The following is a 113420-nucleotide window of genomic DNA, read 5'->3' as shown; positions in this document are numbered from 1 at the left end:
TCACCCCCGCCGACGCCGCCGCGTCAGCACGATCGCACCGCCGCCCGCAGCCACCAACAGGGCCGCGACCCCCGCGATGTACGGCGTCGCGGAGCTGCCTCCGGTCGCCGCGAGGTCCTGCTCCACGGGTTCGCCGGCAGCCCCCTGCGCCTGTACGTCCTGCTCGTCGCCCGATGTGCCGGATGCGTCCTCGCCCGCTCCGGACGACTGGTCGTCGGACCCCTGGGCCGCAGGCGCGGACGGCGCCTCGCACGTGGCGCCCGCCAGCGTCACGGTGCCCTCGACCTCGGCGACGTTGAGCTTCAACGGATTCACGGACACCTTGAGTTCGAGCGCGGTGGCAGCGGCCGTGTGCGTCGTCGTGTGCTTCTTCGAGAGGTCGAGCCGCACCTCGCCGACACCCGGCACCTTCACCTCCGTCGTGCCGCCCGCGGTCAGCGTCACCTTCTTGCCGAACACCGTGACCGCGCCCAGCACGTTGGACTCGGCGACTGGCTGCTTCCCGGCTTCGCACACCGCCTTCGAGGTCACCTTCTCGACCTCGATCAACGACAGCAGCGGCAGCCCCGGCACATGCACCTTGGCGTGTGCGAGGTTGGTGTACCCCTCGGCCTTGTGCTCGTCGACCGTCGCCTTGGCGGTGGCCACGTCCGCGCGCAGGACGCTGAACGGCTTGCCGCCGTCGACGCCGTCCAACTGGGCCGTGAGCGCGGTCTTCTCGGCGCTGTGCGGGGCGTGCACCTCGTTGAGCGAGACCGTGAGCGGGACGTTCACGGACTTGTTGAGCAGGGAGACGTCGAGGCCGGTGCGGAGCACGACGGCACTCGACTTGCCTCCGTGACCGCCGGTCGCATGGGCGGGGACCGCCGAGGCGAGGACGGCGGGGCCCGCGGCGAGTACGCCGACGGCGGTGGCGGCGGTGAGACGGCGCGCGGGCATGCGGAACGAGTAGCTGTTCAAGGTGGTGGGACCCCTACAAGAGACAGGAAGACATGAAGAGTTGACGCACATGCCGGAGACGGCATGGGGTTGTACGGCGCCGTCGGGCGACCCGCCATGGGGACTTCGGCAAGCGCACCGACGACGCCGATGCGGGAATCTTCACCCCCACAGCACGTGAACGGTCAGCTACCTTGAGCCAGTTCACTCCAAAGTGGGTTTTCCGCGCATCTCTTCGATTCCTGCGGCACGTACGTGCCCTTGCGCCACCTGGACCACGTAACGGACAGCCCGCCCGGAAACCCCCGAAAGTCCCCGAAGGGCGTGGGCTAGCCCACCACCTGCCCGTTCAGCACCACCCGACGCGGCGCGGCCAGCACCCGTACGTCGGCCCGCGGATCGCCGTCGTACACCACGAGGTCCGCCGGGGCGCCCTCCGTGAGGCCCGGGCGGCCCAGCCACTTCCGGGCGCCCCACGCCGTGGCCGAGAGGGCCTCGACGGGCGGAATGCCCGCGGTGACGAGCTCGGCGACCTCGGCGGCGACCAGGCCATGGGCCAGCGAGCCGCCCGCGTCGGTGCCGACGTAGACGGGCACCCCGGCGTCGTAGGCCGCGCGCACGGTGTCGTAGCGACGCTCGTGCAGCCGGCGCATATGGGCCGACCAGCGCGGGAACTTCGACTCGCCGCCGTCCGCGAGGCGCGGGAACGTGGCGATGTTGACCAGGGTCGGCACGATGGCGACGCCCCGCTCCACGAACAGCGGGATGAGGTCCTCCGTCAGGCCCGTCGCGTGCTCGATGCAGTCGATGCCCGACTCGACGAGATCGCGGAGCGAGGCGGCGGCGAAGCAGTGCGCGGTCACGCGGGCGCCGAGCCGGTGGGCCTCGGCGATGGCCGGTTCGACGGCCTCGCGCGGCCAGCAGGCGGTGAGGTCGCCGGCGTCGCGGTCGATCCAGTCGCCGACGAGCTTGACCCAGCCGTCACCGCGGCGGGCCTCCTGGGCGACGTAGGCGACGAGCTCGTCGGGTTCGATCTCGTGCGCGAAGTTGCGGATGTAGCGGCGGGTGCGGGCGATGTGCCGGCCGGCGCGGATGATCTTCGGGAGGTCGTCGCGGTCGTCGATCCAGCGGGTGTCGGAGGGCGAGCCGGCGTCGCGGATCAGGAGCGTGCCCGCGTCACGGTCGGTGAGCGCCTGCTTCTCCGAGACGTCCTCGGGTACGGGGCCGTGGGTGTCGAGGCCGACGTGGCAGTGGGCGTCCACGAGGCCGGGGAGGGCCCAGCCCTCCACCGTCCGGACGTCGCGGGCGCCGTCGGGGCGCTCGTACGCGATGCGGCCGCCGATGACCCAGAGTTCGTCGCGGACGTCCTCTGGGCCGACGAGTACGCGGCCCTTGACGTGGAGCACGGCGTGATCGCTCATGTCTGGCACCCTAGCGCTGCGCTGTGCGCCGGCCGTAGGCGTGGTTGCCCTCATGCTTTGCGGTACCCGCCGTCGTGGGCTGTGCCCACCCCTGTGATCCACCGGTCGACGGGGCCGTGGAGGTGGCCGGTTACGCTCGGACAGCCCCGCACGATCGCCCGGAGACAACCCCGTACGAACCCGTACGAACGTCGCCGGGCGCCCCGTTCACCCCACCCCGGAAGACCGGAAGAGAGCACCGCCGTGACCCACCCCCTCCTCGACCTGGCCCCGCTGAGCGCCGCGCACTTCGCCGCGATCGAGCAGCGCGTGGCACGGCTGCTGTCCACCGAGCAGGATGTGGTGATCACGCAGGGCGAGGCCCTGCTTCCGCTGGAGGGCTGCATCCGTGGCGCCGCCCGGCCCGGGACCACGGCGCTCAATGTGATCACCGGCCCGTACGGGCAGACCTTCGGGAACTGGCTGCGGGACTGCGGTGCCACCGTGATCGATCTCGCCGTGCCCTTCCACACGGCCGTGACGGCAGCGCAGATCGAGCAGGCGCTGACGGAGCACCCCGAGATCGACTTCGTGTCGCTGGTGCACGCGGAGGCGGCCACCGGCAACACCAATCCGGTCGCGGAGATCGGCGAGGTCGTACGGGCGCACGGCGCGCTGTTCATGCTGGACGCGGTCGCGTCGGTGGGCGCCGAGCCGCTGCTGCCGGACGCGTGGGGCGTGGATCTGTGCGTGATCGGCGCGCAGAAGGCGATGGGCGGCCCCGCGGGCGTGTCGGCGGTGTCGGTGAGCGAGCGGGCCTGGCAGCGCATGGCCGCCAACGCTCAGGCGCCCCGCCGCTCGTACCTCTCGCTCCTCGACTGGAAGGAGCGCTGGATCGACGCCGGCCGCAAGGTGCTGCTGCATGCCCCGGCGCAGCTGGAGATGCTGGCGCTGGAGGCGTGCCTGGAGCGCATCGAGGCGGAGGGTCTGGACGCACTCATGACGCGCCATGCGACGGCCGCGGTGGCCACGCGCGCGGGTGCGCTGGCGCTGGGCGGCGGGCTTGAGCCGTATGTGTACGAGGCCCGGGACGCGGCTCCGGTGGCGACGACGCTGCGTACGCCTGCGGGCGTGGACGCCTCGGAGGTGGTGGCGCGCGCCCTGGCCGCGGACCCGGTGCTGCCGCTGGTCGCGGGCGGCGGGGCGCTGTCCAAGGAGATGATCCGCGTCAACCACTACGGCCCGGACGCGACGCGCGGCGTGGTCCACTCCGCGCTGGCCGCCCTGGGTGGCGCACTGGCCGATTCCGGCCTGACGGTGAACCTGGAGGCGGCGCGGCGGGCGGTCACGGAGACCTGGGGCTAGACGGCGTTCCGACGCGGTGGTGGCGCCGCACCACCGCGCTCGGCTGCCAACCGACAGCGCCCCGGCGGCGGGTTCGCCCCGATATCTCCGGACCGATTTCGCGGGCCGTTTTCGAGAATTACGACCGGCGAAGCCCGCATGAATCCACCGCACATAATTACCCGATTAATCTGCGCAGCTTCCCGTATTCTTCTTCCCGCTTCTTTCGATCTTAAACGCAAAGATTTCGCGAACACCAACCGGCGTAATTCGGTCACATCTCGCCAGAGTTACACCCGTGTGACGCACTCCACATCACGTCCGCTTCCTCCCCTATTTCCCGGGCAAACCAGGACTTCTCGCAGCGGTCTCGCGCGATCACCCGCGCCCGCGCGATAACACAGAAGCGCTTCTGACGTAACCCCGTCCGGCGATGCAATTTACAGAATTGCTCGGTAAATTCACTCCGCATGACCGCTGCACAAGCAGACCTTGCACGTGCCCGACAGGACTTTGCGGAATTGCCACCGGTACCCCGCCTCGAGTGTCCGGAGGTGGCGGACGGCGCCGCGATCTGGCGTATCGCCAGAGACTCGAAGACCCTCGATCTCAACTCCTCGTACAGCTATCTGCTGTGGTGCCGTGACTTCGCCGGCACCTCACTCGTGGCGCGCGGGGCCGACGGCGAGCCGGTCGGCTTCATCACCGGCTACGTCCGGCCCGAGCGCCCGGGGACCCTTGTGGTCTGGCAGGTGGCGGTGGACGAGACGCACCGCGGCCGGGGCCTCGCAGCCGCGCTTCTGGAGGGGCTCACCTCCCGAGTGGCCGCCGAGCGCGGGGTCACCGCCCTCGAGACCACCATCACGCCCGGCAACACGGCCTCCGAGCGGCTGTTCACCTCGTACGCCGAGCGGCACGGGGCCGGCGTGACGCGGGAGGTGCTGTTCGATGCGGCCCTCTTCCCCGACGGCGGGCACGACCCGGAGGTGCTCTACCGGATCGGCCCACTCGGCGACTGAACGCACGCAACTCCCCCGCACACACCGATCACACTCCCCCCACCCCATCTCCCAGGAGATTCGCTGTGACCATCACCCAGCCTGACCTGAGCGTCTTCGAGACCCTGGAGTCGGAGGTGCGCAGCTACTGCCGCGGCTGGCCCACCGTCTTCGACCGTGCGCAGGGCAGCCGTATGTACGACGAGGACGGCCACGAGTACCTCGACTTCTTCGCCGGCGCCGGCTCGCTCAACTACGGCCACAACAACCCCGTACTGAAACGCGCCTTGATCGACTACCTGGAGCGGGACGGCGTCACGCACGGGCTCGACATGTCGACGACGGCGAAACGCGCCTTCCTCGAGTCGTTCCAGAACCTGGTGCTGCGCCCGCGCGACCTGCCGTACAAGGTCATGTTCCCGGGACCGACGGGCACCAACGCCGTCGAGTCCGCGCTGAAGCTGGCCCGGAAGGTGAAGGGCCGGGAGGCGATCGTGTCGTTCACGAACGCCTTCCACGGCATGTCGCTCGGCTCGCTCGCCGTCACCGGCAACGCCTTCAAGCGGGCCGGCGCCGGAATCCCGCTCGTGCACGGCACGCCGATGCCGTTCGACAACTACTTCGACGGCACGGTCCCGGACTTCCTGTGGTTCGAGCGGCTGCTCGAAGACCAGGGCTCGGGCCTCAACCAGCCCGCCGCCGTGATCGTCGAGACGGTGCAGGGCGAGGGCGGCATCAACGTCGCGCGCCCCGAGTGGCTGCGCGCCCTCGCCGACCTGTGCGAGCGCCAGGACATGCTGCTGATCGTCGACGACATCCAGATGGGCTGCGGCCGCACCGGCGCGTTCTTCTCCTTCGAGGAGGCGGGCATCACGCCCGACATCGTGACCGTGTCCAAGTCCATCAGCGGCTACGGACTGCCCATGTCGCTCTGCCTGTTCAGGCCCGAGCTGGACGTCTGGGAGCCCGGCGAGCACAACGGCACCTTCCGCGGCAACAACCCGGCGTTCGTCACGGCGGCAGCGGCCCTGGAGACGTACTGGTCCGACGGGCCCGCCATGGAGAAGCAGACCCTCGCCCGCGGCCAGCAGATCGAGCAGGCCCTGGTCGCGCTCACCGACGAGCACCGCGACGAGGTCAAGGAGTACCGGGGCCGCGGTCTGGTGTGGGGCGTCGAGTTCCACGACAAGGCGCGAGCCGGCGCCGTGGCGAAGCGGGCCTTCGAACTCGGCCTGCTCATCGAGACGTCGGGCCCGGAGAGCGAGGTCGTCAAGCTCCTTCCGGCGCTCACCATCACGCCCGACGAGCTGGAGGAGGGCCTGCGGACCCTCACCCGAGCAGTACGGGAAACCGCGGCCTGACCGGGGGTATCCCCACGCCCTCACAGCAGTGGGGAAGCAGGAACAACAAGAAAGGCACCAACTCACCGTGATCGTCCGTTCGTTCAAGGACATCGAAGGCACAGACCGCCATGTGAAGGCCAAGTCCGGCACATGGGAGAGCAAGCGCATCGTGCTCGCCAAGGAGAAGGTGGGCTTCTCCCTCCACGAGACGATCCTGTACGCGGGTACGGAGACGTCCATGTGGTATGCGAACCACATCGAGGCGGTCCTCTGCGTGGAGGGCGAGGCCGAGCTGACCAATGACGAGACCGGCGAGAAGCACTGGATCACGCCCGGGACGATGTACCTGCTGGACGGCCACGAGCGGCACACCATGCGCCCGAAGACAGACTTCCGATGCGTCTGCGTCTTCAACCCGCCCGTGACCGGACAGGAGGACCACGACGAGAACGGCGTCTACCCGCTGCTGACAGAGGAGGTCTGACAACCCATGACCACCATCACCGACCTGTACCCGACCCGTGGCGCCTCGGAGGTGGCGGTCCCCCGGCAGGACCCGGTCGTCTGGTCGGCGCCGGGCGATCCGGGACCGATCGCCCCGGCCGGCCTCGAGTCGTACGAGCGCGACGGATTCCTGGCCGTCGAGCAGCTGATCGGGCCCGACGAGGTCGCGATCTACCGCGCCGAGTTGGAGCGGCTGATCACCGACCCGGCGATCCGTGCCGACGACCGGTCGATCGTGGAGCCGACGTCGCAGGAGATCCGTTCGGTCTTCGAGGTACACCGGATCAGCGAGATCTTCGCCGGCCTGGTGCGCGACGAGCGGGTGGTGGGCCGCGCCCGGCAGATCCTGGGCTCGGACGTGTACGTCCACCAGTCGCGGATCAACGTCAAGCCGGGCTTCGGCGCGTCCGGGTTCTACTGGCACTCGGACTTCGAGACCTGGCACGCCGAGGACGGGCTGCCGAACATGCGGACCGTGTCGGTCTCGATCGCCCTGACCGAGAACTTCGACACCAACGGCGGTCTGATGATCATGCCCGGCTCGCACCGGACGTTCCTGGGCTGCGCGGGCGCCACGCCGAAGGACAACTACAAGAAGTCGCTGCAGATGCAGGACGCGGGCACCCCGTCGGACGAGGCGCTGACGAAGTTCGCGGACCGGCACGGCATCCGGCTGTTCACCGGCCCGGCGGGCTCGGCGACCTGGTTCGACTGCAACTGCATGCACGGCTCGGGCGACAACATCACCCCGTATCCGCGCAGCAACGTCTTCATCGTCTTCAACAGCGTGGAGAACGCGGCGGTGGAGCCGTTCGCGGCGCCCGTGCGGCGACCGGAGTTCATCGGCGCGAGGGATTTCACACCAGTGAAGTGACAGCGCAGGACTGACGGGCTCGGCACCCCTTCGGGTGCCGAGCCCGTCGTGCTGTACACCTCCGAGCGGGTCAGCCGGACAGGGCGTCCAGCAACCGGTCGACGTCCGCGGCCGAGTTGTAGAGGTGGAAGGCCGCCCGCAGATTTCCGGCCCGGTCGGAGACCTCGATGCCCGCGCGGCTCAGCTCGGGCTGCAGCCGGCCGAGTCCGGGGACGGAGACGATGGGCGACCCGGGCGCGGGCACCGGCTCGTGGCCCAGCGAGGCGAGACCGGCGCGGAATCGGTCGGCGAGCGCGAGATCGTGGGCCCGCACCGCCTCCACCCCGATCTCCTCGACCAGAGCGAGCGAGTGCCGTGCACCGGCGTACGAGAAGAGGCTCGGGCTCTCGTCGAACCGGCGCCCGGAGTGGGCGAGTTCCTCGACGGGCCCGTAGCAGCTGTCCCAGGGGTGCTCGCCCGCGACCCAGGACGCGAAGACCGGGGTCAGGCCGCCGAAGTCCTCCGGAACGACGAGGAAGGCGACGCCGCGCGGGCAGACGAGCCACTTGTAGGTGACGGCGGAGGTGAAGTCGTCGGCGTCCGCGTCGAGGGGCAGCCAGCCGGCGGCCTGGGACACGTCTACGTACGTGCGCGCACCGTGCGCTCGCGCGGCCGCCCGGATAGCGGGCAGGTCGGCGATCCGGCCGTCGGCCGACTGTGCGGCGCTGACGGCGACAAGCGCCGTGCCGGGCCGTACCGCATCGGCGAGACCTTCAAGAGGGGCCGTGCGCACCTTCAGGTCCCGTCGTACGTGGAACGGGTTGACGACGGAGCTGAAGTCGGCCTCGGCGGTGAGGACTTCGGCGCCCTCGGGCAGCGAGGCGGCGATGAGCCCGCTGTAAACGGCGACGGACGCCCCGGCCGCTACCCGGCCCACCGGGACTCCGGCGAGCCGGGCGAAGGAGGCGCGCGCGGCCTCCACGTCCGCGAACATGTCGGCCGGCCGTCCCTCCGCGACGGACTCCACGGCCTGCCGCATGGCGGCGACGGTGCGAGCCGGGAGGAGCCCGGTGCTCGCGGTGTTCAAATATGTCGTACGGGGCGCGAACTCGGTGGCGGCAAGGCTGCCTGCGAGAGTCTCCATGGGGCCACTGTGCCGCCCCTCCAGCCCGTGGTCCATCGGGTTTCTCTTAGGGGAACCACTAAGGATTCCTTATGTTTGCCCGCTGATCTGCGCTGGACCGGCATGGCTGAACGGCTCGCATGACCGACCCGGATGACCCGGATGACCGACCGGATGGCCGACCCGGATGACCGGCCCCGATCACCGGCCTAGATCACCGGTGGGCGACCCAGGCGGGTCATCCGCCACACGGTGGTCCACCGCATCGGCCGCCGCCCGCCGCACGGAGTACGCACACCCTCGATGAAGCCGCCCGCCCAGGCCCGCAGACCGCCCAGCGACCGGGTGCGGGCCAGCCGGCCCGCTGCGGCGCGTTATCGCTGCGGCACGGCGCACCCGTCGGGCCCGCACGCCTCGCCGTCCCCGTCCGTGGCGGCGGCGATCGTGGTCAGCGGCGCGCGGCTGCTCCAGGCCTGCTCGAGCGCCTGGGCGAAGACCTCGGCGGGCTGGGCGCCGGAGACGCCGTACTTGCGGTCGAGGACGAAGAAGGGGACGCCGCCCGCGCCCAGTTCGGCTGCCTCGCGCTCGTCCGCACGCACCTCGTCGGCGTACCGGGCCGGGTCGGCGAGCACGGTGCGCGCCTCGTCCGCGTCCAGGCCGGCGGCGGCCGCGAGCTCCACGAGGCGCTCGTCGTCGTCGAAGACGGACCGCTCCTCGGCGAAGTTCGCCCGGTACAGCAGGTCGACCAGCTGGTCCTGCCTGCCCTGCTCCTTGGCGAGGTGCAGCAGCCGGTGCATGTCGAAGGTGCTGCCGTGGTCGCGGCCCTCGGTGCGGTACTCGAGGCCCTCGGCCGCGGCCTGCGCGCCGAGGTTCTTCTCACCGGCCTGCGCCTGCGCCTCGCTCATCCCGTACTTCTTGGTCAGCATCCCGAGGACGGGCTCGGTGTCGCCCTTGGCGCGGTGCGGGTCGAGCTCGAAGGAGCGGTGCACCACCTCGACCTCGTCGCGGTGTTCGAAGGCCCCGAGCGCCTTCTCGAAGCGGGCCTTTCCGACATAGCACCAGGGACAGGCGATATCGCTCCAGATTTCGACGCGCATGCTCTCGGCTCTCTCCAGGTCGTACGGGTACGGAGACTCCCTCCGGCAGATGGGTGAACGTTCAAGCGGTCGGCGTCATTCCCCGGCGACACTGTAGCGCAGATCCAGGTGGTGGTCCCCGTCGGCAGGCGGGTTCTCCGGGTCCGGGAACCAGCCCTGGCGGGCGTAGAAGGCCTGGGCCCGGTGGTTGTCGACGTGCACATCGAGCACGGCCGTCCGCCGTCCGTCGGCCTGCCACTGCTCGACGCACGCTGCGTGCAAGGCCGTACCGACGCGGCAGCGCCATTGGCCTGGGTCGACGTGGAACTGGAAGAGCTTGACCGTGTCGGCTGGGGCGCCCTCGGGACTGCGGAAAGAGGCGATGGCCGCCAGACGGGCGTCGCGCACCGCGCACAGCACATGACCGTCGGGGCGGTCGATGGCCCCGCGCCAGACGGCGTGCCAGTCGACGCCGTCGTCCGGGAGGCCGTTCGGGTAGTACGTGGAACGGGCGCGTCGGTGCAGCTCGGCGACGGCCGCCGCTTCGGCGGGCAGGGCCGCCCTGATCGTCAGGGGTCCGGTGGTCCCGTGCGCATTGATCATGCAGCGCAGGACGTGCCCGTAGCCGCGGCGGTTCCGATGCGGCTGAACTGGGGCCGGTACGCGCTCGGCGTGAGCTGAGCCGCAGGTGATCGCGGTGTGCCCCGCACGGTTCAGGTGCCGTCCCGCAGCCCCTGCGGCCAGTTGGGCCGGAACTCGATGTTGTCGAAGACCACCACGCACCCCTCCCCCACCGGCGACTGCGCCATGAAGCCGACGAGGGCCGCGGCCGATGCGTCGGTGTCGCCGAGTGTGAAGAGGCGGATGAAGGTCCACTCCTTGCCGTCTCTCGACGCGTGGAAGGCGAACGCTCTGCCCGTGCGGCTGACCCGCAGCCAGACGCTGCTGCCGTCCACCACGAAGGAGTTGGCGTCGTCGGAATGGCCCCGGGTCACCACGGTGCACACGGTGGGCAGATCGGGCGAACGCTCCAGACAGAGCTTCGCCCACTCCCGCTCGCCGACGTGCACGTACAGCACGCCCGCGTCGAAAGCCGCCGCGAAGCCGACCGTGACATGGGCGATCAGCTGGAAGTCCCCCTCCGGCGCGCCCAGCAACCGGGGCGCGTCGGATGCGGGGTCCAAAGACTCGCCTGTGGGAGGCACGAAGCGGTCCTGGCGGGCGCCCGCCCAGCCGGTGAGCGCGCCGTCCTCGTACGACCAGTGGCCGTCGGGGCCATAAGTGCGCAGCGGGAACGGGAGTTCGGGAAGTTCGAAATCCATCGCCACAGTCTTCCAGCCGGGCGGGGTGTTCCGCCCACGGATCGGGCACAGGTCGGCGCGAGCCGCGGGCACTCGTCGGGTGTGCCCGCGGCCGTGCGTCGGAGTACGCGGCTCAGATCTCCATGCGGCCGTTGAACCGGCGCGGCAGCCCCAGCGGGTTGTCGTCGCGCAGCTCCGGCGGGAGCAGCGCCTCGGGCGTGGTCTGGTACGTGACCGGGCGCAGCCAGCGCTCGATGGCGGTGCCGCCCACCGAGGTGGAGGTGGACGTCGTCGCCGGGTAGGGGCCGCCGTGGTGCTGGGCGGGGGCGACCGCGACACCCGTCGGCCAGCCGTTGACCAGTACGCGCCCGGCGAGCGGGGTGAGCTCGGCGAGGATCTCCGCGCCGTTGCCCTGGCCCGCGGCCTCCTCCGACGACAGGTGGACGGTCGCCGTGAGGTTGCCGGGCAGCCGGGACAGTACGCCGGTGACCTCCGTCTCGTCCTCGTAACGGGCGACCACGGTGACCGGGCCGAAGCACTCCTCCAGGAGGAGGTCGTACTCGCCCTCGGCGGCCAGCTTGGCGGCCGGCACGGTGAGGAAGCCGGGTGCGACGGTGTGCTCGCCGCCGGCGCCGGGCGTGACCGGGGCCTCGACGTCGGGGAGTTCGGCGCGCTCGCGGACGCCCGCGACGAAGTTGTCCCGCATGCGGTGGTCGAGCAGCACACCCGCGTCGGTGTTGCTGACGGCCTCCGTCAGCGACTTCACCAGGCGGTCGCCCTCGGTGCCGGTCGGCGCGAGCACCAGCCCCGGCTTGACGCAGAACTGGCCGACGCCCAGCGTCATCGATCCGGCGAGGCCGGTGCCGATCTGCTCGGCGCGCTCGGCGGCCGCCGCCTCGGTGATCACGACCGGGTTGAGCGAGCCCAGCTCGCCGTGGAACGGGATCGGCACGGGGCGGGCCGCCGCCGCGTCGAACAGCGCCCGGCCGCCGCGTACGGAACCGGTGAAACCGGCGGCCGCGACCAGCGGGTGCTTGACGAGCTCGACGCCCGCCTCGAAGCCGTGGACCAGGCCGAGGACGCCCTCGGGGATGCCGTGCTGGGCGGCGGCCCGGCGCAGCACCGCGGCGACCAGCTCGGACAGCCCCGGGTGGTCGGGGTGCGCCTTGACGACGACCGGGCAGCCCGCGGCGAGCGCGCTCGCGGTGTCGCCGCCGGGCACGGAGAAGGCGAAGGGGAAGTTCGACGCCGAGTAGACGGCCACGACGCCCAGCGGCACCTTGTAGCGGCGCAGGTCCGGGACCGGCGGGGTCGCGGTGTCGTCGGGGTGGTCGATGACGATGCCCAGGTAGGCGCCCTCGTCGACGATGCCGGCGAAGGCCCGCAGCTGGTAACAGGTGCGGGCGAGCTCGCCGGTGAGCCGGACCGGGCCGAGCGCGGTCTCGGCGTCGGCGGCCTCGACGAGCTGGTCCTTGGCGCCTTCGAGGAGGTCCGCCGCGGTCCGCAGGAAGGCGGCACGCACGGTGCGGTCGGCCAAGGCTCCCCGGGCGGTGTGCGCGGCGCGGACGGCCTGGTCCACCTCCTGGGCTGTGGCCTCCACCGCAACCTGCTCGCGCTGCTTCCCGGTTCGGGGGTCGACACTCCAGACTGGTGCTGCTGCCACCGCGGGTCCCTCCTGATGTAATGCCGCAGTTCTTGTGCCACTCACCAGGGCTGTTCGATATGCTGAACACTGTCTCTGATGATGAACGTGTCTTCGGAGACTATTTCCGGCGAACGAAGGGGTCAAGCGGATGTCGGCAGGCGAGACGGGCGGCGGGTCGCAGGTCAAGTCCGCGGTGCGCACGGTGGAATTGCTGGAGTACTTCGCCGGCCGCCCCGGAATGCACTCGCTCGCCGTGGTCCAGGAGGCCGTCGGGTACCCCAAGTCCAGCCTCTACATGCTGCTGCGCACGCTGGTCGAGCTGGGCTGGGTCGAGACGGACGCGACGGGCACGCGGTACGGCATCGGCGTCCGCGCCCTCCTCGTCGGCACGTCGTACATCGACGGCGACGAGGTCGTGACGGCCGCCCGGACGACGCTGGACCGGCTCTCCGACGACACGACGGAGACGATCCACCTGGCGCGCCTCGACGGCACGAACGTCGTCTACCTCGCCACGCGCCAGTCGCAGCACTATCTGCGCCCCTTCACACGCGTCGGCCGCCGGCTGCCCGCCCACTCGACGTCCCTCGGCAAGGCGCTGCTGGCCACGCACACCGACGAGCAGGTCCGCAAGCTGCTGCCGGAGACGCTGCCCGCGCTCACCGAGCACACGATCACCGACCGCGAGAAACTGATCGAGGAGCTGCACCAGGTCCGCGAGCAGGGCTTCGCGGTGGACCGCGAGGAGAACACGCTCGGCCTGCGCTGCTTCGGCGTCGCGATCCCCTACCGCACACCGGCGCGCGACGCGATCAGCTGCTCCGTACCGGTCGCCCGTCTGACCCCGGCCCACGAGCAGATGGTCAAGGACGCCCTGTTCGACGCGCGCGACCGCCTGACCCTGGCGACGCGGAGGCTCTGACCCGCCCGTCTCCCCGGAACGAACCGGCCCACGCAGAGTATGAGAAGTCCGTGAGAAACCGGTCGTAACGGGACTCACGGGGAACGATCGCCTCCACCCCGCTCGTCCTTCTGGACGGCATGAACAAAACGATCAGGCGCGCCTCGGTCTTCAGCCTGCTCCTCGTGCTCGCCCTGCTGGTCAGGGCGACCTGGGTGCAGTTCTACGAAGGCCAGGCCCTCGCGGACAACAAGAACAACCGGCGGAACGCGATCGAGCAGTACGCGTACCCGCTGGGCGACATCATCGTGGCCGGTGAGGCGATCACCGGCTCCGAGCGCACGACGGGCAGCGACCTCGCCTACAAGCGCACGTACAAGGACGGCACGCTGTACGCGGCGGTGACGGGCTACAGCTCGCAGGTGTACGGGGCGACGCAGCTCGAGGGGATCTACGAGGATCTGCTCGACGGCACGGACACCCGGCTGAAGAACCCCGTCGACACGGTCACGGGCAAGCGCGCCGATCCCGGCGACGTGGTGACCACCATCGACCCGGACGTGCAGAAGGCGGCGTACGACGCGCTCGGCGGCAAGAAGGGCGCGGCCGTCGCCATCGATCCGTCCACGGGCAAGATCCTCGGCCTGGTCTCGACGCCCTCGTACGATCCGTCGGAGATCAGCGGCACCACGGACTCCGCGGCGTGGAAGGCGCTGACCCAGGACAGCGACAAGCCGATGACGAACCGTGCGCTGCGCCAGCCGCTGCCGCCCGGCTCGACGTTCAAGCTGGTCGTCGCGGCGGCGGCGCTGGAGAACGGTCTGTACTCCTCGGTGGACACCAGGACGGACAGCCCGGACCCTTACACACTGCCCGGCACCACCTCGGTGCTCAGCAACGAGAACGACGCAGCACCCTGCGAGAACGCCACGATCCGCACCGCCCTGCAGTACTCGTGCAACAACGTCTTCGCGAAGATGGCCGTCGACCTCGGCCAGGACAAGGTGAAGGCGATGGCGCAGAAGTTCGGCTTCAACGACGCCGAGCTGGATGTGCCGGTACGGGCGTACGAGAGCGTCTATCCGTCGGACATGGACAAGGCGCAGACGGGCCTGTCCGGTATCGGGCAGTTCGACGTCACCGCGACGCCGCTGCAGATGGCGATGGTGTCGGCGGCGATCGCCAACGGCGGCGAGCTGGTGTCGCCGCACATGGTGTCGCAGATCAGCGACTCGGACGGCAACGTGCTGCGGGACTACGACGACAGCACGGACACGAAGCGGATCGTCAGCTCGTCCACGGCCGAGCAGTTGCAGTCGGCGATGGTCACGGTGGTCGAGGAGGGCACGGGCACCAACGCGCAGATAGCGGGCGCGACGGTGGGCGGCAAGACCGGTACGGCGCAGCACGGCGAGAACAACAGCAAGACGCCGTACGCCTGGTTCACGTCGTATGCGAAGGACGACAGCAGCGGCAAGGAGGTCGCGGTCGCCGTGGTCGTGGAGCAGTCGGACGCGGCCCGCTCGGAGGTCAGCGGCAACGGTCTGGCGGCGCCGATCGCGAAGGCGATGATGCGGGCCGCATTGCAGCAGAACTGAGCCACCGCGCTCCCACAGGGCCGTCCGGCCCCACAGGCGAGGGCCGCCCCCAGTCCCCCGGGGGCGGCCCTCTTTGTCACCTCGCTGTGTCACCTGACGCTGGTCACTTCACGCCCAGCAACTGCTCCAGCGGATCGATCGCGAAGTACACGAGGAACAGTGCCGACGCGCCCCACAGCAGCCAGTGCACCTCGCGGGCCTTGCCCAGGACCGCCTTGATGACGACGTACGCGAGGAAGCCGGCGCCGATGCCGTTGGTGATGGAGTACGTGAACGGCATGACCGCGATGGTCAGGAACGCGGGGATCGCGATGTCGTAGCGGTCCCAGTCGATGTGCTTGACCTGCGTCATCATCAGGAAGCCGACCGCGACGAGCGCCGGGGCGGCCGCCTGCAGCGGGACGATGGTGAGCAGCGGCGTCAGGAACAGGGCCAGCGCGAACAGGCCACCGGTGACCAGGTTGGCGAAGCCGGTGCGGGCGCCCTCGCCTACGCCCGCGGCGGACTCGATGTACGAGGTGCTGGAGGACGCCGATGCCGCGCCGCCCGCGACCGCCGCGGCACCGTCGATGAGAAGGACGCGGCCGAGGTTCGGCACCTTGCCGTCCTCGTCGAGCAGCCCGGCCTCGGCGCTGATGCCGACGACGGTGCCCATGGTGTCGAAGAAGTCCGACAGGATGAGCGTGAAGAGCAGCAGGATCACGGTGAGGGCGCCGGTCTCGGCGAACGAGCCGAAGAGGCTGAAGTCGCCGAGCAGCCCGAAGTCCGGTGCGGCGACGACGTCGTCGGGGACCTTGGGCGTGGTCAGGCCCCATGTCTTCACGTCCGCGGCCGCGTTGATGACGACGGCCAGCACGGTCATCACCACGATGCTGATGAGGATCGCGCCCTTGACCTTGCGCGCGAGCAGCCCGATGGTCAGCAGCACACCGAGACAGAAGACGAGGATCGGCCATCCGGCAAGCGCGCCGGTGCCGCCCAGCTGAACCGGCACGGTGGTGTTCGCGGCGTCCGGGATACGGGTGACGAACCCGGCGTCGACGAAGCCGATGAACGCGATGAACAGGCCGATGCCGACGCTGATGGCCTGCTTCAGCGGCTGCGGAATGGCGTGCATGACCGCTTCGCGGAGCCCGGTGACGACCAGGACGCAGATGAGCAGGCCTTCGAGGACCACGAGGCCCATCGCGTCGGCCCAGCTCATCAGCGGGGCTATCTGGAACGCGACGACGGCGTTCAGCCCGAGACCCGCGGCCAGCGCGAGCGGAAGGTTTCCGCCGACACCCATGATCACGGTCATCACGGCGGCCACCAGTGCGGTGGCGGTGACCAGTTCGGCCCCGTCCAGCTGATGGCCGAACTTGTCCTTCGCGCTGCCCAGGATGATCGGGTTGAGCACGAGGATGTAGGCCATGGTGAAGAACGTGGCGAAGCCGCCGCGTATCTCACGGGCGAACGACGAGCCCCGGGCGGTGATGTGGAAGAACCGGTCCAGGGGGTCGGCGGCCGCGCCGCCTGCCGGTGGCCGGCCGGTCACCTGGCTCGTCTTGCTGGTCTCGGGCATGGAATCGGGCTCCTTGGATCATGCATGCGGATGCTGGCTGGATTGTCCCCGTCGTGAACCCGTTTCAGGTTTTCCTCGTGTTACGGAAAGGGTTCGGCGAATCGTACGAGGCTGTGCAGGTCGTTCGAATCCTTGTGTACTCACTGGTACGCTCTCGCTTCTCGCCTCGGCGAGCACGGGGGCAACACAGACCGCACACATCACGGACACCACCGGACGCGTATACCCGCATGCACGCGCGGGGCGCAGGGGGAAGGGGAGGAACCCGTGGGTACTGGTGTCGACGACCCGGACGCGGAGTTCCATGCCTTCTTCGAGAACCACTACGCCGAACTTGCGCGGCTGGCCAATCTGTTGACCGGGGAGTCCGATGCCGCCGACGATCTGGCGGCCGACGCGTTGTTGGCGCTGTGGCATCGCTGGGACCGCGTGCGCGCGGCCGACCACCCGGTGGCGTATGCGCGAGGCGTCGTCGCGAACCTCGCCCGCACACGGATACGCAGCGCGGTGCGGGAGCGACGGCGAATCGCCCTGTTCTGGTCGCACCGTGACGAGAGGACCGAGAACCCGGATGTCTCCGCGGTCGTCGACGTCCAAGAGGCCCTGCGGCGGCTGCCGTTCCGCAAGAGGGCCTGCGTCGTGCTGCGACACGCCTTCGACCTGTCCGAGAAGGACACCGCTCTCGCCCTCGGCATCTCGGTCGGTACGGTGAAGAGCCAGACGTCGAAGGCCATGTCGGAACTGGAACGATCGCTGGGCGCGGTGGACGCGCCCCGGCGGATGCACGCGGCGGCGACTGCCCCGAGCCTGACTCGGCCTGCGGAGGGGAGGGACTGATGGACGACGAACTGCGCACCAGGCTGCGCGAGGCGGCCGGCGCTCACCAGCCCGACCGGGCACGGATGCTGGCGCGCGTCGAGCGCGGCATGGCCGCCCCGGACGTGTCCGGCACCCACCGCCTTGCGCCGCGTCCGGTGCTGGCCTGGGCGCGGATCGTCGGCGCCACGGCGGCCGTTGCGGGCGTGATGGCCGTCGGCGGCTACGCGGTCGCCTCCGTCGTACGCGACGACACCTCCGAACAGAGGGTGGCGGTGTCACCGACCCCGGAGCCGTCCCCGTCTGTGACGACGAGCCAGGCATCGCCGTCGCCCGAGACGCCCAAGCCGTCCCCCTCGCGCTCCGCGAAGGCGAGCCCCAAACCGTCGCCCACGCAGGGGCAGCACGAGCCGTCGCGCACCCCGCAGGCGCCGCCCCCGGCACGCACCGAGGACGGGCCCCTGTGGTCGGACGGGTCGATCGACCCGGGCAGCGGCGAGTACTGGGCGCAGAGCGATGTGACGGTCAAGACGAGCAAGGTGCTGACGTCGCTGACCGTCGAGCTGCGGGTCGCGAAGACCGCTGGCGTCTCCTCGACCGGCGGCTGGCGGTCCCTGCCCGAACAGGACTTCGTCTACACGGTGGAGGAGAGGGACGGCTTCCTCGTCTACCGCTGGACGCTCAAGGACGGGGCAACCGTGCCGGTGGGCGAGTACGTGTTCGCAGGGCAGTACAACCACGAGCGCGGCGACCGGGACGCCGGTGACGACTGGTATGCGGCGACGGCCGAGGCGGGCGGCGAACGCTTCGAGGTACGGGGCGACTTCGCGCCGGTCTCCGACGACTGACGCGGGCCGGCACGGCGCGCCAGGAAGAAAATTCCCTTCACGAGGCAACCACTCCGCGGGGCAGCGGCAACCACAAGACGCAAGCGTCGGTTACCCGCACCCCCGGAGGAACGGATCATGGCCTCAAGAACCGGAGACCGTTACCGGCACCGGCGGCGGGCCGCCAGGAGGCGCGCCGTCATCGCGGGGGCGGGCGCGTTCGCGCTGACCGGTGCCGCCCTCATGACGAGTGCGATGCTCTCCCCGGCCGGTGCGGCCGCCGCGTGGCCGACGGCCAAGGGCACCCAGGCGGTCTCCTCCACCATCACGGTGTCGGGCACGCTCGACGGCGGGCTGAAGCGGTACTACGGCAGCGGTGCCCTCGGCGGCGACGGCCAGGAGGAGGGCCAGGACCCGGTCTTCAAGCTGAAGGACGGGGCCGTGCTCAAGGACGTCATCCTCGGCGCGCCGGCTGCCGACGGCATCCACTGCCAGGGCAGTTGCACCCTGCGGAACGTGTGGTGGGAGGACGTCGGCGAGGACGCCGCCACCTTCAGGGGCACCTCGTCGTCGGCCGTGTACACGGTGTACGGCGGCGGCGCGAAGAAGGCGTCGGACAAGGTCTTCCAGTTCAACGGCGCCGGAAAGCTCGTCATCACCAAGTTCCAGGTGGCGGACTTCGGCAAGCTGGTGCGCTCGCGCGGCAACTGCTCGACGCAGTACAAGCGGTCCATCATCGTCAACGACGTGGACGTGACCGCGCCGGGCGGTTCGATCGTCGGCATCAACGCGAACTACGGCGACACGGCGGCACTGCGCAACGTCCGGATCCACGGCGACAGCGGCAAGAAGATCAAGCCGTGCGTCCGCTTCAAGGGCAACAACACAGGTGATGAGCCGGTTCAGATCGGCAGCGGCCCGGACGGCACGTACTGCCGCTACACCGCCTCCGATCTGACCTACGACTGACGGGTCCCGCGTCGCCCCCCGACGCCTGAGCCCGTCCGAGAGAGCCGCCGCCTCCCTCTTCCCCCCGTGGAGGCGGCGGCTCCGTACATGCCCGGGACAGGGACGAGGGACGGCCGCTGTCAGTTCATGTTCGACCCGATGGTGGTCGAACCGGTCGTGAGGAACGTGGTGGCGGGCAGCGAGCCGTCCGCCTTGCGGGCGCCGTACGGCAGCCCGCCCCGCGGCGACCGCGACGGCGAACGAGAGGGTGTGGATCCTGCGGTGGCGTCCGGAGCGGATGCTCACTGCGGTTCCTTTCCTTGGGGGGTGGGGCGGAAGCGGGCCGGGGGACTGGAGGGTGGTCGGTCCCCCGGCCCGCTTCCGGTCCCTTGTCGCCGCCGCGGCCGGAAAGGGTTGCCGCGGGCATGCGCCGAAAGTTTCGATGCGCCCGAGATTCGTGCACACGGATTGACGGAGCGGGAGCCGTCTGCCGACACTCCGACTGCGGTTCACCCCACAGAAACCACCAAACTCCCCCAGGATGTGCCATGGCTCCCCGCACAGCCCGCACGCTCCTCGTGGCGAAGGCCGCCCCCAGGGCCCTCGTCCTTCCACTGCTCGCGCTCCTCGCCCTGCTCGCGAGCATCCTCACCGCCCCACCCAGCCCAGCCCAGACCGGAGCGCAGTCCGTGACCCAGACAAGACCCAAGTACGCCGGCTATCTCTTCACCTACTTCACCGGTGAGGGCACGGCCGACGGCGAACAGATCCGGATGGCTCTCAGCCGCGGCAACGACCCGCTGCACTGGCGAGAGCTGAACGGCGGAAAGCCGGTCCTCACCTCCACCCTCGGCGAGAAGGGCCTGCGCGACCCGTTCGTCATCCGCTCCCCCGAGGGCGACAAGTTCTATCTGATCGCCACCGACCTGCGGATGTACCAGAACAGCAGCGGCACTTGGGACGAGGTGCAGCGCACCGGCAGCAAGTCGATCATGGTGTGGGAGTCGACGGACCTGGTCCACTGGACCGACCAGCGCCTGGTCAGGGTCTCACCCGACACGGCCGGCAACACCTGGGCACCCGAGGCGTACTACGACGAGAAGCTCGGCGAGTACGTCGTGTTCTGGGCCTCGAAGCTCTACGCGGAGGACGACCCGGACCACACCGGCTCGACGTACAACAAGATGCTCTACGCGACGACGAAGGACTTCCGCACCTTCAGCGAGCCCAAGGTATGGAACGACCCCGGTTACTCGGTGATCGACTCCACCGTCATCAAGGACGGCGGCACCTACTACCGCTTCACCAAGGACGAGCGCGACCCGTCATCCGGCACGCCCTGCTCGAAGTTCATCACCGCCGAGAAGTCGGACACGCTGACGGAAACCTCGTACGACTTCGTGGCCGACTGCATCGGCAAGGGCGCGATCGACCGTGGCGAGGGCCCGACGATCTTCAAGTCGAACACCGAGGACAAGTGGTACCTGTTCATCGACGAGTTCGGCGGCCGCGGCTACATCCCCTTCGAGACCACCGGCCTCAGCACGGGCAAGTGGACGCCGTCGGAGAACTACCAGCTGCCCGCCAGCCCCCGGCACGGCACGGTGATCCCGGTGACCGGGGCCGAGTACGCCCGGTTGCTCAGCACGTACGCGGGCAGCTGACTCCGACTCTTCTGGTCCATCCCTCCTAGTCCATCGTCGCGCCGATGGTGCTGCTGCCCGTGGTCAGGAAGCTGGTCGCGGGCAGCGAGCCGTCCGACTGGCGGGCGTTGTACGTGGTCGTCGCGTCCGTCGAGATGAAGGACGGGGTCGCGATGTCCGGGTCCCAGTTGTTGCCCTGCGAGACCACCGAGGAGCCCTTGTTGACCAGGCCGGAACCGTTGCCCACGGCGAGGTTCTTGCCGAGCCTGGCCGCGCCGGTGGCGAAGTAGTAGCCCCACTTGCCGTTGGCGTACGCCGTCGTCCGGTTGATCACGATGGCGCCGGTGTTGCTGTTCTCTGTGAAGCCGTTGCCTGCGTTGTCCCAGGCCGCGGAGTTGTTGACGACATGCGCCACGGACTCGCCGTCGCCGCCGAGCTTGTAGCCGTTGCCGTCGCCCGCGAAGGCTGAGTCTGACCAACGGTTCTCGCCGTTGCCGAAGGCCCAGGTGTGCTCGACGGTGACCGGCGAGGAGAACGACCACAGGTCGATGCCGTCGTCGGAGTTGTTGTAGAGGCGGGCGCCGGTGACGAGGTTGCCGGTGCCGGAGCCGTACTTGATGGCGACGCCGTCCGCGTTCTCACCGTGGTTGGCGGCGTCGTAGTGGCCGTAGCTGTCGAGGTTCTTGACGGTGTTGTTGGTCGTGTTGTCCCCGGTCAGCGTGAAGCCGGAGTCGCCGCCGTTGATGGTCTTGACGTTGCTCCAGTACGTGGAGGCGCACGACTGGCAGACGACCGCGCTGTCCGGCGAGTTCTGGAACGTGATGTTGGAGACGGTCCAGTAGTCGGCGGTGAGCTTGAAGATCCAGTCGCCGTCGGGCAGGTTCGACCCGTCGATCTTCACGGTCTCCGTGCCGTACGCCTGGAGGTAGATGCGGTTGGAGGAGGTGCCGTTGGCGGTGGACTGGAGCGTGGCCGTCGGGTAGTAGGTGCCGCCGCGCACCTGGATGGTGGTGCCCGCGGTGGCACTGGAGATGGCGCTCGTCAGCTCCGCCGTGGTATGGACCACGACGGTGGCGGCATGGGCCTGCGTGGGGAGTACGGCCAGGCCGGCGCCCAGAGCGAGAACCGACACGAGGGTGGTTGCGGTACGACGCTGCATGGTGCGGGTCCTTTCGTGGGGGGAACCCGTACGGGTTGGCGCGGGCCGTGGACGGCGCGAAGACCATGCCCTCGGGCTTGAAGCCGACCTCCCTGTCGAGGGTGTGGAGGTGGCAGTGGCCGAAGACGGCGGTGGCCCGCCCGAAGACGAAGTCCACGTCGCCCTCGAAGTAGCAGTGGCGGTAGTACTGCCGGTCGAAGGCGTCCAGGGCGGTGGTGTCCGCGAAGAGCGTGTCCTGGTGGGCCAGGAGGCGGACGTGTTCGAAGAGCGAGCGGTCACCGGTGACGTACGCGGCGACGGCCTGGGTGCCGGTGATCTCCGGGTGGTCGGCGCGCAGCCAGTCGTTGGCGATCGTCAGTCCGCGTACGGTCAGGCCCGGCGCTGCCGAGGTGAAGGGGGCCGAGCCGGCCGTCCCGTAGGTGCCCGAACCGTCCGGTTTCCGCGTTCCGTTGTCGTACACGATGACGGCGTCGCGCGGGTCCCCGGAGGCGCCGACGAGGGTGAGCCCGGCGGCGGTCGCGGGGATGCTCACGGCCTCGCGGTACGTGCCCGGGTGGACGACGATCGTCCACCCGGGGCCGGACACGGCGTCCACGGCGGCCTGGATGGAGTCGCCGGGGCGGACGTGCAGCGTACGGCGACCGGACCCGCCGCCGACGCATGAGCGGGAGCAGTGGTCGCGGCGGCGAGCGCGGCTCCGGCGGCGGCCAGCAGGGTGCGGCGGCGCATCTCAGCCCGCCTTCCAGGGGGTCCAGTCGCCGAGGTAGACCTCGCGGGTCGCCGACTCGGCCTCCTCGGCGGTCAGCTGGGGCCGGTTCTCCGGCACGGTGATCTCCGCGCCGGGGCCCGTGTTGTGGTACTCGGCGTACCGCTGGGACTGCCACGGGTACTCGTCCCGCATGTTGGTGTACGGCGCGGCCGCGTCGATGCCGGGGCCGATGACCGTGTCGCGGACCACGAGTGACGGCCAGGCGGTGCCGTCGGAGCCGGGCACCCAGGGGCGGGACAGCTTGTACGCGCCGTTCTCCGCGCCGCTGGTGATACGGCACCTCACGGCCAGGTAGCCGTAGGGGTTGGCGCGCGCGGTGGACGGCGCGAACACCATGCCCTCGGGCTTGAAACTCACATCCCTGTCGAGGGTGTGGAAGCGGCAGTGCTCGTACACGGCGGTGGCCCGGCCGAAGACGAAGTCCACGTCGCCCTCGATGTAGCAGTGCGCGAAATACTGGCGGGCGATGAGCGACAGGGACAGCGAATCCGCGTACAGCGTGTCCTGGTGGCCGAGGAAACGGCAGTGGTGGAACGCCGAGCGGTCACCCATCACCTTGATGGCGACGGCCTGGGTACCGCTGATCTCCGGGTGCTCCTCGCGCAGGAAGTCGTTGGCGAAGGTGATCCAGCGGGCGGTGAAGTCCGCGGCCCGGACGGTGGTCGTGGCGGAGCCGGTGGTGCCGTAGGTGGCTCCGCCACCACCCGGGATCGGCGTGCCCGCCGCGTTGTCGTACACGATGACGGCGTCACACGGGTCCTCGCTCGCGCCGATCAGGGTCAGTCCGGCGCGGGCGGCGGTGATGTTCACGGTCTCGCGGTACGTGCCGGGTGCGAGGACCAGGGTGTAGCCGGTGCCGGAGGCGGCGTCCACGGCGGCCTGCACGGTGGTGAAGTCACCGGCACCGTCCGGGTGGACGTAGAGGGTCCGGTCCGTGAGGCGGGCGGCCGGGGAGCCGTAGCGGCCGAAGGGCCGATCGGCGGTTAAGGCGCTGTCGCCCCCGGCGGCGCGGGCGGGGGACGACAGGCCCAGGGCGAGTGCGGCACCGGCGCCCGCAATGAGCAACGAGCGGCGGCTCAGAGTGACTTCAGAGTGATAGGCGGGCATGCGGGTGCTCCTTCGGTGTGGGGCTCAAGACAGGGGGACGGGGGTGTGAAGAAGCGTGGGGGGTGATGCATGAGGGGGCGGTAGGAGACGTGGAAGCCGGGGCGGCGGCCCGCTGTACAGGCGGAGTGCGGTCCGCCCCGGCCTCCGCTCGGGGAGAGTCAGCGGAGCCGGGATGGGATGCGGCGGTGCGGCCCGCTCGGGGAGTGGGAACCGGGATGGGATGCGGTCCGCCCCGGCCCCCGCTCGGGGAGAGTCAGCGGAGTCGGCCGGCTCCGGCACGGTTGTCGATGATGCCGGGCAGCGCTCGCGGGTCGTCGACCCTCGTCCGCAGGGTCGGGGTCCAGCCCGCCCCTGACTGGAGCGTCTCCTCGGGGATCTCCGCGTTGTGGACGGCGATGAGGTCGACGGCCTCACCGTTGACGTAGTTGCCCTCGGCGGTGACCGGCGCCTCCTTCCACTTCTTGAGGATCTTCGCCGCGCTGACCCCCTCCGGCAGCGTGAACGCGTTCTTCTCGGCGACGAGCTGGGACTCGATGCCGATGCCGAGGCTGTAGACGTAGCCGGTCTCGGGGATCACGTAGTGGTTGTTGTACGCGTCGACCTGGCCGAAGCGGACGCGGGGCGCGCGCTCGATGACGTTCCGGAAGAGGTTGTGGTGCAGGGTGACGCGCAGCTTGCCGCGGTCTGAGACGAGGCTGTCGCTGTTGCCGATCATCAGCGTCTTGTCGTGGTCGGCGAAGGTGTTCCAGGAGGCGGTGACCAGGTCGGCGCCGCGCACGATGTCCAGTTCGCCGTCGTGCTGCTGGTAGATCTCGCCGTAGTACCTGGGCAGCGAGCTGTCCGGGTGGGCGCCGTCGGTGAAGGTGTTGTGGTCGATCCACACATGGGTGGAGCCGTAGACGACCGCGGCGTCGTACTCGGAGTTCCAGGCCCCGGTGGCGCCATCGGTGGGGTCCCACTGCGGGAAGCAGTCGAGAGGGCTCTCCACGGTCAGATTGCGGACGATGACGTTGTCGACACCCTTGATCTGGAGGCTGCCGCCGACGATCCCGGCGTCCTTGCCGACGCCCACGATCGTGGTGTTGGCAGGGACGAAGACCGTGATGGCCTTCTTCTGGTTGGCGGCGGAGGCGGCACGCAGGTCCTCCTGCTCGCCGCTGACCGGGGTGTCGTACCCCCAAACCGCGGGGTCGTAGTCGGCGAGGTACTGGTCGAAGTCGTAGCCCTCGGCCTCGAACGCCTCGCAGCCCTGCTCGGTGGCGTTGAGCGTGCCCTTGACTCTGATGATCTTCGCGGCGTCACCGCCGTCCTTGAGGGCGGCTCCGAACTCCTCCCAGGTGGTGACCGTGTACTGGTGCTCGGCGTCGGCGGCGGCACCGCCCGTGGTGCCGGTGCCGTACGAGCCCCAGCCGTCACCGGCGGGCAGGGTCTCCCGCCCGAGGTCACGCCCCCGGGCGGCCTGGTCCGTGACCTGCGCCTGGGCCGTACCGACCGTGCCCGTGACGGCCAGCACCAGGGCGGTGCATCCGACAGCGAGCGACGTCCCGATGGCACGCCTATGACACTTCTTTGTCTGCATTGCGGCTCCTCGAAAAGACTTACGGCCTAGGCCTCCGGCCAGGTGATCCACGACTCGGGGATCTCGTCGTCGAGGCGGCGCACATCGCGCGTCGCCAACACGCTCTGGGCCACCAGCTGTTCGGCGACCAGCCGGGCTACCGCGATCGCACCCGGCGGGTTGAAGTGGGTGTTGTCCTGCTCGGTGTCGGTCCAGTTGAAGTACTTCTTCGTCTCCTCGACGCCGAGCTTCTGCCACAGCGCGATCGACAGGGCCTGGATGTCGAGGAGTGCCACGCCCTCCTCCTCGGCGAGGGCCCGCATCGCTGCGGGATACTCGCCGTGGGTCGGCACGGCGTTGCCGGCCGAGTCGAACTTCCGGCGCTCCACGGAGGTGGCGAGCACCGGCCGCGCCCCACGGGCCCGCGCCCCGTCCACGTACTGGCGCAGGTGCTCCTGGTACGTCGTCCAGGGCTCGGTGTACCGCGTGGGGTCGGCGGTCTTCTCGTCGTTGTGGCCGAACTGGATGAGGAGGAAGTCGCCGGGCCGGATCGCATCGAGGATGGGTGCGAGCCGTCCCTCGTCGATGAAGCTCTTCGAACTGCGGCCGTTCACCGCGTGGTTGTCGACCGCGATGTCCCGGTGCAGGAAGAAGGGGAGCGCCATGCCCCAGCCGGTCTCGGGGGCGGCGTCGGCGTACTTCTGGGCGGCGGTGGAGTCGCCCGCGATATAGAGGGTGCGCATACGACGGTTGTCTCCGGTGGTGTTCGCGAGGGCGGCCGGGGCCGCGGCCAGCGCGAGCGGAAGGCCCGCGATGGCCGCGACCACGCGTCGGCGGGTGGCCGTCACTTGTTCTGCTGCTTCCACTCGGCCTGAGCCTCGTTCAGCTGCTCGGCGAGCGTGTCCAGGAAGTCCTTCGCGGACATCTTGCCGAGCAGCACCTTCTGGAAGTTCGGCTCGTTGTCGGCCTTGCTGATGGTGTTCCAGTCGGGCAGGTAGTACGGCAGCTGCACGATCTTGATGGAGCCGTCGTTCAGCGCCTCCGAGGCGAGCTTGGTGGCCTCGGCCTTCTGCACCCAGGCGTCCTTGGCGGCGTCGGTGTTGGACGGGATGGCGCCCGCCGACTCGTTCCACTTGCTGTTGGACTCGTGGGACACCGCGAACTCGATGAACTTCCAGGCCGCGGCCTTGTTCTTGCTGGACTTGAACAGGCCGAGGCCGTCCACCGGGTTCGACACCTGGACGCGCGTGCCGTCCTCGAGCGTCGGGCTGGGGAGGCCGCGGAACTTGTCCGTGCCGAGCGCCTTCACATGGTCCTGGTAGGAGCCGAGGTTGTGGCTCAGCATGCCGATCTGACCGCTGTCCCACTGGGCGACCATCTTCGTGAAGTCGTTGTTGAGGTCAGCGGATGGGGTGTCCTTCTTGTAAAGGCCGACGTACTTCTCCAGCGCCGCCACGTTCTTCGGGTCGTTGAGGGTGGTCTTGTCGCCGTTCCAGAACGAGGTGATGCCGGACTGGCTGTACGCCGCGTCGATCGCCTGCGCGATGGAGCCCTCGCCGCCGCGGATGGTGTAGCCGAACTGGTTCTTGCTCTTGTCGGTGAGCTTGTCGGCGGCCTCGTAGAACTTGGACCAGGTGGTGGGCGCGTCCAGGCCCGCGGCCTTGAACATGTCGGTGCGGTACCAGAGCGTGCCGTTGTTGGCGGAGGTCGGCACCGTGAACATCTGGTCGCCGTCGCCCGCCGCCCGGACGCTCTCCACCATGCCCTTGTTCAGCTTGCCCTTGAGCGAGCTGCCGTCGATGCGCTCGTCAAGCGGCTCCAGCGCGTTCTGTGCGGTGATCCCGGCGAGCATCGCGGCGCCCACGCCGCCGACGTCCGGCAGCCCGCCGCCCTGGATGGCGGTGTCGTACTTCGACTGGACGCTTGCGGCGGGGATGCCGACGTAGTTGACCTTGATGTTCGGGTTGGCCTTCTCGAAGTCGGCGATGATCTCCTTCCAGGCGTCGGTGCGGACACCGCCGTTGTTGTCCCAGAAGGTGATCTCGCCCTTGCCGGAACCCTCGTCGCCCTTGTCCCCGGCGGCACCGCTGCCGTCGTCTCCGCAGGCGGTGGCGGTCAGCGCGAGTGCGGTGGTCAGGGCGAGAGCGGCCGCCGTGCGACGGCGCCCTCTGCTGCGGATGATGATCATGCTCGGCTCTCTTCTTCTGGATCTGACGCTGTGTGTTGTCGATGGAGCGGGGCCGGGTGCACCACAGGTGCAAGGCAGCGATCGGTGCCCGGCCCCTCGCGTGTTACGCGGTGCGGTGTGGGGGGCGATGAGGGGATATGGGGGTGGTGAGCGGTGGCGGGTTGGGGCTCAGGGGAGGTACGGGGCCCAGTCGTCCGTACCGGCGAGGTAGTCGGCGACCGTGTGGTGCGCCGCGTCGGCGTCGCTCATCTGCGGCCGGTCGGCGGTGATCGCGGCGCCGGGGCCGTAGGTGCGGTACTCGGTGAAGCGGGCGCCCTTCCAGGAGTAGCCGCCCATGTCCGTCCACGGCGACGCCTTGATCGCCGCGGGCAGCTCGGTGTCGCGGAACAGCACCTGGGCGATCGCGTCGGGGTTGCCACCCGGGTGCCAGGGGCGGCCCAGGTGGACGGAGCCGGCGGGAGCGTCGCTCACGACCTTCGAGTCGGTGATCAGAAAGCCGTACGGGTTCTCCTTCCACGTCGAAGCTGCCGTGATCCAGCCGTTGTTGGTGGCGGAACCGCGGTTGAGCGCCTTGATGACGGACTTCTCGATCACGGTCGTGGCCCGCCCGTAGATGAAGTCGACGTCACCCTCGATGTAGGAGCCGCGGATGTAGACCCGGCTGACGGTTTCCAGCTTCGGGCTGTCGGTCATCAGCGTGTCCTGGTTGCCGAGGAAGGCTGTGTTCTCGAAGACGATCCGGTCACCGGTGGTCTTCATGGCCAGGGCCTGCGACTGGCCGTGCGCGGCCTCGTCGTAGTCATTGCTGAAGGTGAGGTTGCGGGCGGTGAAGTCGTTGCCCTGCACGACGACGGTGGCGCTGCCCCAGGACCCTTGGGTGCTGCCGTCGGGCTTCACCTCACCGGCGGGAGTGTCGTACACGATGACCGTGTCCTCGCGGTCATCTCCCGTGCCGCGGAGGGTGACGTACGGCTTGCCGGCCGGAACCTTGACGTGCTCCCGGTAGGTGCCGGGCGCGATCCGCACCGTCACCTCGCCGTCGTTGCCGTTCGGCACCGCGTCCACGGCGGACTGCACCGTGGGGTAGTCCGCCGGTACGTTCAGCACCGTGTTCGTTCCGAGGGTCTTCTGCGGGCCCGAGAACTTCTTCACCAGCGCCGGGACCGCGTCGGCAGGGTCCAGCCGGTAGTCGTAGAAGTCGCGCGGGTCGAAGGCCGTGCCCCACTCGTCGTGGCGGCCGGTGGTGTTCTTCAGGATCGAGCCGCGCTGCACCAGCTCGGCGGTGGCGTCGGCCTGGTAGGGGTGCTGGACGTCCTCGTAGTAGCTGTTCTCGATCACCATCTTCGTGCGGCCGCGCGACCAGTTGCCGTACGACCAGACCGGGTCGCCGTCCGCCACCTGTGCCGAGAGGTAGTTGTTGTAGAGGTGCGCGTAGGCGCAGTTGTCGGCGGAGGGGTTGCGCTGCTTGGTGCCGTTGAACCAGTTGTGGTCGATGGTGATCTGCGTCTTGACGTTGTCGGTCCAGCCGATGCCGAACGCCTTGTTGTGGTTGTCGAAGCGGTTGTTGGAGACGGTGATGTACTCGCTGTCCTTGCGGATGTCGAGCAGCCCGTCGCCCATGTGGGTCAGCCGGTTGTGGTCGATCCAGACGTGGTGGACGGTGTCCATCTGGATGCCGTCGAAGTCCTGGGTCTTGCCGTCCCAGTCGCCCTCGACGTACGAGTCGCGGATGGTGAGGTTGCGGATGATCACGTTGTGCGTGCCGGGGTTCAGGTGCAGCTCGCCGTGGACGATCTCGCCCGACGTGCCGACGCCGACGATGGTCTTGTCGGAGGTCACCTGGATGTTGGAGCCGAACGGCTCGACGGCGATCGAGCCCTTGACCCGGATGATGTAACTGCCTTCCGCCGCCGCGTACTTGGCGAGAGACGCCTGGTCGGTGACGGTGACGATCTTGCCGCCCGCACCACCGGTGGTGCCGCCGGCGAGGGAGGCGAAGCCGTGCGGGGTGTCGGACAGCCGGTCGGCTGCTTGCGGCTGGGCGGCGGCCGCTTCTGTCGAATCGGCGGCCACGGCCGCCGGTGCCGGGCTCAGGGCTCCAAGGCCCAGGGCGGTCGCGAGTGCCCAGGCGGACGCCATGGCTCTCGCTCTCAAGCGCTTGCTACGGAGGTGCGTCATTGCGGCTCCCAACAGGCGTTGCAGGATTTCCCCACGGGTGCGGGGGTGGGATCAGCTCGTAGTGCGGAAATGGGTGAACAGGACCGTCCCGGCGGGTCCCTGGCCGGGGGGTGCGGTGGCGAACAGGCCGAGCAGGGCGCCCACCCAGCGCCACGGAGTGGCGGCGAACACCTGCCCGGACGACTCGAGTCCGTCGCCGGTGTCGGCGTGGAAGCGGCAGCGGGCGCCGTCCGAGACCTCGATCCGCAGCCGGGCCGTGGCCCCCGGCGCCGGCCTCGGATGCGCGGCATCCCTCTCACGGTCGGCGGTCTGCTCCGCGAACCGGTGCACCAGGTGCACGGCGCCGTCGAGGCCGCGTTCAAGACCGATCCAGCTGTACGCGTCGCCGAGCACCGCCAACCCGGCCTTCGCCCCCGGTTCGTCGCTGTCCAGCCGCAGCTCCACCTCGGCGGTGAAGACCGTGGCCGGCAGCCGCTGCGTCAGCACATGGGGCAGCCTTCGCAGGTCGTGCGCGTCGTCGGTGCGTACGCAGGTCAGCCGCAGTCCGTCGCCCAGGTGCCCCCTCGTCCAGCCGTCTTGGGGGTTGGCGGTCCACTGCCACTGCGGTCCGTACCGCCCGCCCGGGAAGTCGTCGTCGGTGGCAGGTGCGGACACGGGCTGCTCGGGCAGGTCGGGCTTGCGGTGCGCGAGGACGGGCTCGCCGCCGTCGCCGAGCACCGGCCATCCGTCGTCCGACCAGCGCATCGGCTGGAGGTGGACGACCCGCCCGTACGCACCCCGCTGCTGGAAGTGCAGGAACCAGTCCTCGCCGCGGGCCGTGCGCACCCAACCGCCCTGGTGGGGGCCGTTGATGGCGGTGCGCCCCTGGGCGAGCACGACACATTCCTCGTACGGGCCGAAGAAGTCCCGTGCGCGCAGCGCGCCCTGCCAGCCGGTCTCCACTCCCCCGGCCGGGGCGAGGATCCAGAACCAGCCGTCGTGCCGGTAGAGCTTGGGGCCTTCGAGCGTGAACCAGCCGGGGATGCGGTCGCCGTCGACGATCACCTTGCCCTCGTCGAGCAGCCCAGTGCCGTCGGGCCTCATCCGGTGGCCGGTGAGCCGGTTCTTGATCCCGGAGCGGGACTTGGCCCAGGCGTGCACCAGGTACACCTCGCCGGTCTCGTCGTCCCACAGGGGGCAGGCGTCGATGAGGCCCTTGCCGGACTTGACGAGGTGCGGGCGTGTCCAGGGTCCGCGTATCTCCGGGGCGTTGACCTGGTAGATGCCGTGGTCGGGGTCGCCCCAGAAGATCCAGAACCGGTCGTCGTGGTGGCGGATCGCCGGCGCCCACACCCCGCAGTCGTGGCGGGGAGCGGCGAACGCCTCGGCGGGTACGAGCCGGTCCAGGGCGTGCCCGATCAGCGTCCAGTTGACGAGGTCGCGGGAGTGGAGCAGCGGCAGTCCCGGGACGCGGCCGAAGCTGGACGCGGTGAGGTAGAAGTCGTCGCCGACGCACACGACGTCCGGGTCGGACCAGTCCGCGTTGAGGACCGGGTTGCGGTACGCGCCGTCGCCGAGATCGGCCGTCCAGGGTGCCGTGCTCATGCTCGGGGAGCTCATGTGCCCACTGCCTTTCGGACGAGGGCCGCGGCCCGGTCCTGGTCGAGGCGGCCGTCGGCGACGACGGTGATGACGCGGCGTACGACGGTGCCGCCCGGCTCGACGGGCAGCCGCGCGTCGTGCGCGAGCGACGAGCCGACGCCGGGGTACTCGGCGGTGCGCACGAACCACGGGTCGCGGCGGGTCTCCTCGGTGGCCCCGGCGAACACCAGCGTCCAGTCCCGGCCGGCCAGCGCCAGCCAGGGGGCGCGGCTGCCGTGCACCGCGTACTCGCCGTCGGCGTGCGCGGTGAACGCCTGTGGTGCGGCGGCCTCCTTGCGGGCCCGCCAGAAGAATCCTCCGTACGCCGCTCCGGGACGCCCGTTCGTTGCGGGGCTGCCGATCGACAGGGTCTGTTCGGTCGTGTTGGTGAGGGAGAAGGTGAAGTCGAGCGCCCAGGCGGAGTCGTTCAGTGCGGTGGCGGCCACGGTGCGCCGCTCGCGCAGCAGCTCGCATCCGCCCGCCACCCAGCGGAGTTCTTCCACGAAACCGTCGGGGTCGCGCAGCTGGAACGCCTGGTGGCGCTGTGCGCCGTGGTTGTCCAGCTCGGTGGGGCCCTGGTTGCGCACGAAGGTGCGGCCGCCCCAGAAGTTGTACCCCTCAACGTCGGGAACGGCGACACCGACGCCGAGGTGGTGCCTGTGGTCCGCCGGGCTGAGCTCCGTGACGGGCGCCCCGCCCAGCGTGGTGACGGGATGCAGATACGGGCGGGGCGAGAGCCGCGGGCCCAGTTCGGGCCGGACGATGTAGCGGCCGACGGGCCGGCCGGCGCACATCAGCACGACCGACGTGGTCGCCACGGATGTGTTCATGATGCGGTCACCTCCTCGGACAGCGCCCAGGAGGCGCCCAGCTCGGAGTAGAGGGCGAGGGTGTCGGCGGCGGCCGCGACGAGTCCGTCGACACCGGGCACGATCCGGCGGGGCGCGCTCTCACCCGGCTCCGTGCGCCACGCCCCGGACGGCAGCGGCACCGGCTCGGGAGCCAGCCGGATCGCCTCGACGACCCGCATGAAGGCACCCGTCGACTCCGGCGTGACCAGCAGGTCGGCGCGTCCGGCGAGGTGATCGACAAGGTTCTCCAGCAGGTCCGTCCTGTCGTACAGGACCTCGCTCGGGCCGTGCCCTGCCCGCTGGAGGAGCACCCGGTCCTGCTTGTACCAGAAGGTGATGCGGCCGCTGCTGCCGTGCACAAGGACGTACGGCTCCTCGGGCCGCTCCGCACACAGGGTCGCGGCGACGGCCACGGTGCTGCCGCGTGTGGTGGTGATCCGCACGCACGAGGTGTCGTCGGACTCGATGTCGTTGGCGCGGAAGAGCTCCGTCTCCACGGACGCCACGTCGTCGGCGCGCGTGGCGCCGTCGAGCGCGAGGGCGGTGGCCACGGCGTGCGCGAGCGGGTTGGTGAGCGCTCCGTCGATCACGTCCACGCCGTCGAGGCGGCGGCGTCCGGCCCAGGGGGCGCGCCGGAAGTACGCCTCGTCGCGGGCCCAGGCACCGCCCGCGCCGATGCCCATCGGCTCGCCGATCGCCCCCTCGGCGACGAGTTCGCGGATGGCGGCGATCGCGTGCGAGCCGAGCGACTGGAAGCCGATCTGGCAGGCCACACCGGCCGTCGCCACACCGCGGGCCATCCGCTGGAACTCCGCGTACGAGGGCGCAGGCGGCTTCTCGAGCAGCAGGTGCACTCCTCGCTCGGCGGCGGTCAGCGCCAGGTCGGCGTGGGTGGGGATGGGGGTGCAGATCACGGCTGCGGCGGCGCCCGTGGACGCGAGGAGGGCGGCGAAGTCCGGGGACTGCTCCACGGGGCCGTGGCCGTCCAGCTCCTCCGCGGTGAGGGGCGTCAACTCGCAGATACCCGCGAGCCGGACCAAACCCTTCGCCTGGAGGCGGCGGATGTTCTCCAGATGCCAGCGGCCGTGTCCGCGGGCGCCCGCGAGGACGACGGGGAGCGGCCCCTGGGCTGAGGGAACGGCTGCGGGTACGGATGCGGGTGCCGTGTTCATCGGATCCTCCCGGCTCCGGCTCCGCGTGCGACGTCGTGGTCCGCCGTCGCCGCGCTGTCGATGCGGCCGTGCAGCGCCGGGGTCCAGCCGACGTCGGCGGTGAGGTCCCGTTCACTGCCGGAGTTGTAGGCGTTGTTGATGGTGAGCAGATCGACCGGGAAGCCGTTGAAGAGCGTGCCGGTCTGGTGCAGTGCGCTGCCGTTCCAGCTCTTCACCAGGTCGGCCGCCTCGACATGGCCGGGCGTGGTGAAAGCGTTGTTCTCGGCGTAGATCGCCGACTCGGCACCGACGCCCCAGGAGTAGCGGTAGTCGTGGGCGCCCTCGGGAACGACGTAGCGGTTGTTGTAGACGTGCACCTGGCCGAAGCGGACGCGCGGGGCGCGCTGCACGACCGACTCGAACTCGTTGTGGTGCAGCGTGATGCGCAGCTTGCCGCGGTCGCCCGTCGCGGAGTCGCTGTTGCCGACGAGCATCGCCTTGTCGTGGTCGGCGAACCGGCTCCAGGAGACGGTGACGAGATCCGAGCCGTTGGTGATGTCCACCAGGCCGTCGTGGCGCAGGAAGTTGCGGCCGAAGTAGGTGGGCTCATCGGCGTCGGGGTGGTCCCCGTCGGACGCGGTGACGTGGTCGATCCAGACGTGCGTTGCACCACGCAGCCAGAGGTTGTCGTACGCCGTCTTCCAGTCGCCGAGGCCGCCGGTGTTGGGCTGCCACACGGGGAAGCAGTCGTAGGCGTCGCGCAGCTCCACATTGCGGATGATGACGTTGCCCACGTCCTTGACCTGGAGGCTGGCGCCCTCCAGGACGGCGTCGTCGCCGAGGCCGACGATGGTGGTGTTGGCGCCGACCGCGATCTCCACGCGCTCCGCCTGCCGGGCGGCCGACGCCTGCCGGGCCTCCTCCTGCGGTCCAGACGGCTTGGCGGAGCCCCAGGTGCGCGGGTCGTAGGCGGCCAGGTACTTCTTCAAGCTGTAGCCGTCGGTGGCGTAGTCGGCGCAGTCGAGGTGGCGCCCTTCGTCGTCCGTGTTCGCGTCGATGGTGCCCGCGATCCGGATGATCTTCGGTGTCGCGCTGCCGCCGTCGAGCGCGCGGACGAGCTCGGCCCGGCTGCGTACGGTGAAGACATGCTCGTCGTCCGCTGCGGCGCCCCCGGTGGTGCCTCCGTCGGCGGCGGCCCAGCCGTCGTCGGCGGCCAGGGTCTCGCGGCTCAGGTCGCGGGCATCCGCGGACGCAGGAACGCCGATCCCCGCCAACAGTGCAATGCCGAGGGCGACTTGGAGCGCACGGCGGCCTCTTCGTGAAAGCGGCATGATGCTCATCCCTTCACCGCCCCGGCGCTGAACCCGGTGACCAGCCACTTCTGGATGAACGCGAAGACGATCACGACGGGCACGGCGGCGACCACACCGCCCGCGGCCAGTGCGCCCAGGTCGACACTGTCGGCGCTCATCAGGGTGGCCAGGCCGACCGGGATCGTCTGCTTCTCCTGGTTGCTGAGAAACATCAGGGCGAACAGGAAGTGGTTCCAGCTGTGCACGAAGGCGAAGGAGCCGACGGCGATCAGACCGGGCCGCAGCATAGGCAGGACGATGGCGCAGAAGCCGCGGAAGCGGCCGCAGCCGTCGACCCAGGCGGCCTCCTCCAGGGAGTACGGCACGTTCTTGATGAAGCCGCTGATCAGGATCATCGACAGCGGCAGCTGGAAGACGGTCTCGGCGATGATGACGCTGCCCAGCGAGTTGATCATCCGCAGGTTGGCGAAGATCTCGAAGAGCGGCACCAGCATCAGCGCGCCCGGGATGAACTGCGAGCACAGCAGCGCGAGCATGAAGCCGCGCTTGATCCTGAAGTTGAAGCGGGCGAGGGCGTAGCCGCCGGCAAGCGCGACCACCGTGGTCATCAGCATGGACGCGACGCCGACGAGGAGGCTGTTCTGGAAGAACACCCCGAAGCTGCGCTCGGTCCACACCTTCTCGAAGTGCTCGAAGGTGAGCGGCCACGGCAGCAGCGAGGTGGAGCCCGCGGGCCGGATCGCGAAGAGCAGCATCCAGTAGAAGGGGATGAGCGTGAAGAGCAGGTAGATCCCGAGCGGGACGTAGATCTGCCAGCGCGGGGGCTCGTCCCAGGCGCGCTTCCGGCGCCTGGGCGCGGGGCCGCTCATGGCAGGGGGCACGGCAGGGGCGGCGGGTGCGGTGGTTTCCACCATGTCGGCGTCCTTGGTGATCACTTGTCGTCGCCTCCGAACTTGCTCAGGCGCAGATAGACCATCGAGCAGAAGAGGAGGATCACGAAGGCGATGGAGGTCAGCGCGGAGGCGTAGCCGAAGTCGTGGGAGTCGACGGCGATCGATGCGATACGCAGCGGCAGCGTCGTCGTCTCGCCCGCGGGACCGCCGCCGGTGAGCGTGTAGAGCAGGTCGACGTTGTTGAACTCCCAGACCGCGCGCAGCAGCGTGGAGAGGATGATCGCGTCCTTCAGGTGCGGCAGCGTGATGTGGAAGAACTGCCGGATGCGGCTGGCGCCGTCCACCTCCGCCGCCTCGTACAGGTCCTTCGACACGGACTGGAGGTCGGCGAGGATGAGGATCGCGAAGAACGGCACGCCGCGCCAGAGTTCGGCGGTGACGACCGCCGGGAAGACGGTGCTGGTGTCGGACAGCCAGGACGTTCCGTACGAGCCGATCCCCATGTCGGCCAGATAACGGGTGATGCCCGTCTGGGAGTTGTAGATCAGCAACCAGATCGTCGAGGTCAGGACGCCGGAGACGGCCCAGGGCGAGAAGACCATCGCGCGGGACAGCGCCCGGCCGACGAACGTCTGGTTGACGATCAGAGCGAGCCCGAGGCCCAGGAGCAGCTGCAGGGTGACCTCGACGACCACCCACTGGAGGCTGAAGCCGAGGGTCGACCAGAACTGCGGGTCGCTGGTGAAGGCGGTGACGAAGTTCTCGAAGCCCGCGAAGCCGTTCCGCCACGGCTTGGTGGGGTTGTAGTGCTGCAGGCTGTAGTAGAAGACGCTGAGCACGGGGTAGGCGATGAAGCCCAGCATCAGCAGGGCGGCCGGCGCGATCAGCAGATACGGGAGCCGGCGCGGCGTCGCGCCCGTGCGGCGCCGTCGGGGCACCCGGGCCGGGCTGGGCGCCCCGGGTGGTCGTTTCGCCACGGCTGCGGCTTGGGCCATGACTGCGCTCCGTTCTGGGGGTTCTGGGAATCGGCGGCTTCGGCGGGGCAAGCGCTTTCTCGATGGTCGAGGTGCTTGCCGGACGGTTTGGGGAAGCGGGGGGCGGCTCGGTCAGCCCGCGTAGGGATCCGGCACCTTCCCCGGTCTGGCCAGGAAGGCGAAGTCGCAGCCGGTGTCGGCCTGGGTGATCTGTTCGTTGTACAGCGCGCCGTAGCCGCGCTCGTACCGCTCGGGCGGCGGCGTCCACGCGGCCCGGCGCCGCGCCAACTCCTCGTCGGATACGCCTAGTTGGAGGGTGCGCGCCTCGACATCCAGGGTGATCAGGTCCCCGGTCCGTACGAGGGCGAGCGGTCCGCCGATATACGACTCGGGCGCGATGTGCAGCACGCACGTCCCGTACGACGTGCCGCTCATCCGCGCGTCGGAGATCCGCACCATGTCCCGCACGCCCTGCTTCAGCAGGTGGTCGGGGATGGGCAGCATCCCGTACTCGGGCATCCCCGGGCCGCCCTTGGGGCCGGCGTTGCGCAGCACCAGCACATGGTCCGGGGTGATGCCGAGGGCCGGGTCGTTGATGGTGCGCTGCATCGTCTTGTAGTCGTCGAAGACGACGGCCGGACCGGTGTGCTTGAGCAGGTGCGGCTCGGCGGCGATGTGCTTGATGACGGCGCCGTCGGGGCAGAGGTTGCCACGCAGCACCGCGACTCCGCCCTCCGCGGCGACGGGATTGTCCCGGGTGCGGATCACGTCGTCGTTGTGCACGAGGGCCCCGTCGAGCTGTTCGCGCATGCTGTCGTACGCGACCGTCGGCCGGTCCAGGTGGAGCAGGTCCGTGATGCGGGAGAGGAACCCGGGCAGGCCGCCCGCGAAGTGGAAGTCCTCCATCAGGTACGGGCCTCCGCCGGGGCGGATGTTGGCGAGCACCGGGACCGTACGGGCGATGCGGTCGAAGTCGTCGAGCGTGAGCCGGACTCCGGCGCGCCCGGCCATCGCGATCAGGTGGATGACGGCGTTGGTGGAGCCGCCCAGGCCGAGGACGGTCGTCACGGCGTCCTCGAACGCCTCGGGTGTGAGCAGGTCGGACAACTTCCGGTCGCGACGGACGAGTTCGACGATCCGGATGCCCGCCGCGGCGGCCATCCGGTCGTGCCCGGAGTCGACGGCGGGGATCGAGGAGGCGCCCGGCATCGTCACGCCCAGCGTCTCCGCCGCGGCGGTCAGCGTGGACGCGGTGCCCATGGTCATGCAGTGGCCGGGCGAGCGGGCGAGGCCGCTCTCCAGTTCGCTCATCTCGCAGTCGCCGATGAGCCCGGCGCGCTTGTCGTCCCAGTACTTCCACATGTCGGTGCCGGAACCGAGGACCTCGTTGCGCCAGTGGCCCGGCAGCATGGGCCCGGCGGGCACGAACACAGCCGGCAGGTCGACGCTCGCCGCGCCCATCAGCAGCGCGGGCGTGGACTTGTCGCAGCCGCCCATCAGCACGGCGCCGTCGACGGGGTAGGACCGCAGCAGCTCCTCGGTCTCCATCGCCAGCATGTTGCGGTAGAGCATCGGGGTGGGCTTCTGGAACGTCTCGGAGAGCGTCGAGACGGGGAACTCGAGCGGGAAGCCACCGGCCTGCCACACACCCCGCTTCACCGCCTGCGCTCGGTCCCGCAGGTGGACGTGGCAGGGGTTGATGTCGGACCAGGTGTTGAGGATCGCGATGACGGGCTTGCCCAGGTGCTCCTCGGGCAGATAACCGAGCTGACGGGTGCGGGCACGGTGGCTGAAGCTGCGCAGGCCGTCGGTGCCGTACCACTGGTGGCTGCGGAGCTGCTCGGGTGTGCGCGTCGTGTTCGCGCCGGAGGTGGCGTGCTCGTCGGGTGCCGTGTTCCTGCGGGTCGCGGCGTTCGCACCGGCGGTCGTGTTCGCGCGTGCCGTTTCGTGCTCGCCGCGCGTCGCGGGCTCGCCGGCCGTCGCGTCCCGGCCGGGGACCGTGTCCCCGCCGGGGGCCGTGTCCCCGCCGGGGGCCGTGCTCTCGCCGCGTGCCGTATTCTCGCTGGTCACATCGACCACCTTTCGCCGGCTCTCATATCGACCACGCCGCAGCGATCGCGGCGACCTCTGCACGCTCGGCCTCGGGCAGCACCTTGCTCGGGGCGCGCACGTCGCGGCGGCACAGGCCGAGCGAGGCCAGGGCCTCCTTGACGACGGTGACGTTGTTGGCGGAGCCGTGCGCTGCGCGCAGCTCCTCGAAGCGCCGGATCTGCTCCCACACCTTCATCGCGGCCGGGTAGTCGCCGGATCGAAGCGCTTCGATCATGTTCATGGAGACGGACGGTGCGACGTTCACGAGCCCGGAGGTGAAGCCGGTGGCGCCCGCGGAGAAGTACGAGGGCGCGTAAGGCTCGGCGAGGCCGGCGATCCACACGAAGCGGTCCAGGCCCGCGTCGCGCGCGAAGCCCGCGAACCGGGCGGCGTCCGGCACCGCGTACTTCACCCCGATGACGTTGGGGCAGGCCTCGCCCAGCTCGGCGAGGCGCTCGCCGCTCAGCGCCGCGTTGCGGATGTAGGGCACGACGCCCAGCTCGGGGACGGCCTCGGCGATCGCCCGGTGGTAGTCGACCCAGCCGCCCTCGGAGACGTACGGATGCACGGGCTGATGGACCATCACCATCTGCGCCCCGGCCTCGTGGGCGTGGCGCGCGGCGGCGACGGCGGTCGGCACGTCGTGGCCGACGCCGACCAGGATCGCGGCCCGGTCCCCCACCTCGTCGATCGTCAACTCCGTGACGGTACGCCGCTCTTCGGGGGTGAGGGCGTAGAACTCCCCGGTGTTGCCGTTCGGAGTGAGGATCCGTACGCCGCCGTCGAGCAGCCGGCGCAGCAGGACCCGGTGGGCGTCCTCGTCGACCGTGCCGTCCCCGGCGAACGGCGTCACCGGGATCGCCACGACGTCGGCGAGCGCGGCCCGCTGGGGCTCGAACGTCGCTGTCATGCCTGCTCACCCTCTCCCTGCTCGTTCTCGGACTCGGGAAAGGCCCGTTGCACGAACGACGCGATGTGCGCATGCAGGGCATCGGCCGCACCGTCCGCGTCGCCCTCGAGGGCGAGCCGCAGGATTTCCCGGTGTTCGCCGGCCTCCCGCTCCCACGACGGGTCGGCGGCCCAGGCGACAGCGGAGACCAGGGCCGCCTGGTCGCGGACCTCGTCGAGCATGCGGCCGAGCAGAGGATTGCCGCAGGGCACGTACAGCGCGCGGTGGAACTCCCGGTTGGCGAGGGAGCGTTCGGCGGTGTCGGTGGCTTGGTCCGCGCGGGTGAGGGCGCCGCGGGCCGCGTCCAGCGATGCGCCGCGCCGGACGGCCCGCCGTAGCGCCTCGGGTTCGAGCAGCAGTCGCACGTCGTAGACCTCGCGCGCCATGTCCGCGTCCACCATGCGCACCGTGACGCCCTTGTACTGGTTCATCACGACGAGCCCGGTGCCGGCCAGGGTCTTGAGCGCCTCGCGCACGGGCGTCTTGGACACCCCGAACTGCGCGGCGAGCTCGGTCTCGACCAGCGCCTGTCCCGGGGTCAACTGCCCGGTGAGGATGCGGTGTTTGATCCCCTCCAGCACGAACTGTGTGCGGGAGGGGATCGGAGTCGGCACGGAGGTCATGGGCGCCCTCGGATCTCACATATCGCGTCTCATATATGACGTACGAAGTACGACGCGTTGAAGGTAGGAGGGGGCCTGTGTTTCGTCAACGCTTCGGACAGGAGAAGTTTTTGACCAGATGTGGGGCAGGCCTCTGAACAGGCCTGTAACAGCCGGGACTTCTGAACCGGGACTGTTGCTGCTAGGGGTTACACGTCGCCCTGACGGTCCGGACGTCCCCTTCGCGGGCCGTCGCCGTCGGCCCGCCGAAGGCCGCGGCGGCGCGCTCGGTAGCCGACTCGGGCGTGAGCGTGGGCCCGACGTGGGTGACCAGGAGCTCGCGGACGCCCGCGGCGAGTGCGAGCGCACCTGCGTCTTCAGGTGTGAGATGCACCTGCGGCTGTTCACTTTCGCGATGCCGGTCGATGTCGGCCTCGCAGAGCAGAAGGTCGGCCCCGCAGGCGAGTTCACCGAGCGCCGCGCACGGCCCGCTGTCCCCGGAGTACGCGAGCACGACCCCGTCGCACTCGGCCCGCAGCCCGTACGCCTCGGCGTCGTGGACGACGGCCCGACTGGTCAGCCGGAGCCCGCCGAGGTGCTCTTCGTGACCGTCGTACAGCGCCTCGAAGGCGAAGACGCCGTTCAGGAACGCGGGATCGGCCTTCCCGAAGAACCCGGCGAGCCGCTGCGCGCAGGCTGCCGGCGCGTACACGGGAATGGGTACTTCCGGGGTCATCCCGCCATAGGCGAGTCCGTACACAGCGGACAGTAGATCGGCACTGTGGTCCGCATGCAGATGCGAGATCCAGATCGCCGACAGCCGCGCCGGATCGATGTGCCGCTGCAATTCGGCGAAGGTCCCGGGCCCGGCGTCCACCCAGACCTCGGCCCCGCCGCCGCTCAGCAGATACCCGGAGCAGGGGCGCCCGGGCTGGGGGTGGGGGAGGCGGTGCCGAGCACGGTGAGGATGAGGGGCATGCGGGGAGGCTAGGCGGTCACACGCGTGCGTGCACAAGGCTTCCATGGATATACCTACCTTATGTAGGTACATTGGAGCGCATGAAGACCATCGGGCTGCGCGAACTCAACCAGAACCCGTCCAAGGCCGTGGCACTCGTCAGATCCGGCGTGCCGATACTGGTCACCGACCGGGGGAAGCCCGTGCTGCGCATGGTGCCCGAGACGGAGGCCCTGAGCGTGCTGCAGCGCATGCTCGAATCCGGCGACGCTCACCCGCCCGCGGAGCACGGGATGCCGGATCTGATCCCCGACCTCGTGCCCGAGCTTCCGAGCCTGTCAGACCTGTTGATCGAAGAGCGAGACCGGGAGCGGCGGCGTTGATCTACCTCGCTGCGTGTGCGCTTCTGAAGTTCATCAAGCCGGAGAAGGAGACGTCGGCCCTGCGGACCTGGCGGGCGGCACTGCCGGACGGCACCGAACTCGTCACCAGCGAACTGGCCCGGCTGGAGATCACTCGCACGCTGCACCGCGCGGGCGTGGACCACCAGCGCGTGCCGTACTACGTCGCACAGGCCGTCCGCGGCATCTACCTCATCGACCTCACCAGCACTGTGCTGGCGCGTGCCATGGCGTACCAGACGCGACAGCTGGGATCGCTGGACGCGATCCATCTTGCGAGCGCTGACCCGTTCCGTACGGACCTCACGGAATTCGTGACCTATGACCTGGAGCTGACCAAGGCCGCCGAGGACCTTGGTTTCCCGGTCACCGCACCATCCGAGTAGTTCAGGCCGGCCTCCAGCCCGGGTCACGGCCGCTCAGGCCGATGACGCGGTCCAGAAGCGGGGCGTCCGGCGGGATGGGTACGACCGGGCCGAACAGCCCGCCGCCGCCGGTCGGGTCCTCGGCCGCCTGGGCAAGGAGGCTGTGCGCGGCCTCCAGGCTCGAGGTGTCGGGCGCGTACTCCTGGCCCGTGGCGCGGGCCAGGTCCCAGCCGTGCACCACGAGCTCGTCCATGGCGACGGCTCCTGCCACGGCACCCGGCAGGTCGACGCTGCCCGCCCGCGTCATGCCCTCCCACGCCCGAGGATCCCGCCACGCCTCGGCCAGCTCGTCGAGCAGCTTGGGCAGGCCGCCTCGCCAGTCCGGTTCCACGTCGGGCATGGACGACCCGGGATCGGTGTCGGTCGTCGGGCCGAAGTCCTTACGCGCGGCATCCCGGAAGGCCACGGTCAGCCCGACGACATGGCCCAGCAGGTTGCGCACCGCATAGTCCGGGCAGGGGGTGGCGGCTCCCAGCTGTTCCTCGGTCACTTGCTCGGCGAGCCACGCCACGAGCCTGGTCTGCGGTCCGAAGTCGACGGTCGGCTCAGTCATGGGGCTCTCCTCGTTTGCCTTGCTCGTTCCTGGGCCTCTCACCTCAGTAGACCCACGGGAAGCCCGAAACTCATCGCCACTCCTCGAGAACTCAGGTGGTTCCCGGGAGAACTTTCCTACCAGCGGTGCTACGTTTTGGACATGAGCAGTCACGTCACACCACACGTACCGGAGCGGGCCGGGAAACGGTCCGTTTCGCTTCCTCAGTCGCTGATCAAGGAAGTCGAGGAGCGCACGGGGAAGACCGGGTTCTCATCCGTCGTTTCCGAGGCCCTGGAGCAATGGCTGGCCAGGGCCAAACTCCGCGAGGTCGTCGAGGCCGACCGGAAGCACGCCCCGGTCTCCGACGAAGCTCGGGCCTGGGCAGAGGACGCATGGTCAGCAAGCGCCTGAAGGCGCGTCTGCGTCTCGGCGGAACGCTCGTTCTCGACGCGCAGGGCCTCTCGTTGCACGTTGACTACGACGACCGTCTCAAGGCACTGATCGAGAAGGCTGAGGCGGAGGGCGCCCGCGTGGCCGTCTCGGCGGTGACACCGTTGGAGGTTCGGCGAAGCGGCGACGCTGCCAAACGCCTGGCATTCCTGCTGTCCCGGTTCGACGTGAAGCCCGTCGACGACTCCGTGATAAGTGCGGCGGCGAAGCTGCTGGACACCGCCGGCCTGGATGGTCACGAATGCCTTGTTAACGCACTCGTCGTCGCGACGGCTGCCCTGTGCGGGCCGCCGGTCCGGCTGGTCACGTCGGACAGCTCGCACATTCCGAAGCTGTGCGAAGCGGCAAGAAACCTGCCAGGTTCACCCGAGGTGAAGATCATCACCGTATGACGCGGCTGCCATGTCGTCGTCGCATGGCGCATTCCGAGCCGACGACTTCCGGCGGAGCCAACCGGCAATTCGGACCGCTGCCGTCTCGGGTGGTCAGGTCGGGCGGCAGCCAGCGAGCGCTCTGCGCCTGCTGGGCTCCGAAACCGCGACCGATGACACGCGCCTGGTACGGCTGAGTGGTTCACCGCCGCGCGCGTGAGCTCGGTGCAGGAGCCGGACAGGACCGGCACCACACCCCCGCACCTTCTAAGGCACTTTCCCGATCACGGGCACAGGGTCTTAGCCCCACGATGGCCTGCCATGACGTGGACAGTGGGACAGGTCCTCAGGGACCGCAACGCAGGGCTGTATCTCGTGGGTGTAGTCGTCTCAGGGTTCGGCTCGTCGGCCATGTGGCTGACGGCCGGGATCCGGGTCAAGGACCTGACGGGGCCGACAGCCTCGCCGCCCTGTGCACCTTCGCCCTCTGGGCGCCGACCCTCGTCGGTCCACTCCTCGGCGCCCTGGCCGACCGCGCCCGCCGCAGGCCGCTGCTGGTGGGGACGAACCTGGGCCTCGGCGCCCTGCTGCTGCCGCTGCTCACCGTCGACTCGCCGGACCGACTGTGGCTCCTCTTCGCGGTGCTGGTGGTGTACGGGGCGGCGGGGGTCGTGCACGACGCGGCCGAGGCCGCCCTCGTGGCCGCCGCCGTGGACAGGGACCTCCTCGGCGACTTCAACGGTCTGCGGACGACCGCCAACGAGGGCGTGAAACTGGTCGCGCCGCTCGCCGGAGCGGGCCTCTTCGCGGTGTACGGAGGCCCGGCCGTCGCCCTGCTGGACGCGGTCACGTTCGCGCTGGCCGCGGGTCTGTACGCGCTGCTGCGGGTACGGGAGACCCGGCCGACGCGCCCCACAACCGGCTGGTGGGCGCAGACGGCGGAGGGCGCTCGGTACCTGTGTCGCCACGTACGGCTGCGGCCCCTCGTCGTCGCAGGCGGCGTGACGATGCTCCTCGCAGGCTTCAACGGCGCGGCGATCTTCGCAGTGGCCGACGAGGGGCTCGGCCACTCCCCCGCGTACGTGGGGTTGCTCTACGCCGTACAGGGGGTTGGCTCGGTCGTCATCGGGCTCGCCTCGGGGGCGCTGATGCGCCGCCTCGGCGAGCGGCGGTTCGCCGCGGCGGGCATCGCCCTGTTCGCGGCAGCCGTTGCGCTCCGCGCGCTGCCTTACGACGCGGTGGCTCTGGCCTCCAGCGCCGCTATCGGCCTCGGTCTGCCCTGCGTACTGATCGCGGCGCTGACGGCGGTCCAGCGAGAGACACCGGACACACTGCTCGGGCGCGCCACGGCCACCGCCAACACCCTGGTCTTCACCCCGAACGCGGTGGGCCTGGCCCTTGGCGCCGGCCTCATCGCGATCCTGGACCACCTTGTGCTCCTGCCGGTGCTGGGCACGGCGGGCGCGGTGACGGCGACCGTCCTGCTCAGGCGAGGCGACTGACCGGACAACCCGGCTCGGGTCCCAGACTCGGCAGTTCGGCCCCACGGATGCGGGCGCCCACCACCTCACGGCTACCTGGATGTCATGTCCGGACAGTTGGCTTGCGGCGCCCCCCGGCGTGCCGGATCACCCGAACCGTCCACGCCCACCCACCGCACCCCCTGAGGAAAGACACCATGGGAAGCGACATCTCACGCAGACGCCTTCTCACGCTCGGCGGCGGCGCGCTCGGCGCCGCGGCAGCAGGGTCGCTGCTGCCGCCGTCCCTGCAGGCGGCGCTCGCTGCCGAGCCGCCGGCCGGCGGGCTGAGCGCCATCAAGCACGTGGTGATCCTGATGCAGGAGAACCGCTCCTTCGACCACTACTTCGGCATGCTGCGGGGCGTACGCGGCTTCGGTGACCGCAACGCCGTCGAGCTGCCATCCGGCAAGAGCGTCTTCGAGCAGCCGGACCGCAAGAGCGCCGTCCTTCCCTTCTCGGTACGCGACGCCGCCGAGAAGCAGAAGGAGGACATCCAGTACATCGGGGACCTCAGCCATGACTGGGAGACCGGCATCCAGGCGTGGCACAACGGCTGGACGGACCAGTGGATACCGGCGAAGACCCCGGCGACCATGGCGTACTACGACCGCAGCGACATCCCGCTGCACTACGAGCTCGCCGACACCTTCACGATCTGCGACGCCTACCACTCGTCGTGCATGACCCCGACCAGCCCCAATCGCAACCACCTGTGGAGCGGGAAGACGGGCTACGAGCCGCTCACCGGTCTGCGGGCCGTCGACAACGACGCCTACTCCGAGGACGTGCACCCCGGCTACGACTGGGAGACCTACCCGGAGAGCCTGGAGAAGGCGGGCCACAGCTGGCAGACGTACACGGAGTGGGAGAACTTCACCGACAACCAGGTGGAGTTCTTCGCCACCTTCAAGGCCATCGCCCGCAAGGCGCTGGCCAAGACCGGCGGCCACACCTACATGGAGTCCTTCTACGCAGCGGTGCGCGACACCGCCGACCAGGCCGAGCGCGACCGTCTGCTGGGCCTGCTGGAGGAGGGCGTCGCCACGCTGAGCGCACAGGAGCGCAGCCTCTTCGAGCGCGGCCTGCGCCGCCACCCCACCGGCTCACTCGCCGACGTCTTCGCCAGGGACGTGGCCGCGGGCAGGCTGCCCGAGGTCTCCTACATCGTGCCGTCCGCGATCGACTCCGAGCACCCGAGTGTCTCCTCGCCCATCCACAGCGCCTCCATCGTCTACAAGGTGCTGGACGCGCTCGCCTCGCACCCCGAGGTGTGGCGCGAGACCGTCGTCTTCCTCAACTACGACGAGAACGACGGCTTCTTCGACCACGTGCCGCCGCCTGCGCCGCCGGTCGACGACCCCGACGAGCGCTGGGAGGGACAGCCCACCGGCCTCGGCGTGCGGGTGCCGATGCTCGTGATCTCGCCCTGGACCGTCGGCGGATTCGTCTGCTCGCAGGTCTTCGACCACACCTCGGTCGTGCAGTTCCTGGAGAAGTGGACGGGCGTGCAGGAGCCCAACATCAGCCCCTGGCGCCGCCAGGTCACCGGCGACCTCACGGCCGCCTTCGACTTCGGCGGCGCGCACGAGCAGCCCGCTGTCGAACAGCCCGGCCCCATCCCGCCCTTCTCCGGCCGCTGGAGCCCGAAGCCGCCGAAGACGCAGCGGATGCCCGTCCAGGAGCCGGGCATCCGCCCGGCGCGCCCCCTGCCGTACCAGCCGGAGGCCTGCGGCACTGTCGAGTCCGACCAGGTCATCGTGGAGCTCAGCAACACCGGCAGCGAGAGCGTCCACTTCCAGTTGCACCCGTACGAGGGTGAGTTCAGCGAGCCGCAGCATCTGGATGTGGTGGACCGGGGCACGTGGACCGTCCCGCTGCGGAGCGAGGACTACCGCTTCACGGTCACAGGGCCGAACGGCTTCCGCCGCGAGTTCGCCGGTACGCGGGCGGGCGGCGCGGATGTCGCCTCGACCGTCGACGGGGCCGGCCGCGAGCTACGTCTGACCCTGACGAACAGGAAGGCGTCAGCGCTGACCTTCACCATCCGCCCGGGGGCCTATGTGAGTGACGCCGACGCGGAACGTCTCACCCAGCACATCCGGGTGGCCCCCGGCGCCACGGCGGCAGCCGTCCACCCGGCGGCCGCGGCGCAGGGCTGGTACGACCTGCTGGTCACGGTCGACGGCGACGGAGCTTTCCGCCGCCGGCTGATGGGGCACATCGAGAACGGCAGCGCGAGCGTGTCGGGCTGATCCACGCCCTGGTGCCGGTTTCCGGTGAAGGTCTGTCTCCCCGTGGCGCGATGCCACGGGGAGACGTGAACGCCGTGTTTGCGCTGGGCCGTCTGCCTGCTCAGCCCAGCGCCGCCAACGCTCCTCGTACCGCCTCCAGATCCGCGTCCGACGCCAGCCCCGCGTGGTACAGCCGCAGTTCCGTCGCGCCCTCGTCGGCCGCGCGGGCCGCGTCGGACGCCAGGGTCGCCGGGCTGCCGCCCATGCCCGACACGATGGTGAAGTTGGCCGCGAGGACGCCGCGCTCCCCGCGGTGTTCGGCAAAGGGTGCCAGCAGGCCCGTACCGCCTGTGCAGGGCACCACCACGCCGTCGGCCACGGACAGGACGTGCGCGGGGTCGACGCCCGCGTTCGCCCCGCAGTGGTACGGCACCGGGTCCGCGTGCAGCAGCACCTGGAAGTCGTCCGCACCCGACTGGGAGGCGGAAGCGCGTACCGCCGAGACCGCGGCCTCCTGGAGCGTGCGGGCCGTTTCGTCGCGCCACGCGCGCGTGGCCGCCGCCCTGTCGGCGCCCAGGAGCTTCTCGATGGCGGGCCAGCCGGCCTCCGACGGCGCGGCGCCCCGCCATACGGGTTCCAGGGCGCTCCGGACGGTCGCCGCCAACTCGTCCGGGTCCAGCCCCCGTTGCTTATAGCCGTCGCGGCAGGACGGGCAGAAGCAGAGCGACATCAGATACTGCTCGGCGTCACCGAGCCCTACGCCCCCTGTCTTGTCGTGGGCGTGCAGGTGCGCGAGCCCGTACCAGCCCAGCGACTCCAGCTCGGTGCCGCGCGCGCCGGGCCGTACCGCCGCCTCGGCCGCGAGGTCGGTGAGGTACGCGCGCGTGGCGGGCTGCGCGATACAGGGCGCCCAGGGGTAGCGGTCACCGTAGGCGTTGACGACAGACGTCTTCGGATGCTCGGCGCCCAGGCGGGAGTTGTGCGCGAGGACCACCCAGGTGTGCACGTCGAGACCCGCTGCCGCGAGGGCCTCGGCGGCCTCTCCGAAGGCGTCACCGGGCGCCCAGTCCCCTGCCGCGTACGGCCGCAGAGTCCGCCCTTCCCACCGCTCGGCCGAGGGCGGATACAGCACGGCGGCGTGCTCGGCGGTCACGATGCGGTGGCGCGGATGGCGCGGGGTCGACGCGCGCGTGGAGTGGTAGGCGGACGCGAGGGTCACGTGCTGGACACCGAGGTCCGCGATGCGGGCGGCGGCGTCCGGGTCGCCGATGACGTCCCAGGGGTAGACGAACGCGGAGGCCTTCAGACGGTCATTCGGACGGTCCGTCATGCGTTGTCCTCCAGCAGGGCGTAACCGCGCTCGATCAGCTCGGCGAGGCGCTTGACGTGGTCTCCGGCGGGTTCGTGCAGCGGCGGCCGTACCTCGCCCACGTCGAGGCCGCGCAGCCTGACACCCGCCTTGACCAGCGAGACAGCGTACCCGCGGCCTTGGTTGCGCAGTTCGACGAGGGGGCGGTAGAAGCCGTCGATGAGGCGGTCCGCGGTGGCGTCGTCGCCGGAGTTCAGCGCCTTGTGGAAGGCGAGCGCGATCTCGGGTGCGAAGCAGAAGACGGCCGATGAGTAGAGCGTGACGCCGATGCCGCGGTAGGCGAGGCCGGTGAGTTCGGCGGTCGGCAGGCCGTTGAAGTACAGGAACTCCTGGCCGGGCAGCTCCTGGCGCACGGCGCTGATGATGCGCTGCATCAGGTCGAGGTCTCCGACCCCGTCCTTGAGGCCGAAGATCCTCGGGTGCCGGGCCAGCTTGACGACCGTCTCCGGCGTGAACACGGCGTTGTCGCGCTGGTAGACGATCACATCCAGCGAGGTCGCATCGGCGATCTTCGCGTAGTGCCGCACAAGCCCTTCGCGCCCGGCGACGACGAGGTACGGGGGCATGGCGAGCAGTCCGTCGGCCCCGGCCTCCTCGGCGAGCTTCGCGTACCGCACGGCGAGCGCGGTGCCGTATCCGGCGCCGGCGACCACGGGGACGCGGCCCGCCGCCTCCTCGACGGCCGCGGCGACGCAGGCCTGGAACTCCTCGGGGGTGAGCGCGTGGAACTCGCCGGTGCCGCAGCAGGCGAAGACGGCGGCCGCACCCGCCTCGATACCACGGCGTACATGGGCGCGGTAGACGTCGAGGTCCACGGAGCCGTCGGGGCCGAATGCGGTGACGGGGAAGAACAGCGGCCCGCTGGGGATCTGGAGTCGAGCGGCGAGTGGGGCTGACGTCACGGGCTCTCCCTGGGGCGTCGCTGAGGCATGCACACGCTGGCGTGCACGTTTCTGATTAACGTCCATATCTCTGAACCTGCTCACGCTAAGGCGGCCCCCTGGGGCCGGTCAAGCGAGCAAAGCCCCTCGACAGAGGGGGATTTACGTCATCCTGGGAAGATCTCCGGAACGCCTCGGAGGGCTCGCCCGATACTTGACTCGACCGCTCGGCGCTCCCTAGCGTGTCCAAGGATGTGAATCGTGTATATGCACAAGGCCGTTGCGGCGGTCTTGCCCCGAGGAGACCCGCATGCCCGCTCCCCGCACCGTCCTGCTCACCGGCGCCGCCGGCGGCCTCGGCACGCTGATGCGGGGGCTGCTGCCTGCCTACGGCTATGAGCTGCGCCTCTTCGACATGGTGCCGATCGAGGGCGAGCCGGACGCGATCACGGCCGATCTCGGGGACAAGGACGCGCTGCGCGAGGCGGTGCGCGGGGTCGACGCGATCATCCACCTCGCGGGCATCTCCCTGGAATCGTCGTTCGACAAGATCCTGAAGGCGAACATCGAGGGCACGTACAACCTCTACGAGGCCGCGCGCGAGGAGGGCGTCCGCAGGATCGTCTTCGCCTCGTCCAATCACGCTGTGGGCTTCACCCCGCGCCCGGGGGGCGACGCACCCCTTGATTCAAGAGTGCTGATCCCCATCGACACCCCGCGTCGGCCCGACACCTTCTACGGCCTGTCGAAGTCCTTCGGCGAGGACCTAGCCCAGTTCTACTGGGACAAGCACGGCCTGGAGACCGTGTCGGTGCGCATCGGCTCCTGCTTCATGGAGCCGACGAACGTCCGCATGCTGTCTTTGTGGATGTCACCGGGCGACGGCGCCCGCCTCTTCCATGCGGCGCTGACCGCGGAGAACGTCGGGCACACCGTCGTCTACGGCTCCTCCGCCAACACCCGCCTCTGGTGGGACCTGTCGACGGCCCGCGCCCTGGGCTACGAGCCGCAGGACGACTCCGAGCAGTACGCCGAGAAGCTCATCGCGGAGCAGGGCGAGCTCGACCCGGACAATCCGGACCACGCCCACCTGGGCGGTCATTTCTGTACAAACCCGCCGATCTGGCCGTACTGACGCCGCCTGACACCGGCGCACTGACGCCGACGAACACCGGCGAAACCGCGGGCGGGCACCAAACGGGCCCGCCCGGCATGCATTCGGGCACGTGAAGCGCCCGAAACCACTCACACCAACGCTCCCTTCCTGGTCCGCCGCGGGCACGGCCCCTGCCGAACGGGCATAAACGGGCAGTATCGACTCTGCAACGAGCCTGGTCACCACCTTTCCCCCGCTGTAGAACTTCCCCACAGAGCCCGAACGGGTTCTCCAGAGCCCGAACGGGCAACGCGAGCGGGAAGCGACGAGGAGGTGTGGTGACCATGACCGCGGAGGAGCGCCAGCGCGAGATCGTCCGGGCGGCACGCCGGGGGGGCTCAGTCGACGTCGCCACGCTCGCCACCGAGTTGGGCGTCGCCAAGGAGACGGTCCGCCGCGATCTGCGCGTGCTGGAGGACCACGGTCTGGTGCGCCGTACGCACGGTGGCGCCTATCCCGTGGAGAGCGCCGGATTCGAGACGACGCTCGCCTTCCGCACCACCATGCACGTACCCGAGAAGCGCCGGATCGCGGCCGCCGCGGCCGACCTGCTCGGGGACGCCGAGACGGTCTTCGTCGACGAGGGGTTCACACCTCAGCTGATCGCCGAGGCGCTGCCGCGGGACCGGCCGCTCACCGTGGTCACCGCGTCACTGGCGACGGCGGGCGCCCTCGCGGAGGCCGAGAACACCACCGTGCTGCTGCTCGGCGGCCGAGTGCGGGCCGGGACGCTCGCGACCGTCGACCACTGGACCACCCGGATGCTGGCCGGATTCGTGATCGACCTGGCCTACATCGGGGCCAACGGCATCACCCGCGAACACGGCCTGACCACGCCCGATCCCGCGGTCAGCGAGGTGAAGGCGCAGGCCATGCGGGCCTCGCGACGCACGGTCTTCGCCGGGGTCCACACCAAGTTCGGGGCCGTGAGCTTCTGCCGGTTCGCCTCGGTCGGCGATATCGAGGCGATCGTCACGGGAACCCAGCTGCCCGCCGCCGAGGCCCATCGCTATTCGCTGCAAGGGCCGCAGGTCATCCGCGTCTGACCCCGCCCCGACCACCCACCGCCCGACGACCCCATGTGCGTACCGGACCTGGTTCGGCGCGCCCACCGGACACGCGTTATATCGCCATAAATCCAGGAGCCGACATGCGCAGCCCAGGAGCCGACATGCACAACCAGAGCCGACCAAGCCCCCGTTCCCGTTCCCGTGCCCGTTCCCGTTCCCTGATCACCGCGGCCGCAGCGGGCGCCCTGCTGCTTTCCGGCTGCGCGGGCGCCGGAGCCGGCGGGGGCGGTTCCGACGACGGCGAATCCATCGACGTGCTGATGGTCAACAACCCGCAGATGGTGGAGCTGCAGAAGCTCACGGCCGCGAACTTCACCAAGAAGACCGGCATCGAGGTCAACTTCACCGTGCTCCCGGAGAACGACGTCCGCGACAAGATCAGCCAGGACTTCGCCAACCAGGCGGGCCAGTACGACGTCGCCACGCTCAGCAACTACGAGATACCGATCTACGCCAAGAACGGCTGGCTGCATGCTCTCGACGCGTATGTCGCGAAGGACGAGGCCTTCGACCAGGACGACGTTCTGCCGCCCATGCGCCAGTCCCTGACCGGCGCGGACGGCAAGCTGTACGGCGAACCCTTCTACGGCGAGTCGTCCTTCCTGATGTACCGCAAGGACATCTTCGAGAAGCACGGCCTGACCATGCCCCAGAAGCCGACCTGGCAGCAGGTGGCGGACCTCGCGGCCAAGGTGGACGCCGAAGAGAAGGACATGAAGGGCATCTGCCTGCGCGGACTCCCCGGCTGGGGCGAGGCGCTGGCGCCGCTGACCACCGTGGTCAACACCATGGGCGGGACCTGGTTCGACAAGGACTGGACGGCGCGCCTGGACTCCCCCGAGTTCAAGAAGGCGACGAAGTTCTATGTCGACCTGGTGCGGGGGCACGGCGAGGCGGGCGCGGCCCAATCCGGGTACGCGGAGTGCCTGAACAACGTCACCCAATCCAAGACCGCCATGTGGTACGACTCCACGGCCGCGACCGGTTCCCTGGAGGCCTCCGGCTCCCCGGTCAAGGGCAAGATGGGCTACGTACCCGCTCCGGTCGACAAGACGGCGAGCTCCGGGTGGCTCTACACCTGGGCGTGGGGCGTGCAGAAGGCGTCCAAGTCCCCCGAGGCGGCCTGGAAGTTCGTCTCCTGGGCGTCGAGCAAGGAGTACGAGGCGCTGGTCGGCAAGGAGCTCGGCTGGGCAAATGTGCCCGCGGGCAAGCGCGCCTCGACGTATGAGCGGCCCGAGTACCGCAAGGAGGCGGCGGCCTTCGCGGACGTGACACGCACGGCCATCGAGTCCGCACGGCCGAACGACCCCGGAGTGCAGCCGCGGCCGGCGCCCGGCATCCAGTTCGTCGGCATCCCCGAGTTCACCGACCTGGGCACCAAGGTCTCACAGGAGATCAGCGCGGCCATCGCGGGCCGCCAGTCCGTCGACGCGGCTCTCGCGAAGTCGCAGAAACTCGCCGAGAAGGTCTCGGAGCAGTACAAGTGACGACTACCACCGCTCCTCATGTGAGTGCGGCACGCCGCGCCCGGACGGCGAAGCCGCCGGGTCGGCTGCGGGCCTGGGCCACCCGCGCCCCGCTCCTGCCGGCCCTGGTCTTCATGATCGTGGTCACCCAACTGCCGTTCGTGGCGACCCTGGTGATCTCCCTCTTCGACTGGAACGCGCTGTATCCGGACGCCCGCCGGTTCGCCGGACTCGCCAACTACGGCGAGGTGCTGACGGATCCTGAGCTGCGCAACTCGGTGCTGACCACCGTGCTGCTGACCGTCACGGTCGTCCTCGCGAGTCTCGTGCTCGGGCTGGGCCTGGCCCTGCTCCTGGACCGGAAGTTCCGCGGCCGCGGCCTCGTCCGTACGCTGCTGATCGCGCCGTTCCTCCTGGTGCCCGTGGCCGCCGCGCTGCTGTGGAAGCACGTGCTCTACAACCCCGAGTACGGGCTCTTCAACGGCCTGCTGCACCTAGTGGGCGGCCCTCAGCCGGACTGGATCTCCAGCACTCCGCTGCTGGCGATCGAGGCGTCGCTCGTCTGGCAGTGGACGCCCTTCATGATGCTGATCCTGCTGGCCGGACTGCAGAGCCGCTCGCACGACGTCCTGGAGGCGGCCCGTATGGACGGCGCATCGAACTGGCAGATCTTCCGCTATATGACGCTGCCGCATCTGCGCCGCTATCTCGAACTGGGCGCGCTGCTCGGCTCGATCTACATCGTCCAGAACTTCGACGCGGTGTTCACGATCACCCAGGGCGGCCTCGGCACCGCGAATCTCCCCTACACCGTCTACCAGACCTTCTACGCGGCGCACGAGAACGGCCTGGCCTCCGCCGCCGGTGTCCTCGTCGTCATCGGCTCCATCGTCATCGCGACCTTCGCCCTGCGGGTCGTCTCGTCCCTCTTCCGTGAGGAGGTGTCCCGCGCATGAGCACACTCACCGTCGTACGCAAAGGCGGCGTACCGAACAACAGTGTCCGCGACAACGGCGTACGCAGCCGTGGGGCCGCCCTCGGCCTGCTCGCCTGGCTGGCAGGCATCGTATTCTTCCTGCCCATCGCGTGGATGGCGCTGACCTCCTTCCACTCCGAGGAGGACGCCGCCACCAACCCGCCGTCCTTCGCCGCCGCGCTCACTCTGGACGGCTACCGCGACTTCTTCGGCGCGGGCGGCGGCGCGAGCCCCTGGCCCGCGCTGATCAACTCGGCGACGGCGTCCGTGGTCTCGACCCTCTTCGTGCTGCTGCTGGCGCTCCCGGCGGCGTACGCGCTGTCGATCCGCCCGGTGAAGAAGTGGACCGACGTCCTGTTCTTCTTCCTGTCGACGAAGATGCTGCCGGCCGTGGCGGGCCTGCTGCCGATCTACCTCTTCGCCAAGAACACCGGACTGCTCGACAACATCTGGCTGCTGATCATCCTCTACACGTCGATGAACCTGCCGATCGCGGTGTGGATGATGCAGTCGTTCCTCGCCGAGGTACCCGTCGCGATCATCGAGGCCGCACAGATCGACGGAGCACGGTTGCCGACCGTCCTCGCGCGCGTGGTGGCGCCCGTCGCCGTGCCCGGCATCGCCGCGACCGCCCTGATCTGCTTCATCTTCAGCTGGAACGAACTGCTCTTCGCACGGGTGCTGACCGGAACCGTCGCCCAGACCGCACCCGTGTTCCTCACCGGCTTCATCACCAGCCAGGGCCTGTTCCTGGCGAAGGTGTGCGCCGCGTCGCTCGTCATCTCCCTGCCGGTGCTCGCCGCGGGATTCGCCGCCCAGGACAAGCTGGTCCAGGGCCTGTCACTGGGAGCCGTCAAATGAAGGCCGCCGTCATCGAGTCCGTCGGCAAGGCAGTCGTCGCCGAGGTGCCGGACCCGACGCCCGGGCCGCGCGAGGTCGTCGTCGAGGTCGCGGCCTGCGGGCTGTGCGGCACCGATCTGCACATCCTGCAGGGCGAGTTCGCGCCCACCCTGCCGGTCATACCGGGCCACGAGTTCGCGGGCGAGGTGGTCGGCCTCGGCAGCGCGGTCACCGAACTGGCCGTCGGCGACCGGGTGGCCGTCGATCCTTCGCTGTACTGCTTCGAGTGCCGCCACTGCCGTAACGGGCACAACAACATGTGCGAGCGGTGGGCCGCGATCGGCGTCACCACGGCGGGCGGCGCGGCGCAGTACGCGGTGGCCCCGGCCGCCAACTGCGTCAAGCTCCCCGACCACATACGCACCCAGGACGCGGCCCTCGTCGAACCCCTGTCCTGCGCGGTACGCGGCTACGACGTGCTGCAGTCCCGGCTCGGCGCCCATGTACTGATCTACGGCTCCGGAACCATGGGCCTGATGATGCTGGAGCTCGCCAAGCGGACGGGCGCGGCGAGCGTCGACGTGGTCGACATCAACGCGGACCGCCTGGAGACCGCGCGGCGGCTCGGCGTGTCGGGTTCCGCCGCGAACGCCGACGAGCTGGACCGCTCCCAGGGCTGGGACGTCGTCGTCGACGCGACCGGGAACGCGGCGGCGATCCAGGACGGTCTGGGGCGGGTGGCGAAGGCGGGCACGTTCCTTCAGTTCGGGGTCGCGGACTACGCGACGCGCGTCACGATCGACCCGTACCGGATCTACAACCAGGAGATCACGATCACGGGTTCGATGGCGGTACTGCACAGCTTCGAACGGGCGGCGGAGCTCTTCGCCGGCGGCGTGCTGGATCCTGAGGTGTTCATCAGCGACCGGGTGCCGCTGGCCCAGTACCCGGAGGCACTGGACCAGTTTGCTTCGGGCGTGGGGCGCAAGATCGTGGTGGTGCCCTGACCCTTCAAGTGCTGGACGGGCTGAATTTTCAGCCTGTCCGGCGATTGAGGACGAGTCCGTCAGGGCGATATGGGGGGTCCAGGGGGCGAAGCCCCATGGTTACGGGAAGGGGCGGGGTCGGGGGAAAAGAACGCGCCAAGAACACCCCAGGTAAGGGAACGGCAAAACGCACCCGTTCGTTACCCAGGCATGACAGCTATGACCCCCGGCTCGAACATCCCTCTCACCGCCCCCCGCGTGGCGGTCGACGTCGCCGCCCCGGTGCGGCTCGACGTATCGGGCCTGCTGCTCACCGCCGACGGCAAGGTGCGCTCCGACGACGATTTCATCTTCTACAACCAGCCGGCAGGACCGGGTGTCACCTACCGGTCCGGCGGCGGCACCGCACCCGACGCGATCACGGTGGACACGGCCGCCGTGCCCCCCGGCATCGAGAAGATCGTCGTGACGGCGAGCCCGGACGCGGCCGGGCAGACGTTCCAGGGCATCGAGCCCACGGCCACCATCCGCAACGCCGACGACGGCTCGGTCATCGCCACCTTCACCCCGCCGCAGCTCGGCGCCGAGACGGCGCTGGTGGTCGTCGAGATCTATCTGCGGAACGGCGCGTGGAAGGCCCGCGCGGTGGGCCAGGGGTATGCGAACGGCCTGGCCGGTATCGCGACGGACTTCGGGGTGTCGGTCGAGGAGGAGCCCGCCCAGGCCCCGGCCAAGGCGGCCCCGGTCCAGGCGCCGCCCGCACCGGCCGTGCAGCCGTCGGCACCGGCCGTGCAGCCGCCGGTGACGCCGCCCGCGCCCCCCGTGGACCCGCGCATCGCGGCCCCGCCGGCGCCCGCTGCTTCCCCGGCCGCCGCCGCGCCCGCCGCCCCCGCGCCCGGCACGGGGAAGATCAACCTCGACAAGGGCCGCGTCAGCCTGCAGAAGAACCAGACGGTGTCCCTGGTCAAGGGCGGCCGCCCGCTGCTGTCGCAGGTGAAGATGGGCCTCGGATGGGAGCCCGCCTACCGCGGCAAGGACATCGACCTGGACGCCTCGGTCATCGCGTACGGCCCGCAGCGCAACCACGTCGACAGCTGCTACTTCGGCAAGCTCTCGATCGTGAACGGCGCGATCAAGCACTCCGGTGACAACCTCACCGGCGAGGGCGGCGGGGACGACGAGGTGATCGTGGTCGACCTGGGCCGGCTGCCCCAGGAGGTGACGGGCCTTGTCTTCACGGTCAACTCGTTCTCCGGCCAGAAGTTCACCGAGGTCGCCAAGGCGTACTGCCGCCTGCTGGACGCGGCGACCGGCGAGGAGCTCGTCCGCTTCGACCTGACGAGCGCCGAGCCGCAGACGGGCGTGATGATGGCCAAGCTGATCCGCCAGTTCTCCGGCGAGTGGGAGATGACGGCGATGGGCGACTTCGTGAAGTCCCGCACGGTCCGCGGCATGGTGAAGCCGGCGGCGCAGGCGCTGTAGTTCTGCGGATCACCGGCTGTAGTTCTGTGATCACCGACGGCGAGTTCTGTGGATCGCCGATGGCGGGGCGGCGACGACAGAGGGCACAGGCAGAGCCGCCAGCGAGGCCGAACGGGTCTCTCGCTTCGGCCCCGCCTGTGCCCCGTGCGCAGTTCGCCGGGGGCCTGGGCCCCTCGAGGCTGCCTGTCAGAGCTTGACGAGCTTGGGAAAGGGACTCAGAAACCTCCCCTGTCGGCCCGCGAAATCGACGAGTACGGCGTGATCGCCCTCGATTCCGCTGACCCTTCCGAGCCCGTACTGATCATGTGAGACCCGGTCACCCACAGCGAACTGCTCGATGGGCTGGGCAGGCGGTGGCGGAACATTGAAGGGGCTTGAGGGCAGGTGGCGTCGAGTACCTGGTGGCTTTGTCATTAAACGCAGTATGCGCCCCGCGGGCTGCAGGACGCCAGGTCTGTCGTGGCCGGGGTAGCGTCGTGAGCCGGCCGGGCAGGAAGCCCGGACACCTTGCCCAGCCCTGCCCACCCTGCTCAGCCCGCGCGGACACACCCGCGCCTCGATAGGCCGAACAGGTGACGCATCGCCCAGCGTGGGCTCCGCCGGAAGGGCACCGGCAGAGCCCACAAAGCACGGCACAATGCCGGCTCACAGGTGTGGGACAGCCCGCGGCGGCCGCGTCCGCTCCGCCGCACCCTTCGGTCCAGCCAAGGCCGCTCTTTCAGCCAAGCCCACTTCGCGTCCCGCGGCGCCTCGAGCCGCGGCACCATCCGGAAGGCCGCGTCCGAGAGCCCCCCGAAGACGTGCCGGTTGCCCATCCCGGACGCACCGTGGCCCGCCCGGTACCCGGCGAGGTTCCAGGTGTACACCGGGACGTGCGCGACTGGACGCTGGACGGCACGATTGCAGGCCTCGCGGCCGATGCGAGCGGCTGGTACGCCCGCATCGGCCATGCGAGACTCCGCGCCCACAGTTGTTGCCAGCGGGCCGGTCGTCGCGGTCAACGGGGGTCGCCGGATGACCTGTGCCCGGTGACCGGCCCGGTCCGCCCTCAGGAACGGGCCGGGCGAGGCGCGTTCCCCGGGCACAGGCGCCGCATCACGGCGAATCGTTCAGCCGGTCAGCCGCGCTGCTGCCGCTTCCAGGGACCGGTGATCGCCAGCAGGATCCCGGGCGTCTGGATGTTCGCGTACAGGGTCTTGCCGTCGGGCGAGAACGTGACCCCGGCGAACTCGCTGTACTCCGGCTCCTCCTCGGTGCCGACGTTCAGGTCGTTGCGCGCGATGGGGTACGTACGGCCGCTCTCCGTCGCGCCGAAGAGGTGCGAGACGCCCTCGCCGTCCTCGGCGAGGATGATGCCGCCGTAGGGGGAGACGGTGATGTTGTCGGGGCCGTCGAAGGCGCCGTCCTTGGACGGGTCCGGGTTCACGCCGATCAGAACCTTCAGCGTCAGCGTGCGGCGCTTGGGGTCGTAGAACCAGACCTGACCGTCGTGCTGAACGGGGCTCTCCTCGCGGGCGTACGAGGAGACGATGTACGCACCGCCGTCGCCCCACCACATGCCCTCGAGCTTGCGGGCGCGGGTGATCTCACCGTCGGCGAACTGCTCGCGCACGGCCACGGTCTTGGCGTCGCGGTCCGGTACGTCCACCCAGTCCACGCCGTAGACCGTGCCGATCTTCGTTGCGCGGGAGAGATCGTCGACGAAGCGGCCGCCGGAGTCGTAGCACTTGGGGGCCTGCAGCACGCCGGCGTCGTCGGCGAGGGTGCGCAGCTTGCCGCGGCCGTACTCGAAGCCCTGCGGCGGGGCCCAGCGGTAGAAGAGGCCGTTGGGGTCGGCGTCGTCCTCGGTGAGGTAGGCGTGGCCGCGCTTGGGGTCGATGACGACGGCCTCGTGGTCGTAACGCCCGAAGAACTTCAGGGGCTTCGGGTCGCGGTTGGCACGGCGGTCGCGCGGGTCGACCTCGAAGACGTAGCCGTGGTCCTTGGTCATGCCGTTCTCGCCGGCGCGGTCGGAGTTCTCCTCGCAGGTCAGCCAGGTACCCCACGGGGTGCTGCCGCCCGCGCAGTTGGTGGAGGTGCCGGCGATGCCGACCCACTCCGCGACCTCGCCGCCGGGGCGCACCTCCACGACGGTGCAGCCGCCGGACGCGGCCGGGTCGTAGACGAGGCCCTCAGTGAGCGGAACCGGGTACTTCCACTTGGAGCGCGGGCCCTTGAGCTCGTGGTTGTTGACGAGCAGGGTCGTGCCGCGCGGGCCGGCGAAGGTGCCGGTGCCGTCGTGGTTGGACGGGGTGAACTCGCCGGACTCCAGCTTCGTCTTGCCGCTGTAGGTGATGATCTTGTACGAGAAGCCGGCAGGGAGGGCGAGGATGCCCTTCGGGTCCTCGACGAGGGGGCCGTAGCCGAGGGCGTCGGCGGTGTCCTCGAGGTCCGCGCCCTCCGCGGTCTCGGCGTCCTGGGTGGCGAGGGCGCCGGGGGTGGTGGCGAAGACTCCGACGCCGCCGACGAGCGCGACACCGGCACCGGTGATCGCGGATCGTCTGGCGAAGTCCCTGCGGGTGAGCGACATGGTTTCTCCTGAAGCCTGAGGGCACGGGCAGCTGAGGGGCGGTGCGGCGGGACCGTCTGCGGGGTCACCGTGCCGCCCGCGCATAAACGCCAGTTGAACGGCGCCCGACTTCTCCGGCCTCTGGAGACGTCGGTCCGTGGGCCGCGCGGGACGCCGGCCTCCGAGCCTCGGCAGCGTTCTCTCCCCCAGCCCGCCCCTTCGCACAACCAGTGGCGCTGCCCTCGGACCCTGCTGGGGGCAGCGCCCCCAGACCGCCGAATCGCCCTTCGGGCTCGTCCTCGAACTCCCCCGGCTGATTCCCCCAGCCAACGCTGGGGGTGCCCCTAGGAGGTGCCCCCAGACGGGCTGAAATCAGTCCGCCGTCAGCCCCCGTGCGCCGACCGCGCCTTGAACGCCGCCTTGCGGGCCTCCTTCGCCACCTTCTTGTCGGGGTGCAGCCGGCCCATCGCCTCGAGGACGTCGGCCGTGGCGGGGTGCTCGACGCGCCATGCCGTGTCGAAGAAGCCGCTGTGCTGCTGGGCCAGGCCCTCCACCAGGGCCTGGAGCTCCGTCGAGTTGCCCTCTGCGGCGAGCTGCGCGGCCAGCGTGTCGACCGTGAGCCAGAAGATCATGGACTCGGGTGGCGGCGGCACGTCGGCCGCTCCGTGCTCGGTGAGCCATACCCGCGCCAGCCCGCCGAGCTCCGGGTCGTCGAGTACGGCACGCAGCGCCGGCTCGGCCGCACTGCCGACCAGCGACAGCGCCTGCTGGCAGCGCAGCCGCCGCAGCGGCGCTCCTTCGTCGGTGCCCCGCGCGGCGACCAGCAGCTCCTCGGCAGCCGCGAGCGGTTCACGCCGCGCGAGCCACTGTTCGATCTCGGCCTGCGCCGCGGCCTGAGGAAATCCGGCGGTGCCGTCGAGCAGGCCGTCGGCGCCCTTGTCCACGAGATCCCCGACGGCGGGCGCCTCGAGACCCGCCTCCTGCAGGCGCGCGCGCATGCCGTAGAGGCCGAGCGGGGTGAGTCGGACCAGTCCGTACCGCGCGACGTCGATCTCGTCGGCGGAAGCGCCCGGCCCGTCGGCGTCGGCCAGCAGCGTCTCGTCGACCGGCTGGAACTCGACGAGCCCGACGGGTTCCAGCATCCGGAACTGGTCGTCGAGCCGCATCATGGCGTCCGAGACCTGCTCGAGGACGTCGTTGGTGGGCTCCCCCATGTCGTCGGGGACGATCATCGACGCGGCGAGCGCGGGCAGCGGCATGGGCTCTTCGCCGGGCCCCTCCTCGCTGACGGTCAGCAGGTAGAGGTTGCCGAGCACGCCGTCGAGGAATTCGGCCTCCGCTTCGGGGTCCCAGTCCAGCCCCTCGAAGTCGATCTGTCCGTCGTCCTCGACGGCGTCGACGAGATCGTCGAGGTCGGGCACGGCCGCGTCGGCCAGCACGGTCTCCAGCGCGTCCAGCCAGAGGCCCAGGATGTCCCGGGGGCCGCCGGAGGTGATGAGGCCGAGGTTGTCACCGCGGGTGACGGTGCCGGCCTCCTCGTCCGTGATCTCGACGAGGCCGGTGTCGACGGCTACGCGCCACGCCTCGCTCGCATACGCCGTTCCGTCCTCGTCGTCCGCGAGGCCCAGCTCCGCCGCGGCGGCCGGGAGCTGCTCGTCCACGAGTTCCCCGCCCGCCCCGACGCGGGTGTCGGGCCCCGCCCAGCGGGCGAGCCGAACGGCGCGGGAGAGCAGCGGTGCGGCGAGGGCGTCCCTCGCCAGCTCCGCCTCGGAGTGCAGCCGCACCGGCGGCAGCGTGGAGGGGCTTACGGACATCGGTGGGTTCTCCTCGAAACGTATGGGCGGCCGGTCCGCGAAGGTCCGACCGGCCCAGCCTAGACGGATATGACCGCCTGCCGCCTGCCCGACCGCCTCTCACCACCCGGGCCGGAACCGGATCAAGCCACCCACCGCTCCGGTTCATGTTTCTGTCAGGGGTCGTTACCCGGTCGTCCCTTGACAAGTCCCTTGGCGGCACAAGAGATTGACGCGCGTAGAGAACGAACCCGGGTCTCCGCGTTCACGGTTCCACCCGTGCCCGTGCGGGGCTCCACCCGCGTCTCGTTCGCGGTTCCACCTAGGGGGTGTCTTCCGGGTCATGCCGGGCCCACCCCCTGGTCCCGGCGCTCTGACCACGTCCCCGGAGGGATCCCTTGCCGAGCAAGAGCTCGTCGCGCATCGCCGCGCTGACCGTCGCCGCTGTCTGTTCCACCGTGTCCGCCGTCGTCCTCACCTCACCCGCCGAGGCGGCCGAGGTGCGCGTCCACGACATCCAGGGCAACACCCGAATATCGCCGCTCGCAGGTCAGCAGGTCACGGGTGTGACCGGGATCGTGACGGGCACCAGGACCTACGGCTCCTCCAGAGGCTTCTGGATCCAGGACCCGGACCCCGACGGCGACGCCGCCACCAGTGAGGGCGTCTTCGTCTTCACCGGCTCCACGCCGACGGTCACGGTCGGTGACGCGGTGACGGTGTCCGGCACGGTCACCGAGTACGTCCCCGGGGGCACCTCGTCCGGCAACCAGTCCCTGACCGAGATCACCAGGCCGACGGTGACGGTCGTGTCGTCCGGCAACCCGCTGCCCGCGGCCGAGGTCATCGACGCCGGCGCCGTGCCGGGCACCTACGCGGCGGACGGCGACCCGGCCGCGCAGGGCTCCGTCAACGGCCTCATGCTCCAGCCCGCCGAGTACGCCCTCGACTACTACGAGTCGCTGGAGGGCATGAACGTCCGCATCGGCTCGTCCCGCGTGGTCACCGCGACCGACGCGTTCGCGGAGCTGTGGGTCACGGTCAAGCCGCATGAGCACCCCACCCGCCGCGGCGGCACCGTCTACGGCTCGTACACCTCGCAGAACACGGGCCGCCTGCAGATCCAGTCGCTGGTGCCCACCGCCCAGCAGCCCTTCCCCACCGCGAACGTCGGCGACGTGCTGGAAGGCACCACCGAAGGTCCGCTGGACTACAGCCAGTTCGGCGGGTACACGCTGACGGCCCGGACGCTCGGCACGGTCGTCGACGGGGGCCTGCAGCGGGAGACCACCCGCAAGCAGAAGAGCGGCGAGCTCGCCGTGGCGACGTACAACGTCGAGAACCTCGACCCGGCCGACGGGCAGGCGAAGTTCGACGCGCTCGCGCAGGGCGTCGTGACGCATCTGCAGTCGCCCGACATCGTGGCCCTGGAGGAGATCCAGGACAACAACGGCGCCAAGAACGACGGCACGGTCGCCTCCGACCAGACCGTCCAGAAGTTCGTGGACGCGATCGTCGCCGCGGGCGGTCCGCGCTACGAGTGGCGCTCGATCGACCCGGCGAACAACGCGGACGGCGGCGAGCCCGGCGGTAACATCCGCCAGGTGTTCCTGTTCAACCCCGAGCGGGTCACGTTCACCGACCGGGCGGGCGGCGACTCGACGACCGCGACCGGCGTCACCGAGGTGGACGGCAAGGCCGCGCTCACCGCGTCGCCCGGCCGTATCGACCCGGGCAACGGGGCCTGGACGAACAGCCGCAAGCCGCTCGCGGGCGAGTTCGTCTTCCGCGGCCGCACCGTCTTCGTGATCGCCAACCACTTCGCGTCCAAGGGCGGCGACCAGGCGCTGCACTCCCAGTACCAGCCGCCCACGCGCAGCTCGGAGACTCAGCGCCACCAGCAGGCGACGGCCGTGAACGCCTTCGTGAAGGAGATCCTCACGACGCAGAAGAGCGCGGATGTCGTCACGCTGGGCGACATCAACGACTTCGAGTTCTCCACCACCACCAAGCTCCTGGAGGACGGCGGCGCGCTCTACTCGGCCATCAAGTCCCTGCCGAAGAGCGAGCGTTACACCTACGACTACCAGGGCAACAGTCAGGTCCTGGACCAGATCCTGGTGAGCCCGTCCATCCGCTGGACGGACTTCTCGTACGACAGCGTGCACATCAACGCGGAGTTCGCGGACCAGAACAGCGACCACGACCCGCAGGTGCTGCGGTTCCGCCCGTAGGGCGGGGAACCTGTCCCGCCCATAGGGCGGGCGCAGAGGCGGAGGGCCCGGCGGCGTTCTCGTACGCCGCCGGGCCCTCCGTGTGCCGCTGTGCCGCCACGCGCGCGTGGCGCTTCGTGCACGGCACGCGCGCGTGCAGCAGCACGGCCCGCGCGACCAGGGGGATGCCGAGGGGGACGCGGGCCCTTGTCACCACCGGCTCAGCTTCTCGATGACCCGGTGGCCGCGCCCCCGGCGGTGGCCCCGGTGGCGGCCGATCAGACGGCTGCCGGCCAGGCCGCCGCGGACAACGGGACTGCGGCGCAGCCCGCTGCGGACGAGGCGGGCGCCGATGTTGCCCTTGGCCGCACGGCCGCCCATACCCCGGACCAGGGGACGGCGGCGCATCCCACCAGGGACGAGTCGGCTGCGGAGGTCTTTACGGACGAGCCGGCTGCCGAGGTCACTACGGACGAGCCGGCTGCCGAGATCGCTACGGAGGATGCGCGCGCCGAGGTCGCTGCGGGCGAGGCGGGTGCCGACATCGCTGCGGGCGATGCGGGTGCCGAGGTCGCTGCGGACCAGGCGGGTACCGAGGTTGCCCCTGGCCGCATGGACCCCGGCGCCTTGGATCCCCGCGCCGCGCTGCCACAGGACTCCCGCTGCCACGGCCGCTCCGGCCCCGGCGCCCGCGGCCAGCAGCGGCCGCGGGTGGCGCCGTCCGGCCCGGACCACGGTGCTCGTGGCGCGGCGTACCGGCTCGGGCGCGGCGTGCCGCACGCGGTGCACCGCCTGAGTGGCCGTCTCCTGCGTCGGAGTCGCGGCACCCTCGATCCGCTCGCCTGCTTCTGCGGCGCGCGCCTGCAGCTGTTCCTCGGCGTGCCCTGCGCGTCCTCGCATCCGTCCCTTCACATGAGTGGCCCGTTCGCTCATCCGGCCGCGGACCTGCGCGGCCTTCTGCCGGGCGCGGCCCTTCACATCCGTCTTGGCCGCCAACTCCTCGACCGTCGCGCCGAGTTCTGCGCGGGTTTCCTCGATCTGCCGGCGCAGTTCGTCGGGCCCCTTGGCGCCGGCCCTCATGCCGTCTGTCATCGATGCGCCCTTTCCTTGAGCTCCTCGACATCGGCCCTGACGCTGTGCATCGCCCGCTCGGGCAGCGGCGGAGTCGCGCCGCGGAGCTGACGGCGGCCGATGAGGGCGAGCACGCCGGCGATGACGAAGAGCACCCCGGCGATGATGAGCACGCTCGCCCACACCGGCAGCGTCAGGGAGAGGGCGGCGGCGGCCGTGGCGGCGAGGGCCATCACTCCGATATAGGCGATGGCGCCGGCCGCACCGAGCAGCCCTCCGCCCCGCCCGGCCCGCTTGCCTTTGTAGGCGAGCTCCGCGGTGGCAAGCCGCATCTCCTGCCGCACAAGCGTGGAGAGCTGTCCGGTCGCCCGGCTCACCAGCTCTCCCACCGAGTGTTCCGTACGCTGATCCGTGGCCGCGGTCATGTGTCACGCCTCCCTCCGTCTGGGACGCCCGAGTACCCGCGAAGGGCCGCATTACCCCTGCTCCGTGTGGTGTCCGGACCCCTGCTCCCTGACGTCCGGACCCCTGCTCCGTGCCGTCAGGCCCGCCGCCGAGCCGCGCCGGCCCACTCGCCACGGGCGCAACATTTCGTAGCGTTGCTTGCTCATATCGAGTAGCAGAATTAAGTATTGCTTCACCGAAAGGGTGCCGACACTCCAGGCATGACGACCTCACGCGAACCCGCTCCCTTCGGCCGCGCCCTGTGCGCGATGATCACGCCCTTCACCGACTCAGGTGCCCTGGACCTGGACGGAGCTCAGCAGCTGGCCGCGCGGCTGGTGGCCGACGGCTGCGACGGGCTGGTCCTGTCCGGGACGACGGGCGAGTCGCCCACCACGACCGACGCCGAGAAGTCGGCTCTCGTGCGCGCCGTGTCCGAGGCGGTCAGCGACCGGGCGGCGGTCGTCGCGGGCGTCGGCAGCTCCGACACCCGCCACACGGTCGAACTCGCACTGGAGGCGGAAAGGCCGGCGCGGACGGTCTGCTGGTGGTCACGCCGTACTACAGCCGGCCGCCCCAGGACGCCGTCGAGACCCACTTCCGGGAGATCGCGGACGCCTCCGGGCTGCCGCTGATGCTCTACGACATCCCCGGCCGCACCGGCACCCGGATCGAGCCGGAGACGATGCTGCGGCTCGCGGAGCATCCGCGGATCGCCGGCGTCAAGGACTGCGCGTACGACCTGCTGGGCACGCAGAAGGTCCTCGCGCGCACGGATCTCGCGTACTACACGGGGTGCGAGGAGTTCATCCTGCCGCTGTACGCGGTGGGTGGTGCGGGGTATGTGTCGACGGTCGCCAACGTCGCTCCGCGCCATCTGCGTGGGATCCTCGACGCGTACGACGCCGGCGACACGGCGGGCGCCGCGCGGTTTCAGCAACAGGCCATTCCCCTCATCGCGTTGATGATGGCCTCGGGGCTGCCCGGGACGGTCACGGCCAAGGCGCTGCTCGGAGCGCTCGGGCTGCCCGCGGGCCCGGTGCGGGCACCGCTGAGGCCCGCCGGCCGCGAGGCGACCGACGGGCTGCTTGCTGCGTACGAGCACCTCGTGAACGCGGAGGACTGATCAGCGCGTCAGCGGCTGACGGCAGCCTGATCAGCGTTCGGCGAAGATCGGCGTCCAGCGCCCTGCCGCGCCGTCGTTCCCCTTGCGGAAACCGCTCAGCGGCACGACCTTGTCGCTGCCGATCGTGATGAGCACAAGCCGGTTGTGGAACTCGTTCGTGCCCGGCTCGCTGTACCAGGCGACGAGCCTCTCGTTGTCGGCCCAGGCGAGCGGCCGCTGCCCGTGCACCTTGGCGGCCTGCTTACCGGAGTAGGCGTCGAGGACCGCGCCGTTGCCCCCGACGAGCTTGCCGTCCGGGGACAGCCCCGCGTCATTGAACCAGTGCACGTACCTCTCGTTCGCGGGCTTGGCGACCTCGTTGCCCTCGAAGTCGTAGTACTGCATGTGGGGAGCCGTCGTGAGCCCGGAGTAGACCAGCTTGCCGTCGTGGCTGAAGTCGAAGTCCTGCCGAACGTTGAGGTCGTTGCTGTTGTACGTGGCCTTGCTCCAGGAGCCCTTGCCGGAGTCCACGTCGATGACGTAGAAGCCGGTCCGGCTCGACTGGCCGAACTGCGGCATCCAGTCGTTCTTCTTGCCGTCGCCGTCGCTGTCGTAGTCCGCCTTGTACCGCAGGTCGGGGTTCTTGCTGTACGTCGTCGCGACGAGCTTGCTGCCGTCCGGCGAGAACTCGACGCCCGCGACGCCGCGGTCCACCGGGATCCAGCGTTCGACCTCGCCGGTGAGCAGGTTGAGCAGACCGATCCGCTTGGCGGGCAGGTCCTTCTCCAGGACGGCGGCCGTGCGCATGCCGGGAGCGACGTCGATGAAGGACCACTTGGTGGTCTTCACGTACTTGCCGGTCTTCTGGTCCAGAAGCCGGTACGTGCGGACGGCGACGGCGCGGTCGTCCGTCTGCTTGACGTTGCTCCAGGTGTAGTACGCGGCCAGCGCGACGTCCCCCGCCGCGATCAGGTCGCGCGGCGGTGTCTGGTCGGGGTGGGCGATGATGTCGCTCGTGTTCATCTCGCTCGCGAGGCGCACGTCGTCCTTGCCGGAGTCAAGGAGCGGGACCGCCACCGCGACGGCGACCACGGCGGCGGTGGCCGCGGCGACGGACGCGAGCGCCTGGGTGCGGCGGCGCCGCCGGGCCGTCAGCACCCGGTCGGCGAAGCCGGGCTCCAGTGGCGGTTGTTCGGTGGCCTGTTCGCGTAGAGAGTCACGCACCAGCTCGTCGACGTTCACGGACGCACCTCCACGGGCGAGAAGTCACGGGACGGCTGCTGCTCGGCGTCCGCGGGGCCGAGCGCGGCCAGTTCGGGGGCGAGGCCCCGCAGCCGGGCGAGGGAGCGGTGTGTGGTGGAGCGCACCGTGCCGACCGAGCAGCCGAGGAGACGGGCCACGTCGGCCTCGGGCAGGTCCTCGAAGTAGCGCAGGACGAGGACGGTGCGCTGGCGGGCGGTGAGGCGGGCCAGTGCGGCGCGCATCACGAGGCGCAGTTCGGCGGCGGACGAGGCGTCCGTGCCCGATCCGGTCTCCGGCAGCTCGGGCACGCTCAGTTCGCGCCGTGGCCACTTCAGCCGCCAGCGGCTCACCTGCTGCCGGTACAGGATCTGCCGGACGTACGCCTCGGGCTCGTCGATGCGGTGCCAGCGTCCCGCGGCCTTGATCAGCGCGTTCTGCAGCAGGTCCTCGGCCGCGTGCCGGTCACCACCGCTGAGCAGGACTGCGGTCTTCAGCAGCGCGGACGACCTGTTCGCCACGAACTCGCGGAAGTCTTCTTGGCCCTCGGCATCCATCGTCACCTTCTCTGGCTCGCTCTTCTTCGAACTTCTTGTTCGGATTTCTTGGATCTTCAGAGATCTTCAGAGATCTTCAGGGATCTTCTTACGGACCTTGCTGTCCTTGGTGACGTGTGCGGCGGCCCTCCGCTATGCCTGTGTGCACGCAAAAAAACAAACGGGCGGCACGCACCGGGATTCGGTGCGGGCCGCCCGCTGGGGACGTGGGAACGTCCGTGCTCCGGAGGCTCAGTTGTGGCTGTGGAGCACCTCGTTGAGGCCGCCCCACACCGCGTTGTTCGGGCGGGCCTCGACGGCGCCCGTCACCGAGTTGCGGCGGAAGAGGATGTGGGAGGCGCCGGAGAGCTCGCGGGCCTTGACGATCTGGCCGTCGGGCATCGTCACGCGCGTACCGGCGGTGACGTACAGACCGGCCTCGACCACACACTCGTCGCCGAGCGCGATGCCGACGCCCGCCTCGGCGCCGATGAGGCAGCGCTCGCCGATCGAGATGATCACGTTGCCGCCGCCGGACAGGGTGCCCATGGTGGAGGCGCCGCCGCCGATGTCGGAGCCGTCGCCGACGACGACGCCGGCCGAGATGCGGCCCTCGACCATCGACGTGCCGAGCGTGCCCGCGTTGAAGTTCACGAAGCCCTCGTGCATCACGGTGGTGCCCTCGGCGAGGTGCGCACCGAGCCGCACACGGTCGGCGTCGGCGATACGGACGCCCTTGGGCGCGACGTAGTCCGTCATGCGCGGGAACTTGTCGATGCTGGTCACCTGGAGGTGCAGGCCCTCGGCGCGGGCGTTCAGCCGGACCTTCTCGAGGTCGTCGACGGCGACCGGGCCGAGCGAGGTCCAGGCGACGTTGGCGAGGAAGCCGAACATGCCGTCCAGGCTCTGGCCGTGCGGCTTCACCAGGCGGTGCGAGAGAAGGTGCAGACGCAGGTACACGTCATGGGCGTCCAGCGGCTTGTCGTCGAGGGACGCGATGACCGTACGGACCGCGACGACCTCGACACCGCGGCGGGCGTCGGGGCCGATGGCCTTGGCGGCACCCTCGCCGAGCAGCTCCACGGCGCGCTCGGCGCTCAGCCGCTCGGTGCCGGCGGGGCCGGGCTCGTCGGACAGCTCGGGCGCGGGGAACCAGGTGTCGAGAACGGTGCCGTCGGCGGTGACGGTGGCGAGGCCGGCGGCGACGGCGCCGGTGGTGCGAGGTGCAGTAGCAGTCGTGTCGGTCATGCCAGAAACCTAACCGGCGGGGGGCCGGGGAGGCGAACCGGTGGACCCGGCGTCTCAGGTGCCGGGCGGGACGGACGCGTGCGCCATGATCACCTCGTCGGCCGCGCATCGGCCGCAGTGCCATTCGGTACGTCGTTCGGTACGTCCTTCGGTACATCATTCGGCACGTCGTCCGGTATGTCGTTCCGTACGTTCCCGGGCGCCCCCAGCTCGCCACCCCGCTTCAGCCCCGCCCCCAGAACCGCCACCCCCGCCAGCGCGCCGAGCGCCGCGCAGACGGGCCACAACGCGCCGGGCGCCGCCTGGTAGAGCGCGCCGCCGAGGGGTGCCGCGAGGACCATGCCGCTGATCGACGCGCCCGCGTACAGCGACTGGAAGCGGCCCTGGACGTGTGCGGGGGCCTGGTCGGCGACGTATGCCGTGGCCGTCGTCTTGTACAGGACCTCGCCCAGCGTGAGCAGCGCCATCATCGCGATGGCCGTGCCCAGCCCGGCGCCGAGCATGAGCGCGGCATAGCCGGCGGCGACGAGGAGCAGCCCGGTGCCGACGATGGCCAGTGGTGACCGGCGGCGCAGCGCGAGGGCGGCGGGCAGTTCCAGGCAGAGGATGACGCCTCCGTTGACGGCCAGCAGGGCGCCGTAGACGCGGGCGTCCATGCCGTGGTCGGCGAGGAAGAGGGGGAAGGTCGAGTACTGCTGCCGGTAGACCAGGTCGATGACGAGGATCGCGGCGAGCAGCACCAGCACGGCGGGGCGTGCCCGCAGCTCGGGCCAGAGCCCTCCGGTGCCAGCCCCGTTCGCCCGTGTGGCACCGCGTGCGGGGACGACGCGGGCCGTCCAGCACGCGAAGAAGAGGGTGCCGAGACCGTCGGCGACGAAGAGCCAGTCGTACGAGATCTGGGTGGCGACGAGCGCGCCCAGCGGCGGCCCGATGGTGAAGCCGCCGTTGCCCGCGGCACGGATCACGGCGAACGCCTGGCGGCGGGAGCCTTCGGGGACGATGACCGCGACGAGCGCGGAGTTGGCGGCGCGCACGACTCCGGTGGCGTACTCGGACAGCGGCAGCGTGACGTACAGGGCGGCCGTCGGCAGCACGGGCAGCGCCGCGAGCAGCACTCCTGCCACGGTGGCGGCGACGACCAGTACGCGCCGGTGGCCGAAGCGGTCGCCGAACCAGCCGCCGGTGAAGTTGCCGAGGACGACACCGACTCCGCCGATGCCGCTGATGACGCCGGCCTCGCCGATTCCCAGGCCGCGCGGACCGGTCAGATACAGGAAGAGGTAGACGAAGGTGACGCTGACGAGGGAGTTGAAGAACACGCCGCCGGCCAGCAGCCATACGGTGCGTGGTACGTCCTTGAACGCCTGCACGGCGACTGCCTCCAGCACGGTGTCAGCGGGACCAGCGAGATCGGCGGGATCGGCGGGACCAGCGAGATCGGCGGGATCGGCAAGACCAGCGACTTCGTCGGCCCGGATCCCCCTGCACACCCCAGTGAGTTCCTTTTGGGAACTGACTATGGCAGCGTGGCAGTCTCGGGTCAATCGGGCCAACGCCCCCACCGGCGAAGGGATTCAGGACCATGCCCCGTCGGACCACTCTCGGCGACGCGGACTGCGCCATCGCACAGGCCCTGGACGTCGTCGGCGACTGGTGGACCTTGCTGATCGTGCGCGACACGGCCCGCGGGGTGCACCGCTTCGACGATCTGCAGCGCGAACTGGGCCTGTCCCGGAAGGTGCTGACGGAGCGGCTCAATCTGCTGGTGGATGCGGAAGTCCTCGCGCGCGTGCCGTACCAGGAACGACCCGTACGCCACGAGTACCGCCTCACGCCACGCGGCCGTGCGCTGCTGCCCGTCCTGATCGCCCTGCAGGACTGGGGAGACACCTGGCTTCTGGGCGAGGGGGAGACGTCCGCGACGGCGGCGGAGGCGTCCAGGGAGGCCCAGCGGATCCACGGCCTGCGCGGCACGCGCCTGCCGGAACTCCAACTCATCGACGACCAAGGCGAGTTGCTCGACCCGGTGGCGGACACTCCGTACACCGTCCTGTACTGCTTCCCCGGCGCCTACGCCCGCAGCGACGCCTATCCGCCAGGCTGGTCCGAGATCCCCGGCGCGCCCGGCTGCACCCTGGAGTCCTGCACCTACCGGGACCGGCTCGCCGAGTTCACCGCGGCGGGCGCGACCGTGCACGGCGTCTCCACCCAACGCCCGGACGAGCAGCGTGCCTTCGCCGAAGCCGAGCGGCTGCACTTCCGACTGCTCTCCGACGCGGATCTGACGCTGACAGCTGCTCTGCGCCTGCCGACGTTCCGCGCGGCGGGTGTGAGCCGGCTGAAGCGCCTCACCCTGATCGTCGACCGGGACCGGACCGTCCGGGAGGTCTTCTATCCGGTCACGGACATCACCGCGAGCGTCGCCGCGGCCCTCGCCGCCGTCAGGGAATGAGCCGCGCCAGCATCTCTCGCGCATACGCCTCGTCGTACTCCCCGCCCGTCAGCAGCACCTGCAGACAGATGCCGTCCATCAGCGCGACAAGCGCCCGCGCCGTGACCGGATCCGTGCGGTCCGCGATCAGTTCGGCGAGGTCCTGGCACCACTCGGCGGCGACGGGCCGTAGCGCCGGACGGCGGAGCGCGGCGAGATACAGCTCGTACTCGAGCTCGACCCCTGTGCGCTCGCCCGCGAGCCACTCCCCCATCAGCCCGGCGAGTTCACCGGCGAGGTCGACTCGCCGGTCCTCGAGCGCGCCGCGGCTGCGGACCACCTTGGCGAAGCCCTCGTTGGCCTGGCGCAGGGCGGCGACCATGAGCTCGTCCAGGGTCCTGAAGTGGTACGTGGTGGAGCCGAGCGGCACATCGGCCTCGGCCGCGACGGACCGGTGACTGAGCCCTGCGATGCCCTTCTCGCCGACCACTCTGATCGCGGCGTCGATGATGCGCTGCCGCCGCTCGGGGTCGTAGCGCCGCGCCGCCATCAGTGGGCCCCGCCAAGATTGAGCAGCACGACTCCGGCGATGACCAGCGCGATGCCCGCCACCTTGGCCGCGGTCATGGTCTCACCGAGGAACACCATGCCGATCGCGGCGATCACAGCGGTGCCGGCGCCGGCCCAGATGGCATACGCCGTGCCGACCTCGAGCGTCTTGAGCGTCTGCGCCAGGAGGGCGAAGGCGACGAGGTACCCGGCCACGGTGGCGAGCGATGGCCAGAGCCTGCTGAACCCCTCGCTGTACTTCATCGCCGTGGTGCCGGCCACCTCGGCCGCGATGGCCGCGGCCAGCAGTCCATATCCCATGTGGACAAGCGTACACAACGATGTGTACGGCCGTACACAGCAGGCCCGTGTCCTTGGCATGTCCTGGCCCGCTACCGTGTTCCGGTCAGATGGGGGCCAGGACAGAAACAGGGGCGGGGCATGTCGGACAAGATGGGAACGGGCCCGTACGGCGGACCGCACGCGGGAGGTCCGTACGGCGGTGGTCCGTACGGCGGTGGTCCGTACGGCGGCGGTCCATACGGCGGCGGTCCATACGGCGGCGGTCCATACGGCGGCGCGCCGGGGGCTCCCGGAACGCCGGGCTGGGGCGGCTGGGCGCCGCCACCGCCGCATCCAGGCGTGATCCCGCTGCGACCGCTCACCGTCGGCGACATCCTCAGCGGGGCTTTCGCCACCATGGGGCGGTACAAGAAGCCGGTCATCGGCCTGCCGGCGGCGGTGTTCGGGGCGTGCAGCGTCCTCGTCCTCTGCGCCGCGGTCATCGCCTTCTTCGCCGTCAGCGACACGTTCTACGAGCTGGTCGACCTGCCGGGCGGCCGGGATCCGGAATGGGACCAGATCCAACCGCTCGTGGTCGCCCTCGTGTGCGTCAGCCTGATCGCCGTGGTGGGGTACGTCCTCGCAGCGGCACTGGTGCAGGGGGGCATGTTCACCGTACTCAAGAACGCGGTCGTGGGCGGCCCCGCCGGCTTCGGCTCCGTGTGGCGGCAGGCCCTGCCCCGGGTGCCTGCGCTGATCGGCACCGCGCTGCTCACAGGGCTGATCGTCGCGGTGCCGGTCGTCCTGCTGATGATCGCCTTCGCGAGCGCCCTGATCGGCGTGTCGCTGCTCGGCTCCGGCGAGGGCGGAGGCGGAGGCGCGCTCGTGGCGATCGGCCTGCTCGGCGCCCTGGTGACAGCCGTGCCGGCAGTGTGGCTCTGGGTGAAGTTCAGCCTGGCCCCCGCGGCCGTCGTGCTCGAGAAGCAGGGGCCCGTCCGGGCGCTGCGCCGCTCCTCGGAGCTGGTGCGCGGCCGGTGGTGGCCCGTCTTCGGCATCTCGCTGCTGGCCTACGTGCTGGCCGCGCTCATCGCCGGGGTGATCCAGCAGGGGCTCAGTTTGGTCGGCATGTTCCCCACCATGGCGGGTGCGGCGAGTCTCGGACCCGAGCCGGAGCCGTCGGAGGTGCTCTCGGTCTTCTCCGTCTACATCGTGATCGCCCTCGTGGGCCAGGTGATCGGGTACATCATCCAGACCACCTTCCCGCCCCTCGTCACCGGCCTGCTCTACGTCGACCAGCGCATCCGCAAGGAGGGTCTGGCTCCCACACTGGCCGCAGCGGCAGCCACAGCCACGGCGACAGCCGCGCCCCCGTCGGCGTAACCTCGCGCGCTCAGTCGATCAGCGACTTCTTGGGCCGCAGGACGCAGAACTCGTTGCCCTCGGGATCGGCGAGGACCACCCAGGTGGCGTCCTCGCCCTGGCCGACGTCCACTCGGCGCGCCCCGAGCGCGATGATGCGTTCGACCTCGGCGGCCTGGTCGTCGGGGGTCAGGTCGATGTGCAGCCGGTTCTTGACGGTCTTCTTTTCGGGGACCGGTAGGAAGCACATCCCGGGCATCGCGTGCTCGTCCGCCCCGATGACGATCTCGTCCTTGTCCTCGAAGAGCACGCGCCAGTCCAGCACCTGGCACCAGAAGCGGGCCAGCGCCGGCAGATCGTGCGTGTCGACCACCAGGTGGTACAGCGAAACAGCCATGCCCGGCAGTCTCCCCCGCCTGCTCGCTGGCCACCATTGAATTACGCGGACCCGTACACTCGAACGGCCCCTGTGCAGTGTGCACAGGGGCCGTTCGGCAAGCATGACCGGCGCAGTCCTCGGTCCTCGGACGTTCAGGCGCTCAGACGTTGAACCCCAGCGCCCGAAGCTGCTCCCGCCCGTCGTCCGTGATCTTGTCCGGGCCCCACGGCGGCATCCAGACCCAGTTGATACGGAGCTCGCTGACGAGGCCGTCCGTCGCCGACTTCGCCTGGTCCTCGATGACGTCGGTCAGCGGGCAGGCCGCGGACGTCAGTGTCATGTCGACGGTGGCGATGTTCGCGTCATCGACATGGATGCCGTAGATCAGGCCGAGGTTGACGACGTCGATGCCCAGCTCGGGGTCGACGACGTCCATCAGAGCCTCACGGAGTTCTTCCTCCGAGGCCGGCTTCATCTCAACGGTCTCGCTCATGCGGTCTTCGCCTCCTCCGCGAAGGCCTGGGCCGTCGCGTCCTTCCACGCCATCCAGCTGAGCAGCGCGCACTTCACTCGGGCGGGGTACTTCGAGACTCCGGCGAACGCAACCGCGTCCTCCAGGATCTCCTCCATCGCGTCGTCCGGCTCGATGCGGCCCTTGGACTGCATCAGCTCCAGGAAGACGCCTTGGATCTTCTGCGCCTCGGCAAGCTCCTTGCCGACGAGCAGGTCGTTCAGCACGGAGGCCGAGGCCTGGCTGATCGAGCAGCCCTGGCCCTCGTAGCTGATGTCCTCGATCCGCTCCCCGTCGTACTTGACGCGCAGCGTGATCTCGTCGCCGCAGGTCGGGTTGACGTGGTGCACCTCGGCATCGCCATCACGCAAGCCCCGCCCGTGCGGGTGCTTGTAGTGGTCCAGGATGACGTCCTGGTACATCGAATCAAGCTTCACTGGCAGCCCCTCAGCCGAAGAAGTTCCGTACGTGCTCCAGGCCGTCCACCAGAGCGTCGATCTCGGCCGGCGTGGAGTACAGATAGAACGACGCTCGCGTGGTCGCAGGAATTCCGTACCGCAGGCAGACCGGGCGGGCGCAGTGGTGGCCGACCCGGACCGCGATGCCCTGCTCGTCGAGGACCTGGCCCACGTCGTGGGGGTGTATGTCGCCGAGCGTGAAGGAGATCGCGGCGCCCCGGTCCTCGGCCGTCGTCGGGCCGATGATCCTGAGGTCGGGGACCTCGCGCAGGCGCTTCACCGCGTACTCCGTGAGCGCGTGCTCGTGGGCTGCGATGTTCTCCATGCCGATGGAGGTCAGGTAGTCGATGGCCGCGCCCAGACCGACCGCCTGCGCGATCGGCGGGGTGCCCGCCTCGAACTTGTGCGGCGCCGGGGCGTAGGTCGACGAGTGCATCGAGACGGTCTCGATCATCTCGCCGCCGCCGAGGAACGGAGGCAGGTCCTCGAGGAGCTCCTGCCGTCCCCACAGGACGCCGATGCCCGTCGGGCCGCACATCTTGTGGCCGGTGAAGGCCACGAAGTCGGCCTGGAGCGCCTGGACGTCGAGCGGCATGTGGGGCGCCGCCTGCGAGGCGTCGATCAGCACCAGCGCACCGACCTCCTGGGCGCGGCGCACGATGGCCTCGACCGGGTTGACCGTGCCCAGGATGTTGGAGACCAGGACGAAGGAGACGATCTTCGTCTTCTCCGTGATGATCTCTTCGATGTTGGACAGGTCGAGACGGCCGTCGTCCGTGAGGCCGAACCACTTCAGCTTCGCGCCGGTGCGCTGCGACAGCAGCTGCCACGGAACGATGTTGGAGTGGTGCTCCATCTCGGTGATGACGATCTCGGTCTCGTGGTCGACCCGGTAGGGCTCGTCGGCCCAGCCGAGCATGTTGGCCACGAGGTTGAGGGACTCGGAGGCGTTCTTGGTGAAGATCACCTCGTCGCGGCTCGGCGCGTTGATGAAGGCGGCGACCTTGTCGCGGGCGCCTTCGTACTCCGCCGTGGCCTCCTCCGCGAGAACGTGCACGCCGCGGTGGACGTTGGCGTTGTACCGCTCGTAGTAGGCGTTGAGCACGTCGAGCACCTGGCGCGGCTTCTGCGAAGTCGCCGCGTTGTCCAGGTACACGAGCTTCTTACCGTCGTGGACCAGGCGGTCCAGGATCGGGAAGTCCTTGCGGATCGCCTCGGTGTCGAGGAGGCCCGGCAGCTGTGTCACGCGGATGCGCCACCCTTCGTGTATGCCTCGTAGCCCTCGTTCTCCAGCTTGTCGGCGAGCTCGGCGCCGCCGGACTCCACGATGCGGCCGGCCGAGAAGACGTGAACGTAGTCGGGCTTGATGTAGCGGAGGATCCGCGTGTAGTGCGTGATCAGCAGGGTGCCGACCTCGCCGGTCTCGCGGACGCGGTTGACGCCCTCGGACACGACGCGCAGGGCGTCGACGTCGAGGCCGGAGTCGGTCTCGTCGAGGATGGCGACCTTCGGCTTGAGCAGCTCCAGCTGAAGGATCTCGTGGCGCTTCTTCTCACCGCCGGAGAAGCCCTCGTTGACGTTGCGCTCGGCGAAGGAGGGGTCGATCGAGAGGCGCTCCATGGCCTCCTTGACCTCCTTCACCCAGGTACGCAGCTTGGGGGCCTCGCCGCGGATCGCGGTGGCGGAGGTGCGCAGGAAGTTGGAGACCGAGACGCCGGGGACCTCGACCGGGTACTGCATGGCGAGGAACAGGCCGGCGCGGGCGCGCTCGTCGACGGACATCTCGAGGACGTCCTCGCCGTCGAGGGTGACGGTGCCGCTGGTGATCGTGTACTTCGGGTGACCGGCGAGGGAGTAGGCGAGGGTCGACTTGCCCGAGCCGTTGGGGCCCATGATGGCGTGCGTCTCGCCCTGCTTCACAGTCAGGTCGACGCCCTTGAGGATCTCCTTGGTGGAGTTGTCGGCCTCGACGGTGACGTGCAGGTCTCGGATTTCAAGCGTTGCCATGGGTGCCTCAGGACTCCTGGGTGAGGGAGACGAGAACATCGTCCCCTTCGATCTTTACGGGGTATACGGGGACAGGGCGCGTCGCGGGCAGTCCGGACGGCTTGCCGGTACGGAGGTCGAAGCTGGAGCCGTGCAGCCAGCACTCGATCTGGCAGTCCTCCACCTCGCCCTCGGAGAGGGAGACGTTCGCGTGCGAGCAGATGTCGTAGATCGCGAACACCTCGCCCTCGGTACGGACGACCGAGACCGGCGTGCCGTCGACGTCCACCCGCTTCGGGGTGTCCTCGTCCAGCTCGCTCAGGCCGCAGACGCGTACGAACTTCGACGGTTCAGTCATCCGACCGCCGCCTCCAGCTCTTCCTCGATCTTCGCGATGAGGCGCTCCTCGATGTCGTCGACACCGATCTGCTGGACCAGCTCGGCGAAGAAGCCGCGGACGACGAGGCGGCGGGCGTCGTGCTCCTGGATGCCGCGGGCCATCAGATAGAAGAGCTGCTCGTCGTCGAAGCGGCCGGTGGCGCTCGCGTGGCCGGCGCCGACGATCTCGCCGGTCTCGATCTCCAGGTTCGGGACGGAGTCGACGCGGGCGCCGTCGGTCAGAACCAGGTTGCGGTTCATCTCGTACGTGTCCGTGCCCTCGGCCTTGGCCTCGATGAGGACGTCGCCGATCCACACCGCGTGCGCGTCGTCGCCCTGGAGTGCGCCCTTGTAGGCGACGTTGGACTTGCAGTGCGGCGTGTTGTGGTCGACCAGGAGGCGGTGCTCCTGGTGCTGGCCCTTGTCGGTGAAGTAAAGGCCGAACAGCTCGGCCTCGCCGCCGGTGCCCGCGTACTGCACGCGCGGGTGGAGACGGACGAGGTCGCCGCCGAAGGTGACGACCACGGACTTGAAGCTCGCGTCACGGCCCACCAGCGCGTTGTGCTGGGCGACGTGCACGGACTTCTCGTCCCAGTCCTGGATGGAGACGACGGTCAGCTTGGCGCCGTCGCCCAGGATGTAGTCGACGTTGGCGGCGAGCACGGCGTCACCGGTGTGGTCGATGACGACGACGGCCTCGGCGAAGGCGCCAAGCTCGATCACCTGGTGGCCGAACGCGACCCCGCCCTCGCCGTGCACGGCGATACGGATCGGGGTCTCGAGGACCTTCTCCTTGGGGACGGTCACGACCGAGGCCTTCTCGAAGGACGAGTACGCCTGGGCGGCGATGCGGTCCACGGGGGTGCCCGCCTTGCCGAGCCGGGCGTCGTCGCGCCCGACAGTCTCGACGGTGACGCCCTCGGGGGCCTCGACCTCGACCTTCAGGCCGGATCCGGTGGCGACCGCGGTGCCGTCGTGCAGCCCGCGCAGCCGCTCCAGCGGCGTGAAGCGCCACTCCTCCTCCCGGCCATGCGGCACCGGGAAGTCCGCCACGTCGAAGGACGGCGGCGCGCTCATGCGCGTGGCGACGGTCGACTCGGCGGCCACCGCGATGGATCCGGCGGTGGTGGACCCCACCGGGATGTTCTGAGCCTCAGCCATGGCTGTCGTGTTGCTCTCTTCCTACGTCAATGAGTCTTCAGGCTGCTGTTGGAGCGGGGCCGGCGGGTCAGCCGACCGCGCCCTCCATCTGCAGCTCGATCAGCCGGTTGAGCTCCAGCGCATACTCCATGGGCAGCTCCTTGGCGATCGGCTCGACGAAGCCGCGCACGATCATCGCCATCGCCTCGAACTCGGAGAGACCGCGGCTCATCAGGTAGAAGAGCTGGTCCTCGGAGACCTTGGAGACGGTCGCTTCGTGGCCCATGGACACGTCGTCCTCGCGGACGTCGACGTACGGGTAGGTGTCCGAGCGCGAGATCGTGTCGACAAGCAGCGCGTCACACAGCACGTTGGACTTCGAGCCCGCGGCGCCCTCGCCGATCTCGACCAGGCCGCGGTACGACGTACGGCCGCCGCCGCGCGCCACCGACTTGGAGACGATGTTGGACGAGGTGTTCGGCGCCATGTGGACCATCTTGGAGCCGGCGTCCTGGTGCTGGCCCTCGCCCGCGAAGGCGATGGACAGGGTCTCGCCCTTGGCGTGCTCGCCCATCAGGTAGACGGCCGGGTACTTCATCGTGACCTTGGAGCCGATGTTGCCGTCGATCCACTCCATGGTCGCGCCCTCGTACGCCACGGCGCGCTTGGTGACCAGGTTGTAGACGTTGTTCGACCAGTTCTGGATGGTCGTGTAACGGCAGCGGGCGTTCTTCTTGACGATGATCTCGACGACCGCGCTGTGCAGAGAGTCGCTCTTGTAGATCGGGGCCGTACAACCCTCGACGTAGTGCACGTAGGCACCCTCGTCGACGATGATCAGGGTCCGCTCGAACTGGCCCATGTTCTCCGTGTTGATCCGGAAGTAGGCCTGGAGCGGGATCTCGACGTGCACGCCCTTCGGCACGTAGATGAACGAGCCACCGGACCACACGGCGGTGTTCAGCGAGGCGAACTTGTTGTCACCGACCGGGATGACGGTGCCGAAGTACTCCTTGAAGAGCTCCGGGTGCTCCTTCAGCGCCGTGTCGGTGTCGAGGAAGATGACGCCCTGCTCCTCCAGGTCCTCACGGATCTGGTGGTAGACGACCTCGGACTCGTACTGGGCGGCGACACCCGCGACGAGGCGCTGCTTCTCCGCCTCCGGGATGCCGAGCTTGTCGTACGTGTTCTTGATGTCCTCGGGCAGGTCCTCCCAGGACTCCGCCTGCTTCTCCGTGGAGCGCACGAAGTACTTGATGTTGTCGAAGTCGATGCCCGACAGGTCCGAGCCCCAGGTCGGCATGGGCTTCTTCTCGAAGAGCCGCAGGCCCTTGAGGCGGAGCTTGGTCATCCACTCCGGCTCCGACTTCTTCGCGGAGATGTCCCGGACGACGTCCTCGTTCAGGCCGCGCTTGGCAGAGGCACCGGCCTCGTCGGAGTCGGCCCAGCCGAATTCGTAGTTGCCCAGGCCCTCGAGCTCAGGGTGAGCAGTCTCCGTGGGGAGAGTCATGCGGGGTTCCTCCCGGCCGTGCTTGCAGATGGGTTGTTCGTGGTCTGTGGGGTGCCCGGGCTCTGCGCCGCAGGCGGTCCTGGTGGTTCGCTCCGCGGGATGAACGTCGTACAGACGCCGTCACCGTGGGCGATGGTGGCCAGCCGCTGGACGTGCGTCCCGAGCAGCTGGGAGAAGACCTCGGTCTCCGCCTCGCACAGCTGCGGGTACTGCTCCGCGACGTGGGCCACCGGGCAGTGGTGCTGGCACAGCTGCTCGCCGTTGGCCCGACCGGGTGCGCTCCGCGCCGTAGCAGCGTACCCGTCGACACTCAAGGCCTTGGCCAGAGCCTCGGTGCGCTCCTCCGGGGCCGCCGCGTCGACAGCCTTGCGGTAGGCCTCGGCCTGCGCCGCGAGCCTGGCCCGGGCGAAGGCCACGACCGCCGCCTGGCCTCCCGCGTTCCGCTCGATCCAGCGCAGCGCGTCCACCGCGAGCTTGTCGTACGACTGGTCGAAGGCGTCCCGGCCGCAGTCCGTCAGCGCGAACACCTTGGCCGGCCGCCCGCGCGTACGCGCGCCGTAGACCCGCTGCTCGCGCGCCTCGACCACGTCGTCGGCGACGAGTGCGTCGAGGTGGCGTCGCACCGCCGCCTGGGTGAGGCCGAGCCGGCCGGCGAGGTCGGCCACGGTCGAGGGCCCGTGATCCAGGATGGACCGCGCGACCCGGGTGCGGGTGGACCGCTCCCCGGTCGCGAGCTCCTCCTGCGGAGGCTCAGTCGATCGCGTGCCGTTTTTCACAACGCCATTGTTGCGTAATTCCCGGGAGCCTGACAAGCGGCATCCGGATCACCCACGGTGCGGTGCGTCACTTAGGTCTGCCTAAGCTGACCTGCGGAAATGATCATTGATCGATCAAACCGAGGGGCGCACCGGCCCGGTCGCGCACACTCGCGAAACGTGACAAAACCGCTTCCGACCAGCGCAGTAGGCGCGTGGCACGGCTTCTCTCCCCGGTGGATCCCGGGCGGCGAGGCCGGCCTCCGTGAGACGGAACGAGACCCGCCCAGGGACGGGCGGACTCGACCCCGCCCACCGAGCACCCGCGCGTCACTCCCTAGACTTCCCGCCATGCGAGTAGAGCCCGTCGTCCAGGTCCACGGCCTGGTGAAGCGCTACGGTGCGAAGACCGCGGTCGACGGACTCGACCTCACGGCTGCGCCCGGCATCACCGCGGTTCTCGGCCCGAACGGCGCCGGCAAGACCAGCACCGTCGAGACCTGCGAGGGCTATCGCAGGCCGGACGCCGGAACGGTCCGCGTCCTTGGCCTCGACCCCGTGCGGCAGGCCGCCGAGCTGCGGCCTCGGATAGGTGTGATGCTCCAGTCCGGCGGGGTGTACTCGGGCGCTCGTGCCGACGAGATGCTGCGCCATGTCGCGAAGCTGCACGCAGAGCCGCTGGACGTGGACGCGCTCATCGAGCGGCTCGGGCTCGGCAGCTGCGGCCGTACGACGTACCGGCGGCTGTCCGGCGGGCAGCAGCAGCGGCTCGCGCTCGCCATGGCCGTCGTCGGCCGCCCCGAACTGGTCTTCCTCGACGAGCCGACCGCGGGTCTCGACCCGCAGGCCCGCCGCGCCACCTGGGACCTCGTACGCGATCTGCGTGCCGACGGCGTCTCGGTCATCCTGACCACCCACTACATGGACGAGGCCGAGCAGCTGGCCGACGACGTCGCGATCATCGACGCCGGGAAGGTCATCGCGCAGGGCTCCCCCGAGGAGCTCTGCCGCGGCGGGGCCGAGAACACCCTGCGGTTCACCGGGCGCCCGGGCCTCGACATCGCCTCGCTGCTCAAGGCCCTCCCATCGGACTGCGCCGCGGCCGAGCTGACCCCGGGTGCCTACCGCGTGTCCGGCAAGGTCGACCCCCAGCTGCTGGCCACCGTCACGTCCTGGTGCGCCCAGCACGGCGTGATGCCGGAGAAGATCTCGGTGGAGCGGCACACCCTCGAAGACGTTTTCCTTGAGCTGACGGGTAAGGAGCTGCGCGGATGAGCGCCGGAACGGAAGCGCGGCCGACGAGCGCCGGTACGTACGCCCCGAGGCCTGGAGCGGCTCCGCTGCCGCGGATGATCGCGACCCAGGCCGCGCTCGAGACGAAGATGCTGCTGCGCAACGGTGAGCAGCTGCTGCTCACCGTCGTCATCCCGACGCTACTGCTCGTGCTCTTCAGCGCGGTCGACATCGTCGACACCGGCAGCGGCAAGGCCGTGGACTTCCTCGCCCCCGGCGTCCTCGCGCTCGCGGTGATGTCGACGGCGTTCACCGGGCAGGCGATCGCGACCGGATTCGAGCGGCGGTACGGCGTCCTGAAGCGGCTCGGTACGTCGCCGTTGCCGCGTTGGGGACTGATGGCCGCGAAGACCTTGTCCGTGCTGGTCACCGAGGTGTTGCAGGTGGTCCTGCTGACGGTGATCGCCTTCTCGCTGGGCTGGTCGCCGCAGGGCAGCCCCCTCGCCGTACTCCTCCTGCTGATCCTGGGCACGGCGGCCTTCTCCGGTCTCGGGCTGCTGATGGCGGGCACGCTGAAGGCGGAGGCGACCCTGGCCGCCGCCAACCTGGTCTTCCTGCTGCTGCTGGTCGGCGGCGGCGTGATCGTCCCGCTCGACAAGTTCCCGGACGCCGCGCAGTCGGTGCTCGGCCTGCTGCCGATCTCGGCTCTGTCGGACGGGCTGCGGGACGTGCTTCAGCATGGGGCCGGGATGCCGTGGGGGGACCTGGGGATTCTGGCGGTGTGGGCGGTCGTGGGGCTGGGGGCGGCGGGGAAGTTCTTCCGCTGGGAGTGACCCGGCGGTGAATCTCAGCCCGTCCGGCGTTTGAGGACGAGCCCGAAGGGCGATCACGGGGGTCCAGGGGGCGGAGCCCCCCTGCCACGCGGCGGAGCCGCATATCGACACTGCGGGAAGGGGCGGGATCGGGGGAAAGCCCCGCAGGGCCGAACACCCGCCCCGACCCTCAGCCGCGGCGGCCCGGAATCGCCAGAAGCGCGACGGCACAGACAACCGCGGCCGCCGCGAACACGTAGAACACGGTGGTCGGCCCCATCGCCGCATCCAGAATCCAGCCGCCGAGCAGCGGCGCCACGATGGCCCCACCACGCCCGAACCCGGACACGCAGCCCAGCGCCGTGGCGCGGGCCGACGCCGGATAGCTGGACGCGACCCAGTCGTTGAGCATCGTCAGCGCCGACTGCGCGCCGACGCCGGCGAGCGCGGTGACGCCGAGGATCACGCCCGTGCTGCCGCCCTGCGACAGGGCAAGCACGGCGACCGCAGCGAGCACGGCGCTGCCGGCGGTGACCAGTCGCGGTCCGATCCGGTCGGCGAGGACGGCGAGCGCGAACGAGCCGACGACGGCACCGAGGTTGAGGACCAGCGTGAAGCGCAGGGCAGAGCCGAGCGGGTAGTCCATCTCGCGCATCAGCTGGGTGAGCCAGGTGTTGAGGCCGTACCAGGCCAGCAGAACCGCGAAGTTGGCGACGGTGAACAGGATGGTGTGCCGGGCGTACGCGCTGGAGAGCACGGTTCGCACACCGGCCGCTTCGCCGTCGCGGGTGGCCTCGCTGACGACCTCGTCGGCGGCTTCGCGTGCGCCCTCGCGGACGACCTCGTCGGCGGCTTCCCGCGCGGGCTCGCGGACAACCTCGTCGGCGGCTTCCCGCGCGGGCTCGTGCATGGCCCCCGCGGCGGGCCGGGCCCCCGGCCGGGAATCCGGCAGCAGAAAGTACGCGACGGCGAACACGATCACCGACAGGGCACCGCCGACGCCGAACAGACCACGCCAGCCCAGGGCTTCACCCCAGATGGTCGCGGTCAGCGCGGCCAGTACCCCGCCGACGGGGATCCCGGCGAGCACCACGGTCGCCACCAGCGCGGAACGACCGCGCGGCGCGTACTCCTTGCTCAGCGCCACACACGACGGCATCACACCGCCCATGCCGATGCCCGCGAGCAGCCGGAACAGGCCGAACTGCCAGGGCTGCGCGGCGAGCGCGCAGGCCACCGTGAACACGGTGAAGACGGTGCCCGAGGCCAGCAGGAGTCGGCGCCTGCCGAGCCTGTCGGCGAGCGGCCCGCAGACCAGGGCGCCGATGAGCATGCCCGCATACGCGAGGCTGCCGAGGGTGCCGGCGAGGGATTTGTCGAGCCCCAGTGAGCCGTCACCGAGCATCGCGGGCAGCGCCACGCCGTAGACGATGAGGTCGAAGCCCTCCACGGTGATCGCCGCCGTGCACAGGGCGACGACCGCCCACGTCAGTGCGCGTGAGCGCGGCGGGGCGGAGGGGCTGGTGGCGGAAGCCTGAGCGTCGATGGTCATGCGGCCACGTCCTGTTGCGAGGAAGCAGGGAAACGGCAGGCCGCGGTTCACGGTCTGCCGGTGTCCCTCCGGCGGCACGCGGACGGCCTGTCGGTGACCGGGATGGAATCAGCGCGGTTACGCAGAGAGCAACATGTAACGGGCATACGTTCCGCAGGGCGGAATTAGACCACCACCGCTTGCGCGGGTGCAGGGACGTCAGAACGCCGTCTCCATCCGCCGTACCGCCTCCAGCAGCACCCCCGCCGCCTCATTCAGATGCGCACGGGTGAAGCGCAGCGAGGGCGCCGACACGGTGAGCGCGGCGACGGCACGACCGCCGGGCTCGCGGACGGCGGCGCCCACCGCGGAGAGTCCCCGCTCGGTGTCGCCGATGTTGATCGCATAGCCGCGGCGGCGTACCGCGGCGAGCCGCCGGTGCAGCGTCTCGGGGTCCGTCTCCCCGCCCTGGTCGCCCTTCGCCCCGTAGATCTCGGCGAGTTCGGCGACGCTCAGATCGGCGAGCAGCGCCTTGCCGGCCGAGGCGAGATGCGCGGGCAGGACGGCGCCCGCGCGGCTGCCGACGCGCAGTGCGTGCGTGCCTTCGATGCTGTGCAGGAAGCGCGCCTCGGCCCCGGAGCGCACCACGAGGTGCACGGTTTCGCCCAGTTTGCCGTTGAGCCACAGCATGTGGGGCCGGGCGGTCTCGACGAGTTCGTAGTCGGAGCGCTGCGACATGCCGAGGCGGTAGAGGGCGGGGCCGGGCCGGTACGCCTTGTCGGCGCCCTGCACCGCGAAGCCGCGGCCGCGCAGGGTCGCGAGCAGCCGGTGTGCGGTGGAGCGGGCCACGCCGAGGTGGTCGGCGGCGTCACTGAGCCGGAGACGGCCGTTCTTGCGGAGCAGGAGCAGCAGCGTCAGAGCGTTGTCGACGGATTCCAGGCCGGGGGCATGGTGCGCGTCGGAAGCGTGCGCGGCGTCGGCGGCCGCGTCGGCTGATGCCCCTGCGGCTGAGCCGGATGTTGTGCCAGTGGATGCGTCGGCGGGTGTCCGAGAGTTCCTGGAGTTCCTCACAGCGGAATTCTAGACCGCTCTGTGTTCCGCACAAGAAAACTCCCCCTATGGTCATCGCCATGCGAGACAGCGCCGTCCGCAACCGGCGGCGCCCGTAGGAGGAAGGGACGTGTCCTCATGTCCGGACAGGAAGCGGCCGCCGAGCCGCAGGACCCCAGGCTCACCGAGCTCTACAAGGAGTTCGACGCGCTCGGGCTGATCCCGCTGTGGACCGAGCGCGAGGATCTGATGCCGCTGCACCCCAAGCCGGCCGCGATCCCGCACCGCTGGCGCTGGGCCGAGCTGTACGCCACCGCCGTCAAGGCGGGCGAGCTGGTGCCGGTCGGCCGGGGCGGCGAGCGCCGTGCGATCTCCCTCTCGAACCCGGGCCTGCACGGCCTGCCGCACGCGACGCCGACGCTGTGGGCGGCGATCCAGTACCTCGGCCCGAACGAGGTCGCGCCGGTCCACCGCCACGCCCAGAACGCGTTCCGCTTCGTCCTGGAGGGCGAGGGCGTGTGGACGATCGTGGACGGCGACCCGGTCGCGATGCGCCGCGGCGACCTGCTGCTGACGCCCGGCTGGGCCTGGCACGGCCACCACAACACCACCGACCAGCCGATGGCCTGGCTCGACGGCCTGGACATCCCGCTGTCCTCCGCGCTGAACACGGAGTTCTTCGAGTTCGGCCCGAACACGCTGGACGACCGCTCCACGCCCGAGCGTTCCAAGGCCGAGCGGATCTGGGGCCACCCGGGTCTGCGCCCCCTCTCCGGACTCGCCGACATCCCCAAGTCGCCGCTCGCCGCCTACCGCTGGGAGCACACCGACGCCGCACTCACCGGCCAGCTGGAGCTGGAGGCCGAGGGCCACGAGGGCGTCACCGCCCACCCGGGCCACGCGGCGATCCGCTTCTCCAACCCGACCACCGGCGCCGACGCGCTGCCCACCATCCGTACGGAGATGCACCGGCTGCGCGCCGGGGCCGCCGTCCCCGCGTCCCGCGAGGTCGCCTCCTCCGTGTGGCAGGTCTTCGAGGGTGAGGGCGCGTTCGTCGTGAACGGCGGGCGCATCGACGTCACCCACGGCGACCTGGTCACCGTCCCGTCCTGGGCCGAGGTGTCCATCGAGGCCGGTACGGGCGAGCTCGACCTGTTCCGCTTCAGCGACGCCCCCGTCATCGAGAAGCTCCACTTCCACACCCTGCCCGCCTCGGTCGCCGAAAGGACCACCCACTGATGAAGCTCGCCACCATCCGCACCGCCGGAACCACCGCCGCCGTACGCATCGACGGCGACACCGCGGTCGAGACGGGCCACGCCGACCTGGGCGCCCTGCTCGCCGACCCGAACTGGAAGGAGACCGCCGCCGCGGCCTCCGGCGCCACGCACGCCGTCGACTCGCTGGACTACGCGCCGGTCGTCCCCAACCCGGGCAAGATCATCTGCGTCGGCCTCAACTACCGGAACCACATCCTCGAGATGGGCCGCGAGCTACCGCAGTACCCGACGCTGTTCGCGAAGTACCCGGAGGCGCTCGTCGGCCCGTACGACGAGGTCGTGCTCCCGGCCGCCTCGGACGCCATCGACTGGGAGGCCGAACTCGCCGTCGTCATCGGCGCCCCGGTCCGCCACGCCGACAAGGAGACCGCGGCCGCCGCGATCGCGGGCTACTCGGTCCTCAACGACGTGACCGCCCGCGACTGGCAGTACCGCTCCCCCATGTGGCTGCAGGGCAAGACCTTCGAGGCGACCACGCCCTTCGGCCCGGTCCTGGTCACGCCGGACGAGGCCGAGCCCGCCTCGGGTCTCACCCTCACCGGCGCCGTCGACGGCGAGACCGTCCAGCAGGCCGACACCTCCGACCTCGTCTTCGACGCGGCGACCCTCGTCTCGTACATCTCGACGATCCTGACCCTGAAGCCGGGCGACGTGATCGCCACCGGTACGCCGGGCGGCGTGGGCCACGCCCGCAAGCCGCAGCGGTACCTGGCCGACGGCCAGACGCTGACCACCTCGGTGTCCGGGATCGGCGAGCTGCGCAACGTGTGCCGCGCGGAGAAGACCGATGGCTGAGCGCGGCTTCGCGCGGGCGCTCGGCTGGGTGCACGAGGGCTCGGCGCTCTTCCACAAGCGCCTGGACGAGCTGGGCGACGCGGCGGCCGAAGGGCCGTCGCTGCTGCCCGGCTGGTCCCGGGCCCACGTCCTGACGCATCTCGCGCGGAACGCGGACGCCCTGGTCAACCTGCTGACCTGGGCCCGCACCGGAGTCGAGATGCCGATGTACCCCAACCCCGAGTCGCGCCTCGACGACATCGAGCAGGGCGCCCGCCGCCCGGCCTCCGTGGTCCTCATGGACTTCCGGGACGCCGACGCCCGGCTGCTCGCCGCCATCGACGCGCTGCCCTCCGGCGCCTGGGAGTCCATCGTCCGCAGCGCGCTGGGCCGCACCATCCCCGCGAGCGAGGTGCCGTGGATGCGCACGCGCGAGATCTGGGTGCACCTGGTGGACCTCGGTGCGGGCGACGACACCAGCGCGTTCCCGGCCGACCTGGTCGACGCGCTGCTCGCCGAGGTGTCCGCGACGGTCGGCGCCAAGGACGACTGCCCCGCGGTGCTGCTGCGGCCCACCGACCGGGACGGCGCCGAGTACCGCCTGGGCCCGGACGGCGCGGAGCCGGAGGTCGTGGCCGCACCCGCCGCCGGGCTGTGCGCCTGGCTGCTGGGCCGCGACACGGCGGGCGCCCGCGCGGCACGGGGCTCCGCTCAGGCGGTACTGCCCCGCTGGCTCTGAACGAGCGCGCGAACGAGCCGAACAGCGAGGGCTCGTACCACCCGAGAGCCAGCGAGCGCACAGCTCGCGGACGAGCCCTCGCACGATCTTTTATAAGGAGCAAGCAATGAGCAGCCCCGACAGGCTCATCGTCATCGGCGGCGGCATCGGCGGCGTGGCGACGGCCCTGGCGGCGCGTCGCGCGGGCCGTGAGGTGACGGTGCTGGAGCAGGCGCCCGCCTTCACGGAGGTCGGCGCGGGCCTGCAGATGGCACCCAACGCGACCCGCGTCCTGCGGGACCTCGGGGTCCTCGACCAGGTCGTGGAGGCGGGCGTCCTTCCCGAGCACCTCGTCTTCCACAACGCGGTCGACGGCAAGGAGCTGACGCGGGTCCGCCTGGACACCGCGTACGAGGAGCACTTCGGCGGCCCGTACGTCGTCGTCCACCGCAGCGACCTGCTGGACATCTTGGTCCGGGCCGCCGACGAGGCCGGCGTGGAGCTGCTGACCGGGCGCCGTGTCGAGGACATCGAGCAGCACCCCGGATCGGTCACGGTCCGCACGGCCGACGGCACCGAGTACACGGGCGCCGCGGTCGTCGCCGCCGACGGTCTGCACTCGCGTACGCGCAGCCTGTTCGCCGACGACGAGCCCATCCAGTCCGGCTACGTCGCCTACCGCGGCACCGTCCCGATCGAGGACGTGCAGGGCGGCGAGAACCTGCGCGACGTCCTCGTCTGGATGGGCCCGAAACTGCACCTCGTGCAATACCCGCTGCGCTCCGGCGCCCTCTACAACCAGGTCGCCGTCTTCCGCAGCCCCGGCTTCGACCGCGGCGAGGAGAAGTGGGGCGGCCCGGAGGAGATGGAGCAGGTCTTCACGGCCGCCTGCGAGCCGGTGCGCCGCGCGCTGCCGGGCCTGGGCCGGCAGCGGTGGTGGCCGATGGCCGACCGGGAGCCGATCTCCTGCTGGACGAAGGACCGGATCGCCCTGCTCGGCGACTCCGCCCACCCGATGCTCCAGTATCTGGCGCAGGGCGCCTGCCAGGCCCTGGAGGACGCGGCCACGCTGGCCTCCGCGGCAACCCGGCACACGGCCGCCGACGGTACGGTCGCCTGGCCGTCGGCCCTGGAGGAGTACGCCGCGGAGCGGGCGCCTCGCACCGCGCGCGTGCAGTCCACCGCCCGTATCTGGGGTGAGATGTGGCACGTCGAGGGCGTCGCCGCGCTGCTGCGCGACGAGGTGTTCCGGGGGCGCGCCGCCGACGATCTCAGCGCCGCCGAGTGGCTGTGGGGCCGCCGAGCGGCGTGAATTCGGCCTGCAGCGGGGTCCGGTGTGTGCCGGGCCCCGCTCTTCGCTGCCCGCAGATGGCCTGTCCCGACATTGCCCACCCGCGTGAATTCATGCACAAGCTCGGCCCTAGCATGGGGCGCGTGCCAAAAGTGACCCGAGCCGATGCCGTTCAAGCCCTGCGCAACCCGCTGGCCTTCATCGCCGACCGCTGGACCCCGGAGCCCCGGACCGTTCAGCGCGCGGCCCTGTCCGCCGTCGTCATGATGACGGTCATCGTGGTCACGGGCGGTGCGGTACGGCTGACCGGCTCGGGCCTCGGCTGCCCGACCTGGCCCAAGTGCACCGACGACTCGCTCACCGCGACCAGCGAGATGGGCGTCCACGGCGCCATCGAGTTCGGCAACCGCATGCTCACGTACGTGCTGTGTGCCGCGGTCGGCTGGGCGATCATCGCCGCGCGCTCGCAGAAGCCGTGGCGGCGGAGCGTCACACAGCTCGGGTGGGCGCAGTTCTGGCTGGTCATGGGCAATGCGATCCTCGGCGGCATCGTCGTCCTCGTGGGCCTCAACCCGTACACGGTCGCCGCGCACTTCCTGCTCTCCTCCGCGCTGATCGCGGTCGCCACGGTGATGTGGCAGCGCACCCGCGAGGGCGACGCCGCTCCCCGCCCCCTTGTCGGCAAGCCGGTCCGGCAGATGGTGTGGGTCCTGGTCGCCGTCTCCGCACTGCTGATCATGGTCGGCACGGTGGTCACCGGCGCGGGCCCGCACGCGGGCGACTCGAGCGACGTGCCGCGCATGCCGGTCGACTGGGAGACCGTCACCAAGCTCCACGCCGTACTGGCCTGGATCGTGGTGACCCTCACCTTCGCCCTGTGGTTCGTCCTCAAGGCGGTCGACGCCCCCCGGGGCCCTCTGGCGCGGACCCGCGACCTGTTCCTGATCCTGCTCGCCCAGGGCCTGATCGGCTACGCCCAGTACTTCACTGACCTCCCCGAGGTCCTCGTGGCCCTGCACATGCTGGGCTCGGCCGTCATGTGGATCGCGGTCATGCGTGTCCTGCTGTCACTGCGCGAGCGGCCCGTCGAGGAGCCGGCGGCCGAGGCCCCGGCCGCACGGCACGCGGTCGCATCGCCCGCCTCCTGAACGGAACGGCCCCCCGGCCTACACACGCCCGGCCTACGCACGCCCGGCGTGCGCAGGCGCCTGATCCGGATCCGGCCATTCTTGCCAGGCGTTCTCCCGAATACGCCCGTCCGCTCCCACCATGAGGTCGCAACGGACGACAGGGGGATGCGTGGTGGCATACGCCAGCGAGTGCCCAGCGGAGTGCTTTCACATCAAGGCCAAGGCACTGGCCGAGGCCGGTTATGAGATGCCGCTGAGGCGCAACCAGCTACCAACAACGGGATACGCGGCTGCGGTACTGATCGCGGCGGTCGCTCTGATCCCCTTGTTCAGTGACTTCAGTTGGGGACGGCTCGGAATGGCGGCCCTGCTCCTCCCTGCCGCCCTGGTCGTTGCCGCCGTGACGCGCCGGAAGCGAGACGAGGCGGCTCGGTTCGACGAGCGGGTGCGCGGCACCGGCTCCAGCGAGGGCCCGGACATACGTCACTGCGGGGGTTGCAGCAACGTCCTCGAACGCCGGAGCAACGGCAGCATCACTCAGGCCACACACCGCGACGGTTACAAGAAATGGGCGGAGAAGACAATGCACGCCCGTTTCGCTCCGCCCAAGGCCTCGGACAAGAAGAAAGACTCAGGCTGAGCCACGGAGGGGAGGGGCGCTCACCCCAACCCGTACACCCGCCGCGCATTCCCCGCCGCGATCAGCCCCGCCACCCGCTGCGCATCCGCCAGCGACCACGCCCCCTCGGCGACCCACCCGCCGAGCACCCTGCTCAGCGCCTCCCGGAAAAGGCGTGCCGCCACCACATGGAGTTCGGGCAGCGCATGTGCGCCGCTGGAGAACAGGAGCTTGCCGAAGGGGGCGAGTTCCAGGATCTCCGCGAGGACGGTGCCGGCCCGTGCTCCGGTCCGGACGAGGGCCGCGCCCAGGTCGGCGTAGACGTGCGGGAAGACCGCAGCCAGGTGGGCCGTGTGCCGGTGATACGGATAGCCGTGCAGCAGCACCAGATCGGTGCCGAGTCCGGCCGTGGCCCGCACGAAGTCCGTCAGCAGGGCCGGGTCGGTACGGTCGACGCGCATGCCCGGCTCTGCAAGACCGGCGTGCAGCTGCAGCGGGCGGCCCGAGGCGACGGCTATCCACAGCAGATGCCGCAGCAGTACCTGGTCGGTGAGGGTGCCGCCCACCCGGCGGCCGGCGAGCCAGCGGCCGGCGGCGCCGCGCACCTCTCCGGGGCCGGGTGGTTCGGGGGCGAGCGCCAGACCGTTGCGTACGCCCGCGACCGAGGTGAAGGCGACGGAGTGCGCGGCGGCCGCGTGCACCGACTCGGCGAGATTGGCGAGGAACGACGCCACGCTGCCGGAGGTGTCCGCGACCTGCTCGGCGAGCAGCTCGAGGCGGATGATCTCGTGCGCCTCGGCGTTCCCGGCGGCGGCCATCTCGCGGGGGCCGCTCAGATCCCCCGGCAGCCCGGTGTCCACGAGATACGTCGTGATGCCGCTGCCTCGCAGCATCCTGCGCCCGGCCTCGAGCACGCCGAGTTCGCGCCGCCGAGCGAGATAGCGGGCCGGTTCACAGTGCGGTTCGAGGTCGAGCAGCGGCGGGCACCAGCGGCGTACGGCGAACCCGGTCTGGGTGTCGAAGAACGTGGTCCCGGGGGCGGGCAAGCCCTCGCCCCGGCCGAGCCGGGCCTCGAAGGTGCCGAGCCCCAGTTCCGTACGCAGCACGCCATGGCAGTACTGGTCCACCAGCGACGGCGTTTCGATCATCCGGATCCCCCGAGAAGTAGACCGCGCCTACACGGTCCTAACGGGTGAACCGGCCGCCAGGTGTTGCCCTGACCATGATCAGTTGGGCCCGGAGACTCTTCGGCCGCGGCGGGGCCACCGCCGCGGCCGGGACTTCCCACGGGCCCCGGCCGGTTCAGCCGTTGCTGGGCCCGCCGAGCTGGATGCCCGCCATGCGCGCCCACTCGTACGGCCCGGTCTTCACCTTCGCCGCGAACTCACCGTCGAAGGCCTCGTGGCGGGTGATTCCGGACTTCTCGACGGCCCGCTCCGCGATCTCGTACGTGGGGGCCACCAGGTCGCCCCAGCCGCCGTCCTCACCGACGAGGACGATGCGGGCGCCCTTCTGCCCGATGTAGGCGATCTGTCCCTCGGCGCCGCCGTGCGCCTTGGCGAAGGCGCCGATCTCCTTGGCGAGCTTGGCCGTCTTGCGCTCGGCCCTGGCGGCCTGCCTGCGGTCGCCGGTCGCGCCGCCGGGCTTCTCGCTGCTCTCGTCAACCTGCTGGGTCTCTGCCATGGCCCGATGCTACCTACCGGTAGATCAACTGACGACGGGCGGGCCGCGTGGCCTTGACCACGCACCCGCCCGCCGGACGAACAGCTATGTGAGAAGCGGCTGCAGCTACCGCAGGAAGGGGTCCACCGCGACCGCCACGAACAGCAGCGACACATAGGTGATGGACCAGTGGAACAGGCGCATCTCCTTGAGCTTGGCGCCCGTGACCTCGGCGTGGGCGCGCGCCTGCAGCGCGTGGGCCTCCCACAGCCACCAACCGCCCGTCACCAGGGCCACCACCGTGTAGAACCAGCCGGTGTAGCCGAGCGGCTGCAGCAGCAGGGATGCGGCGACCATCACCCAGCTATAGACGACGATCTGCCGGGCGACCACCTTGTTCGAGGCGATGACCGGAAGCATCGGCACGCCCACGCGCGCGTAGTCCTCCTTCACCTTCATCGACAGCGGCCAGTAGTGCGGCGGCGTCCAGAAGAAGATGACGAGGAAGAGGATGACGGCGGCGTACGACAGGGAGTTCGTGACCGACGACCAGCCGATGAGGACCGGCATGCAGCCGGCGATGCCGCCCCACACGATGTTCTGCGCGGTACGCCGCTTGAGGATCACCGTGTAGACGACGACGTAGAACAGCAGGGCGCCCAGCGACAGCCACGCGGACAGCCAGTTGACGAGCAGGCCGAACCAGAGCGTGGAGACGACGGCGAGCGTGATGCCGAAGACGAGGCCCTCGCGCGGGGAGACCATGCCGGTGACCAGCGGACGCTGCGAGGTGCGGTCCATGAGCGCGTCGATGTCGCGGTCGATGTACATGTTGAGCGCGTTGGCGCCGCCGGCGGACAGATAGCCGCCGACGCAGGTCGCGAGCACCAGCCAGAGGTCCGGCACTCCCTGCTCGGCGAGGAACATCACCGGGACCGTGGTGATGAGCAGAAGCTCGATGATCCGTGGCTTGGTCAGCGCCACGAACGCCTTGACACGGGCCCCGAACGGCCGGTGGCTCGGGCTCGTCCCGGTTACTCCCGCAGGACGGGATTCAACGGCCGTCACGCACACCCCTGACAGAGACATCCCAGCGAGCCTCGGCATGAAGGCCGGGTAAAGGCTCGCGCGTACCACGCCACTTTAGACGTTGCCCGTCCTTGCCCTCCGCGGGGGGTCGACCGTGTTGGGTAGGGGCGCTGCAACGTGCACGGATGTTCTCGAATGAGCATTCAAATGAGCGGCTCCGTATTCACCTGCTGAATACGGAATACGGCCCCGGCGATGCGGATACCGTCGGTGCCCTGCAACCTGGAATGGCCCGGAAAAACACGCCTACTCACAGCGGTAGTCTCGACACCGGCCGGCGAGCCCAGAGAACGCCGGCATTCGACATGTGGAGAGGAGCCCTGACCCAGGGTGAGCACCGAGCCGACCACTACAGACCTCGAGTGGACCGAGTTGGACCAGCGGGCCGTCGACACCGCCCGCATCCTGGCCGCCGACGCCGTACAGAAGGTCGGCAACGGCCATCCCGGTACGGCGATGAGCCTGGCCCCCGCCGCGTACACCCTCTTCCAGAAGGTGATGCGGCACGACCCGGCGGACACCGACTGGACCGGCCGTGACCGGTTCGTCCTGTCCGCGGGTCACTCGTCCCTGACCCTCTACACCCAGCTGTACCTCGGAGGCTTCGGCCTGGAGCTGGACGATCTGAAGGCGTTCCGCACCTGGGGCTCCAAGACCCCCGGCCACCCCGAGTACGGCCACACCAAGGGCGTCGAAACGACGACCGGCCCGCTGGGCCAGGGCGTCGCCAACGCGGTGGGCATGGCGATGGCCGCCCGCTACGAGCGCGGCCTGTTCGACCCCGAGGCGGCCCCCGGCACCTCGCCGTTCGACCACTTCGTCTACTGCATCGCCGGTGACGGCTGCCTCCAGGAGGGCATCTCCGCCGAGGCGTCCTCGCTGGCCGGGCACCAGAAGCTCGGCAACCTGATCCTGCTGTGGGACGACAACCACATCTCGATCGAGGGCGACACCGAGACCGCCGTCTCCGAGGACACGGTCAAGCGGTACGAGGCGTACGGCTGGCACGTGCAGCGGATCGCCCCGAAGCCGGACGGCGACCTCGACCCGCACGCCATCTACAACGCGATCGAGGCCGCGAAGAAGGTGACGGACAGGCCGTCGTTCATCGCGATGCGCTCGATCATCGCCTGGCCCGCCCCGCACGCGCAGAACACCGAGGCCGCGCACGGCTCGGCGCTGGGCGACGAGGAGGTCTCCGCCACCAAGCGCGTCCTGGGCTTCGACCCGGAGAAGTCCTTCGAGGTCACCGACGAGGTCCTGGCCCACACCCGCCAGGCGCTGGACCGCGGCCGCGAGGCCAAGGCGAAGTGGGAGAAGTCGTTCCAGGAGTGGCGCAGCGCCAACCCGGAGCGGGCCGCGGAGTTCGACCGCGTCGCCGCGGGCGAGCTGCCCGCGGGCTGGGAGGAGAAGCTCCCGGTGTTCGAGGAGGGCAAGGCCGTGGCCACCCGTGCCGCCTCCGGCAAGGTGCTGCAGGCCCTGGGTGCGGTGATCCCGGAGCTGTGGGGCGGCTCGGCCGACCTGGCCGGCTCCAACAACACCACCATCGACAAGAACTCCTCGTTCCTCCCGGCGGACAACCCGCTTCCGGAGGCCGATCCGTACGGCCGCACCATCCACTTCGGCATCCGCGAGCACTCCATGGCCGCGGAGATGAACGGCATCGCGCTGCACGGCAACACCCGCATCTACGGCGGCACCTTCCTGGTGTTCTCCGACTACATGCGCAACGCCGTCCGCCTGTCCGCGCTGATGCACCTGCCCGTGACGTACGTGTGGACGCACGACTCCATCGGTCTCGGTGAGGACGGCCCCACGCACCAGCCGGTCGAGCACCTGGCCTCGCTGCGCGCCATCCCGGGCCTGAACATCGTCCGTCCCGCCGACGCCAACGAGACCGCGATCGCCTGGCGGGAGATCCTCAAGCGCTGGACGAAGGAGTTCGGCAAGGGCGCCCCGCACGGCCTGGCGCTGACCCGCCAGGGCGTGCCGGTCTACGAGCCCAATGAGGAGGCGGCGCGCGGCGGTTACGTGCTGTTCGACGCCGAGGGCGGCGACGCGCAGGCCGTGCTGATCGCCACCGGCTCCGAGGTGCACCTGGCCGTCGAGGCCCGTGAGCAGCTGCAGGCCGCCGGCGTGCCGACCCGTGTGGTGTCGATGCCGTGCGTGGAGTGGTTCGAGCAGCAGGACCAGGGGTACCGGGACAGCGTCCTGCCGCCTTCGCTGAAGGCTCGCGTCGCCGTCGAGGCCGGTATCGGACTGACCTGGCACAAGTACGTCGGGGACGCCGGCCGCATCGTTTCGCTGGAGCACTTCGGCGCGTCGGCCGACGGCAAGGTCCTCTTCCGCGAGTTCGGCTTCACTGCGGAGAACGTGGCCGCCGCCGCGCGGGAATCCATCTACGCCGCCCAGCGCTGACGCTCATATACGACCAAGTAGGAGATGCATTTTCCATGACAGACGCACTCAAGCGCCTCTCCGATGAAGGCGTCGCGATCTGGCTGGACGACCTGTCCCGCAAGCGGATCACGTCCGGAAACCTCGCGGAACTGATCGACCAGCAGCACGTCGTGGGCGTGACGACCAACCCGTCGATCTTCCAGAAGGCGATCTCGTCGGGCGACGGCTACGAGCAGCAGCTCGCCGACCTCGCCGCCCGCAAGGTCACCGTCGAGGAAGCCATCCGCATGATCACCACCGCGGATGTGCGGGACGCAGCCGACATCCTGCGGCCCGTCTTCGACGAGACCGGCGGCCAGGACGGCCGGGTCTCGATCGAGGTGGACCCGCGCCTTGCGCACAACACCGCGGCGACGATCGCCGAGGCCAAGCAGCTCGCCTGGCTGGTGGACCGGCCGAACACGCTGATCAAGATTCCGGCCACCAAGGCGGGTCTCCCGGCCATCACCGAGGTGATCGGCCTGGGCATCAGCGTCAACGTCACGCTGATCTTCTCGCTGGAGCGCTACCGCGAGGTCATGGACGCCTACCTGGCGGGCCTGGAGAAGGCCAAGGCCGCGGGCCTCGACCTCTCCAAGATCCGCTCGGTCGCGTCGTTCTTCGTGTCCCGCGTGGACACCGAGATCGACAAGCGGCTGGACGCGCTGGGCACTCCGGAGGCCAAGGAGGCCCGCGGCAAGGCGGCGCTCGCCAACGCCCGCCTGGCCTTCCAGGCGTACGAGGAGGTCTTCTCCAGCGACCGCTGGGCGGCGCTCGACAAGGCCGGCGCCAACAGGCAGCGCCCGCTGTGGGCCTCCACCGGTGTGAAGGACCCGGCGTACAAGGACACCCTGTACGTCGACGACCTGGTCGCTCCGGGCACGGTCAACACCATGCCCGAGGCCACGCTGGAGGCGGCCGCCGACCACGGGCAGATCACCGGCGACACCATCGCCGGCACCTACGAGCAGGCCCGCGCCGACCTCGACGCCGTCGAGCGGCTCGGCATCTCCTACGACGACGTGGTGCAGGTCCTCGAGGACGAGGGCGTCGAGAAGTTCGCGTCGTCCTGGAACGACCTGCTCAAGTCGACCGAGGCGGAGCTTCAGCGCCTCGCCCCCTCGGAGGGCTGACGCCTTGACCGCAGTACACGGAGCGAATCCGCTTCGTGACCCCGCAGACCGACGGCTCCCGCGTATCGCGGGGCCGTCGGGCCTGGTCATTTTCGGTGTCACGGGCGATTTGTCACGCAAAAAGTTGATGCCTGCCGTCTACGATCTCGCGAACCGCGGACTGCTTCCCCCGGGGTTCTCGCTCGTCGGCTTCGCCCGCCGCGAGTGGCAGGACGAGGACTTCGCACAGGTCGTCCACGACGCCGTCAAGCAGCACTCGCGCACCCCCTTCCGCGAGGAGGTGTGGCAGCAGCTCATACAGGGGATGCGGTTCGTCCAGGGCGACTTCGACGACGACACCGCCTTCGAGCAGCTGCGCGCCACGATCCAGGAGCTGGACAAGGCGCAGGGCACCGGCGGGAACTTCGCGTTCTACCTCTCCGTACCCCCCAAGTTCTTCCCTCAGGTCGTCCAGCAGCTGAAGAAGCACGGACTGGCCGACCAGCAGAACGGCTCCTGGCGCCGCGCGGTCATCGAGAAGCCCTTCGGGCATGATCTGGCCTCCGCCAAGGAGCTCAACTCGATCGTCCACGAGGTGTTCGCCCCGGAGCAGGTCTTCCGGATCGACCACTACCTGGGCAAGGAGACCGTCCAGAACATCCTGGCGCTCCGCTTCGCCAACACGATGTTCGAGCCGATCTGGAACCGGTCCTTCGTCGACCATGTGCAGATCACGATGGCCGAGGACATCGGCATCGGCGGCCGCGCCGGCTACTACGACGGCATCGGCGCCGCCCGTGACGTCATCCAGAACCACCTGCTGCAGCTCCTCGCCCTGACGGCGATGGAGGAGCCCTCGTCCTTCGACGCGGACGCGCTGGCGGCCGAGAAGACCAAGGTGCTGGGCGCCGTGCGGCTGCCCAAGGACCTCGGCAAGGACACCGTGCGTGCCCAGTACACGGCCGGCTGGCAGGGTGGCGCGAAGGTCATCGGCTATCTGCAGGAAGACGGCATCGACCAGCAGTCGAAGACCGACACCTACGCGGCGATCAAGCTCGGGGTCGACAACCGCCGCTGGGCGGGCGTCCCCTTCTATCTCCGTACGGGCAAGCGCCTGGGCCGCCGGGTCACCGAGATCGCGGTCGTCTTCCAGCGCGCGCCGCACTCCCCCTTCGACCACACGGCGACGGAGGAGCTCGGGCAGAACGCCCTGGTCATCCGCGTCCAGCCGGACGAGGGTGTGACGGTGCGGTTCGGCTCCAAGGTGCCGGGCACCTCGATGGAGGTCCGGGACGTGTCGATGGACTTCGCGTACGGCGAGTCCTTCACGGAGTCCAGCCCGGAGGCGTACGAGCGGCTGATCCTCGACGTCCTGCTCGGCGACGCGAACCTCTTCCCGCGCACCGAGGAGGTCGAGCTGTCCTGGAAGATCCTCGACCCGATCGAGGAGTACTGGGACGACAACGGCAAGCCCGCGCAGTACCCCGCGGGCACGTGGGGCCCCGTCGAGGCGGACGAAATGCTCGAACGAGACGGACGGAGCTGGCGTCGGCCATGAACATCGACCTCACGAACACCACCGCCAGCAAGATCAACAAGGCGCTCATCGAGGGCCGCCGCGCGATCGGCACCCCGGCCGTCGGCATGGTCCTCACGCTCGTCATCGTCACCGACGAGGAGAACGCCTACGACGCCCTGAAGGCGGCCAGCGAGGCCTCCCGTGAGCACCCGTCGCGCACCCTGGTCGTGATCAAGCGCGTCTCGCGCTCGCCGCGCGACCGTACGAGCTCGCGGCTGGACGCCGAGGTGAGGGTCGGCGCGGATGCGGGCACCGGCGAGACGGTCGTGCTGCGGCTGTACGGCGAGGTCGTGAACCACGCCCAGTCGGTGGTGCTGCCGCTGCTTCTGCCGGACGCCCCGGTCGTCGTCTGGTGGCCGGTCAACCCGCCCCTCGATCCGGCGAACGACCCTCTCGGCGCCCTCGCCCAGCGCCGGGTCACCGACACCTACGCCGCCGAGCAGCCCGTGAAGGAGCTGAGCGCCCGCGCCGAGGCGTACACGCCGGGCGACACGGATCTGTCGTGGACCCGCATCACCCCCTGGCGGTCGATGCTGGCCGCGGCCCTGGACCAGGTGACCTGCGAGGTCACATCGGTCGAGGTAGAGGGCGAGGAGTTCAACCCGAGCTGCGAGCTGCTCGCCATGTGGCTCGCGGACCGGCTGGACGTCCCGGTCCGGCGGTCGGCGTCGTCCGGCCCGGGCCTGACGGCCGTGCGGATGGGCACGAGCTGTGGCTCGATCGTGCTGGACCGCGCGGACGGTTCGCTCGCGACCCTGTCCATCGAGGGCCAGCCCGACCGTGCGGTGGCGCTCCAGCGGCGCGACACGGCCGAGCTGATCGCGGAGGAGCTGCGCCGGCTCGACCCGGACGACACGTATGCGTCGGCTCTGAGGTACGGGGTGGAGCGGCTGGCCGGTCCGTCGTCGGAGTCGGCGGAGGGCGAGGATGTGCCGTCGAGCGCCGCCGAGCCCACCGTGACGGCGGAGGCACCCGCCAAGGCCGAGGCCCCCGCCAAGGGCCCGGCCAAGAAGACGACGAGCAAGGCCCCGGCGAAGAAGGCGGCCGCGAAGTGACCATCGCACCGCAGCTCGTCGTGCATCGCGACAAGGAGCTGATGGCGCAGGCCGCGGCGGCCCGGCTGATCACGAAGATCGTGGACGCCCAGGCCGCCCGCGGCTTCGCCTCAGTGGTCCTCACCGGCGGGCGCAACGGCAACGGCCTGCTGGCCGCACTGGCCGCCGCGCCCGCCCGGGACGCCGTCGACTGGGGCCGCCTCGACCTGTGGTGGGGCGACGAGCGGTTCCTGCCCGAGGGCGACCCCGACCGCAATGTCACCCAGGCCCGCGAGGCCCTCCTCGACGCGGTCCCACTGGACCCCAAGCGCGTCCACGCCATGCCGGCATCGGACGGGCCGTACGGCAACGACGCGGATGCGGCAGCGGCGGCCTACGCGGCCGAACTCGCCGCCGCCGCAGGGCCGGAGGACCACGGTCCCGTCCCGTCCTTCGACGTCCTGATGCTCGGCGTCGGCCCGGACACGCACGTCGCGTCGCTCTTCCCGGAGCTTCCGGCAGTGCGCGAGACGGAACGCACGGTGGTCGGCGTGCACGGCGCCCCGAAGCCCCCGCCGACCCGTATCACCCTCACCCTGCCCGCGATCCGGGCGGCGCGTGAGGTGTGGCTCCTGGCGGCGGGCGAGGACAAGGCGCAGGCCGCGGCCATCGCCCTGTCCGGGGCGGGCGAGATCCAGGCGCCCGCGGCCGGAGCGTACGGGCGCGCCCGCACGCTGTGGCTGCTGGACGCGGCAGCGGCCTCACGGCTGCCGCGGGATCTCTATCCACCGGCTTCGCCCTGAGCGCACCTGCACGGCGCGCACCCCGTCACCAGTACGACGTGGTGACGGGGCGCGCGCCGTGCAGGGTCACTTCACCGACCCCGCCATCACCCCCTGTACGAAGTGCCTCTGGAAGGCGAAGAAGACCACCACCGGCACGATCAGCGAGAGAAACGCCCCGGGCGCCAGCACGTCGATGTTGCTGCCGAACTGGCGGATCTGGGACTGCAGTTCCACGGTGAGCGGCTGGGACGAGCTGTCCGCGAACAGCAGAGCCACCAGCATGTCGTTCCACACCCACAGGAACTGGAAGATCGCCAGGCTGGCGATGGCCGGGCGGCCCACCGGGAGGACGAGCCGGATGAAGATCCGCCACTCGGTGCCGCCGTCCATGCGGGCAGCCTCCAGCATTTCGCGCGGCATCTCGGCGAAGTAGTTGCGCAGGAGGAAGATCGCGAACGGCAGCCCGTACGCGACGTGGAAGAGCACGACGCCCGGGATCGTGCCGAACAGCCCCAGCTGACCGAAGAGTTTGGCCACCGGCAGCAGCCCGATCTGCACCGGCACGACCAGCAGCGCCACCACGAGCAGGAACAGCGGTTCGCGGCCGGGGAAGTCCAGCCAGGCGAAGGCGTATCCGGCGAGCGCCGCGATCACGACGACCAGCGCGGTGGTCGGCACCGAGATCAGCACGGTGTTCCAGAACGCCTGCGTCATGCCTGCGTTTCCGAGCAGCGCCGTGTAGTTGTCGAAGGACAGCTGTGCCGGGCTGGTCAGTGCGGTCCACCAGCCGCCGCTCGCGTTCTCCTGCGCGGAGCGAAGCGAGGAGAGGAAGAGCCCGGCGAGCGGCGTGAGCCAGATCAGGCCGACGACCACGAGGAACGCCTGGACCAGGCTGCTGCCGAGCCAGCGCCCGAGTCGGCCCCCGGACCGTCGGGAGGTGGACCTCCGAGGTGCGGGGACGGCCGCCGGCCCCTGCGCCACGGTCCGCTCGTCGGGAGTGGTGACGGTCATGACTGACTCCTGCGGAAGCGGCGGACGTTGAAGACCATGGCAGGGATCACAAGGAGCAGGAGCAGCACCCCGAGCGCGCTGCCCAGGCCCTGGTTGTTGCCGCCGCCGAAGGACACCAGCCACATCTGGGTGGCCAGCACGGTGGCGTCCTCCTGCACCGGGCCCGGCGCGATGATGTAGACGAGGTCGAAGACCTTCATCACGTTGATCACCAGCGTCACGAAGACGACGGTCAGCACGGGTGCGAGCAGCGGCACGGTGATCCGGCGGAACACCTGCCACTCGTTCGCACCGTCCATCCGCGCCGCCTCCAGCGTGTCGCGCGGCAGCGCGGCGAGCCCAGCCCCGATGAGGACCATGGCGAAGCCGGTCCAGATCCACAGGTAGGCGCCGATGATGGCCGGGGTGACCAGCGCCGGACCGAGCCACGACACGCCCTCGTACGGCGGGGCGAAGTTCACCGCGGGCAGCCGCACGGTGTACGAACCGGCGTCCAGGCCCTGGAAGCGGAAGGAACCGTCGGATGCCGTCGTGGTGCTCGCAACGGTCTTCCCGTCGCGCACCGCCTCGACCCGCATCTTCGGCAGCCCGCTCTCGCCCTTGTCGACCTTGCCCTGCTCCCCTCCCCCACCGGGCGTGAAGTCCAGGTAGACGACGCCGCGCAGCTCGTCCCCGCCCGCCTTCCGCCCTGCCGCCTCGTACGCCTGTTCAGCCCCCGCGGGCAGTTCCTTGGGCGGTACGCCGACCAGACCGAGGGCGACCGCGTCGCCGGGTGAGGCCGCTGCGGATGTGCGGTACGAGCCGTCCGTGCCCTTCGTCAGACCCTCGCCGTCCCGGGCACGCGCGGTCGGGTACGAGGAGGTTCCCTCGAAGGCATCGTGCACACCCACCACGGCCGCGTTCAGTACGCCCTTGTCGGGGTCCTCGTCGTACGCGAGGCGGAAGATGATGCCCGCCGCCAGGAACGAGACCGCCATGGGCATGAAGAGCAGCAGCTTGAACGCGGTGGCCCAGCGGACCTTCTCGACCAGGACGGCGAGGATCAGGCCGAGCCCGGTGAGCAGCACCGGGGCGACGACGACCCAGATCGCCGTGTTGCGTACGGCCTTGAGGGTGGCCGGGTCGCTGAACATCTCGGCGTAGTTCTCGACCCCGACGAACCGGGTGCCGGAGGCGTCGAAGAAGCTCCGGCCGACCGAGAACAGCACGGGGTGGACGACGAGCGCACCGAGCAGGACCAGTGCGGGCAGGACGAACGCGACGGCGATGATCCGGGCCCGCCGCCGGGCGCGGCGCCGCGGGTCGGCGGCGCCGGGCGGGCGGGCACTCGGCGCCTTGTCTGGCGCGGTGGTGAGGGCGGTGGTCATGGCCGTCAGTCCTGGTACGCCTTGGCGGCAGCGTCCTCGAGCTCGGCCGCCGTCGCCTTCGGGTCGGACGGGTCGCGCAGGAAGTCCTGGAGGATCTTCCACTCGCCCGTGCCCTTGGTGCCTCCGAAGGCCGCCGGGGCCTGGTCGGACATGTCGAAGCGGACCGAATCCCCGGCACCGACAAGGGACTTGGCGGTCTCGCGGGTCACGTCGTCGCCGTACGAGGCGAGGTCGAGCTTCTTGTTCGGGGACAGGAAGCCACCCGCCTCGGCCCAGACGGCGGCGGCCTCGGGGCTCGCCAGATACTCGAGGAACGCCATGGCTGCCTTCTGGTTCTTGCCGTCCTTCAGGACGACGGCCGCGTCACCGCCGCTGACCACGGGCGCCTCGCCGCCGGCGACCGCCGGGAAGGGGAAGAAGTTCGCGTCCTCTCCGATCTTCTTTCCGAACTGGTCCTTGGCGACACCGGCGACGAAGTCGCCCTCGTAGACCATTCCGGCCTCCGGCTCGGGGCCGAAGACCTTCTCGACCGAGCCCGGGAAGTCGGTGTTCAGCGCCTCCTTCTGGCCGCCCGCGATCAGCTCCTTGTCCTTGAAGAGCTCGCCGAGAGTGGTGAGCGCCTTCACCACGGTCGGGTCGGTCCACCTGATCTCGTGGGCGGCGAGCTGGTCGTACTTCTCGGGTCCGGCCTGGGAGAGGTAGATGTTCTCGAACCAGTCGGTGAGGGTCCAGCCGTCCTGGCCGGCGACGGAGAAGGCGGCCAGGCCCGAGTCGGAGACGGTGTGCCCGGCTTCCAGCATCTCGTCGTACGTCTTCGGCGGCTCGACGCCGGCCTGGTTGAGGGCGTCGGGGCTGTACCAGACGGTCGACTTGTGCGCGGCCTTGAAGTACAGGCCGTAGAGGGTGCCGTCGACGCTGCCGTAGTCCTTCCATACGCTCGCGTAGTTGGCGTCCACGGCCTGCTGGGTCGGCTTGGAGAGCGGCTTGAGCCAGCCCTGCTCGGCGAACTGCTGGAGCACGCCCACCTGCGGGACCATGACCACGTCGAAGGCGTTGCCGCCCTCGATCTTGCTGCCGACGACGGTGGAGACGTTGTCACCGGTGGAGACGAACTGGGTCTTGGCGCCGGTCTTCTCGGTGAAGGCGTCCAGGACCTTCTGGAAGTTCTTCTGCTCGGTGCCGGACCAGACACCGGCCACGGAGACCGTCTGACCGCTCAGCGGCTTGTCGCCGTCGCCCGCGGCGGTGACGGGGCCGCCGCCGCAGGCGGTCGTGCCGAGCGCCAGGGCCGCGACCAGGGCGGTGCAGCTCGCGAGTGTCGTCCGTCGTTGCATCATCGTTGATGTCCCTTTCGAGCAGTTGCATAAGTTGACGGTGGATCAGGTCTTGCGATGAGCGGAGGCTCAGGGGTTGGTGCAGTCGCTGATCCACCAGGCCGCCGTGGAGCCGGGCAGCACCCCGGCCGGGCAGGGTCCGCTGGACAGCAGGGGCGTACCGGCGACCGGCGCGGGCACCGGTGCGGTGCCGAAGTTGACGGCGCAGATGAGTCCGTCGCCGCGGACGAAGGCGAGCACGTCGGGCGGGGTCTCGAGCCAGCGCAGGGTGCCCTCGCCGAGCTGCGGCAGACCGGCGCGCAGATGCAGGCCGTCGCGGTAGAGGTGCCAGAACGATCGGGTGTCGGCCAGCGCCCGCTCGGTGGCGTGCTCGGCGAACCAGTCGGGCTGCGGCAGCCACGGCCTGGCGCCCTCGGCACCGGAGGTGAAGCCGAACGGTGAGGCGTGGCCCGACCACGGCAGCGGCACCCGGCAGCCGTCGCGTATCCGCGCCCGGCTTCCGGTGCGGCGGAAGATCGGGTCCGTCAGCACCTCGTCGGGCAGGTCGACGACCTCGGGCAGGCCGAGCTCCTCGCCCTGGTAGATGTACGCGGCCCCGGGCAGCGCCAGCATCAGCAGCGCGGCGGCCCGGGCACGGGCGGCACCGAGGCCGCTGCCCTCGGTGCCGGACTCCCCGTAGCGGGTGACCGTACGCACCTGGTCGTGGTTGTTGAGGACCCAGGTGATGGTGGAGCCGGTGCCGGCGATGTCCTGCATGGCCTCTGAGATGACCTTGCGGAAGGCGTCGGCGTCCCAGGGCGCGGAGAGCAGGTCGAAGAAGAAGGCCTGGTGGAGCTCGTCGGGCCGTACGTACCGGGCGTGTTCGCGTGCGGTCGGCACGGAGACCTCGCCGACGAGCAGCCGTTCGCGGCCGTCGCGCGCGGCGTACTCCTCGCACACCGAACGCCAGTGCCGCCACACGTCGTGCACCTCGGGCTGGTTCCAGGCCAGCGGGTTGACGGAGTCGCGGGTACGCGCGTCGGCCTCGGGGTCCGGCGAGTCGGGCAGGTCGGGGTGCTTGAAGAGGCCGGCGGCGACGTCGATGCGGAAACCGTCGACGCCCCGGTCCAGCCAGAACCGCAGCACCTGGTCGAAGTAGGCGCCGACCTGGCGGTTGCGCCAGTTCAGGTCGGGCTGCTCGGGCGTGAACATGTGCAGGTACCACTGGCCGGGCGTGCCGTCCGGCTCGGTGACCCGTGACCACGCCGGCCCGCCGAACATCGCGTGCCAGTTGTTGGGCGGCTCGTCGCCGCCCGGGCCGCGGCCGTCGGCGAAGTGGAAACGGGCGCGCGCCTCGCTGCCGGGCGCCGAGGCGAGCGCCTCACGGAACCACGGGTGCTCGCTGGAACAGTGGTTGGGGACGATGTCCAGGAGCACCCTGATGCCGAGCCGCCGGGCGTCGGTCATCAGCAGGTCGAACTCGGCGAGGTCCCCGAAGACCGGGTCGACGTCGCAGTAGTCGGCGACGTCGTAACCGTGGTCGTGCTGCGGCGACGGGTAGAACGGGCTCAGCCAGATGCCGTCCACGCCCAGCTTCTTCAGATACGGCAGTCCCGCGCGGACCCCGGCGAGATCGCCGATGCCGTCCCCGGTGCTGTCCAGAAAGCTGCGGACGTACACCTGGTAGATCACTGCGTCGCGCCACCAGTGGTGTGTGTGAGGGCGCGCGAGGCCGTCGCCGGCCGGGGCTTTGAGCATCACCCGTTGACCTGTCTCTGAATGTCATGCCTGGAGGGGTGGTCGCGGCCGAGAGCCCCTGTGCGGGCGGCCGCCGTTATACATGCATGTTAGGTAGGCATGACGAGGAGATGTCAACGAGTAGGCAGGAACCAGTGGCCAGTTGAGGGAGTATTGCCCCGATATTTCCGTGCTCGAGGGGTGCCTTGAGTCGAAGCGAATACCTAACGCGTAAGTAACAATCGCCGACGGGAGACACCGGGCGGGCAAGAGCCAGCGGCAGACGGAAGGCGGAAGAACTCAGCCGCGCCGCGCGATGGCCGCCAGCTCCCGCGCGAGGCGCCGCACCGCCGCCTCCGGCGTCTGCTGCTGGGTCATCGCGTCGTGCACGACGGCCTGCACGGCCAGGCTCACCTGGTCGTAACGCGGGCTCTTGGGCCGCGGCGCCGCCGCGAGCACGCCGGCCCGCAGCGTCGGCAGATACGGGAACTCCCGGATGAGCTCCGGGTCCTGGTACAGATCGGCCCGTACCGGCGGCAGCGCACCCTCGGTGAGGACCTGCCGCTGCACCCGCTCACTCGTGAGATACGCGATGAGGGCGGCCGCCGAATCCGGATGGCGCGCATGCGTGCTGACCGCGAGATTGGAGCCGCCGAGCACGCTCGCGCCAGGACCGTCGGGGCCCGGCAGCGGGACGGCGCCGATCTTCCCGGCGACCTCGGACCCCTTGCCGGACGCGCTCACGTACGCATAGGGCCAGTTGCGCAGAAAGAGCAGACGGCCGTCCTGGAAGGCCTGCCGCGACTCCTCTTCCTTGAACGTCAGCGCCTCCTGCGGGATCCAGCCGTCGCGCACTCCGCGGGCGAGGAAACCGATGCCCTCCCGCGCGGCGGCCGAGTTCACGGTGACGCGCTCGCCCTCGTCGCCGAGGATCGTGCCGCCCGCCGAGTAGACCGCTTCGGCCGCGTTGACGGTGAGGCCCTCGTACGGCAGGAACTGGCCCGCGTAGCCGTCGAGTCCGTACTTCGCGGCGATGGTCCTGGCCTGGTGCTCCAGTTCGGCCCAGGTGCGCGGCGGTTCCACGCCCTCCTTGTCGAGGATGTCCTTGCGATAGAGCAGAAGCCCGGCATTGGTGACATACGGGACGGCGTACAGCCTTCCCTCGTATGTCGCCGTGTCCACCACCGGCCGCAGGAAGCTCTTCAGCGGGAAGCGGTCCCGCTGAAGCGGGGAGATCCAGCCGGCCGCCGCGAACTCCGAGGTCCAGGCGACATCGATGTTGAGCACGTCGAAGCGGCCGGCGCCCGAGCGCAGATCTGTGGTCATCTGGGCATGGGTCTCGTCGGCGGAGTCGGGGAGCTCGACGAGCGTGACCCGTTCGTCGGGATGCGCGCGGTTCCAGCCGTCGAGCAGCGGTGCGAGATAGCCGGTGAGGTCGCCCGCGGTCGCCAGCGTGAGGGGCCCGCGCCCGCTGCCCCGCGCACCGTCGGCCGGGGTGCCCGACGCGATGTATCCGGTCAGGAGCACCGCGGCGACCAGGAGGCCCCTACCGGCGGCACGTATCCACCGCATAGGTTCCTCCCTGTACAACGGCACCGGGCATCGTCGTCCGGGCGGACAGCCGACATGTATACCTGTTAGGCATCGGCGATACTAGGGCCTGCGGCACATCACGAGGACGGGGAGGAGGAGAGCGCGAAGTGCGCCTGCCCCTTCTGGCTCTCCTGGCGCGCGGCCCGGCCCACGGCTACGAGCTCAAGCAGGACCTTGAGCAACTGCTGGGTGCCGCGTACCCTCAGCCGAACGTCGGCCAGATCTATGTGACGCTCGGCCGGCTGGAGAAGTCGGGGCTGATCGAGGGCGAGGAAGTCGAGCAGTCGAGCCGGCCCAACAAGAAGATCTACCACCTCACCGACGCCGGGCGGGAAGCGCTGCACGCCTGGTACGAGGAGACGGCGGACGAGCCGCGGGTCCGGGACGAGTTCTTCATGAAGCTCGCCCTCGCCCCGCAGACCGGCCTCGCCGACCGGATCAGCCTGATCAACAAGCAGCGGCGCCGGTACCTGAACACCATGCGCAGTCTGTCGAAGCTCGCCGCGGCCGAGAACCGGGACAACCGCATCGCCCAACTGCTGATCGAGGGCGCCATGCTGCATCTGCAGGCCGACCTGGACTGGCTGGAGCGCTGCCAGGAGGAGCTGGAGGAGCCGGAATGAGCACCCCCGTCGAACCTTGTGCGCCCGCTCCCCTGGTGCGCGCCGAGGGCCTGGTCAAGACGCACTACGGCGAAGGCGCCCCGGCCCACGCCGTACGGGGTGTGGATCTCGCCGTGCGGCCGGGCGAGTTCGTGGCCGTCACCGGCCCCTCGGGCGCCGGGAAGTCGACCATGCTGCATCTGCTCGGCGGACTCCAGCGGCCGGACAGCGGCAGCGTGTGGCTGGACGGGGAGCGCACGGACTCCTGGAGCGAGGCGCGCTGGGCGGTGGAGCGCAGGCGGCGCATCGGCATCGTCTTCCAGTTCTTCAACCTGGTCTCGAATCTGTCGGTCGCCGACAACGTCGAGCTGCCCGCCCTGCTCGCCGGGATGTCGCCGAAGCAGGCGCGCGCCGAACGCGAGGGGCTGCTGGCCGAGCTGGGCCTGGACGGTAAGGCGCGCAGCATGCCGGGCGAGCTGTCCGGCGGAGAGCAGCAGCGGGTGGCCCTGGCCCGGGCGCTGGTGAACCACCCCGGACTGCTCCTCGCCGACGAGCCCGCGGGCAGCCTGGACAGCAAGGGCACCCGTGAGGTGATGCGGCTGCTGTCCCGCTTCCACCAGCGCGGCCAGACGATTGTGCTGGTCACCCATGACGCACGGCTCGCGAGCGCCGCGGACCGTGTGATCAGCTTCTTCGACGGTCGGATAGCCGACGACGCCGAGCTGGACGGGGCGCCGCCGAGCGGCGCGGGCACGTCCGGTGTGCTCGAGCTGAAGGGCTGAGGCGACGTGCGGGCCACCCTGCGCTGGGCAGGCGCCGACCTGCGGGCGCACCGCGGTGAGGCGCTGTTCATCGTCCTCGCCACCGCCGGGATCGTCGCGTCGCTGCTGCTGGCCACGGCCCTCTTCGGATACGCCACCAACCCCTGGCAGCGCGTCTTCACACAGTCCAGGGGTGCCCATGTGTGGATCCACACCGCCCCGTCCGTCGATGCCGGCAGTCTCGCGTCGCTGGACGGTGTCACTTCCGTGTCGGGCCCGTACCGCACCGCCGCCACCACCGTCGAGTCGCATGGCACCAGGGCCTCAGTGGAACTGCGCGGCGCCGACGGCGATCAGCCGACGACCGCGCGCCCGCTCCTCACCTCCGGCCGGTGGCTGGATGCCCGTACGCCCGACGGCGTCGTCCTGGAGGGCAGCCTCGCCCGGGCGCTGTGGGCGGAAACCGGCGACACGCTGACCCTGCCCGGCAGCTCCCGGACGGTGACCGTGCTGGGGGTCGCCGACAGCGCCGAGCCCCGCTACCGTCCGGCTGAGCGGCCCGGAGTCGTCTGGGCGCTGCCTGCCGCCGTGCCCCGCGCAGACACCGCCCGCACGGGGCAGGTCATCGGGCTGCGCCTCGCCGACCCCGACGACACGGACTACGCGGTCCAGCGCGCCGTCACCACACTGGGCGCGGGCGCGGTCACGCAGGTCTCCCACTGGCAGCAGGCACGCGCCGAGGCACAGGGCGACAACCGGCTGCTCGGCCAGGTGCTCGGCCTCTTCGGGCTCGGCGCCCTGCTCGCCGCGGCACTCGCCGTGTACGGCGCGATCGGCACCCGGATCCGCGGCCATCTGCGGAACATCTCCGTCCTGAAGGCCATCGGCTTCACTCCCGGTCAGGTGGTGCGCATCTTCCTGGTCCAGCACGTGGGCTTCGCGTTCATCGGAGCCGTGGCGGCCGCGGGGCTGATTCAGGCAGCCGGGAGCCACCTGCTGCCCGGGCGTCTGGGCGACGCGGTCGGCGTATGGCAGGGACTGCCCGGGCACACCGCTGCCCTCGTCTCGGTGCCCGTGGCGGCGGTGCTGTTCATCGGTGCGGCCACATGTCTCGCGGCGTGGCGGGCCGGGCGGGTGCCGCCGGTGCCCGTACTGCGGGCAGCGGCGCCCCTGGGCAAACCGCTGTCGGGCGTGGCCCGCGCGGCGCTCGGGCGGCGGCTGCCGCCCGCGCTGGTGCTGGGCTGGCACAAGGCGTTCTCGTGGCGGCCACGCTCGCTGGCCACCACCGCCCGGCTCGCGCTGCCGCTGCTGCTCATCGTCGTCGCACTGAGCGCCTGGACCACGATCGACCGCTTCCACAGCAGGCCTGAGCAGGTCGGTCTCGCTGCGGCGCTCACTGCACGCGCCGACGAGGGCCTCGGCGATCAGCGGGCGCGGGCCCTGCTGGCGGAGAACCCGCGGATCGCCGCCGTCCATCCGGGCGTCGAAGTGGCGGCGCTGGTGCCGGGCCAGACCGGCACGATCGCGCTGCGCGGGATCGGCACCCGGGACGATCCGTATCCCTTCTCGCTGGCGGAGGGCCGCCCGGCGCACGGGGCCGACGAGGCGGTGGCCGGACAGGGGCTGCTGGATCTGCTGAACGTACGCGTCGGCGACTGGGTGCGGATGACGGTGGGCGGTCGGCCGCAGATCCTGCACATCGTCGGACGCAGCATCGAACCCGAGAACGGCGGCCGGGTCATCTCCACCTTGCTGGACACGCTCCGCGAGAACGACCCCGAGCTGCAACCGACGCTCTACCAGCTCCGGTTGCGGCACGGTGCGGACGGCCAGCAGGTCGGTGCCCAGCTGACGGCGGCCTCCAAGGGGCGGCTTGACGTGCATGCGGTGACCAACCCGGCCGACGGGCTTTCGCCTCTCCGCGGGGTGGTGGCAGGGCTGATCGCCGTGCTGGCCCTGATCGGACTCATCGAACTGCTGACCGCGATCGGCGGAACCGTCCGCGAGAGCGAGCGGGACCTGCTGGCGCTCAAGGCGATCGGGCTGTCACCGCGCCAGATCGCCCTCGTCTCCGTGACAGCCACCGGCTGCACCGCCCTGGCCGCCGTGTTCGCCGGTACGGCGCTCGGAGTGCCCCTCGCGCAGTGGCTGATCGATGCGCAGGGCAGCTCCAGCGGGATCGGCGCCGGAATCGCCCGGGCGCCGTCCCCGCTTGTGCTGCTGCTGTTCGGCCTCGGCGCCGTGGTGGGTGCCGCCGCGCTCGCGGCACTGCCGGCGGCGCGCGCGGCCCGGCGCCGGCTGGCGGACACGCTCAGCGCGGTGGCTTGAGCCGGGGCCGGCCTGCACAGAACCCCCGCCGACACCGCCCGGCGAGCGTTAGCTGGGGGAGGAACACCTGCCCACAGCGGTTACGCCGCCACCCGGCGGTACCTGCTGCCGTCACGTTCCCTGACAAGGAGCCCGTTCTCCACGCAATAGCGCCGCAGCGCCGACGTGTCGTCGTGCACAGTGCGGAACGCCTCGTTGACCTCGGGCTCGCTGTAGCTGCGCTCGCTCTCGAACAGTGTCCCGGTCAGATGGGCGAGCAGTTCACGCCGTACGGCGGGACGCACCGGAATCGTCGTCAGCCGCCCGCCGGCGAAGAACCCCGCGAGGCGGCGCGGGACACCGGACTGCGGTTCCTGGGGCCGCGGACGCCGGAACACCGCGGGATCGGCCCGCAGCGAGCCGTCCGGCAGCCGCTCGACGAGCCCCGTAGCGAGCAGCCGCCCGAGGTGCTTGCGCACAGCGTCGGAGTCCTCGTCGCGCGGAGGCAGGTCGTCGAGGACGATCCGGGCGTACAGCTTCAGTCGTTCTGGATCGGCGAGTGCGGCAAGCAGCTGGTCCATGGGGGGGGGCCTCCCGGCAGGTGACGGAGCCGGAGCAGTGTCACCCGCCGGACGGCACTCCCGCATCCGATTAACGCCCGCGGACCTCGCGGTACTTCGCGACCAGCGCCTTGGTCGACTCGTCGAGCCCCGGCACGTCGGCCCCCTCGGTGAGGGCCGGCTCCACGCGCTTGGCGAGAACCTTGCCGAGCTCGACACCCCACTGGTCGAACGAGTCGATGTTCCACACGGCGCCCTGCACGAACACCTTGTGCTCGTAGAGTGCGACGAACTGCCCGAGCACGGAGGGCGTGAGCTCGCGCGCAAGGATCGTGGTCGTCGGGTGGTTGCCCTTGAACGTCTTGTGCGGCACGAGCTCCTCCGGCACGCCCTCGGCCCGCACCTCCTCCGGGGTCTTGCCGAAGGCCAGGGCCTGGGTCTGCGCGAAGAAGTTGGCCATCAGCAGGTCGTGCTGGGCGACCAGGCCCGGCTGCAGGTCGGCGACGGGGTCGGCGAAGCCGATGAAGTCGGCCGGGATCAGCTTCGTGCCCTGGTGGATCAACTGGAAGTACGCGTGCTGCCCGTTGGTGCCCGGCGTACCCCAGACGACCGGCCCGGTCTCCCACTCCACCGGCGTACCGTCGCGGGTCACCGACTTGCCGTTGGACTCCATGTCCAGCTGCTGCAGATACGCGGTGAACTTGGACAGGTAGTGCGAGTAGGGCAGCACCGCATGCGACTGCGCGCCGT

The 113420-nt window shown here is 70.3% G+C and carries 98 protein-coding genes and 8 pseudogenes (1 of these 106 running past the window's edge); 44 read left to right on the top strand and 62 right to left on the bottom strand.

Going from position 1 to position 113420, the window contains the following annotated elements:
- Positions 1-960, bottom strand: coding sequence for an SCO1860 family LAETG-anchored protein (locus H1D24_RS21925; protein WP_181659335.1), 960 nt, complete (start codon positions 958-960; stop codon positions 1-3).
- A gap of 308 nt (positions 961-1268) precedes the next feature.
- Positions 1269-2360: an amidohydrolase family protein gene (locus tag H1D24_RS21920; protein WP_181659334.1), complete on the bottom strand. Its 1092-nt coding sequence runs from the start codon at positions 2358-2360 to the stop codon at positions 1269-1271.
- A 243-nt stretch (positions 2361-2603) separates the two neighbouring features.
- Here H1D24_RS21920 and H1D24_RS21915 point away from each other — a divergent pair, with 243 nt between their 5' ends.
- From H1D24_RS21915 to thpD, 5 genes are all read left to right on the top strand, one after another.
- Entirely contained in the window at positions 2604-3704 is a 1101-nt protein-coding gene (locus H1D24_RS21915; RefSeq protein WP_181659333.1) for a pyridoxal-phosphate-dependent aminotransferase family protein, read from the top strand.
- 449 nt (positions 3705-4153) lie between these two features.
- On the top strand, positions 4154-4702 hold the full coding sequence (gene ectA / locus H1D24_RS21910) for a diaminobutyrate acetyltransferase (RefSeq protein ID WP_181659332.1): 549 nt from the start codon (positions 4154-4156) through the stop codon (positions 4700-4702).
- A 65-nt stretch (positions 4703-4767) separates the two neighbouring features.
- Positions 4768-6042, top strand: a complete 1275-nt coding sequence (ectB, locus tag H1D24_RS21905; RefSeq protein ID WP_181659331.1) for a diaminobutyrate--2-oxoglutarate transaminase — start codon at positions 4768-4770, stop codon at positions 6040-6042.
- 67 nt (positions 6043-6109) lie between these two features.
- Positions 6110-6508 carry an ectoine synthase gene (locus H1D24_RS21900; RefSeq protein WP_181659330.1) on the top strand — a complete coding sequence of 133 codons (399 nt, stop codon included), beginning with the start codon at positions 6110-6112 and terminating at the stop codon, positions 6506-6508.
- A gap of 6 nt (positions 6509-6514) precedes the next feature.
- Positions 6515-7402, top strand: coding sequence for an ectoine hydroxylase (gene thpD / locus H1D24_RS21895; RefSeq protein WP_181659329.1), 888 nt, complete (start codon positions 6515-6517; stop codon positions 7400-7402).
- Between the two features lie 70 nt (positions 7403-7472).
- Here the strand turns inward: thpD and H1D24_RS21890 are convergent, their stop codons facing one another.
- The 6 genes and pseudogenes from H1D24_RS21890 to H1D24_RS21870 all read right to left on the bottom strand — a co-directional run bounded on the left by H1D24_RS21890 (position 7473) and on the right by H1D24_RS21870 (position 12544).
- Positions 7473-8525 (bottom strand): aminotransferase class V-fold PLP-dependent enzyme, encoded by a 1053-nt coding sequence (locus H1D24_RS21890; RefSeq protein ID WP_258564228.1) that lies wholly within the window; start codon positions 8523-8525, stop codon positions 7473-7475.
- A gap of 188 nt (positions 8526-8713) precedes the next feature.
- Positions 8714-8860: pseudogene (locus tag H1D24_RS42540) on the bottom strand (glycosyltransferase family 2 protein); the annotation flags it as partial.
- A gap of 18 nt (positions 8861-8878) precedes the next feature.
- Positions 8879-9601, bottom strand: coding sequence for a DsbA family oxidoreductase (locus tag H1D24_RS21885; RefSeq protein ID WP_181659327.1), 723 nt, complete (start codon positions 9599-9601; stop codon positions 8879-8881).
- 75 nt (positions 9602-9676) lie between these two features.
- Positions 9677-10183, bottom strand: coding sequence for a GNAT family N-acetyltransferase (locus H1D24_RS21880; protein ID WP_181659326.1), 507 nt, complete (start codon positions 10181-10183; stop codon positions 9677-9679).
- A gap of 110 nt (positions 10184-10293) precedes the next feature.
- The gene (locus H1D24_RS21875; protein ID WP_181659325.1) at positions 10294-10902 is read right to left on the bottom strand and encodes a DUF1349 domain-containing protein; all 609 of its coding nucleotides are present in this window, start codon (positions 10900-10902) and stop codon (positions 10294-10296) included.
- A 112-nt stretch (positions 10903-11014) separates the two neighbouring features.
- Entirely contained in the window at positions 11015-12544 is a 1530-nt protein-coding gene (locus H1D24_RS21870) for an aldehyde dehydrogenase (NADP(+)) (RefSeq protein ID WP_181659324.1), read from the bottom strand.
- A 130-nt stretch (positions 12545-12674) separates the two neighbouring features.
- Here H1D24_RS21870 and H1D24_RS21865 point away from each other — a divergent pair, with 130 nt between their 5' ends.
- Both H1D24_RS21865 and H1D24_RS21860 read left to right on the top strand, forming a co-directional pair.
- Entirely contained in the window at positions 12675-13448 is a 774-nt protein-coding gene (locus tag H1D24_RS21865) for an IclR family transcriptional regulator (RefSeq protein ID WP_181659323.1), read from the top strand.
- A gap of 119 nt (positions 13449-13567) precedes the next feature.
- Complete coding sequence (locus H1D24_RS21860; protein ID WP_181659322.1) at positions 13568-15025, top strand: peptidoglycan D,D-transpeptidase FtsI family protein; 1458 nt, start codon at positions 13568-13570, stop codon at positions 15023-15025.
- 103 nt (positions 15026-15128) lie between these two features.
- Here H1D24_RS21860 and H1D24_RS21855 read toward each other — a convergent pair whose 3' ends face one another.
- Positions 15129-16589 carry an NCS2 family permease gene (locus H1D24_RS21855; RefSeq protein ID WP_181659321.1) on the bottom strand — a complete coding sequence of 487 codons (1461 nt, stop codon included), beginning with the start codon at positions 16587-16589 and terminating at the stop codon, positions 15129-15131.
- A gap of 267 nt (positions 16590-16856) precedes the next feature.
- Here H1D24_RS21855 and H1D24_RS21850 point away from each other — a divergent pair, with 267 nt between their 5' ends.
- The 4 genes and pseudogenes from H1D24_RS21850 to H1D24_RS21835 all read left to right on the top strand — a co-directional run.
- Entirely contained in the window at positions 16857-17426 is a 570-nt protein-coding gene (locus H1D24_RS21850; protein WP_181659320.1) for a SigE family RNA polymerase sigma factor, read from the top strand.
- On the top strand, positions 17426-18253 hold the full coding sequence (locus H1D24_RS21845; protein WP_181659319.1) for a hypothetical protein: 828 nt from the start codon (positions 17426-17428) through the stop codon (positions 18251-18253). The genes H1D24_RS21850 and H1D24_RS21845 overlap by 1 nt, the downstream gene beginning before the upstream one ends.
- Before the next feature lie 117 nt (positions 18254-18370).
- The gene (locus tag H1D24_RS21840) at positions 18371-19201 is read left to right on the top strand and encodes a pectate lyase (protein WP_181659318.1); all 831 of its coding nucleotides are present in this window, start codon (positions 18371-18373) and stop codon (positions 19199-19201) included.
- A gap of 527 nt (positions 19202-19728) precedes the next feature.
- Positions 19729-20832 (top strand): annotated as a pseudogene (locus H1D24_RS21835) (glycoside hydrolase family 43 protein); the annotation flags it as partial.
- 37 nt (positions 20833-20869) lie between these two features.
- Here H1D24_RS21835 and H1D24_RS21830 read toward each other — a convergent pair.
- From H1D24_RS21830 to H1D24_RS21750, 17 genes and pseudogenes are all read right to left on the bottom strand, one after another.
- Positions 20870-21982: a right-handed parallel beta-helix repeat-containing protein gene (locus H1D24_RS21830; protein ID WP_181659316.1), complete on the bottom strand. Its 1113-nt coding sequence runs from the start codon at positions 21980-21982 to the stop codon at positions 20870-20872.
- A gap of 22 nt (positions 21983-22004) precedes the next feature.
- Positions 22005-22711, bottom strand: a pseudogene (locus H1D24_RS21825) (pectinesterase family protein); the annotation flags it as partial.
- A 1-nt stretch (position 22712) separates the two neighbouring features.
- Entirely contained in the window at positions 22713-23858 is a 1146-nt protein-coding gene (locus H1D24_RS21820) for a pectinesterase family protein (protein ID WP_181659315.1), read from the bottom strand.
- 253 nt (positions 23859-24111) lie between these two features.
- On the bottom strand, positions 24112-25437 hold the full coding sequence (locus H1D24_RS21815) for a pectate lyase family protein (RefSeq protein ID WP_181659314.1): 1326 nt from the start codon (positions 25435-25437) through the stop codon (positions 24112-24114).
- A gap of 26 nt (positions 25438-25463) precedes the next feature.
- Entirely contained in the window at positions 25464-26264 is an 801-nt protein-coding gene (locus H1D24_RS21810; RefSeq protein WP_181659313.1) for a rhamnogalacturonan acetylesterase, read from the bottom strand.
- Entirely contained in the window at positions 26261-27604 is a 1344-nt protein-coding gene (locus H1D24_RS21805; protein WP_181659312.1) for an ABC transporter substrate-binding protein, read from the bottom strand. Before H1D24_RS21805 ends, H1D24_RS21810 begins: the two co-directional genes overlap by 4 nt.
- A gap of 168 nt (positions 27605-27772) precedes the next feature.
- Complete coding sequence (locus H1D24_RS21800; protein ID WP_181659311.1) at positions 27773-29782, bottom strand: pectinesterase family protein; 2010 nt, start codon at positions 29780-29782, stop codon at positions 27773-27775.
- 51 nt (positions 29783-29833) lie between these two features.
- The gene (locus H1D24_RS21795; RefSeq protein ID WP_181659310.1) at positions 29834-31366 is read right to left on the bottom strand and encodes a glycoside hydrolase family 43 protein; all 1533 of its coding nucleotides are present in this window, start codon (positions 31364-31366) and stop codon (positions 29834-29836) included.
- A gap of 11 nt (positions 31367-31377) precedes the next feature.
- A complete protein-coding gene (locus H1D24_RS21790) occupies positions 31378-32232 on the bottom strand; it encodes a DUF6807 domain-containing protein (RefSeq protein ID WP_181659309.1) in 855 nt (284 codons plus the stop codon).
- Positions 32229-33425: a Gfo/Idh/MocA family protein gene (locus tag H1D24_RS21785; protein WP_181659308.1), complete on the bottom strand. Its 1197-nt coding sequence runs from the start codon at positions 33423-33425 to the stop codon at positions 32229-32231. Before H1D24_RS21785 ends, H1D24_RS21790 begins: the two co-directional genes overlap by 4 nt.
- Positions 33422-34735 carry a pectate lyase family protein gene (locus H1D24_RS21780; RefSeq protein ID WP_181659307.1) on the bottom strand — a complete coding sequence of 438 codons (1314 nt, stop codon included), beginning with the start codon at positions 34733-34735 and terminating at the stop codon, positions 33422-33424. Before H1D24_RS21780 ends, H1D24_RS21785 begins: the two co-directional genes overlap by 4 nt.
- A 5-nt stretch (positions 34736-34740) precedes the next feature.
- The gene (locus H1D24_RS21775) at positions 34741-35631 is read right to left on the bottom strand and encodes a carbohydrate ABC transporter permease (RefSeq protein ID WP_220137063.1); all 891 of its coding nucleotides are present in this window, start codon (positions 35629-35631) and stop codon (positions 34741-34743) included.
- Between the two features lie 17 nt (positions 35632-35648).
- On the bottom strand, positions 35649-36605 hold the full coding sequence (locus H1D24_RS21770; protein ID WP_181659305.1) for a carbohydrate ABC transporter permease: 957 nt from the start codon (positions 36603-36605) through the stop codon (positions 35649-35651).
- A 111-nt stretch (positions 36606-36716) separates the two neighbouring features.
- On the bottom strand, positions 36717-38654 hold the full coding sequence (araD, locus tag H1D24_RS21765; protein WP_374064290.1) for an L-arabinonate dehydratase: 1938 nt from the start codon (positions 38652-38654) through the stop codon (positions 36717-36719).
- 22 nt (positions 38655-38676) lie between these two features.
- Positions 38677-39585 carry a dihydrodipicolinate synthase family protein gene (locus H1D24_RS21760; RefSeq protein ID WP_181659304.1) on the bottom strand — a complete coding sequence of 303 codons (909 nt, stop codon included), beginning with the start codon at positions 39583-39585 and terminating at the stop codon, positions 38677-38679.
- Entirely contained in the window at positions 39582-40247 is a 666-nt protein-coding gene (locus H1D24_RS21755) for a GntR family transcriptional regulator (RefSeq protein WP_181659303.1), read from the bottom strand. The genes H1D24_RS21760 and H1D24_RS21755 overlap by 4 nt, the downstream gene beginning before the upstream one ends.
- A 181-nt stretch (positions 40248-40428) precedes the next feature.
- A pseudogene (locus H1D24_RS21750) lies at positions 40429-41204 on the bottom strand (MBL fold metallo-hydrolase).
- An 81-nt stretch (positions 41205-41285) separates the two neighbouring features.
- Here H1D24_RS21750 and H1D24_RS21745 point away from each other — a divergent pair.
- Both H1D24_RS21745 and H1D24_RS21740 read left to right on the top strand, forming a co-directional pair.
- The gene (locus H1D24_RS21745) at positions 41286-41567 is read left to right on the top strand and encodes a type II toxin-antitoxin system Phd/YefM family antitoxin (protein ID WP_181659302.1); all 282 of its coding nucleotides are present in this window, start codon (positions 41286-41288) and stop codon (positions 41565-41567) included.
- Positions 41564-41971: a type II toxin-antitoxin system VapC family toxin gene (locus tag H1D24_RS21740; RefSeq protein ID WP_181659301.1), complete on the top strand. Its 408-nt coding sequence runs from the start codon at positions 41564-41566 to the stop codon at positions 41969-41971. The genes H1D24_RS21745 and H1D24_RS21740 overlap by 4 nt, the downstream gene beginning before the upstream one ends.
- Before the next feature lies 1 nt (position 41972).
- On the opposite strand, the gene H1D24_RS21735 is transcribed toward H1D24_RS21740, so the two are convergent.
- Positions 41973-42563, bottom strand: a complete 591-nt coding sequence (locus H1D24_RS21735; RefSeq protein WP_181659300.1) for a TIGR03086 family metal-binding protein — start codon at positions 42561-42563, stop codon at positions 41973-41975.
- Positions 42564-42704: 141 nt separating this feature from the next.
- Here H1D24_RS21735 and H1D24_RS21730 point away from each other — a divergent pair, with 141 nt between their 5' ends.
- The 4 genes and pseudogenes from H1D24_RS21730 (at position 42705) to H1D24_RS21715 (ending at position 47141) form a co-directional block, all read left to right on the top strand.
- Positions 42705-42956: a ribbon-helix-helix domain-containing protein gene (locus tag H1D24_RS21730; protein WP_181659299.1), complete on the top strand. Its 252-nt coding sequence runs from the start codon at positions 42705-42707 to the stop codon at positions 42954-42956.
- The gene (locus H1D24_RS21725) at positions 42938-43387 is read left to right on the top strand and encodes a type II toxin-antitoxin system VapC family toxin (RefSeq protein WP_181659298.1); all 450 of its coding nucleotides are present in this window, start codon (positions 42938-42940) and stop codon (positions 43385-43387) included. Before H1D24_RS21730 ends, H1D24_RS21725 begins: the two co-directional genes overlap by 19 nt.
- Before the next feature lie 300 nt (positions 43388-43687).
- Positions 43688-44868 (top strand): annotated as a pseudogene (locus H1D24_RS21720) (MFS transporter).
- Between the two features lie 176 nt (positions 44869-45044).
- Positions 45045-47141 carry a phosphocholine-specific phospholipase C gene (locus H1D24_RS21715; RefSeq protein ID WP_181659297.1) on the top strand — a complete coding sequence of 699 codons (2097 nt, stop codon included), beginning with the start codon at positions 45045-45047 and terminating at the stop codon, positions 47139-47141.
- Between the two features lie 100 nt (positions 47142-47241).
- Here the strand turns inward: H1D24_RS21715 and H1D24_RS21710 are convergent, their stop codons facing one another.
- Both H1D24_RS21710 and H1D24_RS21705 read right to left on the bottom strand, forming a co-directional pair.
- Entirely contained in the window at positions 47242-48426 is a 1185-nt protein-coding gene (locus H1D24_RS21710) for a hypothetical protein (RefSeq protein ID WP_181659417.1), read from the bottom strand.
- A 20-nt stretch (positions 48427-48446) separates the two neighbouring features.
- Positions 48447-49391 carry a 5-dehydro-4-deoxyglucarate dehydratase gene (locus H1D24_RS21705; protein WP_181659296.1) on the bottom strand — a complete coding sequence of 315 codons (945 nt, stop codon included), beginning with the start codon at positions 49389-49391 and terminating at the stop codon, positions 48447-48449.
- 289 nt (positions 49392-49680) lie between these two features.
- Between H1D24_RS21705 and H1D24_RS21700 the strand changes: the two genes are divergently transcribed.
- The 7 genes from H1D24_RS21700 (at position 49681) to H1D24_RS21670 (ending at position 57346) form a co-directional block, all read left to right on the top strand.
- Entirely contained in the window at positions 49681-50505 is an 825-nt protein-coding gene (locus H1D24_RS21700) for an NAD-dependent epimerase/dehydratase family protein (RefSeq protein WP_181659295.1), read from the top strand.
- 305 nt (positions 50506-50810) lie between these two features.
- Positions 50811-51572, top strand: coding sequence for a DeoR/GlpR family DNA-binding transcription regulator (locus tag H1D24_RS21695; RefSeq protein ID WP_181659416.1), 762 nt, complete (start codon positions 50811-50813; stop codon positions 51570-51572).
- A 125-nt stretch (positions 51573-51697) separates the two neighbouring features.
- Entirely contained in the window at positions 51698-53083 is a 1386-nt protein-coding gene (locus tag H1D24_RS21690; protein WP_181659415.1) for an ABC transporter substrate-binding protein, read from the top strand.
- On the top strand, positions 53080-54018 hold the full coding sequence (locus tag H1D24_RS21685) for a carbohydrate ABC transporter permease (protein ID WP_181659294.1): 939 nt from the start codon (positions 53080-53082) through the stop codon (positions 54016-54018). The genes H1D24_RS21690 and H1D24_RS21685 overlap by 4 nt, the downstream gene beginning before the upstream one ends.
- A complete protein-coding gene (locus tag H1D24_RS21680; protein WP_258564226.1) occupies positions 54015-54899 on the top strand; it encodes a carbohydrate ABC transporter permease in 885 nt (294 codons plus the stop codon). The genes H1D24_RS21685 and H1D24_RS21680 overlap by 4 nt, the downstream gene beginning before the upstream one ends.
- Complete coding sequence (locus H1D24_RS21675) at positions 54896-55885, top strand: zinc-dependent alcohol dehydrogenase family protein (RefSeq protein WP_181659293.1); 990 nt, start codon at positions 54896-54898, stop codon at positions 55883-55885. The genes H1D24_RS21680 and H1D24_RS21675 overlap by 4 nt, the downstream gene beginning before the upstream one ends.
- Before the next feature lie 198 nt (positions 55886-56083).
- Complete coding sequence (locus H1D24_RS21670; protein WP_181659413.1) at positions 56084-57346, top strand: TerD family protein; 1263 nt, start codon at positions 56084-56086, stop codon at positions 57344-57346.
- A 186-nt stretch (positions 57347-57532) separates the two neighbouring features.
- Here the strand turns inward: H1D24_RS21670 and H1D24_RS43635 are convergent, their stop codons facing one another.
- The 4 genes and pseudogenes from H1D24_RS43635 to H1D24_RS21660 all read right to left on the bottom strand — a co-directional run bounded on the left by H1D24_RS43635 (position 57533) and on the right by H1D24_RS21660 (position 61708).
- Positions 57533-57760: a hypothetical protein gene (locus H1D24_RS43635; RefSeq protein ID WP_309484406.1), complete on the bottom strand. Its 228-nt coding sequence runs from the start codon at positions 57758-57760 to the stop codon at positions 57533-57535.
- A gap of 308 nt (positions 57761-58068) precedes the next feature.
- Positions 58069-58224, bottom strand: a pseudogene (locus H1D24_RS42535) (TROVE domain-containing protein); the annotation flags it as partial.
- A 239-nt stretch (positions 58225-58463) separates the two neighbouring features.
- Positions 58464-59915 (bottom strand): alkaline phosphatase PhoX, encoded by a 1452-nt coding sequence (locus H1D24_RS21665; RefSeq protein ID WP_181659292.1) that lies wholly within the window; start codon positions 59913-59915, stop codon positions 58464-58466.
- A 362-nt stretch (positions 59916-60277) separates the two neighbouring features.
- Positions 60278-61708, bottom strand: a complete 1431-nt coding sequence (locus H1D24_RS21660; protein ID WP_181659291.1) for a hypothetical protein — start codon at positions 61706-61708, stop codon at positions 60278-60280.
- A gap of 377 nt (positions 61709-62085) precedes the next feature.
- Between H1D24_RS21660 and H1D24_RS21655 the strand changes: the two genes are divergently transcribed.
- Positions 62086-63921 (top strand): DUF8508 domain-containing protein, encoded by a 1836-nt coding sequence (locus H1D24_RS21655; RefSeq protein ID WP_181659290.1) that lies wholly within the window; start codon positions 62086-62088, stop codon positions 63919-63921.
- A gap of 189 nt (positions 63922-64110) precedes the next feature.
- On the opposite strand, the gene H1D24_RS43630 is transcribed toward H1D24_RS21655, so the two are convergent.
- A complete protein-coding gene (locus H1D24_RS43630; protein WP_220137034.1) occupies positions 64111-64992 on the bottom strand; it encodes a DUF3618 domain-containing protein in 882 nt (293 codons plus the stop codon).
- Positions 64989-65396 (bottom strand): phage holin family protein, encoded by a 408-nt coding sequence (locus H1D24_RS21645; protein WP_181659289.1) that lies wholly within the window; start codon positions 65394-65396, stop codon positions 64989-64991. Before H1D24_RS21645 ends, H1D24_RS43630 begins: the two co-directional genes overlap by 4 nt.
- A 240-nt stretch (positions 65397-65636) precedes the next feature.
- On the opposite strand from H1D24_RS21645, the pseudogene dapA reads away from it, so the two are divergent.
- Positions 65637-66541: pseudogene (dapA, locus tag H1D24_RS21640) on the top strand (4-hydroxy-tetrahydrodipicolinate synthase).
- Positions 66542-66571: 30 nt separating this feature from the next.
- Here dapA and H1D24_RS21635 read toward each other — a convergent pair.
- From H1D24_RS21635 to H1D24_RS21620, 4 genes are all read right to left on the bottom strand, one after another.
- Positions 66572-67762, bottom strand: coding sequence for a WD40 repeat domain-containing protein (locus H1D24_RS21635; protein WP_181659288.1), 1191 nt, complete (start codon positions 67760-67762; stop codon positions 66572-66574).
- Positions 67759-68316, bottom strand: a complete 558-nt coding sequence (locus H1D24_RS21630; RefSeq protein ID WP_181659287.1) for a SigE family RNA polymerase sigma factor — start codon at positions 68314-68316, stop codon at positions 67759-67761. The genes H1D24_RS21635 and H1D24_RS21630 overlap by 4 nt, the downstream gene beginning before the upstream one ends.
- 231 nt (positions 68317-68547) lie before the next feature.
- Entirely contained in the window at positions 68548-69543 is a 996-nt protein-coding gene (gene dapD / locus H1D24_RS21625; RefSeq protein ID WP_181659286.1) for a 2,3,4,5-tetrahydropyridine-2,6-dicarboxylate N-succinyltransferase, read from the bottom strand.
- A gap of 89 nt (positions 69544-69632) precedes the next feature.
- Positions 69633-70931: an MFS transporter gene (locus H1D24_RS21620; protein WP_374064286.1), complete on the bottom strand. Its 1299-nt coding sequence runs from the start codon at positions 70929-70931 to the stop codon at positions 69633-69635.
- A 194-nt stretch (positions 70932-71125) separates the two neighbouring features.
- Between H1D24_RS21620 and H1D24_RS21615 the strand changes: the two genes are divergently transcribed.
- Positions 71126-71995, top strand: coding sequence for a winged helix-turn-helix transcriptional regulator (locus tag H1D24_RS21615; RefSeq protein ID WP_181659285.1), 870 nt, complete (start codon positions 71126-71128; stop codon positions 71993-71995).
- Here the strand turns inward: H1D24_RS21615 and H1D24_RS21610 are convergent.
- Both H1D24_RS21610 and H1D24_RS21605 read right to left on the bottom strand, forming a co-directional pair.
- Positions 71985-72524: a TetR/AcrR family transcriptional regulator gene (locus tag H1D24_RS21610; RefSeq protein WP_181659284.1), complete on the bottom strand. Its 540-nt coding sequence runs from the start codon at positions 72522-72524 to the stop codon at positions 71985-71987. The genes H1D24_RS21615 and H1D24_RS21610 overlap by 11 nt on opposite strands.
- Positions 72524-72844: a DMT family transporter gene (locus tag H1D24_RS21605; RefSeq protein ID WP_181659283.1), complete on the bottom strand. Its 321-nt coding sequence runs from the start codon at positions 72842-72844 to the stop codon at positions 72524-72526. Before H1D24_RS21605 ends, H1D24_RS21610 begins: the two co-directional genes overlap by 1 nt.
- 120 nt (positions 72845-72964) lie before the next feature.
- Here H1D24_RS21605 and H1D24_RS21600 point away from each other — a divergent pair, with 120 nt between their 5' ends.
- The gene (locus H1D24_RS21600; RefSeq protein WP_181659282.1) at positions 72965-74185 is read left to right on the top strand and encodes a DUF7847 domain-containing protein; all 1221 of its coding nucleotides are present in this window, start codon (positions 72965-72967) and stop codon (positions 74183-74185) included.
- 10 nt (positions 74186-74195) lie between these two features.
- On the opposite strand, the gene H1D24_RS21595 is transcribed toward H1D24_RS21600, so the two are convergent.
- The 9 genes from H1D24_RS21595 to H1D24_RS21555 all read right to left on the bottom strand — a co-directional run bounded on the left by H1D24_RS21595 (position 74196) and on the right by H1D24_RS21555 (position 81302).
- Positions 74196-74561 (bottom strand): VOC family protein, encoded by a 366-nt coding sequence (locus H1D24_RS21595; protein WP_181659281.1) that lies wholly within the window; start codon positions 74559-74561, stop codon positions 74196-74198.
- A 142-nt stretch (positions 74562-74703) separates the two neighbouring features.
- Entirely contained in the window at positions 74704-75036 is a 333-nt protein-coding gene (locus H1D24_RS21590; protein ID WP_030403776.1) for a metal-sulfur cluster assembly factor, read from the bottom strand.
- The gene (gene sufU, locus H1D24_RS21585; protein WP_067271556.1) at positions 75033-75491 is read right to left on the bottom strand and encodes a Fe-S cluster assembly sulfur transfer protein SufU; all 459 of its coding nucleotides are present in this window, start codon (positions 75489-75491) and stop codon (positions 75033-75035) included. Before sufU ends, H1D24_RS21590 begins: the two co-directional genes overlap by 4 nt.
- Before the next feature lie 10 nt (positions 75492-75501).
- Positions 75502-76758, bottom strand: coding sequence for a cysteine desulfurase (locus H1D24_RS21580; RefSeq protein WP_181659280.1), 1257 nt, complete (start codon positions 76756-76758; stop codon positions 75502-75504).
- Entirely contained in the window at positions 76755-77519 is a 765-nt protein-coding gene (gene sufC, locus H1D24_RS21575) for a Fe-S cluster assembly ATPase SufC (protein ID WP_181659279.1), read from the bottom strand. The genes H1D24_RS21580 and sufC overlap by 4 nt, the downstream gene beginning before the upstream one ends.
- 7 nt (positions 77520-77526) lie before the next feature.
- The gene (locus tag H1D24_RS21570; RefSeq protein ID WP_181659278.1) at positions 77527-77856 is read right to left on the bottom strand and encodes a non-heme iron oxygenase ferredoxin subunit; all 330 of its coding nucleotides are present in this window, start codon (positions 77854-77856) and stop codon (positions 77527-77529) included.
- Positions 77853-79037: a Fe-S cluster assembly protein SufD gene (sufD, locus tag H1D24_RS21565; protein WP_181659277.1), complete on the bottom strand. Its 1185-nt coding sequence runs from the start codon at positions 79035-79037 to the stop codon at positions 77853-77855. The genes H1D24_RS21570 and sufD overlap by 4 nt, the downstream gene beginning before the upstream one ends.
- A 67-nt stretch (positions 79038-79104) precedes the next feature.
- Positions 79105-80526 carry a Fe-S cluster assembly protein SufB gene (sufB, locus tag H1D24_RS21560; protein ID WP_181659276.1) on the bottom strand — a complete coding sequence of 474 codons (1422 nt, stop codon included), beginning with the start codon at positions 80524-80526 and terminating at the stop codon, positions 79105-79107.
- Positions 80523-81302 (bottom strand): helix-turn-helix transcriptional regulator, encoded by a 780-nt coding sequence (locus H1D24_RS21555; protein WP_309484405.1) that lies wholly within the window; start codon positions 81300-81302, stop codon positions 80523-80525. The genes sufB and H1D24_RS21555 overlap by 4 nt, the downstream gene beginning before the upstream one ends.
- 330 nt (positions 81303-81632) lie before the next feature.
- On the opposite strand from H1D24_RS21555, the gene H1D24_RS21550 reads away from it, so the two are divergent.
- On the top strand, positions 81633-82556 hold the full coding sequence (locus tag H1D24_RS21550; protein ID WP_181659274.1) for an ABC transporter ATP-binding protein: 924 nt from the start codon (positions 81633-81635) through the stop codon (positions 82554-82556).
- Positions 82553-83347: an ABC transporter permease gene (locus H1D24_RS21545; protein ID WP_181659273.1), complete on the top strand. Its 795-nt coding sequence runs from the start codon at positions 82553-82555 to the stop codon at positions 83345-83347. Before H1D24_RS21550 ends, H1D24_RS21545 begins: the two co-directional genes overlap by 4 nt.
- A 169-nt stretch (positions 83348-83516) precedes the next feature.
- On the opposite strand, the gene H1D24_RS21540 is transcribed toward H1D24_RS21545, so the two are convergent.
- Together H1D24_RS21540 and H1D24_RS21535 are read right to left on the bottom strand one after the other, a co-directional pair.
- Entirely contained in the window at positions 83517-84878 is a 1362-nt protein-coding gene (locus tag H1D24_RS21540; RefSeq protein ID WP_181659272.1) for an MFS transporter, read from the bottom strand.
- Between the two features lie 198 nt (positions 84879-85076).
- A complete protein-coding gene (locus H1D24_RS21535; RefSeq protein ID WP_309484404.1) occupies positions 85077-85928 on the bottom strand; it encodes an IclR family transcriptional regulator in 852 nt (283 codons plus the stop codon).
- A 117-nt stretch (positions 85929-86045) separates the two neighbouring features.
- On the opposite strand from H1D24_RS21535, the gene H1D24_RS21530 reads away from it, so the two are divergent.
- From H1D24_RS21530 to H1D24_RS21505, 6 genes are all read left to right on the top strand, one after another.
- Positions 86046-87146, top strand: coding sequence for a cupin domain-containing protein (locus H1D24_RS21530; protein WP_181659271.1), 1101 nt, complete (start codon positions 86046-86048; stop codon positions 87144-87146).
- Complete coding sequence (locus tag H1D24_RS21525; protein WP_181659270.1) at positions 87146-87982, top strand: fumarylacetoacetate hydrolase family protein; 837 nt, start codon at positions 87146-87148, stop codon at positions 87980-87982. Before H1D24_RS21530 ends, H1D24_RS21525 begins: the two co-directional genes overlap by 1 nt.
- The gene (locus H1D24_RS21520) at positions 87975-88700 is read left to right on the top strand and encodes a maleylpyruvate isomerase family mycothiol-dependent enzyme (protein ID WP_181659269.1); all 726 of its coding nucleotides are present in this window, start codon (positions 87975-87977) and stop codon (positions 88698-88700) included. Before H1D24_RS21525 ends, H1D24_RS21520 begins: the two co-directional genes overlap by 8 nt.
- Positions 88701-88806: 106 nt before the next feature.
- Positions 88807-89991 carry an FAD-dependent oxidoreductase gene (locus H1D24_RS21515; protein WP_181659268.1) on the top strand — a complete coding sequence of 395 codons (1185 nt, stop codon included), beginning with the start codon at positions 88807-88809 and terminating at the stop codon, positions 89989-89991.
- A 92-nt stretch (positions 89992-90083) separates the two neighbouring features.
- Positions 90084-91118, top strand: coding sequence for a COX15/CtaA family protein (locus H1D24_RS21510; RefSeq protein WP_181659267.1), 1035 nt, complete (start codon positions 90084-90086; stop codon positions 91116-91118).
- A 154-nt stretch (positions 91119-91272) separates the two neighbouring features.
- On the top strand, positions 91273-91740 hold the full coding sequence (locus tag H1D24_RS21505; RefSeq protein ID WP_181659266.1) for a hypothetical protein: 468 nt from the start codon (positions 91273-91275) through the stop codon (positions 91738-91740).
- A 20-nt stretch (positions 91741-91760) separates the two neighbouring features.
- Here the strand turns inward: H1D24_RS21505 and H1D24_RS21500 are convergent, their stop codons facing one another.
- From H1D24_RS21500 to H1D24_RS21490, 3 genes are all read right to left on the bottom strand, one after another.
- Positions 91761-92867 (bottom strand): amidohydrolase family protein, encoded by a 1107-nt coding sequence (locus H1D24_RS21500; RefSeq protein ID WP_181659265.1) that lies wholly within the window; start codon positions 92865-92867, stop codon positions 91761-91763.
- 154 nt (positions 92868-93021) lie between these two features.
- Entirely contained in the window at positions 93022-93402 is a 381-nt protein-coding gene (locus H1D24_RS21495; protein ID WP_181659264.1) for a hypothetical protein, read from the bottom strand.
- A 105-nt stretch (positions 93403-93507) separates the two neighbouring features.
- Entirely contained in the window at positions 93508-94449 is a 942-nt protein-coding gene (locus H1D24_RS21490; protein ID WP_181659263.1) for a heme o synthase, read from the bottom strand.
- Positions 94450-94800: 351 nt separating this feature from the next.
- On the opposite strand from H1D24_RS21490, the gene tkt reads away from it, so the two are divergent.
- The 5 genes from tkt to pgl are packed head-to-tail and all read left to right on the top strand — an operon-like array spanning position 94801 to position 101437.
- The gene (gene tkt, locus H1D24_RS21485) at positions 94801-96888 is read left to right on the top strand and encodes a transketolase (protein WP_181659262.1); all 2088 of its coding nucleotides are present in this window, start codon (positions 94801-94803) and stop codon (positions 96886-96888) included.
- Positions 96889-96923: 35 nt separating this feature from the next.
- Complete coding sequence (gene tal, locus H1D24_RS21480; protein ID WP_181659261.1) at positions 96924-98042, top strand: transaldolase; 1119 nt, start codon at positions 96924-96926, stop codon at positions 98040-98042.
- 4 nt (positions 98043-98046) lie between these two features.
- Positions 98047-99579, top strand: coding sequence for a glucose-6-phosphate dehydrogenase (gene zwf / locus H1D24_RS21475; protein ID WP_181659260.1), 1533 nt, complete (start codon positions 98047-98049; stop codon positions 99577-99579).
- The gene (opcA, locus tag H1D24_RS21470) at positions 99576-100655 is read left to right on the top strand and encodes a glucose-6-phosphate dehydrogenase assembly protein OpcA (protein ID WP_181659259.1); all 1080 of its coding nucleotides are present in this window, start codon (positions 99576-99578) and stop codon (positions 100653-100655) included. Before zwf ends, opcA begins: the two co-directional genes overlap by 4 nt.
- Complete coding sequence (gene pgl / locus H1D24_RS21465; protein WP_181659258.1) at positions 100652-101437, top strand: 6-phosphogluconolactonase; 786 nt, start codon at positions 100652-100654, stop codon at positions 101435-101437. The genes opcA and pgl overlap by 4 nt, the downstream gene beginning before the upstream one ends.
- Positions 101438-101503: 66 nt before the next feature.
- Here the strand turns inward: pgl and H1D24_RS21460 are convergent, their stop codons facing one another.
- The 5 genes from H1D24_RS21460 to H1D24_RS21440 form a co-directional block, all read right to left on the bottom strand.
- Entirely contained in the window at positions 101504-102430 is a 927-nt protein-coding gene (locus H1D24_RS21460; RefSeq protein WP_258564224.1) for a carbohydrate ABC transporter permease, read from the bottom strand.
- On the bottom strand, positions 102427-103797 hold the full coding sequence (locus tag H1D24_RS21455) for an ABC transporter permease (RefSeq protein WP_181659257.1): 1371 nt from the start codon (positions 103795-103797) through the stop codon (positions 102427-102429). The genes H1D24_RS21460 and H1D24_RS21455 overlap by 4 nt, the downstream gene beginning before the upstream one ends.
- A gap of 5 nt (positions 103798-103802) precedes the next feature.
- Entirely contained in the window at positions 103803-105134 is a 1332-nt protein-coding gene (locus H1D24_RS21450; RefSeq protein WP_181659256.1) for an ABC transporter substrate-binding protein, read from the bottom strand.
- A gap of 66 nt (positions 105135-105200) precedes the next feature.
- Positions 105201-106868, bottom strand: a complete 1668-nt coding sequence (locus H1D24_RS21445) for a glycoside hydrolase family 13 protein (RefSeq protein ID WP_181659255.1) — start codon at positions 106866-106868, stop codon at positions 105201-105203.
- Between the two features lie 279 nt (positions 106869-107147).
- Positions 107148-108419, bottom strand: a complete 1272-nt coding sequence (locus H1D24_RS21440; protein ID WP_181659254.1) for an ABC transporter substrate-binding protein — start codon at positions 108417-108419, stop codon at positions 107148-107150.
- A gap of 128 nt (positions 108420-108547) precedes the next feature.
- Between H1D24_RS21440 and H1D24_RS21435 the strand changes: the two genes are divergently transcribed.
- The 3 genes and pseudogenes from H1D24_RS21435 (at position 108548) to H1D24_RS21425 (ending at position 112131) form a co-directional block, all read left to right on the top strand.
- Complete coding sequence (locus H1D24_RS21435; protein WP_181659253.1) at positions 108548-109063, top strand: PadR family transcriptional regulator; 516 nt, start codon at positions 108548-108550, stop codon at positions 109061-109063.
- A gap of 107 nt (positions 109064-109170) precedes the next feature.
- Positions 109171-109824: pseudogene (locus tag H1D24_RS21430) on the top strand (ABC transporter ATP-binding protein); the annotation flags it as partial.
- Positions 109825-109830: 6 nt separating this feature from the next.
- Positions 109831-112131 carry an ABC transporter permease gene (locus tag H1D24_RS21425; protein ID WP_181659251.1) on the top strand — a complete coding sequence of 767 codons (2301 nt, stop codon included), beginning with the start codon at positions 109831-109833 and terminating at the stop codon, positions 112129-112131.
- Positions 112132-112211: 80 nt separating this feature from the next.
- Here H1D24_RS21425 and H1D24_RS42525 read toward each other — a convergent pair whose 3' ends face one another.
- Entirely contained in the window at positions 112212-112430 is a 219-nt protein-coding gene (locus tag H1D24_RS42525) for a DUF2087 domain-containing protein (protein ID WP_246458591.1), read from the bottom strand.
- 331 nt (positions 112431-112761) lie between these two features.
- Positions 112762-113420 carry the end of a glucose-6-phosphate isomerase gene (gene pgi, locus H1D24_RS21415; protein ID WP_181659249.1) on the bottom strand. The gene runs 994 nt beyond the window's last position, so only the last 659 of its 1653 coding nucleotides appear in the window; its start codon lies off the right edge, out of view; the stop codon is at positions 112762-112764.

Source organism: Streptomyces himalayensis subsp. himalayensis (assembly GCF_013778455.1).
GTDB lineage: Bacteria > Actinomycetota > Actinomycetes > Streptomycetales > Streptomycetaceae > Streptomyces > Streptomyces himalayensis.
The sequence above is the reverse complement of the archived record's forward strand: the minus strand, read 5'-3'. Positions and strand labels throughout refer to the sequence as shown.

What these genes read in the sequence shown, in the direction of transcription:
- H1D24_RS21920 (WP_181659334.1), bottom strand. Translation starts at nt 2,360, where the DNA reads ATGAGCGATCACGCCGTGCTCCACGTCAAGGGCCGCGTACTCGTCGGC.
- ectA (WP_181659332.1), top strand. Translation starts at nt 4,154, where the DNA reads ATGACCGCTGCACAAGCAGACCTTGCACGTGCCCGACAGGACTTTGCG.
- thpD (WP_181659329.1), top strand. Translation starts at nt 6,515, where the DNA reads ATGACCACCATCACCGACCTGTACCCGACCCGTGGCGCCTCGGAGGTG.
- H1D24_RS21890 (WP_258564228.1), bottom strand. Translation starts at nt 8,525, where the DNA reads ATGGAGACTCTCGCAGGCAGCCTTGCCGCCACCGAGTTCGCGCCCCGT.
- H1D24_RS21885 (WP_181659327.1), bottom strand. Translation starts at nt 9,601, where the DNA reads ATGCGCGTCGAAATCTGGAGCGATATCGCCTGTCCCTGGTGCTATGTC.
- H1D24_RS21880 (WP_181659326.1), bottom strand. Translation starts at nt 10,183, where the DNA reads ATGATCAATGCGCACGGGACCACCGGACCCCTGACGATCAGGGCGGCC.
- H1D24_RS21875 (WP_181659325.1), bottom strand. Translation starts at nt 10,902, where the DNA reads ATGGATTTCGAACTTCCCGAACTCCCGTTCCCGCTGCGCACTTATGGC.
- H1D24_RS21865 (WP_181659323.1), top strand. Translation starts at nt 12,675, where the DNA reads ATGTCGGCAGGCGAGACGGGCGGCGGGTCGCAGGTCAAGTCCGCGGTG.
- H1D24_RS21860 (WP_181659322.1), top strand. Translation starts at nt 13,568, where the DNA reads ATGAACAAAACGATCAGGCGCGCCTCGGTCTTCAGCCTGCTCCTCGTG.
- H1D24_RS21855 (WP_181659321.1), bottom strand. Translation starts at nt 16,589, where the DNA reads ATGCCCGAGACCAGCAAGACGAGCCAGGTGACCGGCCGGCCACCGGCA.
- H1D24_RS21845 (WP_181659319.1), top strand. Translation starts at nt 17,426, where the DNA reads ATGGACGACGAACTGCGCACCAGGCTGCGCGAGGCGGCCGGCGCTCAC.
- H1D24_RS21840 (WP_181659318.1), top strand. Translation starts at nt 18,371, where the DNA reads ATGGCCTCAAGAACCGGAGACCGTTACCGGCACCGGCGGCGGGCCGCC.
- H1D24_RS21830 (WP_181659316.1), bottom strand. Translation starts at nt 21,982, where the DNA reads ATGCAGCGTCGTACCGCAACCACCCTCGTGTCGGTTCTCGCTCTGGGC.
- H1D24_RS21820 (WP_181659315.1), bottom strand. Translation starts at nt 23,858, where the DNA reads ATGCCCGCCTATCACTCTGAAGTCACTCTGAGCCGCCGCTCGTTGCTC.
- H1D24_RS21815 (WP_181659314.1), bottom strand. Translation starts at nt 25,437, where the DNA reads ATGCAGACAAAGAAGTGTCATAGGCGTGCCATCGGGACGTCGCTCGCT.
- H1D24_RS21805 (WP_181659312.1), bottom strand. Translation starts at nt 27,604, where the DNA reads ATGATCATCATCCGCAGCAGAGGGCGCCGTCGCACGGCGGCCGCTCTC.
- H1D24_RS21800 (WP_181659311.1), bottom strand. Translation starts at nt 29,782, where the DNA reads ATGACGCACCTCCGTAGCAAGCGCTTGAGAGCGAGAGCCATGGCGTCC.
- H1D24_RS21795 (WP_181659310.1), bottom strand. Translation starts at nt 31,366, where the DNA reads ATGAGCACGGCACCCTGGACGGCCGATCTCGGCGACGGCGCGTACCGC.
- H1D24_RS21790 (WP_181659309.1), bottom strand. Translation starts at nt 32,232, where the DNA reads ATGAACACATCCGTGGCGACCACGTCGGTCGTGCTGATGTGCGCCGGC.
- H1D24_RS21785 (WP_181659308.1), bottom strand. Translation starts at nt 33,425, where the DNA reads ATGAACACGGCACCCGCATCCGTACCCGCAGCCGTTCCCTCAGCCCAG.
- H1D24_RS21780 (WP_181659307.1), bottom strand. Translation starts at nt 34,735, where the DNA reads ATGCCGCTTTCACGAAGAGGCCGCCGTGCGCTCCAAGTCGCCCTCGGC.
- H1D24_RS21775 (WP_220137063.1), bottom strand. Translation starts at nt 35,631, where the DNA reads ATGGTGGAAACCACCGCACCCGCCGCCCCTGCCGTGCCCCCTGCCATG.
- H1D24_RS21770 (WP_181659305.1), bottom strand. Translation starts at nt 36,605, where the DNA reads ATGGCCCAAGCCGCAGCCGTGGCGAAACGACCACCCGGGGCGCCCAGC.
- H1D24_RS21760 (WP_181659304.1), bottom strand. Translation starts at nt 39,585, where the DNA reads ATGACAGCGACGTTCGAGCCCCAGCGGGCCGCGCTCGCCGACGTCGTG.
- H1D24_RS21755 (WP_181659303.1), bottom strand. Translation starts at nt 40,247, where the DNA reads ATGACCTCCGTGCCGACTCCGATCCCCTCCCGCACACAGTTCGTGCTG.
- H1D24_RS21745 (WP_181659302.1), top strand. Translation starts at nt 41,286, where the DNA reads ATGAAGACCATCGGGCTGCGCGAACTCAACCAGAACCCGTCCAAGGCC.
- H1D24_RS21735 (WP_181659300.1), bottom strand. Translation starts at nt 42,563, where the DNA reads ATGACTGAGCCGACCGTCGACTTCGGACCGCAGACCAGGCTCGTGGCG.
- H1D24_RS21730 (WP_181659299.1), top strand. Translation starts at nt 42,705, where the DNA reads ATGAGCAGTCACGTCACACCACACGTACCGGAGCGGGCCGGGAAACGG.
- H1D24_RS21725 (WP_181659298.1), top strand. Translation starts at nt 42,938, where the DNA reads ATGGTCAGCAAGCGCCTGAAGGCGCGTCTGCGTCTCGGCGGAACGCTC.
- H1D24_RS21715 (WP_181659297.1), top strand. Translation starts at nt 45,045, where the DNA reads ATGGGAAGCGACATCTCACGCAGACGCCTTCTCACGCTCGGCGGCGGC.
- H1D24_RS21700 (WP_181659295.1), top strand. Translation starts at nt 49,681, where the DNA reads ATGCCCGCTCCCCGCACCGTCCTGCTCACCGGCGCCGCCGGCGGCCTC.
- H1D24_RS21695 (WP_181659416.1), top strand. Translation starts at nt 50,811, where the DNA reads ATGACCGCGGAGGAGCGCCAGCGCGAGATCGTCCGGGCGGCACGCCGG.
- H1D24_RS21690 (WP_181659415.1), top strand. Translation starts at nt 51,698, where the DNA reads ATGCACAACCAGAGCCGACCAAGCCCCCGTTCCCGTTCCCGTGCCCGT.
- H1D24_RS21680 (WP_258564226.1), top strand. Translation starts at nt 54,015, where the DNA reads ATGAGCACACTCACCGTCGTACGCAAAGGCGGCGTACCGAACAACAGT.
- H1D24_RS21675 (WP_181659293.1), top strand. Translation starts at nt 54,896, where the DNA reads ATGAAGGCCGCCGTCATCGAGTCCGTCGGCAAGGCAGTCGTCGCCGAG.
- H1D24_RS21670 (WP_181659413.1), top strand. Translation starts at nt 56,084, where the DNA reads ATGACCCCCGGCTCGAACATCCCTCTCACCGCCCCCCGCGTGGCGGTC.
- H1D24_RS43635 (WP_309484406.1), bottom strand. Translation starts at nt 57,760, where the DNA reads ATGACAAAGCCACCAGGTACTCGACGCCACCTGCCCTCAAGCCCCTTC.
- H1D24_RS21665 (WP_181659292.1), bottom strand. Translation starts at nt 59,915, where the DNA reads ATGTCGCTCACCCGCAGGGACTTCGCCAGACGATCCGCGATCACCGGT.
- H1D24_RS21660 (WP_181659291.1), bottom strand. Translation starts at nt 61,708, where the DNA reads ATGTCCGTAAGCCCCTCCACGCTGCCGCCGGTGCGGCTGCACTCCGAG.
- H1D24_RS43630 (WP_220137034.1), bottom strand. Translation starts at nt 64,992, where the DNA reads ATGACAGACGGCATGAGGGCCGGCGCCAAGGGGCCCGACGAACTGCGC.
- H1D24_RS21645 (WP_181659289.1), bottom strand. Translation starts at nt 65,396, where the DNA reads ATGACCGCGGCCACGGATCAGCGTACGGAACACTCGGTGGGAGAGCTG.
- H1D24_RS21630 (WP_181659287.1), bottom strand. Translation starts at nt 68,316, where the DNA reads ATGGATGCCGAGGGCCAAGAAGACTTCCGCGAGTTCGTGGCGAACAGG.
- dapD (WP_181659286.1), bottom strand. Translation starts at nt 69,543, where the DNA reads ATGACCGACACGACTGCTACTGCACCTCGCACCACCGGCGCCGTCGCC.
- H1D24_RS21615 (WP_181659285.1), top strand. Translation starts at nt 71,126, where the DNA reads ATGCCCCGTCGGACCACTCTCGGCGACGCGGACTGCGCCATCGCACAG.
- H1D24_RS21610 (WP_181659284.1), bottom strand. Translation starts at nt 72,524, where the DNA reads ATGGCGGCGCGGCGCTACGACCCCGAGCGGCGGCAGCGCATCATCGAC.
- H1D24_RS21605 (WP_181659283.1), bottom strand. Translation starts at nt 72,844, where the DNA reads ATGGGATATGGACTGCTGGCCGCGGCCATCGCGGCCGAGGTGGCCGGC.
- H1D24_RS21600 (WP_181659282.1), top strand. Translation starts at nt 72,965, where the DNA reads ATGTCGGACAAGATGGGAACGGGCCCGTACGGCGGACCGCACGCGGGA.
- H1D24_RS21595 (WP_181659281.1), bottom strand. Translation starts at nt 74,561, where the DNA reads ATGGCTGTTTCGCTGTACCACCTGGTGGTCGACACGCACGATCTGCCG.
- H1D24_RS21590 (WP_030403776.1), bottom strand. Translation starts at nt 75,036, where the DNA reads ATGAGCGAGACCGTTGAGATGAAGCCGGCCTCGGAGGAAGAACTCCGT.
- sufC (WP_181659279.1), bottom strand. Translation starts at nt 77,519, where the DNA reads ATGGCAACGCTTGAAATCCGAGACCTGCACGTCACCGTCGAGGCCGAC.
- H1D24_RS21570 (WP_181659278.1), bottom strand. Translation starts at nt 77,856, where the DNA reads ATGACTGAACCGTCGAAGTTCGTACGCGTCTGCGGCCTGAGCGAGCTG.
- sufD (WP_181659277.1), bottom strand. Translation starts at nt 79,037, where the DNA reads ATGGCTGAGGCTCAGAACATCCCGGTGGGGTCCACCACCGCCGGATCC.
- sufB (WP_181659276.1), bottom strand. Translation starts at nt 80,526, where the DNA reads ATGACTCTCCCCACGGAGACTGCTCACCCTGAGCTCGAGGGCCTGGGC.
- H1D24_RS21550 (WP_181659274.1), top strand. Translation starts at nt 81,633, where the DNA reads ATGCGAGTAGAGCCCGTCGTCCAGGTCCACGGCCTGGTGAAGCGCTAC.
- H1D24_RS21545 (WP_181659273.1), top strand. Translation starts at nt 82,553, where the DNA reads ATGAGCGCCGGAACGGAAGCGCGGCCGACGAGCGCCGGTACGTACGCC.
- H1D24_RS21540 (WP_181659272.1), bottom strand. Translation starts at nt 84,878, where the DNA reads ATGACCATCGACGCTCAGGCTTCCGCCACCAGCCCCTCCGCCCCGCCG.
- H1D24_RS21530 (WP_181659271.1), top strand. Translation starts at nt 86,046, where the DNA reads ATGTCCGGACAGGAAGCGGCCGCCGAGCCGCAGGACCCCAGGCTCACC.
- H1D24_RS21525 (WP_181659270.1), top strand. Translation starts at nt 87,146, where the DNA reads ATGAAGCTCGCCACCATCCGCACCGCCGGAACCACCGCCGCCGTACGC.
- H1D24_RS21520 (WP_181659269.1), top strand. Translation starts at nt 87,975, where the DNA reads ATGGCTGAGCGCGGCTTCGCGCGGGCGCTCGGCTGGGTGCACGAGGGC.
- H1D24_RS21515 (WP_181659268.1), top strand. Translation starts at nt 88,807, where the DNA reads ATGAGCAGCCCCGACAGGCTCATCGTCATCGGCGGCGGCATCGGCGGC.
- H1D24_RS21510 (WP_181659267.1), top strand. Translation starts at nt 90,084, where the DNA reads ATGCACAAGCTCGGCCCTAGCATGGGGCGCGTGCCAAAAGTGACCCGA.
- H1D24_RS21500 (WP_181659265.1), bottom strand. Translation starts at nt 92,867, where the DNA reads ATGATCGAAACGCCGTCGCTGGTGGACCAGTACTGCCATGGCGTGCTG.
- H1D24_RS21495 (WP_181659264.1), bottom strand. Translation starts at nt 93,402, where the DNA reads ATGGCAGAGACCCAGCAGGTTGACGAGAGCAGCGAGAAGCCCGGCGGC.
- tal (WP_181659261.1), top strand. Translation starts at nt 96,924, where the DNA reads ATGACAGACGCACTCAAGCGCCTCTCCGATGAAGGCGTCGCGATCTGG.
- opcA (WP_181659259.1), top strand. Translation starts at nt 99,576, where the DNA reads ATGAACATCGACCTCACGAACACCACCGCCAGCAAGATCAACAAGGCG.
- H1D24_RS21460 (WP_258564224.1), bottom strand. Translation starts at nt 102,430, where the DNA reads ATGACCGTCACCACTCCCGACGAGCGGACCGTGGCGCAGGGGCCGGCG.
- H1D24_RS21455 (WP_181659257.1), bottom strand. Translation starts at nt 103,797, where the DNA reads ATGACCACCGCCCTCACCACCGCGCCAGACAAGGCGCCGAGTGCCCGC.
- H1D24_RS21450 (WP_181659256.1), bottom strand. Translation starts at nt 105,134, where the DNA reads ATGATGCAACGACGGACGACACTCGCGAGCTGCACCGCCCTGGTCGCG.
- H1D24_RS21445 (WP_181659255.1), bottom strand. Translation starts at nt 106,868, where the DNA reads ATGCTCAAAGCCCCGGCCGGCGACGGCCTCGCGCGCCCTCACACACAC.
- H1D24_RS21440 (WP_181659254.1), bottom strand. Translation starts at nt 108,419, where the DNA reads ATGCGGTGGATACGTGCCGCCGGTAGGGGCCTCCTGGTCGCCGCGGTG.